The 115,343-nt window shown below is 65.8% G+C and carries 102 protein-coding genes and 2 pseudogenes; 51 read left to right on the top strand and 53 right to left on the bottom strand.

The window, feature by feature from the left end; genetic code table 11:
• Positions 1-311: 311 nt before the first annotated feature.
• From AWB66_RS09880 to AWB66_RS09865, 4 genes are all read left to right on the top strand, one after another.
• A complete protein-coding gene (locus AWB66_RS09880) occupies positions 312-1,187 on the top strand; it encodes a lipid A biosynthesis lauroyl acyltransferase (protein WP_087630113.1) in 876 nt (291 codons plus the stop codon).
• A gap of 67 nt (positions 1,188-1,254) precedes the next feature.
• The gene (locus AWB66_RS09875; protein WP_087630112.1) at positions 1,255-1,656 is read left to right on the top strand and encodes an SRPBCC family protein; all 402 of its coding nucleotides are present in this window, start codon (positions 1,255-1,257) and stop codon (positions 1,654-1,656) included.
• A gap of 109 nt (positions 1,657-1,765) precedes the next feature.
• Positions 1,766-4,135, top strand: a complete 2,370-nt coding sequence (locus AWB66_RS09870; protein ID WP_235021066.1) for a two-partner secretion domain-containing protein — start codon at positions 1,766-1,768, stop codon at positions 4,133-4,135.
• A gap of 102 nt (positions 4,136-4,237) precedes the next feature.
• Complete coding sequence (locus tag AWB66_RS09865) at positions 4,238-4,684, top strand: SRPBCC family protein (protein ID WP_087630111.1); 447 nt, start codon at positions 4,238-4,240, stop codon at positions 4,682-4,684.
• Here the strand turns inward: AWB66_RS09865 and AWB66_RS09860 are convergent.
• Positions 4,645-5,733: a LacI family DNA-binding transcriptional regulator gene (locus AWB66_RS09860; protein WP_087630110.1), complete on the bottom strand. Its 1,089-nt coding sequence runs from the start codon at positions 5,731-5,733 to the stop codon at positions 4,645-4,647. The two genes, AWB66_RS09865 and AWB66_RS09860, sit on opposite strands and share 40 nt — an antisense overlap.
• 96 nt (positions 5,734-5,829) lie before the next feature.
• Between AWB66_RS09860 and AWB66_RS34335 the strand changes: the two genes are divergently transcribed.
• Complete coding sequence (locus AWB66_RS34335) at positions 5,830-7,008, top strand: phytanoyl-CoA dioxygenase family protein (protein ID WP_087630109.1); 1,179 nt, start codon at positions 5,830-5,832, stop codon at positions 7,006-7,008.
• 78 nt (positions 7,009-7,086) lie between these two features.
• Positions 7,087-7,749: a DUF2278 family protein gene (locus tag AWB66_RS34330; RefSeq protein ID WP_087630108.1), complete on the top strand. Its 663-nt coding sequence runs from the start codon at positions 7,087-7,089 to the stop codon at positions 7,747-7,749.
• An 83-nt stretch (positions 7,750-7,832) separates the two neighbouring features.
• Here the strand turns inward: AWB66_RS34330 and AWB66_RS09845 are convergent, their stop codons facing one another.
• The 8 genes from AWB66_RS09845 to AWB66_RS09810 form a co-directional block, all read right to left on the bottom strand.
• A complete protein-coding gene (locus AWB66_RS09845) occupies positions 7,833-8,111 on the bottom strand; it encodes a hypothetical protein (protein ID WP_087630107.1) in 279 nt (92 codons plus the stop codon).
• 180 nt (positions 8,112-8,291) lie between these two features.
• The gene (locus AWB66_RS09840) at positions 8,292-9,752 is read right to left on the bottom strand and encodes an efflux transporter outer membrane subunit (protein ID WP_087630106.1); all 1,461 of its coding nucleotides are present in this window, start codon (positions 9,750-9,752) and stop codon (positions 8,292-8,294) included.
• Positions 9,749-10,723 (bottom strand): efflux RND transporter periplasmic adaptor subunit, encoded by a 975-nt coding sequence (locus AWB66_RS09835; protein ID WP_087630105.1) that lies wholly within the window; start codon positions 10,721-10,723, stop codon positions 9,749-9,751. Before AWB66_RS09835 ends, AWB66_RS09840 begins: the two co-directional genes overlap by 4 nt.
• The gene (locus AWB66_RS09830) at positions 10,720-10,929 is read right to left on the bottom strand and encodes a DUF1656 domain-containing protein (protein WP_087630104.1); all 210 of its coding nucleotides are present in this window, start codon (positions 10,927-10,929) and stop codon (positions 10,720-10,722) included. Before AWB66_RS09830 ends, AWB66_RS09835 begins: the two co-directional genes overlap by 4 nt.
• A 34-nt stretch (positions 10,930-10,963) precedes the next feature.
• Positions 10,964-13,066, bottom strand: a complete 2,103-nt coding sequence (locus AWB66_RS09825; protein WP_087630103.1) for an FUSC family protein — start codon at positions 13,064-13,066, stop codon at positions 10,964-10,966.
• The gene (locus AWB66_RS09820; RefSeq protein WP_087630260.1) at positions 13,063-13,581 is read right to left on the bottom strand and encodes a MarR family transcriptional regulator; all 519 of its coding nucleotides are present in this window, start codon (positions 13,579-13,581) and stop codon (positions 13,063-13,065) included. The genes AWB66_RS09825 and AWB66_RS09820 overlap by 4 nt, the downstream gene beginning before the upstream one ends.
• 399 nt (positions 13,582-13,980) lie before the next feature.
• Positions 13,981-14,511: a GNAT family N-acetyltransferase gene (locus AWB66_RS09815; RefSeq protein WP_087630102.1), complete on the bottom strand. Its 531-nt coding sequence runs from the start codon at positions 14,509-14,511 to the stop codon at positions 13,981-13,983.
• Positions 14,471-15,094: a helix-turn-helix domain-containing protein gene (locus tag AWB66_RS09810; protein ID WP_125469698.1), complete on the bottom strand. Its 624-nt coding sequence runs from the start codon at positions 15,092-15,094 to the stop codon at positions 14,471-14,473. Before AWB66_RS09810 ends, AWB66_RS09815 begins: the two co-directional genes overlap by 41 nt.
• A 167-nt stretch (positions 15,095-15,261) precedes the next feature.
• Between AWB66_RS09810 and AWB66_RS09805 the strand changes: the two genes are divergently transcribed.
• Positions 15,262-15,927, top strand: a complete 666-nt coding sequence (locus tag AWB66_RS09805) for a MarC family protein (protein ID WP_087630101.1) — start codon at positions 15,262-15,264, stop codon at positions 15,925-15,927.
• A gap of 48 nt (positions 15,928-15,975) precedes the next feature.
• On the opposite strand, the gene AWB66_RS09800 is transcribed toward AWB66_RS09805, so the two are convergent.
• Both AWB66_RS09800 and AWB66_RS09795 read right to left on the bottom strand, forming a co-directional pair.
• Positions 15,976-16,761 carry an ABC transporter substrate-binding protein gene (locus tag AWB66_RS09800; protein WP_087630100.1) on the bottom strand — a complete coding sequence of 262 codons (786 nt, stop codon included), beginning with the start codon at positions 16,759-16,761 and terminating at the stop codon, positions 15,976-15,978.
• Between the two features lie 70 nt (positions 16,762-16,831).
• On the bottom strand, positions 16,832-18,433 hold the full coding sequence (locus AWB66_RS09795) for a peptide chain release factor 3 (RefSeq protein WP_087630259.1): 1,602 nt from the start codon (positions 18,431-18,433) through the stop codon (positions 16,832-16,834).
• A gap of 362 nt (positions 18,434-18,795) precedes the next feature.
• Here AWB66_RS09795 and AWB66_RS09790 point away from each other — a divergent pair, with 362 nt between their 5' ends.
• The 3 genes from AWB66_RS09790 (at position 18,796) to AWB66_RS09780 (ending at position 21,615) form a co-directional block, all read left to right on the top strand.
• Positions 18,796-20,151, top strand: a complete 1,356-nt coding sequence (locus AWB66_RS09790; RefSeq protein WP_200818963.1) for an NYN domain-containing protein — start codon at positions 18,796-18,798, stop codon at positions 20,149-20,151.
• A gap of 93 nt (positions 20,152-20,244) precedes the next feature.
• Positions 20,245-20,955 (top strand): YceH family protein, encoded by a 711-nt coding sequence (locus tag AWB66_RS09785; RefSeq protein ID WP_087630098.1) that lies wholly within the window; start codon positions 20,245-20,247, stop codon positions 20,953-20,955.
• Positions 20,956-20,994: 39 nt separating this feature from the next.
• Positions 20,995-21,615, top strand: a complete 621-nt coding sequence (locus AWB66_RS09780; RefSeq protein ID WP_087630097.1) for a LysE family translocator — start codon at positions 20,995-20,997, stop codon at positions 21,613-21,615.
• Positions 21,616-21,631: 16 nt separating this feature from the next.
• Here the strand turns inward: AWB66_RS09780 and AWB66_RS09775 are convergent, their stop codons facing one another.
• Positions 21,632-22,687 (bottom strand): transglutaminase domain-containing protein, encoded by a 1,056-nt coding sequence (locus AWB66_RS09775; protein ID WP_087630096.1) that lies wholly within the window; start codon positions 22,685-22,687, stop codon positions 21,632-21,634.
• A 442-nt stretch (positions 22,688-23,129) separates the two neighbouring features.
• Here AWB66_RS09775 and AWB66_RS09770 point away from each other — a divergent pair, with 442 nt between their 5' ends.
• On the top strand, positions 23,130-25,082 hold the full coding sequence (locus AWB66_RS09770; protein WP_087630095.1) for a sigma-54-dependent Fis family transcriptional regulator: 1,953 nt from the start codon (positions 23,130-23,132) through the stop codon (positions 25,080-25,082).
• Positions 25,083-25,265: 183 nt separating this feature from the next.
• Complete coding sequence (pqqA, locus tag AWB66_RS09765; protein ID WP_087630258.1) at positions 25,266-25,340, top strand: pyrroloquinoline quinone precursor peptide PqqA; 75 nt, start codon at positions 25,266-25,268, stop codon at positions 25,338-25,340.
• A gap of 49 nt (positions 25,341-25,389) precedes the next feature.
• Here the strand turns inward: pqqA and AWB66_RS09760 are convergent, their stop codons facing one another.
• Positions 25,390-26,568, bottom strand: coding sequence for a c-type cytochrome (locus AWB66_RS09760; protein ID WP_087630094.1), 1,179 nt, complete (start codon positions 26,566-26,568; stop codon positions 25,390-25,392).
• Between the two features lie 68 nt (positions 26,569-26,636).
• Positions 26,637-28,352: a methanol/ethanol family PQQ-dependent dehydrogenase gene (locus tag AWB66_RS09755; RefSeq protein ID WP_087630093.1), complete on the bottom strand. Its 1,716-nt coding sequence runs from the start codon at positions 28,350-28,352 to the stop codon at positions 26,637-26,639.
• Positions 28,353-28,622: 270 nt separating this feature from the next.
• On the opposite strand from AWB66_RS09755, the gene AWB66_RS09750 reads away from it, so the two are divergent.
• On the top strand, positions 28,623-29,603 hold the full coding sequence (locus tag AWB66_RS09750) for a substrate-binding domain-containing protein (RefSeq protein ID WP_087630092.1): 981 nt from the start codon (positions 28,623-28,625) through the stop codon (positions 29,601-29,603).
• 24 nt (positions 29,604-29,627) lie between these two features.
• Here AWB66_RS09750 and lhpH read toward each other — a convergent pair whose 3' ends face one another.
• Both lhpH and AWB66_RS09740 read right to left on the bottom strand, forming a co-directional pair.
• Complete coding sequence (gene lhpH, locus AWB66_RS09745) at positions 29,628-30,635, bottom strand: trans-3-hydroxy-L-proline dehydratase (RefSeq protein WP_087630091.1); 1,008 nt, start codon at positions 30,633-30,635, stop codon at positions 29,628-29,630.
• Positions 30,636-30,645: 10 nt separating this feature from the next.
• A complete protein-coding gene (locus tag AWB66_RS09740; RefSeq protein WP_087630090.1) occupies positions 30,646-31,767 on the bottom strand; it encodes a branched-chain amino acid ABC transporter substrate-binding protein in 1,122 nt (373 codons plus the stop codon).
• 325 nt (positions 31,768-32,092) lie between these two features.
• Between AWB66_RS09740 and AWB66_RS09735 the strand changes: the two genes are divergently transcribed.
• Positions 32,093-33,403 (top strand): MFS transporter, encoded by a 1,311-nt coding sequence (locus AWB66_RS09735; RefSeq protein WP_143328351.1) that lies wholly within the window; start codon positions 32,093-32,095, stop codon positions 33,401-33,403.
• Between the two features lie 5 nt (positions 33,404-33,408).
• Here the strand turns inward: AWB66_RS09735 and AWB66_RS09730 are convergent, their stop codons facing one another.
• Positions 33,409-34,332: a LysR family transcriptional regulator gene (locus AWB66_RS09730; protein ID WP_087630088.1), complete on the bottom strand. Its 924-nt coding sequence runs from the start codon at positions 34,330-34,332 to the stop codon at positions 33,409-33,411.
• Between the two features lie 138 nt (positions 34,333-34,470).
• On the opposite strand from AWB66_RS09730, the gene AWB66_RS09725 reads away from it, so the two are divergent.
• The 4 genes from AWB66_RS09725 to AWB66_RS09710 are packed head-to-tail and all read left to right on the top strand — an operon-like array spanning position 34,471 to position 38,974.
• Positions 34,471-35,646 (top strand): L-rhamnonate dehydratase, encoded by a 1,176-nt coding sequence (locus AWB66_RS09725; protein ID WP_087630087.1) that lies wholly within the window; start codon positions 34,471-34,473, stop codon positions 35,644-35,646.
• A 38-nt stretch (positions 35,647-35,684) separates the two neighbouring features.
• Positions 35,685-36,986 carry an MFS transporter gene (locus AWB66_RS09720; protein ID WP_087630086.1) on the top strand — a complete coding sequence of 434 codons (1,302 nt, stop codon included), beginning with the start codon at positions 35,685-35,687 and terminating at the stop codon, positions 36,984-36,986.
• A gap of 24 nt (positions 36,987-37,010) precedes the next feature.
• Positions 37,011-38,012, top strand: coding sequence for a 4-hydroxythreonine-4-phosphate dehydrogenase PdxA (locus AWB66_RS09715; RefSeq protein WP_087630257.1), 1,002 nt, complete (start codon positions 37,011-37,013; stop codon positions 38,010-38,012).
• The gene (locus tag AWB66_RS09710) at positions 38,012-38,974 is read left to right on the top strand and encodes an amidohydrolase family protein (protein WP_087630085.1); all 963 of its coding nucleotides are present in this window, start codon (positions 38,012-38,014) and stop codon (positions 38,972-38,974) included. Before AWB66_RS09715 ends, AWB66_RS09710 begins: the two co-directional genes overlap by 1 nt.
• Before the next feature lie 21 nt (positions 38,975-38,995).
• Here AWB66_RS09710 and AWB66_RS09705 read toward each other — a convergent pair whose 3' ends face one another.
• Positions 38,996-39,214, bottom strand: coding sequence for a hypothetical protein (locus tag AWB66_RS09705; protein WP_087630084.1), 219 nt, complete (start codon positions 39,212-39,214; stop codon positions 38,996-38,998).
• Positions 39,215-39,381: 167 nt separating this feature from the next.
• On the opposite strand from AWB66_RS09705, the gene AWB66_RS09700 reads away from it, so the two are divergent.
• Entirely contained in the window at positions 39,382-40,104 is a 723-nt protein-coding gene (locus AWB66_RS09700; protein WP_087630083.1) for a DUF899 family protein, read from the top strand.
• A 12-nt stretch (positions 40,105-40,116) separates the two neighbouring features.
• Here the strand turns inward: AWB66_RS09700 and AWB66_RS09695 are convergent, their stop codons facing one another.
• The 5 genes and pseudogenes from AWB66_RS09695 to kdgD form a co-directional block, all read right to left on the bottom strand.
• Positions 40,117-41,625, bottom strand: coding sequence for an MDR family MFS transporter (locus AWB66_RS09695; protein WP_087630082.1), 1,509 nt, complete (start codon positions 41,623-41,625; stop codon positions 40,117-40,119).
• A 251-nt stretch (positions 41,626-41,876) separates the two neighbouring features.
• A pseudogene (locus AWB66_RS09690) lies at positions 41,877-42,779 on the bottom strand (2-hydroxy-3-oxopropionate reductase); the annotation flags it as partial.
• 54 nt (positions 42,780-42,833) lie between these two features.
• Positions 42,834-43,577, bottom strand: a complete 744-nt coding sequence (locus tag AWB66_RS09685) for a FadR/GntR family transcriptional regulator (protein ID WP_087630080.1) — start codon at positions 43,575-43,577, stop codon at positions 42,834-42,836.
• 197 nt (positions 43,578-43,774) lie between these two features.
• Entirely contained in the window at positions 43,775-45,136 is a 1,362-nt protein-coding gene (locus AWB66_RS09680) for an MFS transporter (protein ID WP_087630079.1), read from the bottom strand.
• Positions 45,137-45,208: 72 nt separating this feature from the next.
• Entirely contained in the window at positions 45,209-46,126 is a 918-nt protein-coding gene (gene kdgD, locus AWB66_RS09675; protein ID WP_087630078.1) for a 5-dehydro-4-deoxyglucarate dehydratase, read from the bottom strand.
• Between the two features lie 231 nt (positions 46,127-46,357).
• Between kdgD and garD the strand changes: the two genes are divergently transcribed.
• The 3 genes from garD (at position 46,358) to AWB66_RS09660 (ending at position 49,404) form a co-directional block, all read left to right on the top strand.
• Positions 46,358-47,944, top strand: coding sequence for a galactarate dehydratase (gene garD, locus AWB66_RS09670; RefSeq protein ID WP_087630077.1), 1,587 nt, complete (start codon positions 46,358-46,360; stop codon positions 47,942-47,944).
• Between the two features lie 222 nt (positions 47,945-48,166).
• Positions 48,167-49,045 carry a hypothetical protein gene (locus AWB66_RS09665; RefSeq protein WP_087630076.1) on the top strand — a complete coding sequence of 293 codons (879 nt, stop codon included), beginning with the start codon at positions 48,167-48,169 and terminating at the stop codon, positions 49,043-49,045.
• Positions 49,046-49,056: 11 nt separating this feature from the next.
• Complete coding sequence (locus tag AWB66_RS09660) at positions 49,057-49,404, top strand: hypothetical protein (protein ID WP_087630075.1); 348 nt, start codon at positions 49,057-49,059, stop codon at positions 49,402-49,404.
• An 87-nt stretch (positions 49,405-49,491) separates the two neighbouring features.
• Here the strand turns inward: AWB66_RS09660 and AWB66_RS09655 are convergent, their stop codons facing one another.
• From AWB66_RS09655 to AWB66_RS09645, 3 genes are all read right to left on the bottom strand, one after another.
• Complete coding sequence (locus AWB66_RS09655; RefSeq protein WP_087630074.1) at positions 49,492-50,280, bottom strand: HpcH/HpaI aldolase family protein; 789 nt, start codon at positions 50,278-50,280, stop codon at positions 49,492-49,494.
• Positions 50,281-50,401: 121 nt separating this feature from the next.
• Positions 50,402-51,211, bottom strand: a complete 810-nt coding sequence (locus AWB66_RS09650; RefSeq protein WP_087630073.1) for an NAD-dependent epimerase/dehydratase family protein — start codon at positions 51,209-51,211, stop codon at positions 50,402-50,404.
• A 69-nt stretch (positions 51,212-51,280) separates the two neighbouring features.
• A complete protein-coding gene (locus AWB66_RS09645; RefSeq protein ID WP_087630072.1) occupies positions 51,281-52,591 on the bottom strand; it encodes an MFS transporter in 1,311 nt (436 codons plus the stop codon).
• A 483-nt stretch (positions 52,592-53,074) separates the two neighbouring features.
• On the opposite strand from AWB66_RS09645, the gene AWB66_RS09640 reads away from it, so the two are divergent.
• Positions 53,075-55,087, top strand: coding sequence for a glycoside hydrolase family 28 protein (locus AWB66_RS09640; protein ID WP_087630071.1), 2,013 nt, complete (start codon positions 53,075-53,077; stop codon positions 55,085-55,087).
• Positions 55,088-55,163: 76 nt separating this feature from the next.
• Here AWB66_RS09640 and AWB66_RS09635 read toward each other — a convergent pair whose 3' ends face one another.
• Entirely contained in the window at positions 55,164-55,454 is a 291-nt protein-coding gene (locus tag AWB66_RS09635) for a hypothetical protein (protein WP_087630070.1), read from the bottom strand.
• A gap of 133 nt (positions 55,455-55,587) precedes the next feature.
• Positions 55,588-55,872, bottom strand: a complete 285-nt coding sequence (locus AWB66_RS32900) for a hypothetical protein (RefSeq protein WP_125469697.1) — start codon at positions 55,870-55,872, stop codon at positions 55,588-55,590.
• Here AWB66_RS32900 and AWB66_RS09630 point away from each other — a divergent pair.
• Complete coding sequence (locus AWB66_RS09630) at positions 55,871-56,317, top strand: DUF3597 domain-containing protein (protein ID WP_087630256.1); 447 nt, start codon at positions 55,871-55,873, stop codon at positions 56,315-56,317. The two genes, AWB66_RS32900 and AWB66_RS09630, sit on opposite strands and share 2 nt — an antisense overlap.
• A gap of 57 nt (positions 56,318-56,374) precedes the next feature.
• Here the strand turns inward: AWB66_RS09630 and AWB66_RS09625 are convergent, their stop codons facing one another.
• Positions 56,375-57,049 carry an HAD family hydrolase gene (locus tag AWB66_RS09625; RefSeq protein ID WP_087630069.1) on the bottom strand — a complete coding sequence of 225 codons (675 nt, stop codon included), beginning with the start codon at positions 57,047-57,049 and terminating at the stop codon, positions 56,375-56,377.
• A gap of 60 nt (positions 57,050-57,109) precedes the next feature.
• Entirely contained in the window at positions 57,110-57,502 is a 393-nt protein-coding gene (locus AWB66_RS09620) for a DUF6632 domain-containing protein (protein WP_087630068.1), read from the bottom strand.
• Positions 57,503-57,664: 162 nt separating this feature from the next.
• Between AWB66_RS09620 and AWB66_RS09615 the strand changes: the two genes are divergently transcribed.
• A complete protein-coding gene (locus AWB66_RS09615; protein WP_087630067.1) occupies positions 57,665-57,988 on the top strand; it encodes an ArsR/SmtB family transcription factor in 324 nt (107 codons plus the stop codon).
• On the top strand, positions 57,988-58,770 hold the full coding sequence (gene arsH / locus AWB66_RS09610) for an arsenical resistance protein ArsH (RefSeq protein ID WP_087630066.1): 783 nt from the start codon (positions 57,988-57,990) through the stop codon (positions 58,768-58,770). Before AWB66_RS09615 ends, arsH begins: the two co-directional genes overlap by 1 nt.
• 14 nt (positions 58,771-58,784) lie before the next feature.
• Here arsH and AWB66_RS09605 read toward each other — a convergent pair whose 3' ends face one another.
• Positions 58,785-59,669: an aldo/keto reductase family oxidoreductase gene (locus tag AWB66_RS09605; RefSeq protein WP_087630065.1), complete on the bottom strand. Its 885-nt coding sequence runs from the start codon at positions 59,667-59,669 to the stop codon at positions 58,785-58,787.
• Between the two features lie 140 nt (positions 59,670-59,809).
• On the opposite strand from AWB66_RS09605, the gene AWB66_RS09600 reads away from it, so the two are divergent.
• Together AWB66_RS09600 and AWB66_RS09595 are read left to right on the top strand one after the other, a co-directional pair.
• The gene (locus tag AWB66_RS09600) at positions 59,810-60,706 is read left to right on the top strand and encodes a LysR family transcriptional regulator (protein WP_087630064.1); all 897 of its coding nucleotides are present in this window, start codon (positions 59,810-59,812) and stop codon (positions 60,704-60,706) included.
• Between the two features lie 288 nt (positions 60,707-60,994).
• Positions 60,995-61,744 (top strand): ProQ/FinO family protein, encoded by a 750-nt coding sequence (locus AWB66_RS09595; RefSeq protein ID WP_087630063.1) that lies wholly within the window; start codon positions 60,995-60,997, stop codon positions 61,742-61,744.
• Here the strand turns inward: AWB66_RS09595 and AWB66_RS09590 are convergent.
• A complete protein-coding gene (locus tag AWB66_RS09590) occupies positions 61,741-62,937 on the bottom strand; it encodes a chromate transporter (protein ID WP_087630062.1) in 1,197 nt (398 codons plus the stop codon). The two genes, AWB66_RS09595 and AWB66_RS09590, sit on opposite strands and share 4 nt — an antisense overlap.
• Positions 62,938-63,316: 379 nt before the next feature.
• On the opposite strand from AWB66_RS09590, the gene AWB66_RS09585 reads away from it, so the two are divergent.
• From AWB66_RS09585 to AWB66_RS09570, 4 genes are all read left to right on the top strand, one after another.
• Entirely contained in the window at positions 63,317-64,888 is a 1,572-nt protein-coding gene (locus tag AWB66_RS09585; protein ID WP_087630061.1) for a sensor domain-containing diguanylate cyclase, read from the top strand.
• Positions 64,889-65,040: 152 nt separating this feature from the next.
• Positions 65,041-66,150 (top strand): extracellular catalytic domain type 2 short-chain-length polyhydroxyalkanoate depolymerase, encoded by a 1,110-nt coding sequence (locus AWB66_RS09580; protein ID WP_235021064.1) that lies wholly within the window; start codon positions 65,041-65,043, stop codon positions 66,148-66,150.
• Positions 66,151-66,225: 75 nt separating this feature from the next.
• Entirely contained in the window at positions 66,226-66,534 is a 309-nt protein-coding gene (locus AWB66_RS09575; protein ID WP_087630060.1) for a hypothetical protein, read from the top strand.
• Positions 66,535-66,650: 116 nt separating this feature from the next.
• On the top strand, positions 66,651-68,204 hold the full coding sequence (locus AWB66_RS09570) for a phospholipase D family protein (RefSeq protein WP_087630059.1): 1,554 nt from the start codon (positions 66,651-66,653) through the stop codon (positions 68,202-68,204).
• 19 nt (positions 68,205-68,223) lie between these two features.
• On the opposite strand, the gene AWB66_RS09565 is transcribed toward AWB66_RS09570, so the two are convergent.
• Positions 68,224-68,679: a universal stress protein gene (locus tag AWB66_RS09565; protein ID WP_159462901.1), complete on the bottom strand. Its 456-nt coding sequence runs from the start codon at positions 68,677-68,679 to the stop codon at positions 68,224-68,226.
• A gap of 318 nt (positions 68,680-68,997) precedes the next feature.
• Between AWB66_RS09565 and AWB66_RS09560 the strand changes: the two genes are divergently transcribed.
• Together AWB66_RS09560 and AWB66_RS09555 are read left to right on the top strand one after the other, a co-directional pair.
• Positions 68,998-69,792, top strand: a complete 795-nt coding sequence (locus AWB66_RS09560) for a substrate-binding periplasmic protein (protein WP_087630057.1) — start codon at positions 68,998-69,000, stop codon at positions 69,790-69,792.
• The gene (locus AWB66_RS09555; protein ID WP_087630056.1) at positions 69,789-72,947 is read left to right on the top strand and encodes a bifunctional diguanylate cyclase/phosphodiesterase; all 3,159 of its coding nucleotides are present in this window, start codon (positions 69,789-69,791) and stop codon (positions 72,945-72,947) included. Before AWB66_RS09560 ends, AWB66_RS09555 begins: the two co-directional genes overlap by 4 nt.
• 71 nt (positions 72,948-73,018) lie before the next feature.
• Here the strand turns inward: AWB66_RS09555 and AWB66_RS09550 are convergent, their stop codons facing one another.
• The 8 genes from AWB66_RS09550 to AWB66_RS09515 form a co-directional block, all read right to left on the bottom strand.
• Positions 73,019-73,432 (bottom strand): Hsp20/alpha crystallin family protein, encoded by a 414-nt coding sequence (locus AWB66_RS09550; protein WP_087630055.1) that lies wholly within the window; start codon positions 73,430-73,432, stop codon positions 73,019-73,021.
• 30 nt (positions 73,433-73,462) lie between these two features.
• Complete coding sequence (locus AWB66_RS09545; RefSeq protein ID WP_087630054.1) at positions 73,463-73,903, bottom strand: Hsp20/alpha crystallin family protein; 441 nt, start codon at positions 73,901-73,903, stop codon at positions 73,463-73,465.
• A 253-nt stretch (positions 73,904-74,156) separates the two neighbouring features.
• The gene (locus AWB66_RS09540; RefSeq protein WP_087630254.1) at positions 74,157-74,441 is read right to left on the bottom strand and encodes a hypothetical protein; all 285 of its coding nucleotides are present in this window, start codon (positions 74,439-74,441) and stop codon (positions 74,157-74,159) included.
• A gap of 283 nt (positions 74,442-74,724) precedes the next feature.
• On the bottom strand, positions 74,725-76,947 hold the full coding sequence (locus tag AWB66_RS09535) for a CHASE2 domain-containing protein (RefSeq protein WP_087630053.1): 2,223 nt from the start codon (positions 76,945-76,947) through the stop codon (positions 74,725-74,727).
• Between the two features lie 226 nt (positions 76,948-77,173).
• A complete protein-coding gene (locus AWB66_RS09530) occupies positions 77,174-77,824 on the bottom strand; it encodes a FecR family protein (RefSeq protein ID WP_235021063.1) in 651 nt (216 codons plus the stop codon).
• Positions 77,825-77,841: 17 nt separating this feature from the next.
• Entirely contained in the window at positions 77,842-79,575 is a 1,734-nt protein-coding gene (locus tag AWB66_RS09525) for a ShlB/FhaC/HecB family hemolysin secretion/activation protein (protein WP_235021062.1), read from the bottom strand.
• Complete coding sequence (locus tag AWB66_RS09520) at positions 79,548-81,866, bottom strand: filamentous hemagglutinin N-terminal domain-containing protein (RefSeq protein ID WP_159462900.1); 2,319 nt, start codon at positions 81,864-81,866, stop codon at positions 79,548-79,550. Before AWB66_RS09520 ends, AWB66_RS09525 begins: the two co-directional genes overlap by 28 nt.
• A 268-nt stretch (positions 81,867-82,134) precedes the next feature.
• A complete protein-coding gene (locus AWB66_RS09515) occupies positions 82,135-83,262 on the bottom strand; it encodes a purine-nucleoside phosphorylase (protein WP_087630050.1) in 1,128 nt (375 codons plus the stop codon).
• Between the two features lie 298 nt (positions 83,263-83,560).
• Here AWB66_RS09515 and AWB66_RS09510 point away from each other — a divergent pair, with 298 nt between their 5' ends.
• Entirely contained in the window at positions 83,561-83,926 is a 366-nt protein-coding gene (locus tag AWB66_RS09510; protein ID WP_087630049.1) for a hypothetical protein, read from the top strand.
• A gap of 9 nt (positions 83,927-83,935) precedes the next feature.
• Here the strand turns inward: AWB66_RS09510 and AWB66_RS09505 are convergent, their stop codons facing one another.
• Positions 83,936-84,139 (bottom strand): hypothetical protein, encoded by a 204-nt coding sequence (locus AWB66_RS09505; RefSeq protein ID WP_087630252.1) that lies wholly within the window; start codon positions 84,137-84,139, stop codon positions 83,936-83,938.
• Positions 84,140-84,319: 180 nt separating this feature from the next.
• Here AWB66_RS09505 and AWB66_RS09500 point away from each other — a divergent pair, with 180 nt between their 5' ends.
• The 3 genes from AWB66_RS09500 to AWB66_RS09490 all read left to right on the top strand — a co-directional run bounded on the left by AWB66_RS09500 (position 84,320) and on the right by AWB66_RS09490 (position 87,160).
• Positions 84,320-85,882: a sensor domain-containing diguanylate cyclase gene (locus tag AWB66_RS09500; protein WP_087630048.1), complete on the top strand. Its 1,563-nt coding sequence runs from the start codon at positions 84,320-84,322 to the stop codon at positions 85,880-85,882.
• Between the two features lie 82 nt (positions 85,883-85,964).
• Entirely contained in the window at positions 85,965-86,828 is an 864-nt protein-coding gene (locus AWB66_RS09495) for a DMT family transporter (protein WP_200818958.1), read from the top strand.
• Between the two features lie 38 nt (positions 86,829-86,866).
• On the top strand, positions 86,867-87,160 hold the full coding sequence (locus AWB66_RS09490; RefSeq protein WP_087630047.1) for a hypothetical protein: 294 nt from the start codon (positions 86,867-86,869) through the stop codon (positions 87,158-87,160).
• A 20-nt stretch (positions 87,161-87,180) separates the two neighbouring features.
• Here AWB66_RS09490 and AWB66_RS09485 read toward each other — a convergent pair whose 3' ends face one another.
• Both AWB66_RS09485 and AWB66_RS09480 read right to left on the bottom strand, forming a co-directional pair.
• Positions 87,181-87,642, bottom strand: coding sequence for a response regulator (locus tag AWB66_RS09485; protein ID WP_125469695.1), 462 nt, complete (start codon positions 87,640-87,642; stop codon positions 87,181-87,183).
• 258 nt (positions 87,643-87,900) lie between these two features.
• Entirely contained in the window at positions 87,901-88,746 is an 846-nt protein-coding gene (locus AWB66_RS09480; RefSeq protein ID WP_087630045.1) for an alpha/beta fold hydrolase, read from the bottom strand.
• 430 nt (positions 88,747-89,176) lie between these two features.
• Here AWB66_RS09480 and AWB66_RS09470 point away from each other — a divergent pair, with 430 nt between their 5' ends.
• Entirely contained in the window at positions 89,177-90,646 is a 1,470-nt protein-coding gene (locus AWB66_RS09470; RefSeq protein ID WP_087630043.1) for a circularly permuted type 2 ATP-grasp protein, read from the top strand.
• Positions 90,647-90,719: 73 nt separating this feature from the next.
• Complete coding sequence (locus tag AWB66_RS09465; protein WP_087630042.1) at positions 90,720-91,715, top strand: alpha-E domain-containing protein; 996 nt, start codon at positions 90,720-90,722, stop codon at positions 91,713-91,715.
• A gap of 36 nt (positions 91,716-91,751) precedes the next feature.
• Here the strand turns inward: AWB66_RS09465 and AWB66_RS09460 are convergent, their stop codons facing one another.
• Complete coding sequence (locus AWB66_RS09460; RefSeq protein ID WP_087630041.1) at positions 91,752-92,555, bottom strand: transglutaminase-like domain-containing protein; 804 nt, start codon at positions 92,553-92,555, stop codon at positions 91,752-91,754.
• A 64-nt stretch (positions 92,556-92,619) separates the two neighbouring features.
• The gene (locus AWB66_RS09455; RefSeq protein WP_087630040.1) at positions 92,620-93,810 is read right to left on the bottom strand and encodes a zinc-binding metallopeptidase family protein; all 1,191 of its coding nucleotides are present in this window, start codon (positions 93,808-93,810) and stop codon (positions 92,620-92,622) included.
• Between the two features lie 200 nt (positions 93,811-94,010).
• Here AWB66_RS09455 and AWB66_RS09450 point away from each other — a divergent pair, with 200 nt between their 5' ends.
• From AWB66_RS09450 to AWB66_RS09440, 3 genes are read left to right on the top strand one after another with little or no spacing between them, the layout of a single operon-like run.
• A complete protein-coding gene (locus AWB66_RS09450) occupies positions 94,011-97,490 on the top strand; it encodes a transglutaminase family protein (protein WP_087630039.1) in 3,480 nt (1,159 codons plus the stop codon).
• 46 nt (positions 97,491-97,536) lie between these two features.
• Positions 97,537-100,113 (top strand): circularly permuted type 2 ATP-grasp protein, encoded by a 2,577-nt coding sequence (locus AWB66_RS09445; protein ID WP_087630038.1) that lies wholly within the window; start codon positions 97,537-97,539, stop codon positions 100,111-100,113.
• Complete coding sequence (locus AWB66_RS09440) at positions 100,110-101,033, top strand: transglutaminase family protein (RefSeq protein ID WP_087630037.1); 924 nt, start codon at positions 100,110-100,112, stop codon at positions 101,031-101,033. Before AWB66_RS09445 ends, AWB66_RS09440 begins: the two co-directional genes overlap by 4 nt.
• Before the next feature lie 3 nt (positions 101,034-101,036).
• Here the strand turns inward: AWB66_RS09440 and AWB66_RS09435 are convergent, their stop codons facing one another.
• From AWB66_RS09435 to AWB66_RS09415, 5 genes are all read right to left on the bottom strand, one after another.
• Positions 101,037-101,759, bottom strand: a complete 723-nt coding sequence (locus AWB66_RS09435) for a TetR family transcriptional regulator (RefSeq protein ID WP_087630036.1) — start codon at positions 101,757-101,759, stop codon at positions 101,037-101,039.
• Positions 101,760-101,843: 84 nt separating this feature from the next.
• Positions 101,844-102,761, bottom strand: a complete 918-nt coding sequence (locus AWB66_RS09430; protein ID WP_087630035.1) for an ABC transporter permease — start codon at positions 102,759-102,761, stop codon at positions 101,844-101,846.
• A complete protein-coding gene (locus tag AWB66_RS09425) occupies positions 102,758-103,876 on the bottom strand; it encodes an ABC transporter permease (protein ID WP_087630034.1) in 1,119 nt (372 codons plus the stop codon). Before AWB66_RS09425 ends, AWB66_RS09430 begins: the two co-directional genes overlap by 4 nt.
• Positions 103,873-105,456 carry an ABC transporter ATP-binding protein gene (locus AWB66_RS09420; protein WP_087630033.1) on the bottom strand — a complete coding sequence of 528 codons (1,584 nt, stop codon included), beginning with the start codon at positions 105,454-105,456 and terminating at the stop codon, positions 103,873-103,875. The genes AWB66_RS09425 and AWB66_RS09420 overlap by 4 nt, the downstream gene beginning before the upstream one ends.
• Entirely contained in the window at positions 105,453-106,478 is a 1,026-nt protein-coding gene (locus tag AWB66_RS09415; RefSeq protein WP_087630032.1) for a BMP family protein, read from the bottom strand. The genes AWB66_RS09420 and AWB66_RS09415 overlap by 4 nt, the downstream gene beginning before the upstream one ends.
• A gap of 205 nt (positions 106,479-106,683) precedes the next feature.
• On the opposite strand from AWB66_RS09415, the gene AWB66_RS09410 reads away from it, so the two are divergent.
• From AWB66_RS09410 to AWB66_RS09375, 8 genes are all read left to right on the top strand, one after another.
• Complete coding sequence (locus AWB66_RS09410) at positions 106,684-107,490, top strand: cysteine hydrolase family protein (protein WP_235021061.1); 807 nt, start codon at positions 106,684-106,686, stop codon at positions 107,488-107,490.
• Positions 107,487-108,647: an amidase gene (locus tag AWB66_RS09405; RefSeq protein WP_087630030.1), complete on the top strand. Its 1,161-nt coding sequence runs from the start codon at positions 107,487-107,489 to the stop codon at positions 108,645-108,647. The genes AWB66_RS09410 and AWB66_RS09405 overlap by 4 nt, the downstream gene beginning before the upstream one ends.
• A gap of 9 nt (positions 108,648-108,656) precedes the next feature.
• Positions 108,657-108,863, top strand: a complete 207-nt coding sequence (locus AWB66_RS09400) for a DUF4089 domain-containing protein (RefSeq protein ID WP_087630029.1) — start codon at positions 108,657-108,659, stop codon at positions 108,861-108,863.
• Entirely contained in the window at positions 108,860-110,275 is a 1,416-nt protein-coding gene (locus AWB66_RS09395; protein WP_087630028.1) for an AtzE family amidohydrolase, read from the top strand. The genes AWB66_RS09400 and AWB66_RS09395 overlap by 4 nt, the downstream gene beginning before the upstream one ends.
• Positions 110,272-110,655: an oxalurate catabolism protein HpxZ gene (hpxZ, locus tag AWB66_RS09390; RefSeq protein ID WP_087630027.1), complete on the top strand. Its 384-nt coding sequence runs from the start codon at positions 110,272-110,274 to the stop codon at positions 110,653-110,655. The genes AWB66_RS09395 and hpxZ overlap by 4 nt, the downstream gene beginning before the upstream one ends.
• Positions 110,656-110,865: 210 nt before the next feature.
• Positions 110,866-111,312, top strand: coding sequence for a YybH family protein (locus tag AWB66_RS09385; protein ID WP_087630026.1), 447 nt, complete (start codon positions 110,866-110,868; stop codon positions 111,310-111,312).
• A 149-nt stretch (positions 111,313-111,461) separates the two neighbouring features.
• Positions 111,462-112,673 (top strand): putative DNA modification/repair radical SAM protein, encoded by a 1,212-nt coding sequence (locus AWB66_RS09380; protein WP_087630025.1) that lies wholly within the window; start codon positions 111,462-111,464, stop codon positions 112,671-112,673.
• The gene (locus tag AWB66_RS09375; protein ID WP_087630024.1) at positions 112,673-114,103 is read left to right on the top strand and encodes a UdgX family uracil-DNA binding protein; all 1,431 of its coding nucleotides are present in this window, start codon (positions 112,673-112,675) and stop codon (positions 114,101-114,103) included. Before AWB66_RS09380 ends, AWB66_RS09375 begins: the two co-directional genes overlap by 1 nt.
• Before the next feature lies 1 nt (position 114,104).
• Here the strand turns inward: AWB66_RS09375 and AWB66_RS09370 are convergent, their stop codons facing one another.
• On the bottom strand, positions 114,105-114,830 hold the full coding sequence (locus AWB66_RS09370; protein ID WP_087630023.1) for a GntR family transcriptional regulator: 726 nt from the start codon (positions 114,828-114,830) through the stop codon (positions 114,105-114,107).
• A 76-nt stretch (positions 114,831-114,906) separates the two neighbouring features.
• A pseudogene (locus AWB66_RS09365) lies at positions 114,907-115,343 on the bottom strand (oxalate/formate MFS antiporter); the annotation flags it as partial.

Genomic DNA, 115,343 nt, shown 5'->3' with positions numbered 1-115,343 from the left:
ATCGCGATCGTAGACGAACCGCGAGACAGGCAACGCCTGGCGACTTTTTCATGGCCGCTGTCTGCAAGATGTAGTAGCCTAAAAGAGACCGACGACTTACGATCGGCATGGTTGCTTTCAGGCCGATGGTGCGTGTGCCCGCGCACATCGCCGTCCGGCGTCCACCATTCATTTCCCGGTTCCATTACTCATCTGCTTCTGCATCACTCGCGGAAGGACGTCGGGTTTCGGGCATCGACAACTACGACAGGAACCGTCTACGGAAAGCGCCCCTGCTGGCGCAATTCGACGGTTCGTCAGGAGAAAAACGCTTGGACCGAATCGGTTTTGCGCTCATGGTAGCGCTGCTACGGCTTTTCGCCGTGCTTCCTTATGGCCTGGTCGCAAGACTCGGCAGCGCCCTCGGGGCCGCCTTGTACCGGATTCCAAGCCGCCGCAAACATATTGTCCTCGTCAATCTGCGCCTCTGTTTCCCGACCAAGACCGAACGCGAATACGACGAACTCGCGAGGAATCACTTTCGCCATGTCGTGCGCAGCTATCTCGAACGAGGCATCCAGTGGTTCGGCAGCGCGCAGTCGATGAAAGGGCTCGTCGAGATCGACAGCGCGATCGATCTTCACGACAAGAATGCTCCGCCTACCATTTTCATGGGCTTTCACTTCGTGGCTATTGAAGTCGGCTGCATCGTGTATTCGACGAGCCAGCCTGCCGCCTCGTTGTACACACGCATGTCGAACGTGCGCATGTGCGACCTCGCAAAACGGCAGCGCGGCAGGTTCGGTGCAGAGATGATCGAACGCTCGACGAGTGCGAGAAAGATCGTCGCAACACTGCGTTCGGGCAAGCCTGTCATGCTCGCGGCGGACATGGATCACGGCATCGACAACTCGGTGTTCGTCCCTTTCTTCGGCGTTCCCGCCTGCACGCTCACGTCCGTTGCGCGACTTGCAAGGCTTGGCCGCGCGCGGGTGGTGCCGTTCGTGACCGAGGTGTTGCCGGATTATCGCGGATACAAGTTGACGGTCTTCGCGCCGCTGGAGGATTTTCCGTCGGGAAGCGATACGGTCGATACGCGTCGAATGAATGCGTTTCTCGAGACGCAAGTCCTCAAGAATCCGGATCAGTACTATTGGGTGCATCGACGCTTCAAGCATCGGCCGGCGGGCGTGGCGGGCGTGTATTGATCGTGTAGTGCTATCGTGACGGCTCCCCACGCGTTACTTCGCCCGGGCGATACACGGAGACATCACGATGCAACTAGCCGAATCGAAAACGCTCAGCATCGCGATCCTGCACAGTCCGCAGGACGTGTATGACTTCATGTCGCAGCCTGCGTCGTTCGCGCGCTGGGCATCGGGTCTGGGCAAGCCGCTCGGCAACGAAGGAACCGTCTGGCGTTTCGAAGGCGAGAACGGTCCGGTCATTGTTCGCTTCACTGAACGCAACGCATACGGCGTACTCGATCACGCTGTCGAGTTGCCCGACGGCACCGAAGTCCACGTGCCGATGCGCACGGTTGCGAACGGCACGGGCACGGAAGTGCTGTTCGCGCTGTTTCGCGTACCGGGGATGAGCGACGACAAATTCGCCGCCGATGCGCAATGGATCTCCCGCGATCTGAATACGCTGAAAGCGCTGCTCGAAGCGAAGTGACGTGGCGCTCCGTGTCGGTGGGAGCCCGCGTTCGCAGCGGTCACTGCTCGAAACCCGGCAGGGAAAGACAACGTTCCTGAGAATGTAGGCCAATGCGGAGGAATATTTCGTGCAATGCCGTCATCATCCTGCGACCGTGCAGTCACGCTCGACAAAGCCTCTGTTCTTCCAACATCACCGGACGATACGCGTTGCCATCCTCGCGCTGTTTCTCTCGGCGACAGGCGCGAGCGCGTTCGCTGCGGGACCGCTTCCTCAAGGCGGGCAGTTCGTCGCGGGCGCGGGTTCGATCGCGACGCGCAGCAACGGCGTCGACATCACGCAGAGCACGCCGCGCGCCGTGATCGACTGGCGCGGCTTCTCGATCGGCAACGGCAACACCGTCAACGTCAACAACGGCACGGGCGCGACGTTGAGTCGCGTGACCGGCACCGATCGTTCGCTGATCAACGGCCAACTCGTTGCCACGGGTAGCTTTTATCTCATCAACCCGCAAGGCGTCGTGGTGGGACCGAGCGGCATCGTGACCACGGGCGGCCGCTTCGTTGCGTCGACGCTCGACATCGGCAACGACAACTTCATGAACGGCGGCCCGCTCAGTCTTGCCGGTTCGAGCGATGGCGTCGTCGTCAATCTGGGCAAGATCAGTTCGACCGGCGGCGACGTCTTTCTCATCTCCCGCAAACTCGTCGAGAACGATGGCAGCATCAATGCGCCGACGGGATCGGCGGAACTCGCCACGGGCAATCAGGTGTTGTTGAGAGACTCGGCAAGGGGCCCGCAGGTCTTCGTCCAGCCAGGTACGCGTGGCGATGTCGTGAACAAGGGCAGCATCGAGGCCGCGCAGATCGACCTGCGCGCCGCCGATGGCAACGTCTTCGCGCTCGCGGGCCGTAACGGCGATGTGCGCGCGACCGGCACCGAGACGCGCGATGGCAAAGTGTGGCTCGTCGCCGACCGCGGCACGGCGCACGTGCATTCGGGCGTCGAGGCGTCGGATGCGAATGGAAACGGCGGCACGGTGATCACGACCGGCAACACGCTGCATCTCGACGACGCCGTGATCGATGCGGCGCTATGGAACGTCAGCACGCCCGAATTCAACGCCGGGCCGCTGAACTCGGCCACGCTCGCACGCAATCTGTCGGGCGGCACGTCGATCACGGTGAACGCGACGGGCGCCAACAGCGCAAGCGGCAACATCAACTTCGGCGCGGCCGTGCGATGGACCGGCGATGCATCGCTGACGCTCAACGCGTTGCATGACGTGACGCTCGGCCCGCTCGCGACGCTTGCGAACACCGGCGCGGGCAATCTGATCTTGCGCGCCGATTCGCACGGCATCGACAACGGCGGCAGCGTCGTGAGTCGCGGCACCATCGACTGGTCGCGGGGAACGGGCGTCGTTTCCGCGCTCTATGACATGAACGGCACTTTCACGGCCGGAACGGTGAGAAGCAATCCGTCGTGGACCGCGGCGCCATTCAGCGGCCTGCTGTCGCAGTTCACCGCTTATCGGCTCATCAGTTCCAGAGCGGATATGGAGAAAGTGTCGAGCGATCTCTCGGGCGTGTATGCGCTCGCCAAGGACATCGATTTCTCGACGATGGGAACGCAGTTCAACGGCGTCGGCGGTCCAGGCAACGCAGCGTTCACCGGCCAGTTCGACGGCATGGGCCACGCGATTCGTCGCGTGAATCTTCAGGCTGCGGACGATTCGCAGATCAACCTCGGACTGTTCGCGACGATCGGTCCGACGGGCGTGGTGCGCAACCTGAGCGTCGAGAACGCATACGCCAATGGCTCCGTCTCGGGCCCGGTCGGCATCATCGCGGGCGTGAACCAAGGGCTCATCACCCACTCGCATACGTCCGGCGTGTCGGTGCAGTACTTTGCCGGGTCGGGCGCGGGCGGCTTCGTCGCACGCAACGACGGCACCATCGAGCGCTCGTCGAGCAGTGCGGGTTTCACGGGGCTGGAGGCACTCGGCGGACTCGCCGTCGTCAACAACGGCCTGATCGTCCAGTCGTTCGTGGATGGCGCGGCGAGCGGCGGTTCGCGTTCCAATGGCGGGCTCCTCGTCACCACGAACAACGGAACGATCGCGCAATCCTACGCGACGGGCGTCGCCTCGATGACTTACCTCGGCGGCCTCGTCGGGACCAACGACGGCACGATCAGCGAATCATTCGCCGCGTCGCCGCTGGACTCGCACGCTTATCCGCAAATCAAGGGCGGCATTGCTCTCAACAATGGCGGAACGATCGCGAACAACGTCTTCTGGGACGTGCAGACCAGCACCGCGACCGACGGGGTGTACAGCGGCACGCCGGCGCCTGCCGCAAACGGGCTCAGCACCGCTCAGATGAGCACGGCGTCGAGCTTCGGACCGACTTGGGACTTCAGCCCGACCGGAACCTGGGTGATGCCGGCCGGCGGAACGCATCCCGTCCTGCGGTGGCAACAAGCGGCGCAGTGAGTGTCGAGCGAGCGGGTTTTCCCTGATCCCGCTCGTGTCGATATGAACGGCGGCGCATCGTCGTAGGGATATGACCCACTTCTCCGTGAACGGAAACTCACCATGACAACCGGAACCATCCAGCTCCACCGTGTTTTGCGCGCTCCGCCCGAGCGCATCTATCGCGCCTTCCTCGAACCCGATGCAATCGCGAAATGGCTTCCTCCATACGGATTCACCTGTCAGGTTCACCACATGGAAGCCCGTGTCGGTGGCACGCACAAGATGTCCTTTCGCAACTTCAGCACGGGCCACGGCCATTCGTTCGGCGGCGAGTACATCGAACTGGTGCCGTCCGAGAAGATTCGCTACACGGACCGGTTCGACGACGCGAACCTGCCCGGCGAGATGCACGTCACGGTTTCACTGCGGCAGGTGTCCTGCGGAACCGAACTCTCGATCGTGCAAGAGGGCATACCCGAGGTCATTCCCGTGGAAATGTGCTACCTCGGCTGGCAGGAGTCGCTGGTTCAACTGGCAAGGCTCGTCGAGCCCGAGATTCCTGATTGAGCGGTCCGTCTGCCGAATCGCTGTTCGACGGATTGCGGAATGTTCGTCGGTGTGATGACGACCACCGACGACGAAGACCCGACCGCCGACGCCGGCAGCAGCTTGTGAAAGTGCATGACGTGGTGACACGCGGTGCGCATGTCCTGTCGCAAGTCGTGGTGCAACACCGCGCTCAGCTTTCCGTCATGCAGCAACTCGACGTTGTCGCGGTCCAGGTCGTGCCCGATGAAACATTTCGGTTTCTGGCCGATCGACTCGAGCGCGCGCAGTATCGCGACATTGCCGCCGCCCATCGAATACACCGCGACGATTTTCCGCCCTGAACCGACCGCTCGCCTGACGCGCTCTTCCGTCTGTACGTCGAGACCGTGACCGCCGCTCGCATCCACGAGCCTCAGCTTCGGATACCGCCGCCGCAACTCTTCGCGAAAGCTGATTTCGCGCTCTTCCTCGCCTCTGAAGCGCTCGTCACTCATCGTGATGAGGACGTCGCCGTCCCGGCGCGCGAGCCATTGACCGATGAGGTAAGCGGCTGTCGCGCCTGCCATCCGGTTGTCGAGTCCCGCGTAGGCCATGCGCGCCGACAGCGGTATGTCCGTGAAAATGGTGATCACGGGGACACCGCGTTGCTGCAACTGCGCGACAGCGCCGGCAACCTCGGGGACATCCCGCGCCTTGAGCAACACGCCGTGGCTGCCGCGTCGGCCAATCGACTTCAGCGCATCCACGACGTCCGCCGTCGTCATCGTGTCGTGCATCAGAAAGCGAGGCCGGAACACGGCCGGATGCAGGCCCGGCAGTTCCGACTCCAGCGCATCACGGATTTCGTCGGAAAACCGCCGCGGCGCTTCGACGACGACATCGACGACGAGCTTGCGTCCGCTCGTCGCCAACTGGAACTGCTGCTTCTCCAGTTCCTTGATCGCGTGCTGCACGCGCTGGCGCGTGTGCTCGCGGACGTGTTCCCGCCCGTTCAGGACGCGATCGACCGTCGCGAGCCCGAGCCCCGCCTGGAGCGCGATTTCCTTCATGAGGAATCGATGAGCCACGTCGACGGTCCCGGGTTGAGGTGTTTTTGAGGTTTTTATGGTAACGCAAGCGCGCGCGGGAGGGCTATCGTTGGAACCAGAACAGAAGGAGACACCATGAACGCCAGAGAACCCCAACGCAACTGGTACCGGGAGCAGGATTGTTCGCTCCGGGAATTCGTCTCTGCGCTTGAACCGCGTAGAGACGGCGACGGTCTGCGGTTTGCCGCCGAGACTGTCGATCACGTTCCGGTGTACGACTGCCGGGAACTTGGCGCGGCGCTCGACGATGCATCGCGACGCGCGGACCTCCAGGCTGAATGGGCGAACGTCCTGCACGCGGGCGCGGGCGTGCTGGTGTTCAAGCGCGTGTACACCGACACCGCACCGGTCGATGCAGCGACGGCGGTCTTCGAATCGATCATCCGCGAGGAGCGCGAAGCCGGGATCGCGGCCGCGGACCATTTCGCGAAGGCGGGCGCTAACGACCGCATCTGGAATGCGCAGGAAAAGCTTTGCCTGCGAGCGCCCTCGGTGTTTGCCAGCTACTTCGCCCGTCCGGCGCTCGTGGCGATGGCGGAAGCGTGGTTGGGTCCGCACTTCCAGGTGACGTCGCAGGTCAACGTCGTGCGCCCGGGCGGTCAGGCGCAGCAGGCGCACCGGGATTACCACCTCGGTTTTCAAACCGCGGGAGAGGCCGAGCGTTATCCCGCCCACGTTCACGCGATGTCGCCGTTTCTCACTTTGCAGGGGGCCGTGGCCCACACCGACATGCCCGTGGAAAGCGGTCCGACGAAGCTCCTGCCTTTCTCGCAGCGCTATGCCGAAGGCTATCTCGCCTGGCGTCGGCAGGACTTTCGCGATTACTTCGAGGCGCACTACGTCCAGTTGCCGCTCGAAAAAGGCGATGCCGTCTTTTTCAGTCCGGCGCTGTTCCACGCCGCTGGCGAGAATCGGACAACCTCGGTGCACCGCATGGCGAACCTCCTGCAGATTTCCTCCGCTTACGGCCGGGCGATGGAATCGCTGAACCGCACGAAGATGTGCGAGGTTCTTTATCCAGTCCTGCTCGACAGAATGCGGACGCAGCGCATCACGCCGGAAGAGGCCGACGCGGTGATCGCCTCGACGGCGGAAGGCTATCCGTTTCCGACGAATCTCGACAAGGACCCGCCGCAAGGCGGTCTTGCGCCGGAGAGTCAGCAGGGGCTCTTTCGCCGCGCGCTGACGGAGTCGTGGAGCGCAGACCGTTTCGCAGCCGCAGTTCGCGATCAGTCCGGGCGGCGCGAGGCATAGGGCGATCATCCGGAACGCGCCTCGACGAGTATCGCGTTATCCTGCTCGCTCTTCGCTCACGCAACGAAGGAGTATCGGATGGCACTGGCCTACGGTTTCGTCAAGGCTCGAATCGTTTCGCCGCCCGTGCTGAAGGCGACTCGCCGGCAGCATGAAACGCAGTATCACCAGCACTTCGGTGTGCTCGTCGATGGCGCGCAATGGGACGTCGCGGTCAACGTCGGCACCAACGACGACGACGACCTGCTGAAGTACAAGCTCGTCTACGACTTCCGCCACCCGGTCATCCAGACGCTCGGACAGACGAGCGCCGGATCGCATCCGCTGACGGGCACGGCCGCATTGCCCGCGATCGACTTCATCCGCAGCGACATCCTCTCGACGACCGGCAACTGGCGCAACAGCGACGTGATGGACGGCTCGGAATTCCCGGAGCCTGCGGCGTCGCTGTACCGGCTGTTGCTTCGCGCCCAGCAGCATCAGTCCGACGTGTATGTGTTCGGCCGCTTCTACGCCGAAGGCAACGGCATCCACGACACGCACATGAACCAGGGTTCGACGGGCAGTTTTATCCACCGTCCGGGCGACGACTCCAACGATCACAACGACATCTGGCAGGACGGCTGTCTTTTGGCGGACCTCGGCGAGCCCGAATGGGCCGCGTACTTCGCCGCGTTCAACAAGCAACTGGTGCCGACCGACGATCTCGGCAACCCGCTGCCCAACGCCCAGCCGATCTGATCGTGCTACGGATCCTCGAAACCTGGGCGAAAAAAAGCCCGGCCGTGCGTCGTGGCCGGGCTTTTCGTACAGCGAGACGCCGTTTACTGCGGCTGGCCCTTGTCGTTGGTGCCGAGCGCCGATGCTGCCTTCGCCGCCGATGCACCCTTCAGGTGCGCGGCCTTGTTCTCTTGATGCAGCGTCGTGCCGCCCGTGCCCTTCTTGTGCTTCACGTGCGGGCCCGATGCCGCCATGCCCGAATCGGGGCCTTCGGCCTTGCCGCCATCCGAGTTCGAGCCGCCGCCCGCGCCTTGCGCGAACACCGGCGCGGAGAGTGCAAATGCCAGCATGCCGACTACTGCCAACTTGTTCGTTTGTTTCATCTGAAACTCCTGTTATTGAGCGGGTAGGGCCTTCGGATACGAGACACGCGCGGCACGTGCGGCCGTTGTGCCAGGCTGTCGTGACACGCTTTCGCGCCATTCACTTCGATTACACGACGTTCCATCAACGCGTGACTGTACACAAAAGTTGACAGATTTATCGGCGTGCCCGGATTGCGCCTACTTTTTCGCCATTTCCGGACGAGCGTTCGCCACAGGCGTTTCCCAGCCGCCGCCGAGCGCGCGGAACAGGTTGACCTGATCGAGCGCGACCTGGCCTTCCGCCGCCGCGAGCTGCGAATTGGTCGTGGTGAGCGTGCGCGTCGCGTCGAGGTCGGCGATGAAGGACTCGCGCCCAGCGACATAGAAGCGGTGCGTCTCGCTCGCGGACTGCGCCGCCGACTTCTGCGCCGCGCGCAGCGACTCCATGCGCTCGTAGTCGGCGGCGTAGGTCGCGAGGCTCGTCTGCGTTTCGCGCAGCGCGTTGAGCACGACGCTGTCGAAGCGGGCGAGCGCGACGTCCGCGCCGGCCCGCGCCTCGCGCACGCGGCCGCGCGCGCCGTTCGCGGGAAACGTCCAGCTGATGAGCGGCCCGAATCCCCAGCGCTGCGTTTCCGGCTTGCCGAGATCCGCCGCGACGCCCGTCACCCCGACCGAAGCGCCGATGGCGACGGTCGGATAGAGCGCGCCGGTCGCGACGCCGATGCGCGCCGTCGATGCCGCGAGCCGCCGTTCGGCCTCGCGCACGTCGGGGCGGCGGCGCAGGAGCGCGGCGCCGTCGCCGACCGGCAACGCGTTTTTGATGCGCGGCGTCTCGTGGCACGCGAGCACCGCTTTCGGCAGGTCGGCGGGGGCGCGCGCGAGCAACATCGCGAGGCGGTATTGCGCGATCCGGCGGCGTGCCCGATAGCGCGGAATATCGGCGGTGAGGGTTTCGACCTGCGTCTGGCCGCGCGTGACGTCGGGCGTGTTCCCGCGACCCGCGTCGCGCAGCCGGCGCGTGAGCACGACGCGCTGCTTTTGCAGCGCGAGCGACTGCTGCGCGATCGCCAGTTCCTCGGCGGCCGAGCAGCTCTCGACGTAGGCGCGCACGACGTCCGCGACCACCGTGATGCGCGCGAGATCGCTGGCGGCCTGCACGGCCTCGGTATCGGCGCCGGCCGCTTCGACGCCGCGTCTGAGCGTGCCGAACAGATCGATTTCATATGAGACGCTGAGGCCGATGTCGCCTTCGTTGACGACGGGCAGTTTTTCGAAGACCAGGAACTGCTCGCCCGATTCCTGCGCGCGCTTGACCGCCGCGTCGGCCTTGCCCGAGAAGCCGCCTTGCGCCTCCGCGACGCCGAGCGCCTCGCGCGAGCGCGCGAGGTTCGCCGCCGCGACGCGCAAATCGGCGTTCGATTTCAGCGCGTCCTGCACGAGGCCGTCGAGGGCCGGATCGTCGTAGAGACGCCACCAGTATTGCGGCACCGCCTGATGGCCGACGAGCGCGTCGCCCGCGCCGTCGAGCGGCGCGTTCGCGAGCGGCGCGTTGACCACGGCGTCCTTGGGCAGCGAATAGTCCGGACCCACCGTGATGCACGCGGCGAGCGCGCAGACGGCCGGCAGGAGGGCGAGGGTGAGCGCGCGCGGCGTTTTCATCGCTTGATTTCCGTCGACGGCTGCGCGGCGGAAGCGGCCGGAACCGTGGAAGCGCCCGAAGCAATCGGCACACTGGACGCCGCGCGCTGCGGCCCGAGCGACGGCGCGAGCCCGCGCACCGAGACCGTCGCCGTGCGCCCGGCGATCATGCGGAAGTCGGCGGGCACTTCGTCGAGCGCGATGCGCACCGGAATCCGTTGCGCGAGCCGCACCCAGCTGAACGCCGGATTCACGTTCGGCAGGAGATTCGTGCCCTGCGTGCGGTCGCGGTCCTCGATACCCGCCGCGATGCTCTGCACGTGCCCACGCAGCACGCCCGGCTCGCCCATGACCTCGATGTCGACCGGCTGGCCGATGTCGATGCCGCGCAGCTTCGTTTCCTCGAAGTATCCGTCGACGCGAAACGAATGCATGTCGACCACCGACAGCACCGGCCGGCTCGCCGCCACGTATTCGCCGGTGCGCGGCGCGCGGTCGTTCAGATAGCCGTCGACCGGGCTCACGATCACCGTGCGCGCGAGATTCAGGCGCGCGGTATCGATGGCGACTTCGGCGTCGGCGACCGCGGCTTCCGCCTGCTGCACGCGCGAACGCGTTTCCTCCGCTGCCTCGCGCGCGACCAGATCGCCGAGCGCGCGGTTGCGCGCGTCCTCGCGGCGCGCCTGATCGAGCGTCGCGCGGCGCTGCTGCGCGGTCGCCTGCGCCTGACGCAGCGTCAGCGCGTAGCGCGCCTGGTCGATCACGAAGAGCGTCTGGCCTTGCTTGACCGGCTGGTTGTCGACGACATCGACCTGCACGATCAGTCCGCCGACGTCCGGCGCGACCTGCACGACATCGGCGCGCACGTGGCCGTCGCGCGTCCACGGCGAAAACATGTAATAGCCGACGAGCCGCCACAGCACGAAGCACGCGACGGCCACGACGACGAGCGTCAGGAGAATCTGTCCAACGGAGAACCAGGTTTTTTTCACGTCATGAACCGATGGGAAAGAACGACGACAGCACCGAGCACGAGCACGTAAATGCCCAGATCGAAGATCGACCGGTGCCAGACGAAGCGATAAAAGCCGACGCGCGCGAGCACCGTGCGGATCGCGAGATTCACGAGATACGCGACGAGCATCAGCACGAGAATGGCCGGCACGAAGACGCCGAAGATGTCGATTTCGCCGATCATCGGACGGACTCCGCGCGGGTAAGGTGAAGGAACGTCATGCCGCAGCCTCCTGCGCCGGACCGGTCACGCCGCTCGTCTGCGGAAAGAGTGACAGCCGGATGCCGACGAGCGCGTGCAACGCGTCGCGCAACGGGCGCGCGGGCAGCGAAGCGGCGGGCGCGGGCTGACCTTCGGCAAGCGGCTCGTCGCCGCCGCCGTTTGCCGTCGACACGCGCGCGAGCGCTGCGTCGATGGCCGTTTGCAGGCTCGCCGGCACGGGCTGGCGCTCGCGCCGCGCGACGCAGCGGTTGTAGTGATCGCGGACGCCGTCGAGCACCGTATCGATCGACGCGCTCACGTCGTCGCCCGTGCGGCGCCGCGCGCGCGTGAGATCGAGCGCGTTGAACGCGACCCGCAAATCGCGAAAGCTCTCGATCGACGGATGACGATGGTCGTCGGTGGCGGCAAGGCGCGGGATCAGTTGCATCAGGCGGTCGAGCATGCGTGCGGCGAGATTGCGCTGATCGCCGTCGGGCGGCGTGGCCGTGCTCAGCACCACGTCCTGCCAGCTCGATCGCATCAGGCGCGCCGCCGCGAGTTCCGCGCCGAAGGGGCGCGTCATGCGCGTCCAGATGAACGCGAAGAGCAGGCCCGCCGGACCCGCCAGATTGCTGTTCAGGAAGGTCAGGAAATTGGCCTCGTAGGCGCTCTGTATGCTGATGAACGAGGCCGTGTTGACGGCGACGAGCATCGTCGCGAGATTGAACTGCGGGCGCGGAATCAGCGTGCCGACGATCAGGAACGGCACCGAGAACATCACGACGAGCATCGCGAAATCGTGCACGTTCGGAAGGATCACGAAGAGGTAGAGTCCCGCGAGCACCACGCTCACGCAGGTCCAGACGAAGAACGCGAAGACTTGCGGCGCGGGTTCGTCGAGCGCGGCGAAGAAGCAGCACGCGACCGCCGCGAGCGAGACGGCCGCGGCGCCGTCGTTCCAGCCGGAGCTGATCCACAGGCTCGACGCGACGAAGATCGCGCCGACCGCCGAGCCCGCCGAGAAGATCAGCATGCCGCGATCGAAATAGCGCGCCGAGCCGCCGAGCCGCCAATGCCTGAAGCGCGGCCGCCAGGCGCCTTTCTCGCGCGCGATCAGGATGCGCAGCGCGCGGCAGTCCTGCCAGACGTCGACGACTTGCTTCAGGCGCCACAACGCGTTCGACAGGAGCGCGCCTTCCCAGGTCGCGAGTTCGGCGGCCGCCGGTTCCAGCGTCGCGATGCGCTCGCGCAGACGGTCGGCTTCGCGCTCGGCCGCGTCGTTGTCGGCGAGCGGCGCGTCGAACCATCCGACGACATCGGCGAGCAGGGTCGCGAGGCCCGCCGGACGCGCCCTGGCGCCGCCGAGCAGCGCGATCAGCGGATCGGCGAGCGCGGAGACGATCGGCAGCAGCAACTGCATGCGTCCGCGCAGCGCGTGCGCGCGCACGAGGATGTCGGGCCGCGCGTGATCGTAGGCGAGCTGGCTCAGCAGGAATTCGAGCTGGTTGACGGTCGCGGCGAGCCGCTGGCGCGCCGCCGAGATCGGCTGACCCGCGATGCGGCCGGAAAGCGTCTCCTTGACGTAGAACGCGGCGTCGCGAAACCAGGCGTCGGTGCGCTCGACGAGCGACGGCGCAAGCCGGCTCGGAAACACCGCCCCGCCGACGACGCTCGCGCACACGATGCCGAGCAGGATTTCCTCGGTGCGCGTGATCGCGAGATCGAAGACGCCGGCCGGGTTCGTCACGGCGGGCAGCGCGATCAGCGGCAGCGTGTAGCCCGCGAGCATGAAGACGTAGCTGCGCGCGGTGCGGTCGGAAATGGCGAGATAGAGCAGCGTGCCCGTCCACAGCGCGACGACGAAGCTGAACAGATACGGCGATTCCACGAACGGCGGCACGAACAGCACCGCCGCCGAGGCGCCGAGCATCGTGCCGAGCGCGCGGTAGAGCGCCTTCGAACGCGTCGCGCCGACAAACGGATTCGACACGATGTAGACCGTCGCCATCGCCCAATAGGGTCGCGGCAGTTCTAGCCTGAGCGCGATATAGAGCGCCAGCATCGAGGCGGTGAAGGTCTTCAGCGAAAACAGCCAGTCGCGCGTGGACGGTAGCGTCATGGTGCGGTGTCCGGGCGCGTCGGATCGCGATGGGCGGGCTCGCGCGCGGGTTCCTGGGCCGGAGCGCGCCGGGGCGCGGCCACTCGCTTGGACCCGTTGAAGAGCGTCAACACCCGCAGCGTGGCTTCCAGATCGGCGCGGCTCACGCCTTCGAGCACTTCGCCGCGCAGCCCGGTCAGTTCCTTCTCGATGGTCGCGGTGATTGCGCGGCCTTCGTCGGTCAGCGAGATGGTTTTCGCGCGGCGGTCGTCGGGGTCTTCGTCGCGGCGCATCAGGCCGGCGGCGCACAACTGGTCGAGCAGGCGCACGAGCGACGGACCTTCGATGCCCACGTGGTCCGCGAGCGTCACCTGCCGCACGCCCGCGCCGAGCCTGCCGGCGATCAGGAGCGGCGCGGCACAGGCCTCGGAGACGTTGTAGGCGGCGAGCAGTCCGTGGCTCGCGCGCCGCCACTGGCGGGCGGCGGTCACGAGCGTACTGCTCACGGCGAGTCGCAGGGCGTCGAGATTTTGCATGGCGCGCATTATATTTTGAGACAAATTCGTTAGCAAGCTATCGAATGGACACGAACGGACGTGCTCGGGCCGCGATCACCACGGGCAACGCGGCGCGCATGCATCGCGACGCGCCGGACCGCGCCGCGGAACGCGTACCAGTCGGCGGTCGATCAGTCCACAAAGTCCGACGCCAGCGATGCGCTCTACTGGTTCGAATCGTCGTGGGACTACGACCCCGCGCCGCAATTCGGACGCTTCCGCGTGCGGCTCTACGCGTTGAATTTCGCCGACGATCGCGCGCTATGTGGAGATGCCGGAGCGGGCGAGCCGTCGTATGGACACCAGACGCTCGCCCATCCGGAGATGTGGAAGAAGTATCTTGCGGAGTTGATGGTGGAGGCGGGACAGTGGGCGACGCTACAGAAGTTGCTTGTGATAAAACGTCGTTCCGCAGAATTCGCCGTCAGGCATCAGCGCGTAATGCGGCACTTCGCCGACACGTTGCCACCCCGCACGCTCATACAGCCGTTCGGCATCGCCGCCGGTCACGGTATCGAGCACCAGCACGGACTTGTTCTCCTCGCGTGCCGCGCGTTCGGCCTCCGCCATCAGCAGCCGTCCGACTCCGCACCGCCGAGCCTGCCGATGCACCAGCATCTTTGCGATGTCCGCGCGATGCGGCTGGTTCTCCGGCTGCTTCGTGACGACTTGAACCGTACCGACGATCCGCCCGGTTCCGTCTTCGGCGACCAGCAGTACACGTTCCCCGCGCGCGACGCCTTCGGCGACCGTTTGCCAGAATGCCACGGCCTTCTCGCGGGAAATCGGCAGCATGAAGCTCACCGATGCGCCGCCTTCGACGCAGTCGGTGAGCACATCGGTCAGGTCTTCCACGCACGCTGCCGCTTCACTTGTGCCGACGCGGCGCACAGTCACGTTGTCGATCATCCGTTGGTCCGTTCATTGAGGGAGGGTGGGTGAGCGCCACCAGATAACGCGCGGCCTTCCTGGTGGGATTCCTGAAGGCGGTGGGGCAGTCCAGCCGCATCGCGAGGCAGTCGCCGGCTTCGAGCCGCCAGCGCGTTTCGCCGACCGTGATTTCCATCGCGCCTTCGAGTAGCCAGACCTGCTGGAAAATCTGGGCGTGGCGCGAACTGGTGTCGTAGTCGACGCGCCGGCCAGCGGGAAACCTGACCTCGACGAGCTGGATCGGCGAGCGTGCGGCAGGCGACAGGTGTCGCCGGATATGTTTCGACGCCGGATCGGTCCAGACCGGCTGTTCAGCTGCGCGAGAAACCGGCGATGGTTCGGCGGCCGGCGCGACGCTCTGTTCGAACAGCGAGGCGAGGGGCACCTTCAGCGCGGTCGCGAGTTTGTCGAGAACGGTCGCGGTGGGACTGCTCTGTCCGCGCTCGATGAGCGAGATGTTGGAGCGGCTCACTGCGCTGCGTTCGGCCAGCGCGTCGAGCGACCAGCCTTGCGCGTCTCGCAGTTCCCGCACGCGGCCCGCGATGATTGCATTGATTTCCATGCTGTCCAGTTTAATGGATTTCTTATCCAGTAAACTAGAAGAGACGCGTGGTTCTGTCAACGGAGGCACGGCCTGGTCGGCGCTGGTCCCGCCGGATCGCCTCACCTATACTCGATCCCGGACGAGCACTTCGCGAACCAGGAAGCGTCAGCGACCCAAGGAACTCCATGCTCAACGAATTCACGAAGACGGTCCTCGTGATCGTCGCCGGGCTTTTTCCTCTCATCAATCCGCCGGCCACGGCGCTCATCGTGCTCAGCATGGTGCCGCACGCGACGCTCGCCGAGCGCGGCGAAATCGCCCGGCGCATCTCGGTCAACAGCTTCGCGATCCTGCTCGCTTCGCTCTCGATCGGCGCGTATGTGCTGTCGTTCTTCGGGATCTCGATTCCGGTGCTGCGGGTCGCGGGCGGCGTCGTCATCGCGATGGCGGGCTGGAATCTCCTGCAAGCCCCCGACGACACGGAAGCCGAAGCCGCCGAAGTCGCGCCCGCGACCGATCGCACGGCGTCGCTGCGCGCCAAGTCGTTCTATCCGCTGACGTTGCCGATCACCGTCGGCCCGGGCGCCATCGCCGTGGCGATCGCGCTCGGCACCGGCTCGCCGCGTGCGGGACTGTTGCCGGTGCATATGGTCGGCGTGGGCGTCGCGCTCGTGATCCTGTGCACGAGCATCTACGTGCGCGTGCGCTTTTCCGGCCACCTCGAACGCCTGCTCGGCACCGTCGGCACGCAGGTCGCCATGCGCCTCTTCGCCTTCGTGATCTTCTGCATCGGCGTGCAGATTCTCTGGCTCGGCGTGTCCGAACTGATCGAAAGCGTGCGCCTGAAATGAAAAGCGGCGCCCCTCGGGGCGCCGCCTTCGACATCGCGCGTCAGGACTTCACTCGCCGTACACGTCGAAGTCGAAATACTTGCCGGCGATCTTCTTGTAGGTGCCGTCCTTGATCATCGCGGCGATGGCGCCGTCGAGCTTCTCCTTCAGGTCGGTGTCTTCGCGGCGCAAGCCGATCGCCGTGCCCGGCCCGAAGATCGCGCTGTCTTCCAGCGCGCCGCCCGCGAACGCGTACGGCTTGCCGCGCGGCGTGTCGAGAAAGCCGCGCTCGGCCTGCACCGCGTTTTGCAGCGACGCGTCGATGCGCCCCGTCAGCAAGTCCGCATAGACCTGGTCTTGGTCGGCATACGACACCACTTGCACGCCCTTCGCGCCCCAGTGTGCCTTCGCGTAGGTTTCCTGCATCGACCCCTGCTCGACGCCCACAGATTTGCCCGCAAGCGATTCCGCCGTCGGCTGGATCGCGGAACCCTTCTTCGCGACGAGGCGCGTCGGCACATGGAAGAGCTTGCTGCTGAACGCGATCTGCTTGACCCGCGCGGGCGTCATCGACATGGTCGAGAGCACGCCGTCGAACTTTTTCGCCTTGAGGCCGGGAATCATGCCGTCGAACGCGTTCTCGACCCACACGCATTTCGCGTTCAGGCGCCGGCACAGTTCGTTGCCGACGTCGATATCGAAGCCGACGAGCGTGCCGTCCGGCGCCTTCGATTCGAACGGCGGATAGCTCGCATCGACGCCGAAGCGGATCGTCGACCAGTCCTTCGCCTGAGCAAAGGTCGAAACGGAAACAGCAAGCATGGCACCCAGCAATAACGTCAACAGCCTCTTCACGATGGTCCTCGTTGGTTGAAAGAATGCGTCAAAACGAATGCGTCAAAACAAATGCCTTAGAACAAATGCGTCAGAGCGACTTGCGGAACGGCGCGCCGGAGTGCTCGCGCAGTTCGTTGAAGACGATCTTCGGCCACGCCTTCTGCGCGACTTCGATTTCGGAGATGTGCGAAGCGAGATACGTCGGCGCGTTCGATGCGTCGAGCGCCATGCGGCCCGCGTAGGCGTCGCTGAAGCGGCGCAGTTCGGCGGCGTCGTCGCAGGTCACCCAGCGCGACATGCGATAGCGCGCGGGCATGATGCGCACGTCGACCTTGTATTCCGCCGACAGTCGATGCGCCACCACTTCGAACTGAAGTTGCCCGACCGCGCCGAGGATGATCGAACCGCCGACGACCGGACGGAACACCTGAATCGCGCCTTCGTCGCCGAACTGGTTGAGCGCCTCGCCGAGCTGCTTCGCGCGCATCGGATCGACCACTTCGACGGTCTGGAAGATTTCCGGCGCGAAGAATGGCAGGCCGGTGAACTGGAGTTCCTCGCCTTCGGTGAGGGTGTCGCCGAGGCGCAGCGTGCCGTGATTCGGGATGCCGATGATGTCGCCCGGATACGCCTCGCTCACCGTTTCACGTCGCTGCGACAGGAACGTGACGACGTTGTTCGCGCGAAACGTCTTCGCCGAGCGCGTGACCTTCAGCGCCATGCCGCGCTCGAAATGGCCCGAACACACGCGGATGAACGCGACGCGGTCGCGGTGCGCGAGGTCCATGTTCGCCTGCACCTTGAAGACGACGCCGGTGAACTTCGGTTCGTCCGGCATCACGGGGCGTTGCACGGTCATGCGCATCGAGGGCGGCGGCGCGAGATCGACGAGCGCGTCGAGAATTTCCTTCACGCCGAAATTGTTGATCGCCGAGCCGAACAGCACCGGCGACTGCTGGCCCGCGAGGAACGCGTCGCGGTCGAGCGGGGGCGTCGCGCCCGTGATCAGGTCGATTTCTTCCTTCGCGCGCGTCCAGCTCGAACCGAAACGGCGCTCGCCTTCCTCGTCGGAGGGCGCCGTGAGCGTTTCGACTTCGCCGCCGGCCGTGTCCTGTCCGGGACGGAACAGGCGCACCTGATCGCGCTGGATGTCATAGACGCCCTGGAATTCCTTGCCCATGCCGATCGGCCAGGTGAACGGCACGGCGGCCACGCCCAGATGCTGCTCGATTTCATCGAGCAGTTCGAGCGGCTGGCGCACTTCGCGGTCGAGCTTGTTGATGAACGTGAGAATCGGCGTGCGGCGCGCGCGGCAGACTTCGAGCAGCTTGAGCGTCTGCGCTTCGACGCCGTTCGCGCCGTCGATCACCATCACGGCAGCATCGACGGCGGTCAGCACGCGGTAGGTGTCCTCGGAGAAGTCCTCGTGGCCCGGGGTGTCGAGCAGGTTGATGACGGCATCGCCGTATTCGAACTGCATCACCGAGCTCGCGACCGAAATGCCGCGTTGCTTTTCGATCTCCATCCAGTCGGAGGTCGCGTAGCGGTTGCTCTTGCGCCCCTTCACGGTGCCCGCGATCTGGATCGCGCCCGAGAACAGCAGGAGTTTTTCGGTGAGCGTCGTCTTGCCCGCGTCAGGGTGGGAAATGACCGCGAACGTGCGGCGCCGTTGAAGTTCGGAGACTGGCATGGTGTCGAGATAAGCGATGGGTTCGTCCGCGGGGTCCGTGTTCACCGGTCGGCGCCCGGCTTGGCCCCGGTTCGCTCGCGAGGCGAGCAAAAAGGCAAACGGGCGGACGGCGGACTGCCTCGCGGGAAAACACGCAAAGGCCGCCGCTCGATGGCGGAAAGGCGGAAAAAAGCGGGATGGACGCGATGATACACGTCCTCGGCGCGACGGCGGAAAGCCGCGCGCGCGGCCGCGCAAGCGCGAGGGGCTATCATGTGCGCAAATTCAAGATGCCTTGAGCCTCGGATCGCACATCGACGACTCGGCGACAAAACGGAAAAACAGCGGGAGAACACATGGCTTTAACTCAGGAAAGCGTCAGCATGGCGCTGTTTTGCGACTTCGAAAACGTGGCGCTCGGCGTGCGCGACGCGAAGTACGAGAAGTTCGACATCGTGCCGGTGCTGGAGCGGCTGCTGCTCAAGGGCAGCATCGTCGTGAAGAAGGCGTATTGCGACTGGGACCGCTACAAGGGCTTCAAGGCGTCGATGCACGAGGCGAGTTTCGAGCTGATCGAGATTCCGCACGTGCGCCAGTCGGGCAAGAATTCGGCGGACATCCGGCTCGTCGTCGATGCGCTCGACCTTTGCTACACGAAGTCGCACGTCGATACGTTCGTCATCATCAGCGGCGACTCCGACTTTTCGCCGCTCGTCTCGAAGCTGCGCGAGAACGCGAAAAAGGTGATCGGCGTGGGCGTGAAGAATTCGACGTCCGATCTGCTGGTCGCGAATTGCGACGAATTCATTTTCTACGACGATCTCGTGCGCGAGCAGCAGCGCGCGATCGCGAAGCGTGAGGCGAGCGAGGCGAGCGCGCGGGCCAAGCGCTCGTCGGACGACGGCCGCCAGCAAAAGCACAGCATGGAAGCGCGCAAGGCGCAGGCGATCGCGCTCGCGGTCGAAACCTTCGACGCGCTGTCGTCCGAGCGCGGCGAGAGCGGGAAGATCTGGGCGTCGGTGCTCAAGAGCGCGATCAAGCGGCGCAAACCGGACTTCAGCGAGTCGTACTTCGGGTTCCGCGCGTTCGGCAATCTGCTCGACGAAGCCCAGGCGCGCGGGCTCCTGGAAGTCGGGCGCGACGAGAAATCGGGCGCGTTCGTGTTCCGGTCGAACGCGGCGGCCGTCGCGGAGCCGGCGGTGTCGAACGTCGAGGAGACGGGCGTCGTCAGGAACGAAAAGGGCGAGAAGAACGGCGGCCGGCGCAAGGGGCGCGGCGGGCGGAAGGAAACGCCGGTTCCGGTCGAAAGCGCGGCGGTCGAGCCGCAGTATGCGGCGGAAGAAGCCGAGTCGTTCGTGCCGCAAGCGGCGCCCGAGCACGACGTGCAAATCCCGCAAGAAGCCGCCGACGAGCCGGCGGAAGTCTCCGAGCGAGCCGAAGCACAGCAGCCGTCGAGGCCTGCGGCGCGTCGCGGACGCAAGACGGCGACGAAAAAGCGCGGCGCGCAGACATCGCCCGAAAGCGCGCAGCCTTTCTGGCCGGGAGCGGACGCGGATTCGCGCCCATCGGAAGAAGCGGCGTCAGGCGCCGACATCGCGGAGACGGCCGCCTCGCCGGACCCGTTCCACGATCATCCCGACGACACGCCGTCCACCGAACAGCCGAAGCCGGCCCGCAAACCGGCGCGTAAATCCGCACCGCGAGCGCGCCGGCCGCGCAAGACAGCGGCGGCGAGTTAGCGGACAAACGCGCGCGTCCGTCGTCGAGAACCTGCCGCCGGACGCCCCGGCTATCCTATTCGGGCTGCAAGCCCTCGCCAGTCGCCAACGATCATGAACACCACCGCAGACACCTCCGCGCCCCGCGCAATCCGCCCGCTGACGCCGCTCGAAGCGCGCGTGGTCGGCGTGCTGGTCGAAAAGCAGCTTACCGTCCCCGACACGTATCCGCTCTCGCTCAACTCGCTCACGTCCGGCTGCAACCAGAAAACCGCGCGCTCGCCGGTGATGAACGCGAGCGAGTCGGACGTGCTCGCGGCCATCGACGGCCTGAAGCGGTTGAGCCTTGTGCTGGAAGGCAGCAGCAGCCGCGTGCCGCGCTTCGAGCACAACATGCAGCGCGTGCTGCGCGTGCCGAGCCAGGCGGTCGCGCTCCTGACCGCGCTCGTGCTGCGCGGTCCGCAGACGCCCGCCGAACTGCGCTCGGCCACGACGCGCCTGCATTCGTTCGCCGATGTCTCGTCGGTCGAAAGCTTTCTCGACGAACTCGCCGGCGGCGCGACGCCCTATGTCGTCAAGCTGTCGCGCGTGCCGGGCGAGCGCGAAAGCCGCTGGGCGCATCTGCTGTGCGGCGAACCGAGCATCGACGAGACCCGCGAGCGCGCCGTGAGCGATGACGCCGCCGCGCCGCTCGCCGAAATCGACGCGCTCAGGGCCGAGCAGCGCTATCTCGCGGCGAAAGTCGAGCGGCTGGAGGCGCTTGTCGCGAAGATGGCGCGCGAACTCGGCATCGACGCCGACCAGGACGCGCCGTCCCCGGACTGAGCGTCGCGCGTCCCACGACAATCCTCATCCGGAGCCTTCATGGCGAACGCTGGACTCTTTTTCACCGCCGCGGGCGTCGGTCTCGCGGTCGCCGCGCCCGTCGGACCGATGGGCATGCTGTGCATCCGCCGCACGTTGACCGAAGGCCCGCGCGCGGGGCTCGCGATCGGCATCGGCATCGCGAGCGGCGATGCGATCTACGGGCTCGTCGCCGCGCTCGGCATGGTGAGCGTGTCGCAGTTCATGCTCGCCTACGACAAGCCGCTGCACCTCGTCGCGGGGCTCTTCCTGCTGTACCTCGGCCTGCGCACGCTGTTGCAGAAGCCCGCCACCGACGCTGCCACCCTCGACGGCGACGCCTCCGGCACCGCGCGCGCGTTCGCCAGTTCGCTGCTGCTGACGCTCACCAACCCGCAGACGATCATCATGTTCGCCGCGCTTTTCGCGACGCTCGCGCCGCGCGGGCCGTTCTCGTCCGGCGTCGCGCTGACGACCGTGCTCGGCGTGTTCTTCGGATCGATTGCGTGGTGGTGCTTTCTCGTCGCCGTGGTGTCGGGCGCGCGTCACGCGCTCGGCGCGCGGCTGCGGCGGATGATCGACCGCGTCGCCGGGCTGGCGCTGGCTGCGTTCGGCATCGCGGAGATCCGGCGCTCGGTCTGACGCGTCCCGGTTTCCTTCAGCGCGCCGCGACGCGCAGCAGCGCGGGCGATGCGCTTTCATTCGCCGCCACGCGCCATTTCGGAAACGTTCCCGAGCCGTCGACTTGCCACGGCTGGCCCAATTCATCCGCGTACATCGGGCTGACCGCGCGGCCCGGCGACGTCCGCCGGAGCGGGCTGGGCGCGTCGCGTTCGAACGAGCGGCTGCCGGTTTCGTTGAAGACCGTCGCAAGCGGCCGTTCGGCCTGCCCCGAGCGGGCAAGCGCCGCGACGAGCGGACCCGAAGGCGCGCGCAACACCGCATCGGCGGGCTTGCGGCCCGCAAGAATCGCATCGAGCAGCGCGGACGGCCCCGTCGAATGCGACGCGTCGAGTGCATCGCCCGCGCGCCTTGCCGGCGAAGCGGTCGGCGAATCGAGCGCGAGCGGCTCGCCGGGCGCGTTCATCTGCACGACCAGAATCACGTGCCAGTCGTCCGGCGTGTTGTTGTAGCGCGGCGCGAGCGAGACGAGCCGAAGCCGCGCGAGTTCGAAGCCGGCATCGCGCAGCAGCAGGTATTTGGCCGTCGCGAAATCCTTGCATACGCCGCTCTCGGCAAAAAAGCGCGACGGCGGATAGTAGGTGCCGTCGGTGCCGTCGCGATAACGGACCTCGTTGACGAGCGCGTCGGCGAGCAGAACGGCGGATTCGTCGCCTGCCTTCGCGCGCTGGGCGCGCACTTGCGCGACGAGGCGATTCCACCCGGCGGGCTGTTTGGTCAGATGCGAGCGCAGCGCGTCGCGCAGACGCTGAACGCGGCCGATCGCATCCGACGACGGCTGGAGCTTCGAGTCGGCGAGCGGCAGCAGAAACATCAGGTCGCCGACTTGCGCCAGTTCCGGCCGGATCTTGCGATTCGCTTCCCACCACGTCGCGCCGCGCAGCCGTTCGATGCCGGCCTCGAGCGCGCCGGTCGTGCCTGCGTGGCGCGCGCCCGGCCCGCCGACGACCGCGGCGCCGCCTTCGGCGGGCGTGCAGAACGCCACGGCGAACAGAACGCGCAGCACACAGCGGAACAGTCGAGCGAGCAGCATGAGGAACTCCCGGCATTGACGCCGGACGCCGATGCGCCCGGTTCCTTCGAAGCCGTCCGATGCTGTCCGAAGTCGATCGACGCAGAAAGCAACGCTGGCTCGCAGCAAACAGTGCACATCACATGCCAATTGTCTGGATCGCGTTAAACCATTGATTTTTAGACGAAAATCAAAGCTTGCCAAGCTAACGGTGGTGTTCGTGACACAACACACACCCGCAGACTGTCGGGCCCGCGCCCACACGCGGCGAACCCGAATCGCCCGATGGATTTCGGCGGGCTACACTGGTCCAGGCGCACCGCTTCACGACCGCATTCTTCGGCCGATTCGGCCGACAGTCTGCGCTCCAGCACGCTTCGCAGCACACTCGATGGCCTGCAACTTGCTTCGTTTGCAGCCATATGATTTCGGCGCCAGACCGAAATCGAATAAGGAGGAGACGATGCACAACACTGCCGGCCATCACGTTGCCGCGCTGGGCGAGACCTCCTGGCTCGCGCCGTCGATCTGCACCTCGCATCAACGGTCCGAGGCGTTCGGGCTGAAGAGTTCGAGCGCGCCCGATTACGACGTCCTGCCCGTCGCGGAGTTGCGCGTGAAGCTGGAACAAAACCGTGTCCTCTGCGCGCACGCGCTGCCCGTGATGGCGACGCTGCAGGAGCAGATCGTCAACACGCAGAGCATGATCGTGCTGACCGACGCGCAGGGCCTCGTGCTGCACTCCACCGGCGATGACGACTTCCTGCGCCGCGCGGAAAAAGTCGCACTGCGCCCCGGCGCGAACTGGGCCGAAGACCGCCAGGGCACGAACGCGATCGGCACCGCGATCGCCGAGCGCTGTCCGATGGTCGTGCATGGCGAGCAGCACTATCTCGCCGCGAATCGTTTCCTCACCTGTTCGAGCGTGCCGATCCTCGATCCTTACGGCGATCTGATCGGCGTGCTCGACGTGACCGGCGACCATCGCAGCTATCACCAGCACACGATGGCGCTCGCGAAGATGTCGGTGCAGATGATCGAAAACCATCTGTTCGCGAGCACTTTCGGAGAAACCCTGAGGATCGGGTTTCATGGCCGCCGCGAGTTTCTCGGCACGCTGATGGAAGGCATGGCCGCGTTCACGCGCGACGGACGCTTTCTGTCCGCGAATCGCAGCGCGCAGTTCCAGTTCGGCTTGCCGCTCGCGGCGCTGCGGGCGCATACCTTGTCGTCGCTGTTCGGGCTGACGGCTTCGCAACTGATCGACCGCGTGAACGGCAGCCGCGGCCAGCCGATTCCGCTGTGCTTGCCCGATGGCATCGTCGTGAGCGCGAAGGTCGAGCATCGCCGGGAGACGGTGACCGCCAGCGAGCGTCCCTCGAGCCGGCCTTACGAACGCGAACGCGAACGCGAGCGCGAACGCGAGCGCGAAGCGCCCGCGCCGCGCGCGTCGACGGGCGGCGGACTCGCGCGCCTCGATACCGGCGATGCGCGCGTCGCGGCGGTGATCGGCAAGGTGCGCAAGGTGATCGATCGCGACATCCCGATCCTGATCACCGGCGAAACGGGCACCGGCAAGGAACTGCTCGCGCAGGCCATCCATCACGATTCGCCGCGCTCGTCGGGGCCGTTCGTCGCGGTGAATTGCGCGTCGATCCCCGAGACGCTGATCGAATCCGAACTCTTCGGCTACGAAGAAGGCGCGTTCACCGGCGCACGCCGCAAGGGCGCGACGGGCAAGCTCCTCCAGGCGAACGGCGGCACGCTTTTTCTCGACGAGATCGGCGACATGCCGTATCCGTTGCAGGTGCGCCTGCTGCGGGTATTGCAGGAGCGGCTCGTGAACCCGCTCGGCTCGGCGAAGTCGATTCCGGTCGATGTCGCGATCGTCTGCGCGACGCACCGCGACCTGCGCGAGATGATCGCGGAAAGCCGGTTTCGCGAAGACCTCTATTACCGGCTCAATGGTCTTGTCGTGAAGCTGCCGCCGCTGCGCGAGCGTTCGGATCTGCGCACGGTCGTGCAGCGCATGCTTCAGCAGGAGGCGAGCTGCGCGGCGCCGCTGTCGATCGCGCCCGACGTGATGCAGCTTTTCGAGCAATGCCGCTGGCCGGGCAACTTCCGGCAGCTTGGCAACCTGCTGCGCACGGCGGCGGCGATGGTGGACGACGACGGCGAAATCCGCATCGAACATCTGCCCGACGATTTCTTCGACGACGTCGAGCGGGGCGCGGCACCCGGCACGACAGCCGCGCCCAATGCGGATGCCGACCTGCATACGTTCACCGCATCCGCGATTACGGCGGCGCTTGCCCGGCACAACGGCAACGTATCGGCGGCGGCGCGTTCGCTCGGCATCTCGCGCAATACGATCTATCGCAGGGTGGCGCTCGGCGCGCGGACCGACGACTCCTGAGCCGCGAACTGTTGCTCCGCTGTGCCAGCGTGGAGCAACGGTGTTGCGCTTTGGAACACTGTGCGGCGCACGGCGGTGAGCGGCTCCGGGCACCACGCGACGGCACGAAGCTTGCCTGCCTTGTACCGACCGTCGACATTGACCGGTCGCACACCAACCCATGCAACATCCAAGGAGATACTCATGACGTGGACCACCCCCGCTTTCACCGACCTGCGATTCGGCTTCGAAATCACGATGTATATCGCTAATCGCTGATCTTCCCCGGACGTAGCCTCGCTGCGCGAACGCAGCGAGGCTACGCGCCTCACTGCGCCGTGCGCGCCGCGAGCGGTGTCGTGGATGCGCGGGCGGCATCGGCGGTGAGCTTGGCCGTGCTTGCCCCGTAGCCATTCGAATGCAGCAGGAACGCCATGATGTCCGCGTAGTCCTGATCGCGCATCTTGCCCGGCTTGTCCGCCGGCATGTTGCTCGCCATGTACTGGAAGATCGCGCCGATCGGATGCGCCTTCGCCGACGCCGGCGCAAACGACGGTCCGCGCAACGCCGGCGCCGTGATGCCCTGCAAGTCGGGACCGTGACACTTGGCGCATGAACTCGCGTAGAGCGTCTTGCCGTGCGCGACCTGCGCCTGACTGAACGCGGGATCGGCGGTGGTGCTCGCGTCCACGCGCACGATATGCGCGTCGGCGGCGCCGCGTGACGGGCCGTCGAGATACGCGGGCGTCGTCTGCGCGGTCTTTTCGTCGGCGGGGAGCGCCCAGTCTTTCGTGAGCGTGGCGAGGCGTCCATCGGCGGACATCGTCGCGATCGCGCGATCGATTCGCTTCTGCAAAGGCGCCGCTTCCGGCGCGAACGCGAACACGAGCGACCAGTCGGCGTAAGCGGAACGCGTGGATGCCGTCACAAATCGCGTCTGCGGATGCTTGCCACGATAAGCGACGAGCGCCGGATACCAGACGATCGCACGGCGCGCACGGCCATTCGCGACGGCATCGACGGTCGATTCCGACGTGTTCTCCAGATCCAGTTCGACATCGCGTTGCTGCACGGCGATGAGTTGCGCCGGGCTCGCATAAGTCGCCGCGACGATGTCGGGTGCGTCGGACTGCGCGCGCCTGTCGCGCAGCCCGACGCTCACGTAGCCCGAGCGCAGATAGCTCGCCGAGAAACGTAGTTTGCTATCCGAACCGTCGGCGACGCTGGAACGCGGAAAGCCCGCGATCACATCGCAATGCTTCGCGAGGACCTTGTGCAGCTCCTTCGGCGACACGCCGTCGTCGTCGCCTTCGCCGATCGCTTCGCGCACGAAGGAGACGTCGAGGCCCGCTGTCTTGAACACCGCTTTCGCCACGCTGTGATCGAGCGCCGTCGAAGGGCTGCCGGGAAACGTGCAGACGCGCACGCCCGCATGCGAAAAGGCCGGCAGCGCCGCGAGCGTCGCGGCCATGGCCGCACAGGCCAGTTGTATCGAATGATGCTTCATGGAAGTGTTCCTTCAGGAATTCGGTACTCGCGATGCCGCCCGTCTCGGCGATGGGCGGCATCGCCCGATCAGCCGTGCTGCAACGCAAACACGTAGAGCGTGCCGCCGCGCGGAATCTTCTCGGCGGCCTTCGCCATCGGGCCGCCCCAGATCGGGTTGGCGCCGCCGTAGCCCGTGAGGATCGCGACGTATTCCTGGCCGTCGACTTCGAACACGGAAGGCTGCGCGATGATCCCGCTGGTGAGCTTCGGGCTTTGCCAGAGGACCTTGCCGTTCGTTTCGTCGAAGGCGTAGAGATGGCCGTCGAGCGAGCCGCTGAACGCGAGACCGCCCGCAGTGGTCGCGACGCCGCCGTTCCACGGCAGCTTGGTCCAGTGGCTCCAGACCTTCTTGCCGGTGTTCACGTCGATGGCTTGCAGTTCGCCATAGCCCTTGCTGCCCGGTTCCGGCTTGATCCCGAAGCCTTCGCCAAGATACGGCAGACCTTCCATGAAGTTCACCGACTTGCCCGACAGCGACATGCACGCATGCAGCGAAGGCACGAACGCGAGATGCTTCTGCGGATCGTAGGAAACCGACCACCAGTTCTTGCCGCCGAGGAAACTCGGACACGTGTCGATCGTCGTGCCGACCTTCGGGTATTTCGAGTCGTCCTGGATCGGCTTGCCGTCGGCCGTGTAGCCCTTCACCGAAGTCGCCGTGACGAACGGCTTCGCGTAGATCAGCTTGCCGGTCGTGCGGTCGATCGCGTGGAAGTAGCCGTTGCGATCGGCGTGGACGATGGCGTCGTAGTCCTTCTGCTCGTAGGTGATCTTCGCGAGCACCGGCGTGTTCACGCCGTCGTAGTCCCACGTGTCGTGACGCGTGTACTGGTAGTGCCACTTGAGGTCGCCGTTTTGCGGATCGAGGGCGAGCAGCGAGTCGGAATAGAGGTTGTCGCCGGGACGCAGGTCGGCGAGCCACGGGCCCGGATTGCCGACGCCCCAGTAGAGCGTCTTCGATGCCGCGTCGTAGGTGCCCGTCAGCCACGCGGGGGCGCCGCCGTGCTCCTGCATGCCCTTCGGCCAGGTATCGCCGTGCTGTTCGTTGGCGGCGGGCACCGTGAAGCGCTTCCAGAGGACGTTGCCGTCGTCGGGGCTCAGCGCCGCGATGAAGCCGCGCGCGCCGTACTCGCCGCCCGCGCTGCCGACGATCAGCTTGCCGTCGAGCGCGAGCGGCGCAAGCGAGAACGCATAGCCGATGCCCGGCTCGAACATCTGCTTCTTCCAGACGAGCGCGCCGGTCTGCGCGTCGAGCGCGGCGACGTCGCCGGAGAGCATCGCGACATAGACGTTCTTTCCATACAGCGCGACGCCCCGGTTGATCACGTCGCAGCAGGCGGTCTTGAACGATTCCGCGCCGAGCTTCGGTTCGTACTTCCAGAGCGGCTTGCCGGTCGCGGCATCGAAGGCGTAGACGTTGTCCTTCGGCGTGGTGACGAAGAGATAGCGGCCGTTCACGAGCGGCGTCGCTTCGAAGCCCTGCTGAAGCTCCGCCGGAAACTTGTAGCTCCACACCTGCTTCAGCTTCTTCACGTTCGACGTATCGATCTGCTTGAGCGGCGAGTGCGACTGGCCTCCGTAGTTGCGATAGTAGGTGAGCCAGCCCGGGTCCTCCTGCGCGTTCGTGAGCCGCTCGTACGTCACGGGCGGATACGCGTCGGCGGCGTATGCGTACGCGGCGGCGAGCGCCGTCGTCATGATCGCGGCGAGTGCCGTGAGCCTCGGTATCGAAGTCGTTCTCATCCCTGTCTCCTTGATATTCGTTGTGGCGCGGCGCGGTATCGTGGGGCGCTGCGACAAGGCTCAAGGCAAGTCGTATGCCATTGGCGGAGAGGGCCGCCACGCGGTCGTGAGCGCGAGAAGCCGCTTGGTGCGGGTGTTGCAAAGCGGGACAGCGCGCAACGCCCAAGTGTTGCGTGCAGAAGCAGTCGAGTGCGGGTTTTATCGCGTCTGACGGCGAGGCATGCGAAGGTACAATCGGTCATCGCCTGCCATGACACGACGGCTCTTCAAATGACACGCATTCTTCGCCGCCGCATGCTTGTCGCGTCCGCGCTCGCGGCGGCCGGGCTTGGCCGGGCCGCGCGTGTCGATGCGGTCGCAGACCGCAAGTTCGGCATTGCGCTCGTGATGAAATCGGTCGACGATCCCTTCGTCGTCGCGATGATCGAAGGTGCGACGAACTACCAGCGGCACTACGCGTCGCAACTCGACCTGACGACGAGCGGCACCGCAACGGAAACCGATACGGCCGGGCAGATCAGGCTCGTCGAAGAGATGATCGTCGCGAAGGCGGCGGCGATCGTCATCGCGCCGGTCGATTCGAAGGCGCTCGTGCCGGTGGCCGCGAAGGCGGTTTCGGCGGGCATCGTCGTGATCGCGATCGACAATCCGTTCGACGATGCGGCCGAAGACGCCGCGCAGGTGTCGATTCCGTTCGTCGGACCGGATAGCCGCAAGGGCGCGCGGCTCGTCGGGCACTATCTCGCGCAGCGGCTCAAGCCGCGCGACGAAGTGGGCGTCATCGAAGGCGTGGCGGCGGACCGCAATGCCGAGGAGCGCACGACGGGCTTCAGGGAAGCGATGGATGCCGCCGGCGTGAAGATCGTCGCGGTGCAGTCGGGCGACTGGAGCGTGTCGAGCGGCCGCGAGATCGCGTCGTCGATGCTGAACGCGCATCCGGGCATTCGCGCGCTGCTGTGCGCCAACGACAACATCGCGATCGGTGCGGCGGGCGTCGTGCGCGCGCTGGGACGCAGCGGCCGCGTGTACGTGACGGGCTATAACAACATCGGGCAGATTCGCCCGATGCTCGCGGACGGCCGCGTGCTCGCGACCGTCGAGCAGTTCGCGGCGCGGCAGGCCGTGTTCGGCATCGACGTGGCGTTGAAGGCGCTCGTCGAAGGAAGGAAGCAGCGGGATCTTTCACCGTACATCGAGACGCCGGTGCAACTCGTGACGAACGAAAGCGTGCAGACGTCGCGGCTGGGGTGACGGCGTACGTCAGGCGAGCGCGGCTTAACGCACGAGGAAACCGTAGGTCAGCGGATCGCGCTCGTCGATGATCCAGTTCGCAAAGCCGCAGATGTACGCATTGCCTTCCACTTCGGGAATCACCGCGTCGAACTCGCCGAGTTTCGTCTCGCGCAGGACGCGCCCCTTGAACACCGTGCCGATCACCGATTCGTTGACGAGCGTCTCGTCACGGCCGAGCCGTCCGCGCAAATAAAGCTGGGCGACGCGGCCCGCCGTGCCCGAGCCCGTCGGCGAGCGGTCGACTTCGCGGTCGGCGAACACGCAGCAGTTAGCTTGCGTGGACCCCGCATGCCGCGGACTGTTCGCGATGATCGTCCCGTAGACGTGGTTCAGCTCGGGGATCTCCGGATGCACGACCTTGAACGCCGCGTTCGCCGCCGCCTTCACCTCCGCGCCGAACGCGATGAGCCGAACGACCGCGGATTCGCGCACCGGCAGATCGAACGGCGCGCCGTCCGCGTAGAAATAGAACGCGCCGCCGAACGCGATGTCGCCGGTCACTTTGCCGAAGCTCGGCGTATCGACCGTCACGTCGCGCTGCCAGATGAACGACGGCACGTTGACGAAGCGCACGTTGCCCGCGTGTTCGCCGTCCCACTGGACGAACGCTTCGATGAAGCCGCACGGCGCGTCGATCCCGACGCGCGTTTCCGGCGACGTGCGTTCGATCCAGCCCAGTTCGACGGCGGCGGTCGCGAGCCCGATCACGCCGTGTCCGCAATGGTCGCTGTAGCCTTCGTTGTGCACGAAGATCACGCCGAAGTCCGCGCCTTCGCTCACGGGTTCGGTCAGGTAGCCGCCGTACATGTCGGCGTGACCGCGCGGCTCGAACATCAGCGCGCGACGGATGTGGTCGGCGTGTTCCTTGAGCCATGCGCGACGCGCGACGATGGTCTTGCCCTGCATCCGCGGCAGTCCGCTCGTGACGATGCGAAACGCCTCGCCGCCCGTATGCACTTCCACTGTGCTTATCGCCTTCGTGATCTTCATGCGTTCTCCATCATTGTGTGTAAGGCGCGGGCAAGCCGTTCTTGATCGTATACACGGTCGTCGGCGCGCCGATCAGGTCGCCCTTCGCGTCGAATGAATACGTGCCCGCGATGCCCTTGTAATCCGACTTCGCCAATTGGGCGATCAGCTTCGCCTTGTCGGTCGTCGTGCCCGCCTTGACCATTGCATCGGCGAGCAGCATCACGCCGTCGTAGTAGCTGACTGCGTACACCTGCGTGTCGGTGTGATACGTGTCCTTGTAGCGCTTCAGGAAGTCGCTGCCCGCCGGGGTCTTGTCGAGCGATGTGCCGCCCTGCGCGCAGTACACGATCGACGCATCCGCGCCCGCCACCTTGCCCATGTCCGCCGAGCAGATGCCATCGCCGCCGAGCAGCTTCGCGCGAATGCCGCGCTGGCGCATCTGCTTCGCCATCGGCGCGCCCTGGGACGCGTAGCCGCCGAAGAAGATCACGTCCGGGTTCTTCGACTTGATCGTGGTCAGGATGCCGAGGAAGTCCGTGGCGCTGGAACTGGTGTACTGGTTATCGACAATCTGCAGGCCCTGCGCCTTCGCGACCCGCGCGAACTCTTCCGCGACGCCTTGTCCGTAAGCCGTGCGGTCGTCGATGATGGCGGCGGTCTTCGCCTTGAGCGTCTTCACGGCGAATTCGGCCATCGTGCCGCCGAGCTGTTCGTCGCTCGCGCCGATGCGGAAGATGTTCTTGAACCCCTGCTTCGTCAGCGCGGGGTTGGAAGCGACCGGCAGCATCGGAATGCCCGCCGTGTTGTAGACCCGCGACGCGGGAATCGCCACGCCCGAGTTGTACGGCCCGACCACGGCGACGATGCCGCTGTCCGCGAGCTTCTGCGCGATCTGCACGCCGATCTTCGGGTCGGCCTGGTCGTCTTCGGAGTCGAGCTTGAACGTGACCTTCTTGCCCGCGACGGTCACGCCGCGCTTGTTGAGATCGTCGATCGCCATGCGCGCGCCGTTCTCGTTGTCCTTGCCGTTGACCGCCTGCGGGCCGGTCAGCGGCGCGGAATGGCCGATCGTTACGACTTCCTGCGCCTGGATCTGCACGCACGCGGACGCCGCCGCGACGGCCAGTAATCCCTGAAGTGCCTTGTTCATCGACGTCTCCTGTTTTTTTGGACCAGCGGATAACCGGCAAAGCGCACGCGCACGGCGGCAGAACCCGGCATGCCCGACAGCGAATATACGACGAACGCGCTCGCGCGGCATGAGCATTAGCCCGATATGGCCGCACTACGCGGCCGCACCCGGCGGCCGCACGAGCGATAACCGCAGGATATCGACGCATTACGTAAATTCAGTGGACGGATATCGCTGAATTGCCGAGACTTGGCCTCCACGCGGTCCTTCGCAGCACGCTCGCTGCATGCAGAGGACACGCGAGGACATCGAAGAAGCGCAGCCAAGCGCAACCGGAGGAGACATGTTCCATCGACCAAGAGTCACCCGCTCGATACTCGCGATCATGTGCGCGATGTCGTTCATCATGTATCTGGATCGCGTGAACCTGTCGGCGGCGGCCGGCATTATCCGCGACGATCTGCATCTGACCAACACCGACGTCGGCCTCGTGTTCGCCGCGTTCGCGTACACCTACGCGATCTGCCAGGTGATCGGCGGCTGGGTCAGCGACCGCTTCGGCGCGAAGACCACGCTGACCATTTGCGCCTCCATCTGGATCGTCGCGACGGTCGCGACGGGGTTCGCCGGCGGCGTCGTGTCGCTCTTCTGCGCGCGGATGCTGCTCGGTGTGGGCGAGGGCGCGGCGCTGCCGGCGCAGGCGCGCGCGCTGACGAACTGGTATCCCGCGAGCAAGCGCGGCTTCGTGCAGGGCCTCACGCACTCGTTCTCGCGCCTCGGCAATGCGGTGACGCCGCCGCTCATCGCGCTGATCGTCGCGTTTGCTTCGTGGCGCGCGTCGTTCATTCTCGTCGGCGTGCTGACCGCGATCTGGGTGGTCGTCTACGCCTGGTATTTCGCCGACAACCCGCGCAAGCATCGTCACATGACGGCCGAGGAAGAAGCCGAACTGCCGCCGGCGGGCAAGGTTGTGATCGAGAAGACGCGCGAGCCGACGCCCTGGGGCCGACTCATCAAGCGCATCGGGCCGACGATGATCGTGTACTTCTGCTACGGCTGGACCGGCTGGCTCTTCTTCACCTGGCTGCCGACGTTCTTCATGCACGGACGCGGCCTCGATCTGAAGAGTTCGGCGCTCTTTTCGGCGGGCGTGTTCCTCTCGGGCGTGGTCGGCAACACGGCGGGCGGCGTGCTGAGCGACCGCATCCTGAAGCGCACCGGCAACGTCGTCGCGGCGCGGCGCAACATGATCATCGTTGCGTTTCTCGGCGCGCTCGTCTTCCTCGCGCCGGTCATGTTCGTGAAGTCGCTGCCGATCATGGCCGCGTCGATGAGCCTCTCGTTCTTTTTTCTCGAGATGACCATCGGGCCGATCTGGGCCGTGCCGATGGACATCACGCCGAAGCACGTCGGCATCGCGAGCGGACTCGTCAACGCGGGGTCGGCGGTAGCGGGCATCTTCTCGCCCATCGTGTTCGGCTTCGTCGTCGATCACACCGGAAGCTGGACGCTGCCGTTCGCCGGATCGCTCGGGCTGCTCGCCGTCGGCATCGTGATGACGTTCTTCATGCGGCCCGACATCGCGCTGGAGCCGGGCATCGGCTCGACGGGCGTCACGCGCGATCTCGAACTGGCCGAACGGGTCGGCCACTGAGGCTGTCACGCGGCGCGTATCGCGTCGATCACGAGTTGCGTCGCCGGCCTGATGCGGCGGTTCTTGCGCAGGATCAGCCCGTATGGCGCGAGGCGCCCGCGCAGCGGCGTGGGCAGCGTCGCGATCGTATTGAGCGCCGCGTAGTATTGCGCGACGGAACTCGGCAGGACGGCGAGCATGTCGGAATCGCGCAGAAGCGAAAGCGTCGTGAGGATCGACGACGTCTCCACCGTGCTCACCGGCGGCGCGACGCGCGACTCGCGAAACGTCTGGTCGATCACCTGCCGCATCGGGCTCGGATGCGGCTGCACGATCCACGGATAAGCCGCCAGTTCCGCGAGTTTCGGTTTCGCGGGCGCATGCGCGACAGGATGCTCCGGCCGCGCGACGATCGACAGCGCTTCTTCCGAGAGCGTCTCGAAGCTCAAATCGAGCGCGGGATAGCCATACGGAATCCGCCCCACCACGATATCCAGCTGATCCTGCTGCAACGCCTGCACGAGCACGTCGCTGGTGTCGATCTGCACCGTGATCTGCAGGCGCGGATGCGCCTCCTTCAACGTGACGATCACGCGCGTGAGTAGGTCCGGCGCGGGCGCCATCACCGCGCCGATGCGCACCTTGCCGATGTCGCCCGCTTCGATGGCGGCAAGCTCCTCGCGCAACTCTTCGAGATCCTCGAACACCACGCGCGCATAGCGCATCACCGCCTCGCCGTAGATGGTCGCTTCCATGCCGCGCGCGTGCCGCACGAAGAGCGACACGCCCACCGTATCCTCCAGTTCCTTCAGCGCCTTGGTTGCGGCGGGCTGCGTCATCGCCAGGTCGTCGGCGGCGCTTCTGAGCGATTCCGTTTCCGAGAGCGCGACCATCAACTGAAGATGGCGCAGGCGCAGGCGTTTCTTGATGGTCGAGGCGGGCGCGATCATGCGAGCGATAACTCCAGGAAATAGGCCGATTCGAATTATTCAGTGGTCAGTTATCGCATAGTTTCGCACACTAGCATCACTGAAAACGGCGCCGGACGAACGCCGGGCCACCGACAACATCACGGAGATCCACCCGCCATGAAAATCAAGCACATCCGCACGCGCGTCTTCGAATGGAAAGGCAAGGTCGTGCCGCCGCAGGCGCACTTCTGCACGAACGCCGTGGACATCCTGTACGAACGCGGCGACGCGATGGGCTCGTTCCGCTTTCATGGCTGGCTCGTCGTCGAGGTGGAGTGCGACGACGGCACGATCGGCATCGGCAACTGCGCGCTTGCGCCGCGTATCGCCAAGCAGATCGTCGATGAATATCTCGCCCCGATTGCGATCGGCGAAGACCCGTTCGACAACGAATACATCTGGCAGAAGATGTACCGCCGCACGCTCGCGTGGGGCCGCAAGGGAATCGGCATGGCGGCGATCTCGGCGGTCGACATCGCGCTGTGGGACATCATGGGCAAGGCCGCGAAGAAGCCGGTGTTCAAGCTGCTCGGCGGGCGCACGAAAGAAAAGATCTGGTGCTATGCATCGAAGCTCTACAACAACGACGACCGCGACGCGTTCCTGTCCGAAGCACAGGGCTATCTCGACCAGGGCTTCACCGCGATGAAGATGCGTTTCGGCTATGGCCCGAAGGACGGTCCGAAGGGCATGGCAAAGAACCTCGAACAGGTGCGTCTCTTGCGCGAGCTTGCGGGCGACGACATCGACATCATGCTCGAGTGCTACATGGGCTGGACGCTCGAATACGCGCGCCGCATGCTGCCGCGACTTGCCGAGTTCAATCCGCGCTGGATCGAGGAGCCGGTGATCGGAGACGACGTCGAGGGTTATCAGGAACTGAAGAAGATGAACATCATCCCGGTGTCGGGCGGCGAGCACGAATACACGAGCTATGGCTTCAAGGACCTGCTCGAACGCCGCGCGGTGGACGTGATCCAGTACGACACCAACCGTGTCGGCGGCATCACGGCGGCGCGCAAGATCAATGCGATGGCGGAGGCATGGTCGGTGCCCGTGATCCCGCACGCGGGCCAGATGCACAACTATCACCTCACGATGTCGACCACCGCGAGCCCGATGTCCGAGTTCTTCCCGGTGTTCGACGTCGAAGTGGGCAACGAGTTGTTCTACTACATTTTCGAAGGCGAGCCGCAGCCGGAGAACGGCTTCCTCCAGCTTTCCGATGAGATGCCCGGACTCGGCATCAGCTTGAGCAACAAGCATCTCGCCGATTTCGACATCATCGAGTAACACGCAAGGCCATTACAAAACCGATATCGGAGACAGCCATGCAAACCCCCGCCGACGCCCGCGCCGCGCCGCACGACGCTTCTCACGCCGACCACGCGACCAGCGTGCGCTGGCGCATCTTCGGCGTGGTGTTTCTCATCACGCTCGTGAACCTCGTCGACCGCATCTCGCTGTCGATCGCGATGCCCACCATCGCCAAGGAGTTCGCGCTCTCGCCGACGATGCAGGGCCTGATCCTGTCGAGCTTCTTCTGGTCGTACGCGCTCTTGCAGATTCCGGGCGGCTGGCTGATCGACCGGTACGGTCCGCGGCGCGTGATCGCGGGCGCGACGATCCTGTGGGGCGTGTTCCAGACGCTGCTCGGCGCGGCAACCGGCGGTCTCTCGATGCTGCTCATGCGCGTGGGCCTCGGCGGCGCGGAAGCCCCGCTCTTTCCCGCGGGCAGCAAGCTCAACGCGCTCTGGCTCTCGCGTCACGAACGCGCGCGCGGCGCCGTGCTGATGGACGCCGGCTCGCCGCTCGGCGCGGCCATCGGCGGACTCGCGATCTCGAACCTGATCCTCGTGTTCGGCTCGTGGCGCATGGCGTTCATCGCGGCGGGTCTCGTCACGATTGCGTGCGGCTGGCTCGCGTGGCGCTATCTGCGCGACGATCCGGCGAAACACCCGGGCGTGAACGCCGCCGAGCTGGACCATATCCGCGATGGTGCGCCGCCGCTTGCGAGCGCCGCATTCGCCGCCGACAATGAGCCGGCATTCCCGAAGCGCTCGGCGGTCGCGATGTGCATCGGCCGCATGAGCTGGGCGATGATCTTCTTCGGCCTGCTCACGTGGGGACCGAGCTATCTGACGCAAGCGCGCGGCTTGAGCCTCCAGCAGATCGGCACGTCGACGTTCTTCATCTTTTTGTCGGGCGCGCTGGGTTCGCTCGCGGGCGGCTTCCTCTGCGATGCGCTCTGCGCGCGCGGACTTTCGCGCGGCAAGGTGGTGAAGGGCATGGTCACGGTCTCGGGGCTCACGACGCTCGCGGTCTTCTGGTTGCTGCCGTCGATCACGTCGGCGGTCGTGGCGGTCGCGGTGCTTTGCGCGGCCGCGTTCTTCCTGATGTGGGGCAGCCTCTACTGGAGCTTGCCGTCGCTGCTCGCCAGTCCGCGCCGCGTCGGGCTGCTCGGTGCGCTGATGAACTGCTTCGGCAGCATCGGCGGGATTTCGATACCGCTCATCACCGGCTTCATCCTGCAGCGCACGGGATCGTTCGACGCCGTGCTGCAGTTCTACAGCGCCTGCGCGCTCGTCTATATTTTCGGCTCGATCGCCATCGATCTGCGCCGCACACACTGAAAGCACGAATACAAGGTGAACACGATGAAACCTCGCATTGCTGTCCTGCTCGGCGATCCGGCCGGAATCGGCCCCGAACTGATCGCGCGTCTCGTCGCGAAACCGGAGAACCGCGCGCGCGCCGATCTGCTCGTCATCGGCGACCGGCGCGAGCTTGAGAAGGGCATGGAGATCGCAGGGCAACGCTTCGACTACACGCTCGTCGACGATGCGAAGTCCGCGGCCACGAATACCGATGTGCCGTCGCTCATCGACTTCCGCCTGCCCGACGACGCGCCTTACGAGCGCGGCATCTCGACGGAGCGCGGCGGGCGCTACAGCCTCGAAGCGTTCAAGCAAGCGCTTGCGCTCACGCAGGCGAACGAGACGCAGGCGATGCTCTTCGCGCCCGTCAACAAGACGTCTCTGCACATGGCGGGCATGGAAACCGGCGACGAGATGGAATGGTTCGCGCGCCAGCTTCGCTACGACGGCGCCTTCTGCGAGTTCAACGTGCTCGACGAACTGTGGACCTCGCGCGTGACCTCGCATATCGCGTTGAAGGACGTAAGCGCAAGGCTGACGCCCGCGCGCATCATCGGCGCGGTGCGGCTGATTCATGACGGCCTGAAGCGCGCGGGCAACGCGACGCCGCGCATCGCCGTGTGCGGTTTCAATCCGCATAACGGCGACAACGGCGCGTTCGGCCGCGAGGAAATCGACGTGATCGCGCCGGCCGTCGAAGAGGCGAAGAAGCTCGGTTACGACGCGCAAGGCCCGTTTCCCGCCGACACCATTTTCGTGCGCGCCCGCGATCAGAAGGCGTTCGACGGCGTCGTCACGATGTACCACGACCAAGGCCAGATCGCGATGAAGCTGATGGGCTTCTGGCGCGGCGTGACCGTGCACGGCGGACTGCCGGTGCCGATCGCGACGCCCGCGCACGGCACCGCGTTCGACATCCACGGCGCGGGCCGCGCGGACGTCGGCGCGACGCAAAAGGCCTTCGACATCGCGACGCAGATGGCGCTCGACCGGATGCGCTAATGCACACGCAAGAAGCCGACATCGGCGCGCTCCGTGAACGCTTCCTCGCGACGGGCGACGACGCGCACTTGCCCATCGTCGATGCGCATCATCATTTCTGGGACTTGCAGCACAACTACCATCCGTGGCTGTGCGACCGTCCGCGCATTCCGTTTCGCTACGGCGACTACGAGTCGATCTGCCGCGACTTCCTGCCCGACGACTATTTCGCGCGAACCGAAGGTCATCGCGTCGTGAAGACGGTGATGATGGAAGGCGAGTGGGACCCGCGCGATCCGCTCGGCGAAGCACGCTGGGCGTCGGCGCTGAATGCGCGTTGCGGCTTGCCGAACGCGATCGTCGGACAGGTGTGGCTCGATCGCGCCGATGTCGAACCTGTGCTCCGCGAATTCGCGTCGATGCCGCTCGTGCGCAGCGTGCGCCACAAGCCGAAGACGGTGCCGCTCGGCGAGCACACGCCGACGTTCGCCGCCGCCGGTTCGATGCGCTGTGAACGCTGGCGTCGCGGTTATGCGTTGCTGGCGCAAAGCGGTCTGATGTTCGAGTTGCAGGCGCCCTGGTGGCACTTCGGCGAAGCGGCGGAGCTGGCGCGCGATTTCCCCGATGTCGCGATCATCGTGAACCACACGGGATTGCCCGCCGACCGCAGCGAAGCGGGGTTGCACGGCTGGCGCGCCGCGCTCGAAACGCTCGCTGCGTGTCCGAACGTGTGGCTGAAAGTGTCGGGGCTGGGCGAGCCGGGCGTGCGATGGAGCGTCGAGCGCAACGGCCCGGTCGTGCGCGATGCGTTGCGCATCTTCGGCTGGCAGCGCGCGATGTTCGCGAGCAACTTTCCGGTGGATAGCGTGGTGGTGTCGCTCGGCGATCTGTGGAGCGGCTTCAAGTCGATGGTCGCGGATCTCGCGCCGAAAGAGCGACTCGCACTCTTTCACGACAACGCCGTGGCGTTGTACCGGATTTGACGCGTCGCCTATAGCGGCCCGCTAATCCCAGTAGTTGCGAAACGCGGCGGCCACGATCACGGGCACGGTCATCACGAGCGGGATCGCGAAATAGGGCACTTCCATGTCGACGATCCACTTATAGACCAGCCAGCCGATTCCGGCACCCAGCGTCACGAGGCCGATAAGCGCGGTCAGCACGTTGATCGTGACGGTGGACGGGCGGCGGCGCGTCCGTTCGTCGGTGGAAGGCGGTTTCATCTTGGAGTCGCGGCTCGACGGCGAGCGTCGTCCGGTGAGTGGTCGATCAGCAAATTCTACTCTGCGGGGCGGTTCGTCAGCAGAAAGCCCGTGTCGATTCGCGGGCGCATCGTTCGTCGTGGTGATGGGGGCGCTTCTGCCGCCCGCAACGCTTTAGGAGACAAACGATGCCTTCCACAGACGGTTCCCCGCAAGTTCTCAGGCCCGCCGAGGAACTCGGCCAGTCCAGGCGCCGGTTTCCCGGCGAAAGCCCGCAATACCGCGCCGCGCGCAACGCGCTGCTCGTGCAGGAAATCGAATTGCGCCGCCATATCGAGCGCGTGGCCGCGCAGCGCCGCGCGTTGCCGCCGGGCGGCGCGGTGCCGCAGGATTATCTGTTCGAAGGCGTCGACGGGCCGGTCACGCTTTCGCAGATGTTCGGCGCGCACGACACGCTCGTCACCTACAACTGGATGTTCGGGCCGCAGCGCCAGCGCTCGTGTCCGATGTGCACGTCCTTTCTGAGCGCGCTCGACGGCGAGATGCCCGACATCCTGCAACGCGTCGCGTTCGCGGTGATCGCGCGTTCGCCGGTGCAACGCCTCGCGGGGTTCGCGAAGGAGCGCGGCTGGCGGCACTTGCGACTCTATTCGTCGGGCGGCAACCGCTTCAATCGCGATTACGCCGACGAGGACCCCGAAGAAGGCGACAACGCCGGCTTCAACGTCTTCGTGAAGTCGAACGGGACGGTGCGCCATTTCTGGGGCGACGAGATGGGGCCGGAGTCGGCCGATCCGGGCCAGGACCCGCGCGGCGCACCCGACGCGATGCCGCTCTGGACCGTGCTCGACATGACGCCGGGCGGCCGCGGCACGGACTGGTATCCGAAGCTGGACTACGGCCCGCGCTAGCCGCGACGCGCGTCAGTCTTCGACCGGCGCCAGCGGTTCGAGCGCCGGGCTCTTCGCGTGACTCAGCGCGACATGCGGCACGAACGACGCGAACAGCACGATGAACACGCCGATCGCCAGCATCGCCCAGAAGGTCAGATGCAGCGACGCGTGCAGGACGAGCCGCACGACCGGCTCGCTGACTTCCGCGAGGTGCCGCGCGTCGAGCAACTGACGCAACTGTTCGGACGTGATCGCACGGCTGAGCGTGGAGTGGCTCAGACCGTAGTTGAGTGCGGCGCCGAACGCGGTGGCGCCGAGCGTGCTGCCGAGATTGCGCGAGAAGAGATTCGATGCGGTCGCGCTGCCGCGCTGGTCGACGGTGACGATTTCCTGAATCAGCACGAGCGAACTCACGCTGAAAAGGCCCATCCCGAAGCCCGCGACGAGTGAGCCGACACCGGCAAGAACCGGCGACGACTGCGGCGTGAGCAGCACAAAAAACAGCACGCCCGCCGGCACGAAGACACTGCCTGCGACGAGAATCGGCCGCAGCCCGAAGCGGTAAAACGAGCGCGCGGCCAGCGTCGCGCCCGACGGCCAGCCGACCATCATCATCGTGAGCGCGAGGCCGGCGATCACCGGGGCGCGGCCGAGCACGCCCTGCACATACATCGGCAGGAACGTGGTCGCGCCCATCAGGATCATGCCGGAAAGCACGGTCGCCGCATTCGATGCCGCGATCGGCCGCCGGCTCCAGAGCGCGAACGAGATCATCGGCTCGGCGGCGCGGCGCTCCTGCAGCACGAAGAGCACGCCGAACACCACGCACGCGATGGCGGTGAGCGTCGCGGCGCGGTCCTCCGACGTTCCCGCGTAGGTCAGCGACATCATGAACGAGCCGATCGCCGCGGTGAACAGCACGGCGCCGAGCACGTCGATGGAGGGACGCGCGCTGCGCGGCGCTTCGCGCAGATACGCGATGAAGCCCGCCGCCGAAGCGAGGCCGATCGGCACGTTCAGCCAGAAGATCCACGCCCACGACCAGTCGCGGATGATGAGGCCGCCCACCATCGGCCCGAGCACGGCGGAGATCGCCCAGACGCTCGCGAGATAGCCCTGCACCTTGCCGCGCTCGCGGGCCGGATAGAGGTCGGCGACGACCGTCAGCGTGACCGGCTGGATCGCGCCCGCGCCGATGCCCTGGATCAGCCGGAAGACGATCATCGCGGGCATCGACCACGCGAAGCCGGCGAGCACCGAGCCGATCAGGAAAATGGCGATGCCGGCGAGGATCACCGGCTTGCGGCCGTACAGGTCGGCGAGCTTGCCGAAGATCACGGTCATCGCGGTCTGCGCGAGCAGGAACGACGAGAAGACCCAGCTGTACAGATGCAAATCGCCGATCTGCGAGACGATTTGCGGCATCGCCGTGGAGACGATCGTCGCCTCGATGGCGACCATCGCCATCGACGCCATCACGGCGGCGATCACGAACGCGCGTTTTGAAGCAGGATTCGATGCAGTGGCGGGGCTGGTCATTGTTTTCGTGCGCCGCGACGGCGCCGGCTGGCAGCGACCTTACGCGATCCCGGACGCAGAGCGAGCGGGATCGAGGGTTCGGCCGGGAGAAATCAGGGCTGGAATGTTACACCGGGGCAATAAAATCGGCTTGCTCGTCCATTGCCGATTCGGCGGGAACGGTGCGGCCGCGAGCGCGGCCGCACCCGGCGCGCGGCGGGGACGGGCTTCACCGCCCGTTCGACCCGCGCCGCCGTCATGCTTTCAAAAACCTACTTCGACGACTGCCCGATCTCGTGGTTCGCGAGGACTTCGAGCGCGCGCACCATCGCCGAGTGGTCCCACGCGGCGCCGCCGTGCGCCGTGCACGCGTTGAAGAGCGCCTGGCAGGTCGCGGTGTTCGGCAGCGAAACGCCGAGCGCCTGCGCCGTCGAGAGCGCGAGATTCAAATCCTTCTGATGCAGCTCGATCCGGAAGCCCGGATCGAAAGTGCGCTTCGTCATGCGTTCGCCATGCACTTCCAAAATGCGCGACGACGCGAAACCGCCCATCAGCGCCTTGCGGACCTTCTCGGCATCGACGCCCGCTTTCGACGCGAGCAACAGCGCCTCGCCGACCGCCTCGATGGTCGCCGCGACGATCACCTGGTTCGCCACCTTGCACACCTGACCCGCGCCGACTTCGCCGATCAGCGAGATGTTCTTGCCCATCATGTCGAAGAGCGGCTTGACGGTGTCGAAGGTCGCCTGCGAGCCGCCGACCATGATCGTGAGCGAACCCGCCTTCGCGCCGACTTCGCCGCCGGAGACGGGCGCATCGAGATATTCGGCGCCGCGCTCGCGCACGCGCGCGGCGAAGTCGCGGGTCGCCATCGGCGAGATCGAACTCATGTCGACGACGATCTGCCCCGCCTTCAGCTTCTCCGCGACGCCGTTCTCGCCGAACAGCACGCGCTCGACGTCCGGCGTGTCCGGCACCATGATGAAGATCACATCCGCCTGGCTCGCGACTTCCGCCGGATTGGCCGCGGCTTTCACGCCCGCTTGCGTCAGTTCGTCGGGCACGCCGCTGCGCGTGAACGCCGCCAGTTCGACGCCGTTCTTGCGAAGGTTGGCCGCCATGGGCTTGCCCATGATCCCGAGTCCGATGAATCCTGCCTTTTGCATGTGGTTCTCCTGATGAGGGGGTGGGGCGCCGTCGAAGCTCGCGTCATGGGCGACGCATTGCGATCAGGCCTTCGCTTCGGACGACTCGTTCGCTCGACGCAGCCGCTCCCGGCTGTTCGACAGATGCATGCGCATCGCCGCGCGGGCGCCGTCGGCGTCGTGGCGCGAGATCGCATCGAGGATGCTTTCGTGTTCCTGGTTGACGAGCGCGACATACGCCTTCGGGTCCGAATGCGCGATGCCCGCCGAATCGATGCGGTTGCGCGGAATCAGCGCGCTGCCCATCTGCGTCAGGATGTCGACGAAATAGCGGTTGCCGGTCGCCTGCGCGACCGAAATGTGGAATTGCAGATCCGCCGAAACGCTGTCGCCGCCCATGCGGCTCGTCGTTTCGATCGCGGCGAGCGCGGCGCGCATGCGCGCGAGGTCTTCGGCTTGCGCGCGCTGCGCGGCGAGACCGGCGCTCTCGGTTTCGAGGCTGATGCGCAATTCGAGCACCGAAAGCACGTCGCGCAGCGTGGTGGCGGGCACCATGTCGATGCCGAGCTTCTCGCGGCGCGGTTCCAGCACGAAGCTGCCGATGCCGTGACGCGTTTCGATCACCTCGCTCGCTTGTAGGCGCGAGATGCCTTCGCGCACGACGGTGCGGCTCACGCCGAGCCCGACCATCAGTTCGGATTCGGTCGGCAGCTTGTCGCCGGGCTTCAGCGCTTCCGACGCGATCTGCTCCTTCACGAAAGCCACGACGGACTCCGCCAGGTTGCGGGCGCGGCGCGGTGCGGCAATGCTGGTGAATTGGGCGGCCATCAAAGCGCTCCTGGATCGGTCAATGCGGCGGTGAATGCGGCGGTCAATGCGGCGGTGAATGCGGCAAGACGGGTCGATTCATTATAGCGTTGTCTGACGACTCATCGACGGCCGTTCGAGCCGCCGCGCAGGCGTTTCGCCGGTGCGCGCGGCGCTCAGGGCGGCCGGGTCGTATGTCGTCGGACCCCGTCTGCCGCTCACTGCGCCACCGGCTGCCGAAGCTCGACGCGCTTGATGTCCTTCACGATCACGAGATAGCTGAACACGGTCAGGAGCGCGTTGACGCCGACGAACACGAGCGCGCCGTTGAACGAGCCGCCGCTTTGCGCGACCAGATAGCCGATCACGATCGGCGTCACGATGCCGGCGATGTTGCCGAACATGTTGAAGATCGAGCCCGACAGGCCGATGGCTTCGCGCGGCGACGTATCCGCGACCACGGCCCAGCCGAGCGCGCCGATGCCCTTGCCGAAGAACGCGAGCGACATCAGCGCGACGACGACCCAGTCGGTGGACACATAATTGCAGCCGATGATGCACGACGACAGCAGCATGCCGCCGACGATCGGCACCTTGCGCGCGAGGGTGAGCGAATGGCCGCGCCGGATCAGCGAATCGGACAGCACGCCGCCGAGCACGCCGCCCGTGAAGCCGCAGATCGCCGGCAGCGAAGCGATGAGACCCGCTTGCAGGATCGTCATGCCGCGCGCCTGCACGAGGTAGATCGGAAACCAGGTGAGGAAGAAGTAGGTGAGTACGTTGATGCAGTACTGCGCAAGATAGACGCCGACCAGCATGCGGTTGGACAGCAGCTGGCGCACGAGCGACCAGCTCGTTGCGCGCGGTGCATCGCCTGCGGCCGCTTTCTTCGGGGCGTTGATGACGCCGCCGCCCTGCTCGATGTGATCGAGTTCGGCACGGTTCACACGCGGGTGATCGGCGGGATTCTTCATGACCTTGAGCCAGGTCAGCGCGAGCAGCAGCCCGGCGATGCCCATCACGACATACACGTAGTGCCAGCCGAACTTGTGCGTGATCCACGCCATCAGCGGCGTGAAGACGACGGCCGCGAAATACTGCGCCGAATTGAAGATCGCCGATGCGGTGCCGCGCTCGGCGGTCGGAAACCAGCTCGCGACGACTTTCGCGTTGGCCGGGAACGCGGGCGATTCGGCGGCGCCCATCGCGAAGCGCAGCACGAACAGCGCGATGACCGCGGCCGCCGCGCTGCCGGCGAGACCGACCGCGCTTTGCAGCAGCGTGAAGAGCGACCAGAAGAAGATGCTCGCGGCATAGACGCGTCGCGCGCCGAAGCGATCGAGGAGCCAGCCCGCCGGCAACTGCGAGAGCACGTAGGCCCAGCTGAAGGCGGAGAAGATGTAGCCCATCTTGATCGCGTCGAAACCGAACTCGCCGCGCATCGCGGAGCCCGTCACCGAGAGCGTCGCACGGTCGGCGTAATTGAACGTCGTGATGATGAAGACCATCAACAGGATCGTGTACCGGACGCTCGTGCGTTTCGCGACGCCAGCGGCGCTCGCAATGTGGGTCGTTTGCATGACGGGCTTGTCTCCTTCCATCAGTCTTTGAAACGGGAGTGCGCCGGCAGACGGGCCGCCGGCGCCTGCAGCTTACTGGGCGCCGAGCTTCTTGATGAGCACGTCGAGTTGCGCCAGTTCTTCCTCGTTGAGATCCGTGAGCGGAGCGCGCACCGGACCTGCGTCGTGGCCGACGAGCTTCGCGCCCGCCTTCACGATCGACACCGCATAGCCCGCGCGGCGATTGCGGATCGCGAGGTACGGCAGGAAGAATTCGTCGATCAGCTTGCCGACCGTCGCGTGATCGTCGGCGGCGATCGCGCGGTAGAAGTCCATCGCCGTCTTCGGGATGAAGTTGAACACCGCCGACGAATACACCGGCACGCCGAGCGCCTTGTAGGCCGCTGCGTAGACTTCAGCGGTCGGCAGGCCGCCGAGGTACGAGAAGCGGTCGCCGAGACGCCGGCGGATCGTCACCATCGCCTCGATCTCGCCGACGCCGTCCTTGAAGCCGATCAGGTTCGGGCAGCGGTCCGCGAGGCGTTCCAGCATGTCCGCGTTGAGCTTCGAATTCGCGCGGTTGTAGATGATGACGCCCATCTTCGGCACGGCCTTGCAGACCTGTTCCGCGTGATCGGCGATGCCTTCCTGCGACGCTTCGGTCAGGTAATGCGGCATCAGCAGCACGCCGTTCGCGCCGAGGCGCTCGGCTTCCTTCGCGTATTCGATCGCGACGCGCGTCGGGCCGCCCGCGCCCGCGAGGATCGGCACCTTGCCCTTGCAGGTTTCGGTCGCGGTGCGGATGACGTTCGAATAATCGCTCTTGGTCAGCGAGAAGAACTCGCCCGTGCCGCCCGCCGCGAACAACGCGCTCGCGCCATAGGGCGCGAGCCATTCGAGGCGCTCGGCGTAGGTGTCGGGGCGGAAGTCGCCTTTGGCGTCGAAATCGGTGACGGGAAACGACAGCAGGCCTTCAGAGACGATTTGCTTGAGTTCTTGCGGTGTGGTCATGGTTGAATATCCGAGAGCGGCGTGTGGAAGGCAGAAGCCATCTGATACGTCATCGTACAACATGAATTTCGCGGATTCAACAAGGAATGTGCGATGCGAGCGCACCTTTAGGGTAAATACTCACGCTAGCGGCGTGTCTCCAAGTTGTAGGATGACGTATGATATAGCTGTGAAACTGACCGACACGCGCTGTCGAACGAATACACGCAAAGGACCAAAAGGACCGGTGACATGGAACAGTCTCCTCTTTACATACGCGTTCATCCGCAGGACAACGTCGCGATCGTCGTGAACGATGGCGGGCTGCCCGAGGGCGCGACCTTCGCCGATGGCCTGACGCTGCGCGAACGCGTGCCGCAAGGACATAAAGTGGCGCTCGCCGATTTCGCCGAGGGCGATGAAGTGATTCGCTACAACGTCGTGATCGGTTATGCGCTCAAGAATCTGCCGAAGGGCAGCTGGATCAACGAGCACGTGATCCGCATGCCGAGCCCGCCGGGCCTCGAAGGCCTGCCGATCGCGACCGTCAAGCCGCCCGCGATGCCGCCGCTCGAAGGCTTCACCTTCGAGGGGTATCGCAATGCGGACGGCTCGGTCGGCACGCGCAACATCCTCGCGATCACGACGACCGTACAGTGCGTCGCCGACGTCGTTCAGCACGCGGTCACGCGCATCAAGGCCGAACTGCTGCCGCGCTTTCCGAATGTCGACGACGTCGTGAGCCTCGGCCACACGTACGGCTGCGGCGTTGCGATCGACGCGCCCGACGCGATGGTGCCGATCCGCACCGTGCGCAACATCAGCCTGAACCCGAACTTCGGCGGCGAGGTGATGATGGTGAGCCTCGGCTGCGAGAAGCTGCAACCCGAACGCCTGATGCCGCCGGGCACGATCCCGATCGTGACGACGGCCGTCGACGACGTGGCCGACATCGGCGATAACGGCGCGGACGATAACGGCGATGTCGTGGTGCTGCAGGACGAGGCGCACGTCGGCTTCCAGTCGATGATCGACTCGATCATGAGGATGGCCGAGCGGCATCTGGAGCGCCTGAACAACCGGCGGCGCGAGACGTGTCCCGCGTCGGAGCTGGTGGTCGGCGTGCAGTGCGGCGGCAGCGATGCGTTTTCCGGACTGACGGCGAATCCGGCGGTCGGCTTCGCGACCGATCTGCTGGTGCGCGCGGGCGCGACGGTGATGTTCTCGGAAGTGACCGAAGTGCGCGATGGCGTCGATCAGTTGACGAGCCGCGCGGCGAATCCGGAGGTCGCGCAGGCAATCATCCGCGAGATGGCGTGGTACGACGATTACCTGAAGCGCGGCAGCGCGGATCGCAGCGCCAACACGACGCCGGGCAACAAGAAGGGTGGGTTGTCGAATATCGTCGAGAAGGCGATGGGGTCGATCATCAAATCGGGCAATTCGCCGATTTCGGGTGTGCTATCGCCGGGCGAGAAGGTGAAGCAGAAGGGGTTGATCTATGCGGCGACGCCGGCGAGCGACTTCATCTGCGGGACGCTGCAACTGGCGGCCGGCATCAACCTGCACGTGTTCACGACGGGGCGCGGCACGCCTTACAGCCTGGCCGAAGTCCCGGTGATCAAGGTCGCGACGCGCTCGGATCTCGCGCGCCGGTGGCACGATCTGATGGACGTGAACGCAGGGACGATCGCGACCGGCGAGGCGTCGATCGAAGACGTGGGCTGGGAGTTGTTCCGGTTGATGCTGGAGATCGCGAGCGGGAGGAAGCAGACTTGCGCGGAGGCGCTCAAGTTGCACAATGCGTTGGTGTTGTTTAATCCGGCGCCGGTGACTTGAGGGTTTCGCTGACGCTCGGGGCGAGCGTCAGACACCGTTTGATGTAGATGCATTTCTGTTCGCATTGCTAAATAGTGGACGCTGTTCACCTTTTAGGCGAGAATCCCGGCCGTCGGCATCGAAAGGTGTCGGCGGATACTGGGCGCTTTCTACGCGGTGCACCGTTCAAGAGGAACAGAAACGCGGCGTCCAACGAACTATCGTTTTGTGGACGGGCGTTGAATGGCGATCGAACTGAAGACGGACTCGTGGCATCGCTACATGCTTTACCGGGGCGACGAACCGTACATGACGTACGATCCTGAAGACGCCCGCAGACTGGCGGCCGAAGCGGGTAAAAAATTCACGGCGTTGGCCTATGCTGATGTGTGGGCGAAAGATTCCGCATTGGTGAAGCGGGTTCGCCGGTTCCTCCGCGAAAATTTTCACTGGCACGCCCGCCTCGCGGAACGCGGGTCGGACCTCGAGGTCACGCAGACGCTCATGGTCATGGTGCGCGGTGGCAGTGTTGCCGTCATTCCCGAAGAACCGATGCGCAGTTGTGGCATCGGGTGCACACTGAAGCAAGCCGACTCCTCATTGCGGGACGTCGAGAACTACGGCGAGACTCCTTATGCATCTGTCACGGACCGCTATCAAGCGCAACTTGAGCGGATAGACGCTGAGCGGCCGACCTGGGCCGAAACGGACGCGTTGATGGACGAAATCAACGCTGACTTCCTACAGAAGACGATTGGAAGCTCGCCGCTGCTCGACTCGTTTTTTCGGGCGGCGGGGTGGACGGAGAAATATTCGGACGCGGGGACAGCGCGCGCGTCGCTATTCGAAGACGTACAACCGTTTGAGTACGACGAAGCCTCCGGAATTCTCGGCGGCGACGCGGACATACAAACGGCATGGCTGCCGATCACTGGCGGTCCGCCCGGCACTTGGGTAGAAAATCCATCCGGCAGCGGGCAATTGCGTCTGTTCGATGTGAACGGCAACGCGGCTGTTGATATCGACTTCGATCATGATCACGGCTTCGGTGTCCCTCATTCCCATAATTGGGACAACGGAGTACGCGATAACGGTAACCGCGTCTCTCTTCTTCCTTACTAGCAGGCGCTTAAATGGATGAACTGAAGAGGGTCGTTTACTTCCACGACTGGCATATCGACATCCTTGCCGTGAGGCAAGGAAATCGGCTCACGATCGGCCTGTACTTCGACGAGCGGCGGGCAACTCTGACGTTCGCCGGCACGAGTCGCTCCGCAGTGGAGCACTTTGGCCTCGTGAACATCGTGTACGAAATCAAAATTCTCCAGCCTGAGGACACGCGTTACGAAAAGGCGCTGGCAGTGCTTGAGAAGGCGGATCGGTATTCGCCAAAGCAGGGCCGCTACATCGCCCTTGTGGCGGCGACGGCTGGAGCCGAACTGGTGATCGAATTCGAATCTCTGGAAATCGAGGCGACGTGAACGGTATCTTTTGGCTAACGCGCCCGGACCTTTCCAACAAGAGTGCTTCGCGCTCCGGGCGCGCCATGCCTTGCTATACCAACCGCCTCAATACCCGCCACCCGCCCCGCCGGGCAAGCCCGCCTTCATCTTCCCCACGACCTGCTGCGCCCCGGCCGCCATGAGCCTCGCATCGGAACTGACGGTCACGAACTGAAACCCCTTCGCGATCCGCTCCAGCGCCTTCTCCGGCGTGCCGTTGTGAATCCCGGCGACGATTCCGTGCGCCTTCGCGCGCGCGAGAATATGGTCGATGGCTTCCGCAACCGGCGGGTCGACATCGTCGAAAGTGGGCGTGCAGCCGAGCGCGAGCGACAGATCCGAAGGCCCGATGTATATCGCATCCAGGCCCGGCGTCGACACGATCTCTTCCAGATTGTCGAGCGCCTCGCGCGTTTCGATCATCGCGAACACGACCACCGTATCGTTGGCCGCTTTCGGATAATCCGCGCCGCCGTACAGCAGCGCGCGCACCGGCCCGAAGCTGCGCGTGCCCATCGGCGGATAATGCGTCGCGGCGACGAGCCGCTCCGCGTCCGCGCGACTGTTCACCATCGGACAGATCACGGCATACGCGCCCGCGTCGAGCACCTTCATCAGGATGCCGGGCTCGTTCCACGGCACGCGGGCCATCGGTACGGTCTGGGTCGTCGAGATCGCGGTGAACATCTCGACCGCCTTCTGATAATCGACCACGCCGTGCTGCAGATCGACCGTCAGCGAATCCCATCCCTGATGCGACATCGTCTCCGCGGAAAACGCGCTCGGAATGGCAAGCCATCCGTTGACGACGGCACCGCCCGCCTTCCAGATCGAACGAATCCGGTTCTCACGCATGCTCGTGCTCCTCCTGGTTGCAGGCCGCGCGCGGCCCGTCAGTCTTTCATGTCGAATAGTTCGCTTGCTTGCCCTTCGATAAACCTTCGGTTCTCAATGGTAAACGCACCCGCCGCGCCGGTTAGCGCTTAACGCGCGCTTCCGGCGGCGTGAAGTCGATGCCGGCAAAGCTGCCGCCCTGATAGCGCTGACCGATGGCATCGAGCGGATTCGGCTTCTTCAGGATGTCGTCCGCGTAATCTTCGGCGTTGTGTTGCGAACGGTAGCCGAGACGCTCGGCGCCTTCGTTGTTCCAGTAGCTGCGCGTATTCGCCGACACACCCCACACGACGATATAGCCGATCTCCGGCGCATCGACGGTCCGCTCGACGATCTGCAGTAAATCCTCCTGCGCGAGCCACGTGCTCAGGTGCCGGAATTCCGTCGGCTTTTCGATGCAGCTGCCGATGCGCACGCACACGCTCTCGATGCCGTGCTTGTCCCAGTACATGCGCGCGATGCCTTCGCCCCACATCTTGCTGAGACCGTAGAAGCCATCGGGGCGGAACTCGCAATCGAGATCGAGCTTGTCTTCGACCGGGTACATCCCGATCGCATGATTCGAGCTCGCGAACAGGATGCGGCGCACGTTGTTGCGGCGCGCGCCTTCATACACTTCGACGAGCCCGCGCAGATTGTTGTCGATGATCTCGGGGAGCGGACGCTCGACGCTCGTGCCCGCCATATGGATCAGCACATCGACGCCGCTCAGCAGTTGATCGACGACTGCCGGGTCGCGCAGGTCGCCGTGCATGATGTCCTCGCCCTCGACGATCGGCACGAGTGCCTTGGAACCGCCCGCCGAGCGCAGGTCGTAGCCGCGCTCGATGAGCGCCTTTCGCAGCACGGTGCCGAGTTGTCCGCTTGCCCCGCTCAATGCAATCTTGGTCACGATAAGTTCCTTCTTGAAGTTTGACTCGGCCGCGCGCCGATGCTGTGGCGCGGTCGGCCATCGACAGGGTCAGCGTCCGGTGCTCGTGGCCGGCGTGGCGATCGTCGGTGCGCGCAGCGTGCCCGAATAGTCGCCCGGCCTGAGCAGGAACCATGCGACGGTAGCACCGATGATGTCGAAAAGCACGAGGCAGACGAAGAGCGGGTTATAGCCGATGGTGGTCGCGAGCGCACCGACGATCAGCGAGAAGATCATCCCGCCGAGCCAGCCCATCATGCCGGAGAGCCCGGTCGCCGTGCCGACTTCGTGCTGGCCGAAGACGTCCGACGCGAGCGTGTAAAGCGCGCCCGAAATCGTCTGATGACCGAAGGCACCGAGGCAGAAGAGGCCGATCGCGACATAGGGGCTCGCCGCGAGGCCGATGCACGCCGGGCCGAACATGAACAGCGTGCCGACGATCATCACGAGCTTGCGCGACGTCAGCAGTTGCGTGTTGAACTTGCGCAGCAGGAAGGGCGCGAGATAGCCGCCGAAGACGCAGCCGAGATCGGCGGCGAGGAACGGCAGCCAGCCGAACAGCGCGATCTCCTTCAGGTTCATGTGCCGCACGGAGACGAGATAGAGCGGAATCCAGAAGTTGAAGGTCTGCCATGCCGGTTCGGCGAGAAAGCGCGGAATGCCGATGCCCCAGAAACGGCGCGTGGAGAGCAGTTGCTTCCACGAAGGACGCTTGGTCGATGAGAGCTTGCCTTCTTCCTGGCCGCTCAGGATGTATTCGCGCTCGTCTTCCGAGAGGTTCGGATGGTCGGCAGGCGAGCGGTAGAAAAAGAGCCACAGCGCCACCCAGATGAACGCGACACCGCCCGTCACGACGAACGCCGTCTGCCAGTTGAACTGGAGGATGCAGAACACGACGAGCGGCGGCGCGAGCATCGCACCGATCGACGTTCCGGTGTTGAGCCAGCCGGTCGCGACCGAGCGCTCTTTCGCCGGGAACCATTGCGTGATGGTCTTCATGCCCGCCGGGAAGATCGCCGCCTCGCTCATGCCGAGGAGGCCGCGGAAGAACGCGAGCGAGCCCCAGCCGGTCGCGAGCCCGTGCATCATATTCGACGCCGCCCAGGCGGTCGCGAAGATCGCGAAGCCGATCTTGAGCCCGACCACGTCGAGGATATAGCCCGCCACCGGCTGCATCACCGTGTACGCGCCCTGGAACGCGGCGACCACGTACGAGTACTGCTGCGTGGTCATGTGCAGCTTGTCGGTCAGCGTCGGCGCCGCGACTGAGAGCGAGCTGCGCGCGAGGTAGTTGAAGATGGTCCCGAGCATGATCAGCCCGACGATCCACCACCTCAGTCCCTTGATCTTGTCTGCCAGCATGGCGTGTCTCCTTCCAGTTGCGTAGAGGGTGCGCGGCGGGTTGCCGCTGCATCTCATTAATATGTGACGTCGTACAACTGCGGAGCGCATGACGTCGTTGAAGATGTACGACAACTTTCGATCAATCGTGTGATGGTGTCAATGGAAAACGATTAACTAACGGGTAAACACGGACGCTCGCTTATCCTTTCGGAACCTTACACGTAGGGTTTTTGCGGGTCCGGACGACGGGAAAAGTCGCTTGACGTCTGCCTGACAACTTGGCTATTGTCAGCGACATGGCGATGAATGAAGCACCGCACCGCCGAATAGAGCGACGTCCTTAGTTGTATGACATCGTTTCTATGCGGCTTCAAGAACGGCGCGCAACGCTTCGCCCTGGACGGCCTAGGGCAAACGTTTTACATCGCCCGGCAAACAGCACGGAAATACGCAATCACGACCCACCGTGAATAACCGGCCCGGCCGGATAAGGAGACGAGAATGAAGCAATCGAAGGACAGGACGCTGGCGCACACACCCGTCGCGTTGCATTCGCCTGCGCGACGCACTTTCGTGAAGTTCGCGGGCGTATCGGCGGGCGCGTCGCTGTTCGGCACGCTCGGCGTGCTCGGCGGCTGCGGCGGCCACGACGATTCCGGCTCGCCCGCGACGCCGCCCGTCGTCGAGGATCCGATCTGGGGCTCGACCGGCGCCGCCACGCAGATCATCAACTCGCTGCAGGGCGTGGCGCAGTCGATGTTCCCGAGCCGCCAGTTCCTCGTCACGGATTACGGCGCGAAACCCTGCGCCGTCGTCGCGGCGACGAATCCGTACACCGACCCGTCGAAGTCTCCGCTCAGCACGGGCGCCGACCAGACGCACGCGCCCGGCTCCTTCGATTCGCGTCCCGCGTTTCTCGCGGCCATCGCGGCATGCAACACGGCGGGCGGCGGAAGCGTCGTGGTGCCGGCGGGCACGTGGTATTGCGCCGGCCCGATCGTGCTGCTCTCGAACGTCAACTTCCACCTGAGCGCGAACTGCACGATCTACTTCAGCCCGAATCCCGCCGATTACGCGAAGGACGGCCCGATCGACTGCGGCGCGAACGGCAAGCTCTACTACAGCCGCTGGCAATCGAACGACTGCCTGAACTACGGCCCGCCGGTCTACGCGCGCAACCAGACGAACGTCGCGATCACCGGCGAGGGCAACACTTCCGTCCTCAACGGCCAGGCGATGACACCGTTCGCCGGCACCGGCAACACGAGCACCTGCTGGTGGACCTGGAAGGGCAACAGCGGCGCCTACGGTTTCGCAGGCTCGTCGACGCCGTCGCAGGCCTATCTCAACCCGAATAACGTCGATCTGAGGACGGCCGCGCCGGGCATCGCCGATACGCTCTACACCCAGCTCACCGATCCCGCCACGCCCTGGCAGCAGGACCAGAACTACCTGCCGGCGCTGTCGGAGGCGGGCGTCGCCATCGAAAAGCGCATTTTCGGCATCGGCCATTACCTGCGGCCGTGCATGGTCGAGTTCATCGGCTGCACGAACGTGCTGATGGAAAGCTATCGCACCAACAACACGCCGTTCTGGCAGCACCATCCGACCGACTGCAAGAACGTCGTGATCCGCACCGTGACCGTGGACAGCATCGGCCCGAACAACGACGGCTTCGATCCCGACGCGTGCGACATGGTCCTGTGCGACAGCGTCGTGTTCAATACCGGCGACGACTGCATCGCGATCAAGTCGGGCAAGAACCTCGACAACGAATACGGCCCGGCGCAGAACCACGTCATCCAGAACTGCACGATGAACAGCGGCCACGGCGGCATCACGCTCGGCAGCGAAATGGGCGGCGGCGTGCAGAAGATCTACGCGCGCAATCTCGCGATGCTCAACCAGTTCTGGGCGACCAATTCGCTCAACATCGCGATCCGCATCAAGACCAACATGAACCGCGGTGGCTTCGTGAAGGATTTCTACGTCGACAACGTGACGCTGCCGAACGGCGTGAGCCTGACGCCTTCGGGCTACGGCAGCAGCCTGCTCGCGGGCAGTCCGATCAACGCGAGCGTGCCGCTCGGCGTGGCGACGGCCGCGGCGGCGAATCCGTCGGCGGCGCAGGGCGGGATCGTCACGTTCGACTGCGACTACCAGCCGTCGAAGGACGCGATCCGCACGCGTCCGGCGCTCGTGCAGAACGTCAACATTTCGAACGTGAAGGCGAGCAACGTGACGCTCAACGGGCTGACGGGCTCGTGCTTTCAGGCGATCGTGGCGCAGGGTCCGGTCGCGTTCGACTACAACGGTCCGGCACCCACGCCGACGATTCCGGCGATCACGGGCGTGACCATCACGAACTGCGACTTCGGCACGCCGGTTGCCGCCGGTCCGGCCACCTCGACGACGCCCGGGCCGATCTACGCGTACAACGTGCACGACATCGCGCTGAAAAACACGTTGATCGCGGGTCAGACGATGAACACGACCGTGAGTGACGCGCGCTAGCGGGCGTCACGAACCGGCCGGGCCGCGGGATGCGAGCCCGGCTCCGGTTCATCCGCTGGCGGAAGACTGTGCATTACTACCGCGAGGGCGCCTGCGTCGACGGCAGGCCGCCCTTGTCCTGACCCGGCGCGGTGTCGGCGGGAACGGGCGCCGCGTTGACGCCGCCTGCGGCGCCTTGTGTATCGGTGACGCCGCCGTAGGACATGTCGGTCGTCGACTGCGCCGACTGATTGGCGTTGTGCTGCATCGTCGCGCGCGCGCTCGGCGGGGCGCTGCGCGTTTCCTGGCCGCCCGCGATTTCCGGCAACAAGAGTAAGACGAGGCCGGCCGCGGCGGCGGCTGCGGTCAAAACGAAAGTGGATTTCATTTTGATGCTCCTTGCATGAGGCTCGGGGCGGGAGTCCCTGGCTCGCGCGACATGGGTTCGGTTAGAAGATGCGCGGCGCGAGGATTCGCGCGCGCGTTCCGGGGAAGCGGCTCTTGCGTTCTTCACGAAACGCTTAACGACTGGCTGCCGTCTGCGATTCATACGGCGGAGGATGCATGCGTGCGTGCCGGCTTTCTTGCTTCCTGCTTTTGTTATAGGGCGCCGCTTCAAGGGCGGCAGGCATTTTTTGATCGGCGTTGCAATTCGGCATCAGCGGGAAGAAAACGCTTCTGACGCGTGCGCCCACGATGTGGCCGGGCAGGCAGGCAAACACGCACATCGACGCAAAAGCGAATGGCTGGGAACGATCGTTGCGCTTGGGGACGAGGCAATCAGCCCACTTCTCGGAGACCGACATGAGCATCTTCTCGACCATCCTCAACAAGATTTTCCCGCACGACCATCCGGCCGCCTCGGGTTCCGGCGCGACCGCAGCGCCTGCCACGCCGCAGCAGCCGAGCCCCGCGTCGGCGTCCGCCGCGCCGTCGGGTTCGTCGACGCCAGCCGCGGCGGGCGCGGTCCAGCCGCCCGTCACGCCGATGCCAGCCGTGGATGTCGAAGCCGTTCTGGTCAGCATGCAGGCGAGCCAGGGGCAGGAACTGAACTGGCGCACGTCGATTGTCGATCTGATGAAACTGCTGGGGCTCGATAGCAGTCTCGCCGCGCGCAAGGAACTGGCGCAGGAACTGCACTACGGCGGAAACACGGAGGATTCGGCAGCGATGAACATGTGGCTGCACAAGGCGGTCATGCAGAAGCTCGCGGAAAACGGCGGCAAGGTGCCCGACGACCTCAAAAACTGATCGACGAGCACGTCGAACCGGGGAGATCCGCGCCGCGTTCGCGCGGACTCCCGGCCGCTACGGCCGCGCGGCCACTTCGTCCAGATGCCGCAGCAGGTCCGCTGGATCTTCGTAGACGCGCAGCGCGCCCGCGCGTTCCAGTTCGTCCATGCCATATCCGCCCGACAGCAAGCCGACGCCGAGCGAGCGGCAGCGTCGCGCGGCGAGCATGTCCCAGATGCTGTCTCCGACCACCACCGTGTGTTCGATCGACACGCCGAGCCGCTCTGCCGCCGCGATGAACAGGTCGGGATCGGGCTTCGCGTATTTCACGTCGTCGCGCGTGACGACGACCGCCGTCGCCGGATCGACGCCCAGCGCCGCCAGATTCACCGCCGCCGTCTCCATCCGGCCGCTTGTCGCGATGGCCCAGCGCGTGCCGGCCTGCGTCAGCGCCGCGAGCAGTTCGCGCGCGCCCGGCAGCGGACACACCTGCGCGCGCAGCCGCTGATACGCCTCGGCATGCGAGCGCCGCAGCCGCTCGACGCGATCCGGACTGATCTCGCCGTGCGTCTCGCGCAGCAACTGGTTGGTGAACAGGCCGCCGCTCATGCCGATCTTGCGATGGATGCGCCACACCGACAGCTCGATTCCTTCGTCGTCGAGGGCTTCCTTCCAGGCGAGCACGTGCTGGTACACGCTGTCGACGAGCGTGCCGTCGAGATCGAACAGGAACGAGGTTTCGATTCGCATGATGTCAATCCTTGCAAGAGTTTTCGGCAGGCGGCGCGTCGGGTCCGAATGCGCATCGTACTACCGCAAGGATGATGCCTTTCCCTTGCGCGGTGTCAGCACCGCCAGCACGATCGCGACGATGAAGAGCGCGGGGACGTCGCCGAGCAGGTGAGCGCGATGCGCCGGATGGGCGAACGACTGCACCGCCATGATCGAACCGTGAACCACGCTCGACCAGACCGTGAACCAGATCAGGCTGAGGTGGTCGAGCGGATCGCGCGCGGCCCGGATCAGGAACACGCCGAGCGTCGCGTAGATGCCGACGATCATCGCCGGATAGTCGGAATAGCCGGCTTGCCACGCCCAGCCCGAAGGCCAGACGATCATCAGCGGATAAAACCCCGCGACCGATATCGCGCCGACCACGACCAGCGCGATTCGCAAGTACTTCAGCCGGTGTGCGTCATCCATGTGAACTGTCTGTTGGTCGGTGGTCGATTGAATCCGTTATAGACGCGAACGGTCGAAAAAACAGGTCGCGATGCGCCGAGGCTCAATGCGAACGGCATCGCGTCGCCGTTATCGTTTCAACAAAACTTGAAATAACATCGCGACGCGCGTATTCTCCGCGACATGGACTCGAACCTCGCAGTACGCGCGCTTGGCGCGCTCGCCCACGATTCGCGGCTCGCGGTCTTTCGCGCGCTCGTCGTCGCCGGTCCGGCCGGCTTGCCGGCGGGCGAAATCGCCCAGCAACTCGGCCTCACGCCTTCCGGACTGTCGTTCCATCTGAAGGACCTGTCGCACGCCGCGCTAGTGAGCGGCCGGCAGGAGGGTCGCTTTATCTACTACTCGGCTAATTTCGATGCGATGAACGGTCTCATCGGCTTTCTGACCGAGAACTGCTGCTCGGGCGCCGCCTGCGCGGCCGGCGCGCTTCAACCAGGAAATTGCTGATGTCGTCCGACTTGCCGAATCTGAGCGCACCTCATGCCGACGTACCCGACCTCGCCAAGCTCACCCCTTTGTCGAATTCGTTGCATCCGCCGCGCATCCTGCTGCTGTATGGGTCGCTTCGGCCGACGTCGTACAGCCGGCTGCTCACGTTCGAAGCCGAGCGCATCCTGCGGCATCTCGGCGCCGAGACGCGCGTCTTCGATCCGCACGGCCTGCCGCTGGCCGACAGCGTTCCCGCCGATCATCCGAAAGTCGGCGAACTCCGCGCGCTCTCGCTCTGGTCGGAAGGGCAGGTCTGGTGCAGTCCGGAGCGCCACGGCACGCTGACCGCGGTGTTCAAGAACCAGATCGATTGGCTGCCGCTCGAAACGGGCGGCGTGCGTCCGACGCAGGGCCGCACGCTGGCGGTGATGCAGGTGAGCGGCGGCTCGCAGTCGTTCAACGCGGTCAATGCGCTGCGCGTGCTTGGCCGGTGGATGCGGATGGTGACCATCCCGAACCAGTCGTCGGTGGCGAAGGCCTGGCAGGAATTCGATGCCGACGGACGCATGAAGCCTTCCTCGTACTACGACCGGGTCGTCGACGTGATGGAGGAGTTGATCAAGTTCACGCTGCTCGTGCGCGACCGGACCGACTATCTAACCGACCGTTACAGCGAGCGCAAGGAAGCGCGTCCGGAACTCGCGACATCGCTAGCAAGCGCCGCGATGGACCACGAAACGACCTCCGGCGCCCGCGACGCCCACACTGACGCCGACTCCGACGACGGCGAAGTCGAATAACGACGCAGCCGCGTTCAACCCTGCGCGCCGGACCCGATCGCGTTCAGTTCGGCCAATACCTCGGGCGGAATCGCGAGCGACGCCGCCGCGAGATTCTCGTGCAGATGCCCGACCGACGATGTCCCCGGAATCAGCAGGATATTCGGCGAGCGTTGCAGCAGCCACGCGAGCGCAACCTGCATCGGCGTGGCGCCGAGCGCGGCGGCGGCGCGATCCAGCGCCGACGATTGCAGCGGCGTGAACCCGCCCAGCGGAAAGAACGGCGTGTACGCGACACCTTCGGCGGCGAGCGCGTCGATCATCGGATCGTCGTCGCGATGCGCGAGGTTGTAGTGATTCTGCACACAGACGATCTCCGCGATCGGCCGCGCCTCCTCGTATTGCCGCTGCGTGACGTTGCTCAGACCGATATGGCGGATCAGCCCCTGGCGCTTGAGGTCGGCGAGCACGGTCAGCGGCGCTTCGATGGACGCCTCCGACGGCCCATGAACGCCGCCGACCCGCAGATTGACGACGTCGAGCGCGTCCAGGCCGAGATTGCGCAGATTGTCGTGCACGGCGTCGGTGAGTTCCTTCGGCGAGAGCGCGGCGGGCCACGACTTGTCCGCTTCCCTGCGCGCGCCCACTTTCGTGACGATCACGAGGTCGTCGGAATACGGATGCAGCGCGCGGCGGATGAGCTGATTGGTGACATGCGGGCCGTAGAAATCGGACGTATCGATGTGATCGACACCGCGCGCGATCGCTTCGCGCAGCACGGCGACGGCCGCGTCTTCGTCCTTGGGCGGCCCGAAGACCTGGGGACCGGCGAGCTGCATCGCGCCGTAGCCCATGCGGTTCACCGTGATCGCGCCGTCCGCGAAGGTAAAGTGCCCGCCGAGATGGCTTGAGGAAGTCATGCGATTTCTCCGTTGATGTGGGATTGCCGTGGAGAAACTATAGGCGCGAGCACGTTGTGCGATAAGTGGATTCATTCGATACAGGTCGTGCGAGAAGCTGCACAATGATCGCTTTGCGATCTGAACGGCGGAGGCGCGCGATGGCGTTGGATCTGGGCAACCTGGCGGCGTTCATGGCGGTCGCGCAGAGCCGCGGTTTTCGCGAGGCGGCGCGCACGAGCGGTTATTCGGCATCCGCGTTGAGCGCCGCCGTGCGCCGGCTGGAGGCGCAGGCCGGCGTGCGGCTCTTCCAGCGCACGACGCGAAGCGTCACGCTCACCGAAGCCGGCACGCAACTGCTGGAGCGGCTCGTGCCGGCGCTCGGCGAAGTGGAGGCCGCGCTCGACGTCGTCAACGGTTTTCGCGAGAGTCCGCGCGGCACGCTGCGGCTGAATGTGCCGGCCGTCGCGGCGCGGCTCTTTCTGTCGCCGATCGTCGAGGCATTTCTGCGCGCACATCCGGACATCCGGCTCGAACTGACTGTCGACGATACCTTCGTCGACGTGCTCGCCGCCGGTTGCGACGCCGGCGTGCGTTACGAGGAGCGGCTCGAACAGGACATGATCGCGGTGCCGATCGGCCCGAGGCGGCAGCGCTTCGCGACCGCCGCCTCGCCCGCCTATCTCGCGGGGCGCGCGCGGCTGCGCCATCCGCGCGATCTGCTCGGACACGCGTGCATCCGACAGCGCTTCGCGAGCGGTGCGATGCCGCCCTGGGAATACGAGCGCAAGGGCAAGACGGTGCGCGTGGACCCGAGCGGGCCGCTCGTCGTGACGACCATCGCAGCCGACATGGCGGTGAGCGCGGCGGTGGCGGGCTTGGGCGTCATTTTCCTGTTCGAGGAGTGGCTCGCGCCCGCGTTCGAAAGCGGCGCGCTCGAACCGCTGCTCGAAGACTGGTGGTGCAGCTTTTCAGGGCCGTTCCTGTATTACCCGAGCCGCCGGTACATGCCGGCGCCGCTGCGGGCCTTCGTCGATTTCCTTCGCCAATTTCGATAAGCAATAGGATGCATCTTGCACTAGCGGTTTACACGATTCGGGTTTATACTGATCGTGTCTCCTCCATGTCTCAACCGATATGGATTGTGCCCGCTCAAACTGAGCGGGCTTTTTTTTGCCCGCCGCTCGCCCCGACCGGCGGCCAGCGCCGGTTCACACGCGATTCGCTTGATTCGCGCGGCACGATGCGGACCGGTTGCGTATCATGCGTTCTGCGGTCACGCGACGAGCGGCCGACTGGCGCTCGTCATTTACGACCGGCATCGAAAACTTCCTGAGGCATGCACCATGGGCTTCGAGCAACTCGCGGCACTGAAAGAGCAACTGGCGAAACGGGCGAAAACGCCGCCGCCGAAGACGTCCGAGGCGTCCAAACCGAACAAGCCTTCCCGGCAGCATCGTCCGCAGGCGGGCGAGCCCGGCCGCGACGCACAACCGTCGCAAGCGAAGGGCGCACAAGCGAAGGGCGCGCAGTCGAAGCCCGCGCAGTCGAAGTCAGGACAGGCGAGGACGGCGCACGCACGGCCCGAGCGCGCGAAGTCGCCGCGTCCGGCGCCGGTGCAGGCAAAGCCCGTCGACGCGAAGCCGACCGATCCCGTCGTCCTGACGATCCGCAAGCTGCAGAACAGCTTCCCGCAGGCGTTCCCGAAAAAGCCGGCGTCGAAGGTTCCGCTGAAGGTCGGCATCTTCAAGGATCTGGTCGCGCAGGCGGAACAACTAGCGCTGACGGAAGCCGAGTTGCGCGACGCCATCAAGATCTGGTGTCGCGGCAGCCGTTACTGGTCGAGTCTCGTCGAGGGCGCGCCGCGCGTGGATCTCGGCGGCACGGCCGTGGGCGAGGTGTCAGCGGAAGATGCCGTGCGGGCCCGCAATTCGGAATCGAACCGCGCCGCGAAGGCGGCACGCAAGTCCGAACAGGCTGCGACGTCGGAACAGGCGCCGGCCATCGGCGAGGCGCCGGCCGGCGTTGCACCGGCGGCCGAGCAGACGGCCGAACCGGCCGTCGCACCGGAACAGGCCTCAGCGAGCGATTCCTAATGGCATAGCAGCCAGAGGCCGAACGCGCCCGCGACGGTCGCGTAGACGGTGTACACCGGCAGCTTCAGCTTCGCGAGGCACATGCATCCGAAGGCCGCAGTCACGAGGTACGCAGGCTGCGGCGGAATGTGCAGGAGAATCTTCAGCACCGCGATCGCGAGGAACGCGGTGGTGGCGGCGCGCAGCAGCCGCATGCCGTTCTCGAAGCGCGGATAGCTCTTGAGCGCCGCCAGATGCCGCTGGGCGAAGATGACGAGGCATCCCGAGGGCACGAACAACGCGACCGTCGCGACGAGCGCGCCCAGCCAGCCATCGATCAGATAGCCGAAGAACGGAATCACGTTCAGAAGCGGTCCCGGCGCGATCGGCGAAAGGGCAAAGGCCAGCGTGAAATCGTTGTCGGAGACGCCCGTGCCCGGCGTGACGAACAGCGCCTTCAACACCGGCAGCGCGGAAAAACCGCCGCCGAACAGCGTCAGCCCCGCGCCCGCGAGCCGCGGCCACAACAGCGTGAATTGCCACGGCGTCGGCAGCGGCAGCGCAAAAACCAGCAGCAGCGCGGCGAGCACCACCGGCAGCCGCCAGTCGCTGCGCGTGTGCAGTACATCGGAGACGGTCTCGCGTTCCGCTTCGAGCATCCATCCCGCGGCGAAGGTGCTCGCGAGCACCAGCACGTAGGCCCCCGGCCCGTGCGCAAGCACGAGCGTCGCGCAGGCGAAGAGCGATGCCGCCCATTCCACCTTGCCGCGCAGGATCGTGCGGGTCTGCTTGTACCACGTCACGCCGATCAGCACGGCCAGCACGACGCTGAAGTGATTCACGAGCGTCGGCGAGGTGAGCGAGCGGACCAGCGGCGTGCGATAAAAGATCGCGAAAAGCGTCATCAGCAGGAAAAACGGCAGCACGCTCCCGATTCCGGCGGCCCACGCGCCCGCGCGGCCGCGCAGCACGTGTCCCAGTTGCACCGCGACGTTGCATCCCACTGGCCCGGGCACCATCCACGCGAGCGCCGTCAGATCGGCGAAGGCCAATGGGGAAAGGTATTGCCGGCGTTCCACATAATGGCGTTCGAGTTGCGCCATGAGTGCGAGTCCGCCCCACGATACCGCCGACAACCCGCATACCGTCCAGAACAGGCGCCAAAGTGATTCACGCTCGCCCACGAGATTGATGTCCGCACTTGTCATCGCCATTTTTCGTATCCGAAAACCTGATCCGCTTTTGTCCTGTTTTTGTGCGCATGGCAACGACGCTAAACTAGCTTACGATTAGACGATGGTTAATCGCCGCAACTCGCAGAACACGAATGTTCGTGCTGAATAACGTACCGATCCGCCGTGCGCAATGCGGCTGAACCCTTCAGACGTTACCGTGGAATTTCCCTGCAATCCCCGCCGGGCTTGGGTTTTCCGCGATCTTAACGCAGCCTTGCATTCGTATTGCGAAAGGATCATCGGGGTTTTCCTGATGTGGGCATTTATCCAACGAAAACGTTTCAGCAGATTTTTTTCAATGGCACTGAAGTGTTTTTATAAATAGAATTCTCTGGCAAACGTTTCAAAGTTCTGATCAATGAAAACGAACGAATGGTTTATACGTCTGCGAGAACGATTCAAAGACAAGCAATCCATCGCGCTGCATGGCATCGTGTATGGCGCTGCCTTGCTTGCCATCGTGATGGTCGGTCTATGCGCGCTCGTGCTTTATCAGAGCCGTCAGGATGCGCTCGAACGCACGCGCGAAACGTCGCGTAATGTCGCGCTGATTGCCGAGCGCGACATCGTCCGCAATTTCGAGCTTTACGATCTCTCGCTTCAGGCGATCATCGAAGGACTGAGGCAGCCCGCCGTCGGCGCGCTGCCCGCGCATCTGCGTCGCGACGTCCTGTTCGACCGCGCGGCCACCGCCAAATTTCTCGAAGCGCTGCTGGTGCTCGACGCGTCGGGCAATGTCGTCATCGATTCCGTGAGCGACGTGCCGCGCTGGGCCAACTTCGCCAGCGCCGCGTTCTTCACCGCGCAGCGCGACAGGCGCGACGCCGGTCTTTTCATCAGCGATCCGGTCCGCTTCGTCCTGCTCGGCCCGACGCCGAGCATCGTGCTGAGCCGCCGCATCTCGCGCCCGGACGGGTCGTTCGCGGGCATCGCGATGATCGCCGTGAGCCTCGACTATTTCCGCAATCTCTTTGCCGGGCTGTCGCTCGGCGCGCGCGGATCGGCCTCCGTGATCGGGGGCAACGGCGTGATGGTCATGCGCCAGCCCTTCGACGAACGCATCATCGGACGCGACATCAGCAAGGCCAGCACGTTCCGCCGCTTCGTCGCCGACAAGGAAGGCGACTTCTCGGACACCGCCTCCATCGACCACGTCCGGCGCCTCTATACGTTCAAGACGCTGCCGCATCTGCCGTTCATCGTGATGGTGGCGGTCGCCGAGCAGGATATCTACGCCGCGTGGCGGCGCCGCGCGCTCACGATCGGCTCGCTGATGGCGGCGCTCGGCGTGGCGTTCGTCGCGCTCTCGGCGGTGCTCGGCAGACAGTTGCGGCGGCGCATGCGCGCGGAATCGGAATTGCAGCTGCTCGCCCGCACCGACGGTCTGACGGGCCTCAATAACCGCCGCACGTTCGGGGAAGTCCTCGACCTCGAATGGCGCCGCGCACGGCGCGCGCGCGGCGTGTTTTCGCTGCTTTTCGTCGATATCGACCGCTTCAAGGCCTATAACGACACCTACGGCCATCAGGCCGGCGACGAAGCGCTGGCAGCGGTCGCGAAGTGCATCGGCGACAGCATCCGGCGTCCCGGCGATACGGCGGCGCGCTACGGCGGCGAGGAATTCGTCGTCGTGCTGCCGAACACGCACGCGGCGGGGGCGTCGTTCATCGCGGAAAAGATTCGTGCGGCCATCTGCGATCTGTCGCTTCGTCACGCCGGCAGCGAGTTCGGCTGCGTGACGGCCAGCATCGGCAGCGCGAGCTGGGACCCGGAATCGGGCATGGACGTGTCCGAAATGATCCAGGACGCGGACCGCGCGCTGTATCGCGCGAAAGCGATGGGCCGCAATGTCGTGGCGCTTTCGAGCCGCTGCGCCGAGGCGCAGGGCGACGAAGGACCGGCGTTCGTGCGGGGCGCGCTCGCCCGGTAAATCGGCCAATCTCCGGCATCGGGACGACACAAAGCCGAACACGCCGGTTTTTCCTCCTAAGATTATCTCGATCAGTCGCGCATTTGCTCAAGGCGCGTGCGCGGGCGTTTCCCTTTGTGCACGAGCCACATCGAACCGCGCGAGGCGAGCCGATGAAAGCCATTCCGTGTGTCTGCGCGTTCGCGCTGTCGGCGCTCCGGCCGGGCTTCGTCTCTGCCGAGACCTACCCGCCGCTGCCTGCGCTCGACATCGACGTTAGCCAGACTTCGGTCTCCGGCCTCTCGTCCGGCGGCTTCATGGCGGTGCAACTCGGCGTCGCGTATTCGTCGATCGTGAAAGGCGTCGGCGTCGTGGCGGGCGGGCCGTACTACTGCGCGCAGGGCAGCATCGCGATCGCGACGACCCAATGCTCCTGCACGATTCAGCCGGCGAGCCTCTGCGCAGTCACGCCGACGAGCGCCGACGTCCCCGCGCTCGTCGCGAAGACCAAGGCGTTCGCGGCGAGCCGCCTGATCGACGATGCGGCGAACATCGGCGGCCAGCGCGTCATCATGATTTCCGGCGCGAGCGACGCGACCGTGCCGCGACCCGTCGTGAAGCAACTGGGCGATTACTACGCGGCGCTCGGCGTGCCGGAGCAAAGCCGCACGGAGATCGACCGCGACAAGACCGGTCACACGATGCCGACCGCGAACTACGGCGTGGCGTGTTCGAAGTCCGAGTCGCCGTTCATCGGGAAATGCCGGTTCGACGCGGCGAAGGAGATGCTCGGCTGGATCTACGGTCCGGCGCCGCTCGCAGCGCCCGCCACGACGCAAGCGACGCAGACGCACTTTCTCCGTTTCGACCAGACGCGCTATCTGCCGGCGGATCGCCCCGCGAGCTTCGCCTGGACGACGGGCATGGATGCCTCGGGCTGGCTCTACGTGCCCGCCGCGTGCAAGACCGGGACGCGTTGCCGCCTGCACGTCGCGCTGCACGGCTGCGAGCAGGGCCAGGATTATCTGCCGCTCGACTCGCCGCCGGGCGGCGGCCTCTTCTTCGGCGAGACGTTCGTGCGCGACGCGGGCTACGCGCGCTGGGCGGAGACCAACCGGATCGTCGTGCTGTTTCCGCAGGCGGTCTCCATCCCCGGCCTGAATCCCAACGGCTGCTGGGACTGGTGGGGCTACACCGGCAGCCATTTCGCCGACCATCGCGGCGTCCAGATGCGTGCGATCCGCAACATGATCGACCGGCTCGTGTCGGGCGCGAGCCAGTGAAGTGTCGAAGACAATAATGATCGTGGAACGGGTCTTGCGGCAGGTTGAATCAACCACTGCCGGCAGGAGGCCGTCATGACGACTTCACCTTCGGACGAGAACGAAACGCCGGACGACGCACACGACGACCTAAGCGACGCGCCCACGGACGTGTCGATACCCATCGGCGATGCGATACCGGCGCCGGTCGAACCGGGCCTCGATCAGCCGATACCCAAAAAGGGCGATAGCGTGGCAGACGATGCCGAGGTTGCGGGTCCTGTCGAGGACACGCCGGAGGCGGTGAACGAAGTCTCGAAGCCGATCGGCGACGCCATTCCTACGCCTGTGGAACCCGGCACGGATCAGCCGCTGCCGGAGAAGAACCCCGGCGCCGACGACTAGCCGACAAACCTCCGAAGCCAACACCAGACGAAACCAGCGCGCGCGGCAAACCATGTAGGATCACCGACGGCGCGCTGTCCTCGGCAGCGCTCTTTCATGTCACGCGGGGAGCGCACATGATCCAGCTTCGTCGACTGATGGCGGCCTTGCTCGTCCTGCTTCTGAACGCGTGCGCGAGCCTTCCGCCGCAAGGCGGCCGCATCGCGACGCACGCCGTTCAGGACACCGCCCGCACGCGCCTTGGCGCCGCGTTCGCGCCGGGCGAGCAGGCGCATCCCGGCGAAACCGCTTTCCACCTGCTGCCCGATGCGATGGACGCGCTCGTCGCGCGCATCATCCTGACCGAGACGGCAGACCGCACGCTCGACATGCAGTACTACATCTGGCACGACGACGCCACGGGCCGCACGCTCGCCGCCGCCATGCTGCGCGCGGCGGACCGCGGCGTGCGCGTGCGCCTTCTGCTCGACGACCTCGGCACGAACGCGGACGATCGCGTGCTGCTCGCGCTCGCCTCGCATCCAAACGTCGAAGTCCGGCTCTTCAATCCGGTCGCGAGCCGTAGTTTCAAGCGGCTCGGCTCGGCGCTCGAATTCTTCCGCGTGAACCGGCGCATGCACAACAAGGCGCTGATCGCCGACAACCAGGGCGCGATTCTCGGCGGCCGCAACATCGGCGACGAATACTTTGGCGCCTCGACGACCGTCGCGTTCGGCGACCTCGACGTGCTCGTGCACGGTCCGGTGGTGCGCGAAGTGTCGGTCGCGTTCGACGAATACTGGAACTCGGAGGCTGCGTATCCGATCGACAACCTGATGGGCCGTCACGGAGACCCGAACGACCTGCTCGACTATCGCGCGCAACTCGACGCGTACATGGCGTCCGAGCGCAGCACGCCGTACTTCATCCAGGCCAAGGCGCGCCTGACCGACGCGCTGCACAGCCGCGATGCCGAATTCTCCTGGGGCAAGGCGACGCTCCTTTACGACGATCCCGCGAAGATCACCCGCGCGCCGACGGATGCAGAAGGACACCTGATGTCGCAGCTCAAGGCGCTGAAACTTCAGCCGGAGCAGGAGATGCTCGTCGTCTCGCCGTACTTCGTGCCGCAAAAGGAAGGCGTCGCGTGGCTTGCCGGCATGACCGCGCGCGGCGTGCGCGTCACGGTGCTGACCAATTCGCTCGCGGCCACCGACGTCTCCGCCGTGCACGCGGGCTATCAGCGCTATCGGAAGGATCTGCTCGAAGCGGGCGTGCGTCTCTACGAACTCAAGCCGGTCGCGGGCAACCAGTCGACGGAAAAGAAATCGACCTTCGGATCGTCGAAGGCTTCGCTGCACGCGAAGACCTACGTGTTCGACCGCACCGGCATCTTCATCGGCTCGATGAACCTCGATCCGCGCTCGGTCGAACTGAACACGGAGATCGGCGTGTATTGCGAGAGCGCGCAGGCGGCGGGCGAAGTGGTCGACGGCATCGGCAAGAATCTCGACCGCGTTGCGTGGCGGCTCGAATTGCGCGGCGATCCGCAGGGCGGCAGCCACATCGTCTGGATCGACACCGCGTCCGACGGCACGCTGACGGAACTCGACAAGGAGCCGGACGTGTCGGCGATGCGGCGCACCGGAATCTGGTTCCTCGGACTCTTGCCGATCGAATCGCAACTGTGAGCGAACGCGCCGCCTTCGATCAGGCGACCGCGTGGCCGTGCGTCGCGGTGAATGCGCGGCCGGGCTTCGGCACGACGGTGACCGCGCATCGCGCATGCGCCACGACGCGCCGCACGACGTGGCTCGCCGGCCAGCGCCCCAGCCAGTAGCGGCGGCAGCCCACGACGATTTCGCCCGCGCCGTGCTCGGCCGCGTAATCGACGATCTCGCGCCACGGGTCGCCGGTGCGCAGCGACAGCCGGATCGTGTCCTGCGTGTCCGGCAGCCTCGCTTTCAATACGGAAAGCGCTTGTTCCCAGTGCGCGATGCGCTGCTCCATGATCTCGTTCATGCAGGCGTCGAAACCGACCGCCGGCACCCGCGCGACCGTCAGGATGTGCAGTCGTGCGCCGCGTTGCTGCGCCATGTGTTTCGCGAAAAGCGCGGCGCCGAGCGCGCACTCCGAACCGTTGTATGCCACCACGATGCACCGCATGAGCTGCTCCCCGCCGAATCGTTTCCGCGTGTCCTGCGCCCATTCTTCGATACCCGTCGCGCGCGCGCCACCCGGCATGCGAGGGGCCGCGCACCGCCGGAAAGCGGGCATCCGGATGGATGGATTCGCCTCGCGCGACAAAATCGTCCGCGCGCCCTCAAGATTGCCGCGCCCCTGCCGACAACGCATATGGAGCGCTTCGCGCTCGTGCATCGTATGGGCCACCGGCCGTCCATGCAGGAAGGCACATCAACCGCGTTATCGATAGCGCCCGGCGACGGCATCCGCTTTCGTTCGCTTCAATCTCCTGGAGGCGTAGTGATCCGACACGGAATCGGCGGCTTGCTGCTCGCGTTGTGCACGCTCGGTCCCGCGATGGCAGCCGGGCCCGACTGCTCGCGTCCGTTCACGCTCGCGCTGCACGATCACGGCCTGCTCTATTCCGCCGATACCGACACCGGCATCGACAAGGATTTCGCCGACGAACTGATCCGCCGCAGCGGCTGCAAGGTCAGCGTCAGCCTCATGTCGCGCGCGCGCATCTGGCAACTGATCGAATCCGGCGCGCTCGATTTCAGCCTCTCCGGCATCACGAACGCCGATCGCGACCGCTACGCGTCGTTCGCCTGGTACTTCAGCAACAAGTACTACCTGCTCGTGCGCCGCGACGCCGGCATCCAGCAGCTCGCCGATTTCGAGCACAACGACGCCTTCCAGCTCGGCGTGATCCGCGGCTTCCGCTATAGCGCATCGGCGAACCATCTCGTCGACGAACTCGCCGCCGCGAATCGCACGAGCCAGGCGGGCGGCCCCGATCCGCTCTACCAGGCGCTGCTGCTGCGCCGTATCCAGGGCATGATCATCGAGCCGTTCGACTATCCCGCGCTCGAAGAGCGAAAGATCCGCGATGTCACGACCATCATCGAGTTCAACGATCCGGCCGCGCCGCACGGTCTCATCATGTCCAAGAAGGCGCTGCCCGCCGCCGAGCAGGAGAAGTGGCGCGCGCTCGTGAACGGCATGCGCGCCGACGGAACCGTGCGGCGCATCTTCGAGAAATACTTCAAGCCGGACCTCGCGAAGTCGATGGTCGATTTCCAGACGCCGCCGTGAGCCGGGCGCGCCTTCTTCTGCTGCCGCTCCTGATCCTGTGCGCCGCGCTTAGCGTCACCTGGACCATCTGGAGCCACGAGCGGCAAAGCTCCCGCAATGAACTGCTGTCGCAGTTCAAGTATTCGCTCGGCGACACGGTGAGCCGCGTCGAGCAGCGCATGGCGACCTACGAGCTGATGCTGCGCGGCGTGCAGAGCCTCTTCGCGGCCACCGATGGCGTCGACCGCGGCAATTTTCACGACTATGTCGGCTCGCTCAATCTCGACGCCAATTTCGCCGGCATCCAGGCGATCGGGATCGTCGAATGGGTGCCGGCGGCGCGTCGCGAGGCGCATGTCGACGAGATGCGCCGGCTCGGTTTCGCCAGTTACGCGATCCAGCCCGACGGCGGCCGCCGCAACTATGCGCCGATCGTGCAGCGCGAGCCGTATCTCGGCCGAAATCGCGCGGCGCTCGGCTACGACGCGTGGGCCGACCCCGCGCGGCGCCTCGCGATGGAAAAGGCGCGCGATTCCGGCATGGCCTGCATCACCGGCAAGCTGCGCCTGACCGTCGATACCGAGCCGGATGCGCCGCCCGGCTTCGTCATGTATCTGCCGGTCTACGAACGCGGCCAGCCGCTCTTGACGGTCGCCGAGCGGCGGGCGCATCTGGTCGGCTGGGTCTACGCGTCGTTTCGCATGAGCGACGTCATCGCGAGCCTCTACGGCGAGCGGCCGCCCGGGCTTGCGCTCGCCGTGTATGACGGCGTCGAGGCGTCCGCGAGCTCGCTGCTCTACCGTTCCTCCGATGCCGCCGCGCCGCACGCGGGCGTGCCTCTTTCCGCGAACGAATATCTGGTGGTCGCCGGACACAACTGGATGCTCGCGATGAACGCGCAGGACGAGTTCAGGACGCGCTTCGGCCGCAATGCGGAACTGACGATCGCCGTGGCCGGCACGGGCCTGAGCCTGCTCCTCGCGTTGCTCGCGTGGCTCACGCTGACGGGCCGTCGCCGGGCGATGCAGCTCGCCTCGATGATGACGCGCGAACTGCGCGAGAACGAAGAGAAATTCCGCGCGATCGCCGACTGCACGGTGAACTGGGAAGTCTGGTGGGGACCGGATGGCAAGCCGCGCTGGATCAATCCGTCGGTGACCGAATACACCGGCTACACCGTCGACGAATGCATGGCGATGCCCGACTTCGCGGCCACGCTGATTCATCCGGAAGACATGCCGCGCGTCGCGCCCGCCTTCGCCGACGGGCTGCGCGGCCTGCGCGGCGACGACCTCGAATTCCGCTGCGTGCGCAAGGACGGCTCGGACATCTGGTTCTCGGTGTCGTGGGCGCCGATCCGCGACGCGCGCGGCACGTTCACCGGCTTTCGCACGAGCGGGCGCGACATCACCGAGCGCAAGCAGCTCGAAGCGGAGTTGCGCATCGCCGCCGTCGCGTTCGATTCGCTCGAAGCGATGATGGTGACCGACGCCGACAACACCGTCCTGCGCGTCAATTCCGCGTTCACCGAGTGCACCGGCTATGCGTCGTCCGAGATCGTCGGACAGATGCCGCACGTGTTGCGCTCGGGCCGTCATGACGACGCGTTCTTCCGCGACATGTGGGACACGATCCGTCGCGAGGGCGGCTGGCAGGGCGAGATCTGGGATCGTCGCAAGAACGGCGAGGTGTATCCGAAGTGGCTGACGATTTCGGCGGTGAGCGGCGACGATGGCGCCGTCACGCACTATGTCATCACGCATCACGACATCACCGAGCGGAAGATCGCGGAAGAACGAATCAGGCAACTCGCCTTCTTCGATGCGCTCACGCGCCTGCCGAACCGCTCGCTGCTGCTCGACCGACTGAAGCAGGCGATCACGGCGAGCGCCCGCGGCGGGACTTGCGGCGCGCTGCTTTTCATCGACCTCGATCACTTCAAGACGCTCAACGACACGCTCGGCCACGACAAGGGCGACCGGCTGCTGCAGGAAGTGGCGCTACGGCTCGCGTCGAGCGTGCGCGAGAGCGACACGGTCGCGCGGGTGGGCGGCGATGAATTCGTCGTGGTGTTGCAGAGCCTGCACGAGAACCGGCAGGAAGCGGCGATCCAGACCGAGGCGCTCGGCGAAAAGATTCTGTCGCTGCTCGGCAATACGTATCAGCTGGGCGCGGTCGAATACCGCTCGACGGCGAGCGTCGGCGCGACGGTCTTCAAGGGGCATCGCACGTCGATCGACGAATTGCTCAAGCAGGCCGATCTCGCGATGTACAAGTCGAAGGAGCGCGGCCGCAACGCGCTCTGTTTCTTCGATCCCGCGATGCAGACCGTCGTGGTCGAGCGCGCGGCGCTGGAAGTCGATCTGCGCAAGGCCATCGAGGACCAGCAGTTCCTTTTGCACTATCAGGCGCAGGTCACGCAGGGCGACAGAGTGACGGGCGCCGAAGCGCTCGTGCGCTGGCGGCATCCGCAGCGCGGCCTCGTGCCGCCCGCCGATTTCATCCCGCTCGCCGAGGAAACCGGACTGATCCTGCCGCTCGGCAACTGGGTGCTGGAAACGGCGTGCACGCAGCTCACGCTATGGGCGCTGCGGCCCGAGATGGCGCACCTGACGATTGCGGTGAACGTGAGCGCGCAGCAGTTGCGCGAGCCCGATTTCGTCGACAAGGTGCTGGCGGCGATCGAGCGCACCGGCGCACGGGCGCATCGCCTGAAGCTGGAACTGACCGAGAGCGTGCTCGTCGACAACGTGCAGGACATCATCCAGAAGATGTATGCGCTGAAGGCGAAGGGCGTGGTTTTCTCGCTCGACGACTTCGGCATCGGCTATTCGTCGCTGTCGTATCTGAAGCGGCTGCCGCTCGACCAGTTGAAGATCGACCAGTCGTTCGTGCGCGACGTGCTCGTCGATCCGAACGACGCCACCATCGCCAAGACCATCGTGGCGCTCGCGCAAAGCCTCGGGCTCGGAGTGATCGCCGAGGGTGTCGAGACCGAAGCGCAACGCGACTTTCTCGCGAGCGCCGGGTGTCACGCGTATCAGGGGTACTTCTTTTGCCGGCCGTTGCCAATCGAAGGCTTCGAGGCGTTCGCGGCGAAGTTCGATCCGTGGCCGCGCGCGGGAGCGGGGCGAAAACGCGGCGGCGTCGCGGGGGACGTGCGGGTCGAGGCCTGATCGGCGATGCAAAAAAAGCCATCGTCGCGGGACGATGGCTTGCTTTGTGCATTGAATCAACGCGCGGCTGATTATTCCGTGCGCACTTCGATGCGTCGCGGCCGCGCTTCTTCCCGCCGCGGAATGGTCAGCTTCAGCACGCCGTTCTGCAGGTTGGCGTCGATGCGCGACGTGTCGAACTCGTCGCTCAGCGTGAAGGCCCGCGCGAAGAAGGGCTCTCGAATTTCGACATGGCTCGGCCGCAGATTATCCGGCGTCGACACGACGGCCTGGGCTTCGATCGAAAGCCGTCCGTCGTGCACGCGCACGTCAAGGTTTTCGCGCGCCACGCCCGGCAGGTCGGCCCACAGCGTCACGCCGTGCGTGTCTTCGACGATGTCGACGGCCGGCGTCAGCGCGGCGCGCCGGCTACGCTGGGGCTCGCGCCGCGCGACTTCGGCGGCTGCTCCGGTATTGCGTTCTGCGATCTGTGTCTGTGCGTTCATGGCTTCTCTCCCGATGTGCCGAGTATCCGGTTACTGAATGGCGATGGCGCGCGGCTTCGAGGCTTCGCGCTTGCCGACGCTGATGGCAAGGGTGCCGTTCGAATAGCGTGCTCCGACCTTGTCGGGATCGACGTTCTGCGGCAGTTCGATCACGCGCCGGAAGTTGCCGAAGAAGCGTTCTTTCGCGTAAGTGCGCGTTTCGCCTTCAGTGCTCGCTTCGCTTGGCTTGCGCTCGCCGCTGATGGTGAGCGTGCCTTTATCGACCGTGACGTCGAGCGACGCCGGATCGACGCCCGGCACGAACGCGACGATCTCGATCGAGTCGTCGGTGCTGCCGATATTCAGTTGCGGAAAGGCGTTCGCGCGGGTCGAACGGATGCTCGACGGCAGATTGCCGAGCAGCGCGGACATCTGGCGTTGCACGCGATCGAAATCACCGAACAGGTCGCTTGTGAAATAAAGGTCACTCATGGCTTCGTCTCCGTGATACGGACGTTGGGATCGGTCAGGGCCGCGAAGCGAACGGCTTCGTGGCTGCGTTGATACCCAGATAGGAGCCGCGAGGGGACTTTCAATATCGATCCAGCGAAATTTTCATTCGGAGTCGATATGGCGCTGGAGCGTCTTGAAACGCGCTGTGCCGCCCATATTTGCGAACGTTTTTGCGCGCGGAAAGCGGGAATCGGAAGGGCGCGTCCATCCGGACGCGCCCTGCATGCGGCGCTTACTGGCCGAAGAAGATGTCGCAGTTCGGCGCGGCGCTGCACGAGCTTGGCCGTTGGCCCGGCGCGGACATGCTGCGGCTCGCGGGGGTGCCGCCGTAGGACGTGTCATCGGTCGATGCGGCCTGCATGCCGGCGTTCTCTTGCGCCGCTTGCGTGGACTGCGCAGTCTGCATCGGGCGCATCGTCTGCACGAGTTGCTGCTGATCGTGGGGCATCTGCGCTTGCGCGGCGCCCGCGATGGCGAAAAGCCCCGCAACAGCGGCGGCGAAAAGTCTTGCTTTCATGTCGAACTCCTTGACGGCGCCGGGATCACGGCGCCTTGCGTCGATGGTGTCGTGCCGCGTCGCGTGATTGCGTGCGCGAATGCGGCCGGAATGGCGCCTGCCCTGCCAAGCGACTTGCTGAGGAACGCGATCGAATGTGGCGGTCGCGTCCGGATGCAGCCGGGCCAGCACGATAACCAAGTTATAGACACTCGCCGCGCGCAGATAGTCCGCGTGAAGGAGGCATGCGTTCGTGGGGGATGCTTCGTACTCGCTACTTAAAACAGCGCGCAACGGCCGCCCTTCATTTCGTATCGAACGTATTCACGCCGTCCCAGTCGGCGGGCAGCGCGGTTTCGCGCAGCATGGCAATACGCTCGCGATACGCCACATACAGACCGCACTCCGGATCGCGCTCGATGAGCGTCGCGAGCAGACGCCCGGCCGCGTCCCATTCCCGCGCGCGATAGTGTCGAAGCACCGCGTGCCATTGCGCGAGCGGCTCGCGGGCGGCGGCATCGGCTGCGGCCCACGTATCGTTGGTCATAAGCGGCTCGTACACGGCGACGGGCGTCGCGCGTCCGCGCACCCGCACGCGATCGATCTCGCGATACACGACATCGGGCGCGTTCAGCCGCGTCGCTTCGCCGACCAGAATCGACACGCGATAGTGACGCGTCAGCCCTTCCAGCCGCGCCGCGATATTCACCGCGTCGCCCATGACCGTGTACGCCTTGCGCACGGTCGAGCCCATGTCGCCAACCGTCATCGGTCCGGTGTTGATGCCGATGCCGACCCAGAGCGTCGGCCAGCCGCGCGCCGCGAACGTCCGGTTCAGCTCGGCCAGCGCGGCGCGCATGCCGAGCGCGGCGGCCACCGCGCGGCGCGCATGGTCGCGGTCCTCCATCGGCGCGCCCCAGAAGCTCATGATCGCGTCGCCGATGTATTTGTCGAGCGTGCCGCGTTCCTTGCGGATCTCGGCCGTCATCGTGCCGAGATACTCGTTCATCATCACCGCAAGTTCCTCCGGTTCGAGCGTCTCGGCAATCGCGGTGAAGCCGAGCACGTCGCTGAACAGCACGGTCAGTTCCGCGCGGCGGCCCGCCATGCTGTAGCTCTCGGGATGGCGGCTCATTTCCTCGACGAGTTCCGGCGGCACGTATTGGCCGAAGAGTTGGGTGAAGCGCCGCCGCGCGCGCGATTCGACGAAAAACGCATACGACATGTTCAGCACGAAGAGCGCGCCGATCGCAAGAAGCAGCGAAGCGACCGGCTGCGACCACGCGCGATAGCGCCAGAGTGCGAGGTCCGCCGCGATCACGCAGCCCGTCAGCAGCACGGTGAGGAGCGTCGCGCGGGCGGGCGCCTGCCACGGCCACGCGAAGATCATCGCGCAGCCAGCGATGAGCACCGCCAGCGCCTGCACCGCGCCGGCGAACGACGGTTCGGCGCGCAGCGTGCCGTCGAGCATGCCGGCGATCAGGTTCGCGTGGACCTCGACGCCGGGATACACCTCGCCGACGGGCGTCGCGCGCTGATCGACGAGGCCCGGCGCCGTGGTGCCGAGGAGCGCGATCTTGCCGCGCAGCGCGCCGGACGCGACGCGGCCGGCCAGCACGTCCGCGACGGAAAAATAGGCGAAGCTGCGCTCGCGTCCGCGATACGGCACGAGCGCGGCGCCGTTTGCATCGACGGGAATCGCGAGCGTGCCGCGCGGCGTGCGCAGCGCGAGACCGGCGAGCGTCGAGGCGGCGTCGGCCGGGTCGTCGAACACGAGCGCGAGCGGCGCGTCGCCCGACAGCGCGCGCACGACCGCGAGCGACAGCGCTTCGTACACGCCGCCGCGATACTCGGTCACGAGCGGCACGCGCCGCACGGAGCCGTCGAAATCGATCACCGGATTGAAGAAGCCGCCGCGTCCCGCCGCCGTCTGCAGCGCGGGCAGGTTGCCGCCGTGGCTGCTCCAGTCGAAGAGCGTCATCGGATGCGCGCCGAACGCGGTCGCGGGAAGCACCGGCGGCGGGATCGCGCCGCTCGAAGCGCCTTGATTGGCGAAGTAGTAGCCGAGGACGACGGGCCGGCCGCGCAGCGCGTCGGCGAAACGGCGGTCGTAGTCGAGTTGGGCGGCGAGGCCGGGCAGTGCGCGCTGAAACTGCGCGTCGTCCTGCAGATCGCTCTTGCCCAGACGGTTCAGCACCGGCAGCCCCGAACTCTCGTCGGGTTCCGCGAACACGATGTCGAAGGCGAGCAGCGCGACGCCGTCGCGGGTAAACAGCGTGTCGGCGAGCGTCGCCATGCGCGCGCGGTCCCACGGCCAGCGGCCGAGTTCGGCGAGACTCTTCTCGTCGATGTCGAGAATCGCGATGCGCGTATCGACGCCACGCGGCATCGTGAGCCGGATCTTGGTGTCGTAGGCGAGGGCGTCGAGCGTGTCGATGAAGCGCACGTCGTAGCGATGCAGCACGTGTCCGATAAGCGCGAACACGATCAGAAGGCCGGCGGCGAAGCGCAATGCGTGCTGTTTCAAGTCGACCTCGGATGACGATGAACGTCCGTGCGCGCCGATGCCGACGGCGCCCGCAAGCTAGTGCGCCGCGCGAATCTGCTCGTTGGCGATGGCGATGGCGAGCCGTGCGGCGAGCACCTTCACGACGAATTCGTGGATGCGCGACGCGAGCGCCGCGTCCTCCGCTTCGAGACGCCGCAGCGTCGGCAGCGTGAGCCGCAGGAGTTGCGTTGTCAGCGCCGCGACCTCATCGACACGCCGCCGACGGCACGACCGGCGTCACGCGGCTCGCCGGCAGCACCCTGAGCGGCGCGCGCAGGCTGGCGACGATCACGCCTTCGCCGGCGCGCACGACGCGCATCTCGACTTCGTTGCTCACCACGATCTCGCCCGCGAACACGACGATCTGGTCGCCCTGGCACGCGGCGTTGTCGCCGCAATCGGTGACGGAGTATTCCGTGCCGCGGATGCCGATCGTCGAGGTCGGCGTCTTCACCTTGTAGTTCTCGCCCTTGCCCTGGCTCGCGACGAGTCCGTCGAGCATGCGCAGCCCGCCCTTCACGAGCGACAGGAAGCTGCGGCCTTGCTGCGCGTCCGCGGGCGCGTAGTTGAAGTCGTCGACGCGGAACACGGTGCCCGGCTTCAGGTATACGCGCTGGTGATCAGTGAAGACCATCACGATCTCTGAGCCCGCCGACGTCTCGACGGTGTCGCCGTTCTTGATTTCGCCGCCGACCGCCGCGAGCCGCTGCGCGCCGTCCGCCGACTGGATCGCGACGCTGCCGACGAGCGCCGTCACCGTCGCGACCGGCGCGGATGCTGCGGCTCCGGCGCACGGGAGCATCGCGGCGAAAAGGCCGAACCACCAACACGAAGCAAGGGCGCGGAGCGTTTTCACGATGTCGGGGGACCGGGCTAGAAGGACTTCGCCAGCGTGAGCCAGAAGCGGTTCGCGTGGCCGGTGCCGAGCGTCGAGGGCACAAAGCCGAGCGTGTGCGCATACGACATCATCAGCAGGTAATTGCCCGGCGCGATCAGCGACGCGCCGACGCCGCCGCCCGACAGCCTCAGATGATTGCTGCCCGGCAGGAAGGGATGGGCGACGAGCTTGCCGTCGCCGGTATCGATGAAACCGATCAGCGTGAAGAGGCCCGGCACGAGCGATTGCCGGATTGTCTGGCGCAATTCGAAGGTGGCGACCCAGCCCTGGTCGAGCGCGCCGTCGCCGGTTGCATAGGCGCGCACCGCGTATGGCCCGCCGAGCGACATCTGCTCCGACGAGTCCAGATTGCGCGACGTGAACTGCCCGTTCACCGCGACGTAGACCTGCGTCGCATCGGTCAGCGCCTGCGTGTGCGTGAACGCGTACACGAGCTTGGTGAACGCGCCGGCCGTCTGCGCGACGGCCTGCTGCGGCGCGGGATCGTCGAGACGCAGGTTGCCTTGTTGCAGGCTCGCGTCGAAGGTGCTGATGCTCTTCGCGAAGTCCACGTTGCCCGTAAGGCCGAAGCGGCCGACGTCGCTGTTCTTGTCGTTCGAGATGTCGAAGGCGCCGAGGTTGTCGGCGAGCAGCTTGTGATCGATGCCGAGCGTCGCGATCACGTTCGCCGACACCGAGCGCAGCAGCGGATAGCTCAGGTATGTCGAGACGACGTTCGCGCTGCCGTGCGCATCGAGCGAGCTGAAATCGCCGCCGACGACATACGTCGAGCGCGTGTAGGCGACGCCCCACGCGAGTCCGCTGCCGCCGAGCGGCAACGTGTAGCCGATGTTGCCGTAGGTCTGCCCGGTGATCGAGGTGAGCACGCGCGCGCCCAGTTGGTCGCCGAGGCCGAGCGGGTTGTTCCACTGCATGGCGCCGATGACGCGCGCGGTTCCCGTCGACGTTTCGCCGAAGTTGTCGGCTTGCAGGCTGCCCGAGAGCGGTCGCGCGGAGGGCACCTGCAGCGTCAGGTCGGAGGTGCCGGGCGCCGTGCCCGGCGAGACCGTCGCGCTCGCACCGGTCGTACCGCTCACGTCCTGCATGAGGAGCGTCGCGCGCGCGAGCCGGTCCTCGTCGATCACGTCGCCGAGCCGCTCGGGCGTGATGAAGCGCGCGAGCACGGCTTCGCGCGTGCGCGACTGGTTCGACAATTCGACGCGCCCGAAATGGCCCTCGCTGATCGCGATGTGCACGACGCCGTTGTCGATGGTCTGCGGCGGCACGTAGGCCCGCGCGACGAGATAGCCGTGCGCGCGGTAGAACGCGGTGATGCGCGCGGCGGCGGCGTTCAGGTCGTCGAGCGAGCGGGCGGGGCCGGTGTCGTCTTTCAGAAGCGCGAGGAGGTCCGGCGTGACGATCGCGTTGCCGCTCAGCTCGAACGCGTTGACGGCGAAACGGATGCCGCCCGGCGACGAGGACGGCGGCGCGGCGGGCGGCGGCGCGACTTGCAGCCGGAAATCCGACGACGGCGGCGCGGGCGCCGGTTGCTGCTGCTGTTCGCGCAAGGTGCTGCCCGCGTTCGGCACCACCTGCGCAATCTGCGCGTAGACGCCATGCCGGCACTGGGCCGCGAACGCGAGCAGCAAGACGGGAGCGCCTTGCAGGACGAAGCGTCGATGGCGGCGCGCTCCGGCTCGCATCACATGCGGCAGACGTTGCCGGGCCACGCATCGTCGGGCAAGCGGCTGCCGTCGCTTGCGGGGTCGCTCGTCGTCTGCACGACCGGCGTCGCGGGGCGCGTCAGTCCCGGCGGCATTGCCACGGCCGTGTGATCGGGATCGTCGCGCGTCTCGCCCGCGACCGTCTGCACCGCGTCGATCACGAGCGGAGCGGGCGCGAGCGCTGTCAGCACGGGAGACGTCGCGGGCGGCTCTGCCGCCGGTTCCGGCGGAATCGGCGTGAGGGGCGTGACCGGTGGCTGGGGCGGTTTAGGCGCCGCCGTGGGTTGCTCGGTTGGCGTCGTCGTCGCGTTCACCCGCAAGGTGCCGACGAGCGTGCTGACGCGGTATCCGGCGGGCAGCGAAGTCGGCGTAACCGTGACGATGTACTCGCCCGCCGCCGCGCCCGCGCCCGCGCCGGCGCTCGTCACCGTGAAGGCGAGCGGCTCGTGTGTCGTGGGGCCGTCGGCGAAGGCGTTGCCGTAGTCGGCGCCGGTGTAGCGCAGGCTCAGCAAGACGTCCTCCGGGCCGAGCGCGCGCGCCGTGCCGGCCTCCTTGGCGCTGCCCGGTTTCACGCTGAGCACCGCCTGCTGCTGCACGCCGAACACGAAGCGATTGCCGCCCGCCGCCGCGAGATTCGCCGACGCCGCCGGAAACGACTCGCCCCAAAGCGCGAGATTGCCGCTTTGGAGGCCGCCGAACGCGTCGGCGTTCGGATCGCTCGAATAGACGAGCCACCGGCCGTTCCGCGTCGAGATGGCGCCCGCGCCCGCGCGGTTCGCGAAACCCGATACCGACGCGAGCGTCACCGCCGTGCCGGTCGCCGTGCTCTGCACGGGCGCGTCGAGCGTCAGCGACGGCGCGCGCAGCGTCGCCGGCCCGGAAGTCGCGATGCCGGACACCGGTCCGACCGTGCCGACCGTGAGCGGCACGCCATCGACGAGCGTCACCGATCCGGTGTTCGCCGCGATCGTCGCGATACGGTTCGACGGATCGTCGAGCCGGTAGCGTCCGCGTCCGCCGACGAGCGCCACGCCCGCCGCGGCGATACCGGCGCGCTGCGTGAGCGACGCGCCGGTGCCGAACAGAACGACGCCCGCCGGCGCGACGAGCGGCGCGTTCACCGCGATGTCATTGCGCGCCAGCACCGCCAGCGTATTCGGACTGCTCCAGCCGATCGCATCGTCGATCGAAACCGTTCCCGAGCGCCGGCCGAACGCGCCGAGCGCGACATTCGTGGTGCCGAGCGCGCGCGAGATCGTTGCGCCCGAGACGTCGCCGCCGTGGCTGGCAACCGTGAGCGAGCGCGCCGCGACGAGCCACGTGCCGGTGTCGCCGCTCGCTGCGGCCGTCGTGAGGCAGGCGTGCGGCGAGACGGCCACGCGCGAGCCGACCGTCTGGATCGTTCCGCCGTTGCCGCCGTTCGGCGCGGACGCGTCGAGCACGCCGCCGACCTGCACCGTGCCGCCTTCCGCGACGAGCCGGATCACGCCGTTTTGGTTGACGGCGGTGCGCGCGAGGATCACGCCGGTGTTGTTGACGACGCCCGCGAGCAGCGCGCCCTCGGCGCCCGCCGCGAGCAGCGCCTGCCCGCCGTCCGCTTCGATCAGGCCGCGATTGGCGGCGAGCGCGTCGAGCACGCCCTGATCGACGGAGAGGCCGATCATCGAGTGCTCGCCGAGCGTGACCGTCACGCGGTTTCCCGCCGCGAGCGCCGCCTGGCCGCCCGGCGCGGCGATCGTGCCTTCGTTGACCGCGCGGCGGCCGATCAGCGCGACATAACCGCCCGGCGCCGCGCGAATGACGCCCTTGTTGACGACCGCGCCGGCCGCGCCGCCGCTCGCGAACGCATAGCGGCCCGCGAGGAAATCGCTGCTGGACAGGCTGAGCGTCGACGCGATCAGGCCGCCGACGTTCACGCGCGACCCGGCACCGAACAGCACGCCGTTGGGATTGACGATGAACACCTGACCGTTGGCATCGAGCTTGCCGAGCAGCACCGACGGGTCCTGCCCGACGACGCGGTTCAACGCGATCGAGCGCGCGCCCGGCTGGCTGAACGCGACCGACTCGTTGGCACGCGTGCTGAACCGGTTCCAGTCGATGACGAGACGGTCCGTGTTCTGCTGCACTGCCGTATGCGGACCGCTCGTCGCGATCGATCCCGAGCCGGCGACGATCTGTCCGCCGCCCGGCGCGGCGAGCGCGCAGGCGCCCGACGTGCCGAGAAGCGAGATCAAGGCCAGACGTAGCCGGCGTCCGCCGCGCGGGGGGCGGCGGACATGGACTGTGCCCGTCATGGTGGTCGGTTCCGTTGTACTGATCGTTTTGCCGATCGACTGAACGCCTGTCAATGCCGGATGCTTCGAGGGGCGAAGCCGGCGCATTGAACGATGCAGCTAAACCATGAAAGGCAGTGTAGTGTTCCGCCGGGCGCTTTTGAATACGATTTCTGTAAATGGAGGCGCGGTGCGGAGCCGGCCGAAGGACACGGCAAATGGTCTGTTGTTTTCCGGTCCGAACCATTCGCCGTGGAGAAGGCGGCCGGCGCCGCCTTCGTTCGTAGGCTCAGCGCGTCGGCACGCCGTAACGCCATTCGCTCCAGTGCGCGACGATGTCCTGCACGAGCGGATTGCCCGCGCGATACAGGTTCTCGATTGCCGGCGCGAAGCCTCCCTGCGCCTGGTAGTTGAGCAGATTGTCCCCGGCCGTCTGGCCCTCGTAGGGACGGTCGAAGTCCGATCCCGAGCGCAACGCCGCCACGCGGTTCAGATCGACGCGGCCCGTGCTCGCCGCGCGCTTGAGCGCCTCATACGTGGCGTTGTCTTCCTGCTGCGTCGTGCAATAGGTGCCCTTGTTATCGGTGAGAAGCCTGGTCCAGTCGCGCGCCCGCTCGCCGATGTACTTGCCCGACCACCACGTGTCGCCCGCCAGCGTGTCGCACTGGATCACCTTCGGCACCTGATTCGCCGGGGCGTAGCTGAACTTCGCGCGCGCGGCCTGTGCCTCCGGGCTGTCGGCGAGCACGACGTTCTGCGAGAGCGCGAACGCCGTATCGGCGAGTTTCGCATTCAGCGCGAACGCCTCCGTGCGGTAGTCGAGCGGCGGCTTCTCAGTCGGCGATTTCGTGTTGATGCCGGTAAAACCGCTCGGCCAGCTGTCGGGCTTTTCGCGGGCGTCGAGCTCCCACTGGATGCCGAAGTCCACCAGATACTTCGCCCACGCCGCCGAGCCGACCGTGCCCTGATTCGGATCGATGCCCGCGATGCCCGCGATCATGAAGTAGGTGCGTCGCAAATTGAACTTGTCGGAGAAGGTGAGCGCCATCAGCGAAGCGGCGGCGTTCGTGTGTCCCATGCCGGTGGTCAGCACGCAGATGTCCTGCCGGTTGCAGTGCACTTCGGGATAGTCGGGCGACAGGCCCGGCACCTTGATCGCCTTCCACGGGCCGAGGCGGTCGAGCCAGACCTGCCCTTCGGGACCGAACATCGAGATGATCATCACTTTCACGTCGCGGTCGCCGCCGCCGTGATCGCCGCGATGACCGCCTGAGCGGAAGTCGTCGGAGTCTTGCGCAAACGTTGGCGCGCACGCGCCGAAGGCGAGCGTGGCGGCGAGCGCGGCCGCGCTTCGCGTGGTGAGCGCCGCATACCGGCGGCGTGGCAGACCCTTCTTCGACAGCGCATTCACTTTCATCGGTGGCTCCGTGAGGTGGGAAGCGGGTGCATGAGAGCGGCGCGCGGGGCGCCGGCCCCGGGTTCCGGTCCGTCGAGGCGCCCGGGTCCGGCGATTATAGGGGTGAATTAAATGTGCGTAGGCGACCGGAAAGACGGCGCTTTTCGCTGCTCAAGCGCGTTGCGTACACCGCGCGGAAAGTGCTTTTTACGCACGTTCATTCGTCTAGCTTTTTTAATGCGGTGTTGTCGGCAGACGACGGGCGCGGCGAGGCGCTGGGCTAAGATCCGTAGACCTCATCAGTGAGCGAGGTTCGCACGTGCCGACGGACATCGACGAAATAGAAGCCTGGACGCTGCAACGGGTCATCTCGACGGCGACCGCGCTCGCCGACTCCGGCCAGCATCACGATTTCACCGACATCGACTATGCGCTGCGTTTCGAGCACGGCTGGATTCAGGCGCGCGCACTGATCGATGAAGCCGCGATGCGGATGCTGCTGAATCAGCGATGTGCGAAAGCGCGGGAGGCGGGGGTGACGATCGGGATGCCGGAACCGGCAGCGCCGCCAGCGTCTGCGGGTGTAGCGACGCCGCAAACGGCGCAGCGGATCAAGCCTTCCCTCATTCACCGATTGTTCGGTTTTCGCGCCCGGTTTGCCAGACCGGTCGGCGCGGCGGGCTAGGCGACCCAGCTAAAACAACTGCCCCTCCAGCGGCACCAGATTCACCCACTTCACGGCGGTCTTCCGTTCGACGCCGTCGGCGTGAATCGAGCGGATCATCACGCGTTGTCCGCGTGCTTCACCGAGCACTTCCGCGATGCGGTCCTGATAACGCACGAGCGCCCCGCGCGGCGGCTTGCGCCGCACGCGGGCGCGTCGGGGTGAAACTGGCATGGCGATGACCGGAAATTGGAACGCGGCCATTATGCCCAAGCGCGGCGCACGCTTCCATACGATGCGCCGCACAAACGGCCAGATTCATCCGCATTCAAGAACCGCGCAACCCCGCCGTAAACGCGAATAGCGGCGGCTCCGGTGCGGCCAGCAGAACCCTCGTCCCTACACGGCCACCGCATGCCAGTCCACCCGTCCCTCACTCATTCCGTACTGGCGACGCCGCCCACCGAGGATGGCGACATCACGCCCGCGATCCGCGCTTCGCTCCTCTCGACCGTTCTCGTAGACAATCGGCCGTTGCTTCTGTCCGGCATCGCCGGGGTGTTCGTCGCGATGACCGCCGTGCTTCGTCTGCACGAGCGCTGGGCGATCCTCTGGCTCGTTCTCGACGTCAGCCTGCTCACCGCGCGTCTCGCCGTCGTGCAGCTTTATCGCGCGAAAAGCCGCCCCGCGCCGCTTCATCCCGGACCGTGGGCCGCGCGCTACGTGCCGTTTGCCCTCGCTGCGTGTCTGCTGCTCGGCCTCGGCGCGATGGCGTGCGTGATCTCGCGCGATGCCGTGCTCGCCACGCTCGCCATCATGGTGACGGCGGGCATCCTGGGCGGCATCGCGTCGCGCAACGCCGCGCTGCCGCGCCTCGCGATCGCGCAGATCTTCATGGGCGCCGTGCCGATCGGCATCGGCGCCGCCTTGGCCGCCGATACCGCCTACTGGATTCTCATTCCGCCGCTCTTCCTGTATGTCGGCGCGATGGTGTCGGTCGTGCGCCGCCACTATCGCGCGCTCGTCGGGCTGATGACGGCGGAAGAGCGGCACGCCGAGCTCGCCGCCCGCTTCGACGCCGCGCTCGCCCACATGCCGCACGGCTTGTGCACGATCGACGAAGCCGGCAAGGTCGTCATCGCGAACCGCAAGGCGGCGGAACTCTTCGGCGCGACGGTCGAGAAATTGCGGCTGAACGTGCCGCTGCCGGAATTCATCGGCTACGTGGGACTCGCGAAGTTCGGCGAAACCTTGCGCCACGAACTCGTGCGGCGCTGCGGCGAATGGCTGCGCGAGGAGCGCGCGCCGCTCGACCTCAAGCTCGCGGACGGCCGCCAGCTCGAAATGACGCGCAATCCGGTGCCCGACGGCAGCGAGGTCGTGATCATCGAGGACGTCACGGAACGCCGGAAGTCGGAAGCGAAAATCCTGCACTGGGCGCATCACGATTCGCTCACGGGCCTGCCGAACCGCCGCTATCTGGGCGATCACGCGAAGCGGCTCCTGTCGGCTTCGGCGAGCGTGCGGGGACAGCGCGTCGCCGTCATGTACGTCGATCTCGACGGCTTCAAGCACGTCAACGATACGCTCGGTCACAACGCCGGCGACGAAGTGCTGAAGCAGGTCGCGGACCGTCTGCGCAACGTGATGCGGCGTGGCGAACTGGTCGCGCGTTTCGGCGGCGACGAGTTCGCCGTCGTGGCGTCGCAGACGGGCACGTCCGCGAGCGCCGTGCTCGCGCGGCGCATCATCCAGGAGCTGTCGGCGCCGTATCGGCTGACGTCGGGCGGGCGCGCGCTGGTGTGCGCGAGCGTCGGCATCGCGATCGCGGGCGCCGGCGAATCGTTCGACGACGTGCTGAAACACGCCGACAGCGCGCTCTACGAAGCCAAATCGGCGGGCAAGGGCATGATCCGCTTTTGGGAGCACTCGCGGGGCCCGCAAGCCGCGCCGGCGATAAGCGCGAGCGAGCCGTGAACGCGTCCGTCCGCTGATCCGCTGCGCCGCCGCTTCCCGTCGAAGCGGATAGGATGAGCCGTTTCCCGGCGGAGGACCGGACGTGGGCGTGACATTCGGCCTTCTGGCCGCGTTTTTCTGGGGCATCACGGATTTTCTCGCGGGCATGTCGGCGCGCAGGATCGGCGTGCGGCGGGCGGTTTTCGTGTCGCTCTGTTTCGGGCTCGTCGTCGTCGGGACGGTGTTCCTCTCGATGCCCGCCGCGCGCAGCCAGGCTTTCGCCGCGCCCGCGAGCGGCTGGGCGGGCGCGGTCGCGGCGGCGGTCTGCACGCTGTTCGGCTCGCTCACGCTGTCGAAAGGGCTCTCGACCGGCAAGGCCGCGATCGTCGCGCCGATCGCCATGAGCTACGGTGCCGTCACCACGCTCCTCTCCGTGCTGAGCGGCGAGCGTCTGAGCGCGCTGGGCGTCGCGGGCATTCTGATCTGCATCGGCGGCGTGCCGCTGACCGCGCTCACGCGCGAGGCGCCGGCCGTGCGGCATGGCGCGCAGACGTCCCCGGTCTTCTTTGCGATACTGGCCGCTTTGCTGTACGGCGTCGGTTTCTTCGTTCAGGGACGCTACGCACTGCCGACGCTCGGCACCACGGCGACGCTCTTCGTCGGCTACGCGTTCGGTGCGGCGAGTCTCGCGCTCCTCCTGACGCTGTCGCGCGGCGAAACGTGGGCCGCGCCGCCCGCGTCCGCGTGGCCGCTCTTGCTCGCGCAATCGACGGCCAGTCTCGCCGCGCTCGGCAGCTTCGCCATCGGGGCGTCGACGGGGGCGGTCGCGGTCGTTACCGTGCTGAGCACGCTGTCGGGCGGCGTCACCGCGTTGCTCGGGCTGACGCTGCGCGCGGAGCGGCTGACCGCGCTCCAGTGGACCGGCGTGGCCGCGGTGATCGCCGGGGCGGTCGTGCTGCGGCTCTGAACGCGCTTGAACGCTATTGCATCGGATCAGGGAGAGTCATGCGGAAGAACACCGGCGGATTCGCGGTCGTGGCGGTACTCGTCGGCGTCGCGGTGGCGGCGACGCTCCTCATCGCCGGCATTGGACGGTCGTCGAAACATGCGCAGAACGAGGAGCCGGGTGTTGAACGCACGGTCGCGGGCGCCGTCGCGGCCAGCGACGCATCGCAGGCGCAGGCACACGCAGACGCACACCCAGACGGCCAAGCGGGTTTCGCACTGACGCCGCAGCCGCAGGCGGCGTCGAGCGAAGCGGCGAGCGTCGCCAAGCGCAACGCGCGCACTTCCGACTGAACGCGGCGGCGCCATCGCCGTCACCGCACGGAGCCCGGCCCCGGCGCGAAGAACTCATCGAGCAGATCGGTCATTTGCCAGACGGCGCACGGCCGCCGGCAATGGCCGTCGTAACCTGCTTCCTTCAACAGACGCACCGGTTCCTCGGGCAAAAAGCTGCTCATCGCGATGATGACGCCGCTCCGATCGCCGTTGAGCGCGCGCAGTTCGCGCACCAGCGCGTAGTTGCCGCATCCGCCGATGCGCGTATCGAGAAAGGTGACCTGCGGCTTCCAGGATCGAACGATCGTGCGCACGGAGGTGACGTCGAGCGCGAAGTCCGTCGAGAAGCCTTTCAGCGCGAACAGCGAACTGAGCGACTCGCCGAGCGCCTTGTCGGCATTGGCGAGGAGCACTCGCCGCGAATTCGCCGGAACCCGCGTCTGCTTGCGATTCCACAATGCATGTCGTGCCAGGCTCGGTTCGGCCGCGCGGTTGTTCACGTTGATCCTCGTCGGGTCGGGTTGGCGGGTCGGCCCGGTCCAGAGACGGTCCGCGTGCATCGGCCTGGCAAGGCAACGCCCCGCAATGGCGTGCGCGTGCACCATGCGAGGGCGTCGTTCATGCGGCGAAACAGCGTGGGGTCCGTACTGTTTGGTTAAAACCGGACTGACGAATCATACCGGCGGATCGAATGCAGTATCCGGGCCAGTGCGCGCGCGCCGGCGGCGGGGAGTTGCCCGAATTGCGCGCGGGAGTCCTCACCGCGCTTGCTGAAGGAACCCGAGCAACTCGCCGACGATCGCTTCCGGCGCGTCCTCCTGCATCAGATGACCCGAGCCTTGCACGCGCGTCAGACGCGCGCCGGGGATCATCTTCGATAGCGCCTCGCCTCGTTCGACCGGAATCCACTGGTCCTCTTCGCCCCACAGGATCGAAACGGGACAGCGCAAATCGCCGTAGCGCGGCTCGATTTCGTCGGTGTAGCGCTGATCCATCTGCGCGGTCTGCCGGTAGAACGCCGCCTGACCTGTTTCGCCCGTCCACGGCGCGGCGTGGATGCGCAAGGTCTCGGCGTCGAGCTTGCGATGGACGGCGCCTTGCAGGTACGCATCGAGCATCGCCGCGTGGATATAGGCCGGCACGCCCGCGAACGCGGCTTCATGCGCGCGGACGTGCCGGACGAACGGCGAACCCCAAGGCGCCACCGCGACCGGATCGACGAGCAGCAACGACCGGTATTCGCAGCCGTTCAGCAGCGCGGCCCGGAGCGACGTCGCGCCGCCGAAGTCGTGGGCGACGACATCGGGCGTGTCGAGCTGCCAGTGCTTCAGCAACGCAGCGAGCAAGCGGTTCTGCACGCCGAGCGACACGTCCTGTCCCGCGCGCTGCTCGGACGCGCCGTAGCCGAGCAGATCGAAATAGAACACCTGCCGCACGCGGGCGGCAATCGGCGCGATGCGTCGCCAGACCTGCGACGAGAACGGCGTGCCGTGCACGAAGACGAGCGGCTCACCCGCGCCGATCACGCCGTAGCGCACCGACTGGCCTTCGAAATCGAAGGAATGCGGGAGTGGCAGTGCGCCTGAAAATGCTGATTGCGTCATGGATCGCCTCCGAAGTCGGTCAGCTAAGAACGCCAAGCATAAGCGACCCCGCAAAACCCTTAACTGTGCGATCGTGCGTAAATCGCGCCCCGCGTTGGTGCGGAGGCGCCAAAACGTGCCGCTCGGCGCGCTATCGAATCGGGCACGACACGCCTTCCTTTCGTACCCCGCAACGTTGGCGTGTTTGTTGCTTTAACCATCTCGTTCACTTTTGCGCCGCCGCGATGGAGTTGCGGGCGTTATGCATCGCACGTTCGCGCTCGCCGCGTGACGAGACAATGTCCGCACCGCGCGCCGGTGCGGCCGGCGTTCGACTGTCTTGCGACTGTCGCGAACCGCAAGCGACGAACGCCGTGCGAAGGCCGTGCGAAAGCATGCACAGATAAGCCGGGACCGAGCCCGGCACGCACTTCACATGGAAGACCGGTTTATGACGCAAGCTTTCTTCAACGAAATGTTCGAACGCTCCGACCTCCAGGCGGCGGGCGTTCCGGCGGCGGCGTTTCGTGGCGCGGGCGATCCGCGCAGGCATTACCTGGAATTCATGAACTGGTTGAACACGCAGAGCGAGCAGCAGATTCACCTGAAGCGGGCGGAGGCGGACCTGAACTTCAGGCGCGTCGGCATCACGTTCGCGGTGTATGGCAAGGACGAACTGGGCGTCGATGCCGAGCGCACCATTCCCTTCGACGTGATTCCGCGCATCTTCCCCGCGACGGAATGGAAGGCGCTGGAGCGCGGCCTGCGGCAGCGCGTGAATGCGCTCAACCGCTTCATCCACGACGTCTATCACGACCAGGACATCATCAAGGCCGGCATCATCCCGGCCGAGCAGATCCTGAACAACGCGCAGTATCGGCCGCAGATGAAGGGCGTCTCCGTCGTGCGCAACATCTATGCGCATATCGCGGGCATCGACATCGTGCGCGCCGGCGAGGGCGAGTTCTACGTGCTCGAAGACAACCTGCGCGTGCCGTCCGGCGTGTCATACATGCTGGAGAACCGCAAGATGATGATGCGGCTCTTCCCCGACCTCTTCGCGCGCAATCGCGTGGCGCCGGTCGCGCACTATCCGGACCTGCTGCTCGATACGTTGCGCGCCGCCGCGCCCGCAGGCGTCGACAATCCCGGCATCGTCGTGCTCACGCCGGGGATGTACAACTCCGCGTACTTCGAGCACGCGTTCCTCGCGCAGCAGATGGGTGTTGAACTCGTGCAGGGGCAGGACCTCTTCGTCGAGAACGATCACGTCTACATGCGCACGACGCAGGGGCCGCAGCGCGTGGACGTGATCTACCGGCGTCTCGACGACGACTTCCTCGATCCGGACGTGTTCCGCGCCGATTCGACGCTCGGCGTGGCGGGACTGATCTCGGCGTATCGCGCGGGCAACGTGTCGCTGTGCAACGCGGTGGGAACGGGCATCGCCGACGACAAGTCGATCTATCCCTACGTGCCCGACATGGTGCGCTTCTATCTGGGCGAGGAACCGATCCTCAACAACGTGCCGACCTGGATGTGCCGCAAGCCCGACGATCTCAAGCACGTGCTGGCGAACCTGAAGGATCTGGTCGTCAAGGAAACGCACGGGGCGGGCGGCTACGGCATGCTGGTCGGGCCGGCCTCGACGACGGCGGAGATCGAAGCGTTTCGCGCCGTGCTGGAGGCGAATCCGGACAAGTACATCGCCCAGCCGACGCTCGCGCTCTCGACCTGCCCGACCTACGTCGATGCCGGCATCGCGCCGCGCCATATCGACTTGCGGCCGTTCGTGCTGTCGGGCAACGAGGTGCGCATGGTCCCGGGCGGACTCACGCGCGTCGCATTGCGCGAGGGCTCGCTCGTGGTGAATTCGTCGCAGGGCGGCGGCACCAAGGACACGTGGGTGCTCGAGCGCTGATGGAAAGCCACCATCGCTCACGACATTCGTCGCCACTTTCAACAAGAGTCGAACAAGAGGACCGGGAGCACCCATGCTGAGCCGTACCGCGGATCATCTCTTCTGGATGGCGCGCTATATCGAGCGCGCCGAAAACACAGCCCGGATGCTCGACGCGAATTACCAGTTGTCGCTTCTGCCGCAGTCCGACGAATACGCCGAACTGGGCTGGCGCGCGATGCTGTCGATTTCCGAACTCTCCGGCGTCTATGCCGCCGGGCATCAGGGCATGAAAAGCCGTGACGTGATCGACTTCATGGTTCGCGACTTGTCGAATCCGTCGTCGATCCTGAGTTGCCTGCGCGCGGCGCGCGAGAACGCGCGAGCGGTGCGCAGCTCGACCAACAGCGAATTGTGGGAAAGCCTCAACACGACGTGGCTCGACGCACAGCGCCTGGTCGCCGACGGCATTCTGGAGCGCGATCCCTACGAGTTTCTCGAATGGGTCAAGTTCCGCTCGCATCTGTCGCGCGGCGTGCAGTTGGGGACGCTTGTGAAGGACGACGCGTTCTGGTTCATGCGGCTCGGCACCTTCATCGAACGTGCCGACAACACCGCGCGCATCCTCGACGTGAAGTTCGAAATGATGGAGCAGCGCGCGGATACGTCGGCGCAACCGTTCGACTACTACCACTGGACCGCGGTGCTGCGTTCCGTGTCGGGCTTCGAGGTGTATCGCAAGGTGTATCGCGATGTCGTCACGCCGGAGCGCGTCGCGGGTCTTTTGATTTTGTACGGCGACTGGCCGCGCTCGCTCGCGGCGAGCATCGCGGAAGTGCAGCATCTGATCGGCAAGGTGATGAACGGGCGCAGCAGCGAGACGGCGCGGATGGCTACGCAACTGTGCGAGGAACTGAAGAACGCGCGCATCCAGGACATCTTGCAGGGCGGCCTGCACGCGTATCTGGTGAGCTTTCTTGCGCGCGTGAACGATCTCGCGAGCCACGTCAGCCAGGACTTCCTCTTGCCGCTCGCGCCGGAACCGGGCGAGCCGCCGCCGAGTAGCCAGAGCCAGACGCAAACGGCATGAGCGGAACGAATCCTTGCCGCGTGCGTCCGGCGTGCCTCACTCCGGTTCGCAGACGACGAGGAACTTGCTGAGGATCGTCGGCCCGAAGGTGTTGCTGATGGCGACGTCGGCGGCATCCCGGCCGCGCGCCATCAGGATGCGTCCGGTGCGCGGCGCGTTGTTGCGCGGATCGAACGTGTGCCACGTATTGCCGAGATACGCTTCGAACCACGCGCAGAAGTCCATCGGCGCGTAGGGCGGTGGCAGGTTGACGTCGCTGATGTAGCCCGTGCAGTAGCGCGCCGGGATGTTCATCGTGCGGCACAGCGCGACAGCCAGATGCGCGTAGTCGCGGCACACGCCCGCGCCGTCCTGCCAGGTTTCCCAGGCGGTTTTGGTCGGGCGCGCGCAGTTGTAGTCGAAGCGGATGTGGTTGTGCACGAAGTCGCAGATTGCTTGCACGCGGCCGCGGCCGAGCGGCGTGTGACCGAAGCGCTGCCATGCGACCTCTGACAGCAAATCGGTTTCGCAATAGCGGCTGCCGAGCAGGTACACCATGCATTCGTCGGGCAGTTCCTCGATCGCATGCTGATAGCCGTTCGTTTCCGGTATCTCGTGAGTCGGCGGGACCTCGAAGACGCCACGCGCCGACAGTGTCAGCCTGCTCGGCGGCGCGGTGAGCCGCGTGCAGAGATTGCCGAACGAATCGCGGTACTGGCGCAGTGGCACGAGCGGATCGGTATAGATGTGATCCGGCACGAGCATGTCCTGGGCGCGCGAGTAATGAGTGTTCAGCATCAGCAACATCGGTGTTGGCTGCGCGCACTCATACATCAGGTCGTAACCAACGCGGAGTCTCATCGGAGGTCCTTTCTCGGTGATGCAGCAATGGAGCGGCGAAGGGTAGGGCGGGCCGCACCCGTTATCAAGCAACTGCCGTTCCATCGGAAGGCGCGGGCGCGTTCCTGGCATCCGGCGCGGTGTCGGCGGGTTTCGCGATTGGCGACTCCGCGCCGGAAGACTCGGCCTCGCTGATCTGCTTCGGCATGGCTTCCTGCTTCGAGTCCGCACTCGCAATCACGCGATGAACGAAGCGCAGCTTGTCGATCACCTTCGGCGCGAGCGTGAACGGATAGGCATCCGCGAGGCCGAGACTGCGGTTCAGGCTGTTGAGCGCATAGGTCAGCGGAAACCAGCGCTTCATCAGGTTATCGAAGCTTTCGCTCTCGATCGGCGAGCTGTCGGTGAGCGTCGGTTCGTTCTTGTCGTCGGGCTTGAGTTCGAGGCCGCAGTTGGCGGCGGTGTCGATCGTATCGACGATGTGCAGGTAGTGCGCCCACGTCTCGGCCCAGTCCTCCCAGGGATGCGTGGTCGCATAGGCGCTCACGTACGACGCGTCCCACTCGGCGGGCGGGCCTCCTTCATAGTGCGCCTGAAGCGCGGCCTGATAGTCGGTGCGCTCGTCGCCGAAGAGCGCGCGAAACGGCTCTTCCCATTTCGAACCGGTCACGAGCCGGTCGAAATAGTAATGGCCGATTTCATGGCGGAAATGCCCCAGCAAGGTGCGATAAGGCTCGCCCATCTCCATGCGGGTCTTCTCGCGATGCGCGTCGTCCGCTTCGGCGATGTTCATCGTGATGAGGCCGTTGTCGTGGCCGGTCAGGACTTTCTCGCCGACGCCGCCGTCTTCGAGGAACTCGAACTGCAGGCCGCCCTCGGGATTGTCCTTGCGCGATTCGACGTGCAGCCCGAGCGCGCCGAGTGCATAGAGCAGGCGCCGCTTGGCGGTTTCGAGCCGGTACCAGTAGACGCGGTTCTCCGGAACCGTGAGGTTCGGAATGGTGTGCGTGAGGCTGCACGCGGGACACAGGACGTCGGGCGAGTCGGCGGGCAGCATCCAGTTGCAGACGTTTTCCAGTGCGTAGTTGTTGCACTGCTTGTACAGCGCGCCGTTCGCGGATGCATGCAGGTTGCGCCACGTGCCTTCATCGGCGGGTTCGAACGCGCAGACTTCCGCGAGCGCGGGCACGTAGCCGAGCAGCGCGGCGCAGGACTCGCATTTCACGTTCTCGAAGAAGACGTGCTGTTGGCATCGGTCGCAATGAAACGTTTTCATGATAGACAGTCAGGTGGGTGCGGGACTATCGGAAGCAGTGAGCAAGCGACGTGCCGCGATTCACACACGAAGACCGGCGGGGCGTCCCGGCCATGCGACTTTGTTCAATCGGTAAATTGTCTGCCGCATGATGCGACGTACAATCCGCGAGGTCGGTAACGTCCTCGTTGCAGATCATCTCATTCGAAGAGGAGCCAGGTGTGTCAATCCGCGTCGCGCTGAACCACATCACGCACTACCGCTACGACCGCCTTGTCGCGCTCGGCCCGCAAGTCTTGCGGCTGCGGCCCGCGCCTCACACCCGCACGCCGGTGATCTCGTATTCGATGCGGGTCGAGCCGGCCGATCACTTCGTCAACTGGCAGCAGGACGCGTTCGCCAATTATCAGGCGCGCCTCGTCTTCCCGGAGAAGACGCGCGAGTTCAAGGTCACGGTCGACCTGGTCGTCGAGATGGCGGTGTACAACCCGTTCGACTTCTTCCTCGAACCGAGCGCCGAGGAATTCCCGTTCAAGTACGAGCCGCACGTCGCGACGGAACTGGCGCCGTATCTCGTGAAGGGAGCACTGACGCCGCTGCTCAAGCAGTTCGTCGAGAGCATCGACCGGACACCGACCGGCACGACCAATTTCCTCGTCGCGCTGAACCAGCGCTTGCAAAGTGAGATCGCGTACATCATCCGCATGGAGCCCGGCGTGCAGACGCCGGAGGAGACGCTCGAAAAAGCGCTCGGCTCCTGCCGCGACACGAGCTGGCTGCTCGTCCAGACGCTGCGGCATCTCGGGCTCGCCGCGCGCTTCGTCTCCGGCTACCTGATCCAGCTTACGCCGGACCAGCGCTCGCTAGACGGCCCGAGCGGCACCGAAGTCGATTTCACCGACCTGCACGCATGGTGCGAGGTCTATCTGCCGGGCGCGGGCTGGATCGGTTTCGATCCGACGTCCGGCCTGCTCGCGGGCGAGGGGCACATTCCCGTCGCGTGCACGCCGGAGCCGGGCAGCGCCGCGCCAATCTCCGGCGCCGTCGACAAGAGCGAGGTCGAGTTCGAGCATCTGATGTCGGTCGAGCGCGTGCTGGAAACGCCGCGCGTCACGAAGCCGTACACGGAGGAAGTCTGGTCCGACGTGCTCGCGATGGGCGCGCAGGTCGATCGGCGTCTCGCGGACATGGACGTGCGTCTGACGATGGGTGGCGAGCCGACGTTCGTCGCCGTGCGCGACCGCGACGCCGCCGAATGGAACACCGACGCGCTCGGGCCGACCAAGCGCGGCTATGCGGTCGGCTTGATGGACAAGCTGCGCGCGCGTTATGGCGTCGGCGGCTTCATGCATATCGGGCAGGGCAAGTGGTATCCGGGCGAGCAGTTGCCGCGCTGGGCGATGTCGCTCTACTGGCGCGCGGACGGCCAGCCGGTCTGGTCCGACCCGACGCTCTTCGCCGACGAACGCGAACCCGGCGCCTATACCGCGGAAGACGCGCATCGCTTCATCCTGCATCTGACGAACAAGCTCGCGCTCGACACGAAACACGTCCAGGCCGGCTACGAGGACACGTTCTACTACCTGTGGCGCGAGCGCAAGCTGCCGGTCAACGTCGATCCGTTCGACTCGGAACTCGACGACGAACTGGAGCGCGTGCGTTTGCGGCGCGTGTTCGACGCCGGTCTCGCGCGCGTGACGGGCTACGTGCTGCCGATCACGCGCGAACGCGACGTCCCGATGCAGCCGCCGCACTGGGTCAGCGGCCCGTGGTTCTTCCGCGATGACCGCATGTATCTGATTCCCGGCGATTCGCCGATGGGTTATCGGCTGCCGCTCGACTCGCTGCCGTGGGTGAGCGCGGGCGATTATCCGTATCAGCATCCGGTCGATCCGTTCGGGCAGCAGGCGCCGTTGCGATCGGCGACGGAATTGCGCATGCAGTACGGCGGCGGAACGCTCGCGGCCGGCGTGCCGGGCGCGGTCGAGACGGCGGGCTGGGCGGGCGTCGGCGGTCTGGACGCCGGAGCCGGCACGGGAGCAGGCGCGGGAACGTCGGCGACGACGGCCGCAGCGGCCGCGCGCGAGCCCGCGCGAGGCGAGTCCGCGTCGTGGATTCGGCGCACAGCGTTGTGCGTCGAGGCGCGCGATCCGGCGCGGGCGGCGGGACCGAAGGTCGAAGCCGAATCGTTCGGCAGCGGCCACAGCCTGCTGCATGTGTTCATGCCGCCGCTCACCGAAATCGACGACTATCTGGACCTCCTCGCCGCCGTCGAAGCGACGGCCGCCGATTTGCGGATGAAGGTGATTATTGAAGGCTATCCGCCGCCGCGCGACCGGCGCCTGAAGCTGCTTCAGGTGACGCCGGACCCGGGCGTGATCGAAGTGAACATTCATCCGGCCGCGAACTGGGACGAACTCGTCGACCATACCGAGTACCTGTATCAGTCGGCGCACGAGACGTATCTGAGCACCGAGAAGTTCATGACCGACGGCCGCCACACCGGCACCGGCGGCGGGAACCACTTCGTGCTCGGCGGCGCGACACCTGCCGACAGTCCGTTCCTGCGTCGGCCGGACCTGCTCGCGAGCCTGATCGCGTACTTCATCAATCATCCGTCGCTGTCGTATCTGTTTTCGGGGCTCTTTCTCGGTCCGACGAGCCAGGCGCCGCGCGTCGACGAGGCGCGCAACGACCAGCTCTACGAACTGGAGATCGCGTTCAACGAACTGCAGCGGCAACTCGACCTGCTGGGCGGCCGCGACAGCGCGAAGCTGCCGCCGTGGCTCGTCGACCGCACGCTGCGCAACCTGCTGATCGACGTGACGGGCAACACGCACCGCGCCGAGTTCTGCATCGACAAGCTGTATTCGCCCGACGGCCCGACCGGCCGCCTGGGTCTGCTGGAACTGCGCGGTTTCGAAATGCCGCCGCACGCGCGCATGAGTCTCGTGCAGCAACTGCTGCTGCGCGCGCTCGTCGCGCGCTTCTGGGAGAAGCCTTACGCGACGCGTCTCACGCGCTGGGGTACGGAGCTGCATGACCGCTTCATGCTCGGCTCGTTCATCCGGATGGATTTCGAGGACGTGATCGCCGACATCAACGCATCCGGCTTCGCGTTCGACGCCGCGTGGTTCGCGCCGCACTTCGAATTCCGCTTCCCGCTGGTCGGTTCGGTCCAGTCGAGCGGCATCGAACTGACGGTGCGCAACGCGCTCGAACCGTGGCACGTGATGGGCGAGGACGGCGCGCCGGGCGGGACGGTGCGTTGCGTGGATTCGTCGGTCGAGCGGCTCGAAGTGCATGTGCTCGGTTTGAACAGTAACCGGCACGTGGTGACGGTCAACGGCGTGCCGCTGCCCTTGCAGCCGACCGGCCGCGCGAGCGAACACGTCGCGGGCGTGCGCTTCAGGGCGTGGCAGCAGTCGTCGGCGCTGCATCCGTCGATCGGCGTCGATGCCCCGCTCACCTTCGATGTGATCGACACATGGAACAAGCGTTCGATCGGCGGATGCCGTTATCATGTGTCGCATCCGGGCGGCCGCAACTACGGTACGTTTCCGGTCAACGCCTACGAGGCGGAAAGCCGGCGGCGCGCGCGCTTCTTCAAGAGCGGCCACACGCCGGGACGCGTGAACGTGGGCGAACCGCAGCGCAGCCTCGAATTTCCGTTCACGCTCGACTTGCGCCGCTGGCGGTGAAATTGCCGCCGGCGATCGATTGCTAAAACGACAACCGGTTCAACTTTTGGCCGTTCAAACCTCACTCCCTTTCGAAGAAGCCGCGGTCCGCGCGAAGGTCTCATCGCCTTTGCGCGCGCTGCCGGTGAGGGAGGGCCACTGGGACGAACTGCGCGACGAATCGGGCCAGTTGCGTCCCATCTGGCGGCGCTTCTTCGATCTGCTCGGCGACGAAGGCATCGCCGGTCTCGATCACGCCGTCGATTCCATCGCGCAGCAGGTGCGCGACAACGACATCAGCTACAACGTCTACGCGGATAACGGCGAGCCGCGTCCGTGGGCGCTGGACCTTCTGCCGTTCCTCATCGACGAAGGCGAGTGGGCGAAGCTGGAACGCGCGATCAAACAGCGCGCGACCCTGCTCAACGCCATCGTGAAGGATGTCTACGGGCCGCAGACGCTACTGCACGAAGGCTTCCTGCCGCCTGCGATGGTCTTCGGCCACCCCGGCTACCTGCGCTCGGTGAAGGGCTTCGTGCCGCCGGGCGGTCAGTACCTGCAACTCGTCGCGGTGGATCTCGCGCGCGCGCCGAGCGGCGAGTGGGTCATCATGGCGCATCGCACCGAGGCGCCGTCGGGGCTCGGTTATGCCCTGGAGAACCGGCTGATCGTGGCGGGCGTCTTCGCCGACCCGTTCCGTTCGATGCGCGTGCAGCGCCTCGCGCCGTTCTATTCGCGGCTGATCGCATCGCTCGTCGAAGGCGGGCGCGCGACGATGCGCGGCGAGGAAGGCTCGCCGCATATCGCGCTGCTTACGCCGGGGCCGTTCAGCGAAACCTTCTTCGAGCACGCGTTCCTTGCGCGCTATCTCGGCGTGACGCTCGTCGAAGGCAAGGACCTGACCGTGCGCGACGACAAGCTCTTTCTCAAGACCTTCGCCGGACTGGAGCGCGTGCACGTGCTGCTGCGGCGTCTCGACGACGCGTTCTGCGATCCCGTCGAACTGCGCGCGGATTCGAGCATCGGCGTGCCGGGTCTCTTGCAGGTGATGCGCGCGGGCAACGTGATGGTGTCGAACGTGCCGGGCTCCGGCTTCGTCGAATCGCCGGCGCTGCATGGCTTCCTGCCCGCGATCTCGCATTCGCTGCTGGGCGAGCGGCTCGAACTACCGAGCGTGCCGACGTGGTGGTGCGGAGAGGCGGCGGCGCGCGAGGCGGCGCTCGAATCGCTCGACGAAGCATTCGTGATTCCGACGTGGCCGGGCGTCGAGATGAACGGGCGCAGTCCGCGCGGTTTCGGCGACGGCTTGCAGCCGCTCGCCAAGTGGGAAAAGCGCATCGAGGCGATGCCGGATGCCTTCACGATCCAGGAACTGTTTCCCGGCTCGCACGCGCCGCGATACGAGGAGAGCACGATCGCCGGGCGTTCCAGCGTGCTGCGCGTCTACGCGATCGCCGACATGGAAGGCGGCTGGTCCGTGATGCCGGGCGGCTTCACGCGCCTCGGCGCGGAACGGCAGCCGTCGGTATCGATGCAATATGGCAGCAGCAGCGTCGATACGTGGGTGCTGTCGAGCCATCCGAGTTCGACGCTCTCGCTGCTGCCCACGCCGATGACGCCCGACGACCTCGCGCGCAAGCACCGCACGGTGTCGAGCCGCGCCGCGGAGAACCTGTTCTGGGCCGGCCGTTATGGCGAGCGCGCGGAGAACAACACGCGGCTGATGCGCGTGATTCTTTCGTCGCTGGAGAGCAACGACGCGGAAGGCTTGCTCGACACGATGGTCGATCTCGCCTGGCAGTGTGGCCTCTTGCCGCCGGGCGCGCCGCGTAGCGGCTATACGTCGGCGTCGCTCGAACGGATGCTCGTCGCGAACCTCGGCGAAGGCAGCGCGGCGTCGAGCATCGGGCAGAACCTCGCGAGCCAGGCGCGCGCGAGCGGCGAGATTCGCGGGCGCCTCTCGACCGATCACTGGCGCACGATTCTCGCGGCGCGCAACGATTTCCGCGATGCGATCCAGGCGCTGCATCCGGTGCGCGGCATCGAGCGCTACGACCGCGTGCTGCTCACGCGCACGCTCGAAACGCTCTCGTCGCAACTGCTCGCGATCAGCGGCGCGCAGGGCGACCGCATGACGCGCGACGAAGCGTGGCGGCTGATTTTTGCGGGGCGGCACATCGAACGTGTCGCGACGATGGCGACCTTCCTGCGCACGGCGGCGAAGCATCGGCAGATCGCGACGCCCGGCGGCTTCGATCTGCTGCTGCAACTTTTCGACAGCACGCTGACGTATCGCTCGCTCTACCCGGGACGCTTCGAAGTGCCGCCGCTGATCGACCTGCTGGTGGTCGAGCCGACCAATCCGCGCGGTCTCTATGGCGTGTACAAGCGCCTGTGCACGAAGCTCGTCGAGATTTCACAGGCGGCCGGGCGCGGCGCGCACAGCGATTTCAGCGCGGCGACGCGGCATGCGGCGTCGCTGCGCAATCTCGAAGCGCTTTGCACGACCGACGCCGGCGGCATGCACGCCGAACTCGTCGCCGCATGCGACGAACTGGAAGCGCAGGTGAGCGCGGCCGCGCATGAAATCAGCGCGCGCTACTTCAGCCACGCGAAGACGCAATCGCTGCAGGTGTCGTCGTGACGATCGAAAAGGCCGTGTTGTCGGTGTCGCACCGGACGACTTACCGCTACTCCACCTACGTCGAAACGGCGCAGCATCTCGCGACGATTCGTCCGCAGAACACGGCGTGGCAGCGCGTGATCGCGCATGAGGAGAGCATCGAGCCGGCGCCGTCGTACATCAACAGCCGCGTCGATGCGTTCGGCAACGACGTGCTGTATTTTTCGCTGGAGTCGCCGCACCGGTCGTTGCAGATGATCAGCGAGACGACGGTGGAGTTGACGCCGCGCTGGGCGTCGCTCGATCCGGCCGCGACCCCGACTTGGGACACGGTCGCGGCGAGCACGCGTTATTTCGCCGGCGCGCCGTTCGTGCCGGAGACGGAGTTCTGCTTCGCGTCGCCGAATATCGGCTTGCGGCAGGACTTGCAGGAATACGGGCTCGTCAGTTTTACGCCGGGGCGTCCGCTCGCCGAAGGCGCGATCGATTTGATGCATCGCATTTATGCCGACTTCGAGTACCGGCCGCTTTCCACTTCATACGATACGCCCGCGCATCAGGCGTTCGAACTGAAGAGCGGGGTGTGTCAGGACTTTGCGCAGGTGATGATCGGCTGCATGCGGGCGATCGGCCTGCCCGCGCGGTATGTGAGCGGCTATCTGCGCAACGATCCGCCGCCGGGGCAGGTGAAGCTCATTGGCGCGGATGCCTCGCACGCGTGGGTGTCGGTGTTTTGCCCGGGCAGCGGGTGGATCGATCTCGATCCGACCAACGACGTGCTCGCCGATCTGGATCACATCACGCTCGCGATCGGGCGAGACTATAGCGATGTGTCGCTGCTGCGCGGGCTTATTCTTGGGGGCGGGTCGCATCGCGTGGATGTGGGAGTGACGGTGCTTGGGATCGACGGTGACGGTTCCAATCCCGAGATCGAACCCTAGACCCTACGCCACCGCCAGCCCCTGCCGCATCGTGCCCTTCCGCAGAAACCCACGCACCAGTTCATGCGCCTGCTGCTTATGCGCGGCCTGCCAACTCGCCGCGAGCATGTCGGTATCGAACATCCGCGAGAGCGTATACGCATTCGACTTGTGAAAATAAGCGAGGCTGACGAGCGTGACATACAGATGCAGAGGATCGATGCCACGGCGCAACGTCCCGCCCATTTCCCCGCGCCGGATCAGCCTGCGCAATTTATCGAGCACCGGCGACGACATCGCCTGAATCACTTTCGAGAGCTTCAGATACCGCGCCCGGTTCAGGTTCTCCCACGAAAGCAGGCAAAGCAATTCGCGGTGCGCGGAAAAATGTGCTTCGGTGAAGTCGTAAAGCTGGATGATGCCGGCAGCGGGATCGACGGTATGCACGTCGAGTGTGACCGCGAGTTCCGCCTCGCGCAGCCGTGCGAGCACATGCTCCAGCACTTCGACGTACAGCTTCTCCTTCCCGCCGAAGTAGTGATAAATCATCCGGATGTTGACCTTCGACCGGCTCGCGATCGTCTCGACCCGCGCGCCGCTATAACCCTTGTCCGCGAATTCGCGGATCGCGATCTTCAGCATCCGCTCGCGCGTCTTGCTCGCGAGTTGCTGGCGACGGGTGGTCGGCGCAGCCGGCGGATCGGCGCCGAGCGCTTTAGCAGACGATGACGGCTTCTTGCTAGGCATGGACAGTGTCGAATGGTTGAGCGGACGGGAATCGGTGCAGATCGATGCACGTCGATGATCTCGGCGATGGTACTCCGTCCGAGCTCATCGTCGAAACGGCTGCGTCAGCGCGGGCGGCGCGGTCTGCCGCCCGATCAGCCCCGCCACCGCGACGAGCGCGAGCAGGTACGGAAGCATGATGAGCAGCGCAGTCGGCACGTGAATGCCGAACATCGGCAACTGGAACTGCATCGCGGTCGCGGCTCCGAAGAGCAGGCACGCGAGCGCGGTGCGCCCGATCTTCCAGTTGCCGAAGATGATCGCGGCGATCGCGAGATAGCCGGTCCCGTTCGTCATGCCTTCGGTGAACGTGTGGATGTCGCCGATGGAGATGAAGCAGCCCGCCGCCGCCGACATCACGCCCGAAAACACCACCGCGCCATAGCGCAGGCACGCGACCGACAAGCCCGACTGATCGACCGCGCGCGGCGCGACGCCCGCCGCATGCAGCGCGATGCCGAGCGCGGTGCGCCGCATCACGATGGACGTCGCGATCAGCACGGCGAGTCCCGCATACAGCAGCCACACCTGATGGAACACGGGTTCGCCGATCACCGGCAAGTGTCCGAGCCCCGGCGGCGACCAGCGCGACAGCCCGGGAATCACGGCGCTCGAGCGCTCGCCGAACACTTGGCGATACGCGAGCGTCGTGCCGCCGAGCGCCAGGATGTTGATGCCGATGCCAGTCACGATCTGGTTCGCGCGCAGCGTGATGCTCAGGAACGCCTGCAACAGCGCAAGCGGAATCACGCCGAGCACGCCGCACACGAGACCGATCCCCGGATTGCCGGTCAGCCAGGAAAACGTCGCGCCGAGGAACGCACCGGTCAGCATCATGCCTTCGACGCTCATGTTGAGCACGCCCGCGCGCTCGCTGATGAGTTCGCCCGTCGCGGCGAGCATCATCGGCGCGGCGAGGCGGATGGAAGCGCCCGCGAAGACCGCCAGAAGCTCGATGTTCATTGCCGCGCTCCCTTGCGTTCGAGCCACATCGCGCCGCCTGCCAGCGCGACCGTGACGATGCCCTGCACGATCAGCACCAGCGCCGAGGGCACCGATGCGACCATTTCCATGTTGATGCCGCCCGAGCGCAGGAAGCCGAAGAGCAGCGCGGCAGCGAACACGCCGACGATCGAGTCGCGCGCCAGCAAGCCGACCACGAGCCCGTCGAAGCCATAGCCCGACGAAAAGCCCGCCTTCAGCGAATACTGGTCGCCTTGCAGCATCAGCGCGCCCGCAAGGCCGCCGAACGCACCGGCGAGCGAGAGCGCGCCGACCAGCGCCGACGTGATCGGCAGACCGGCACGCCGCGCCGCGACCGGGTTCAGTCCGGCGGCGCGCAGGCACAACCCGAAGCGCGTGCGCCGGAGCATCACGGCGGAGGCGACCGCCAGCACGAGTGTGAGCGGCAATCCGATGGTGAGGTTCATGCCGCTCGCGGCGAGCACGGCGGGCAGCTTGGCCGCGTCCGGAATGTCGAGCGATTCGGGCAGCGTGGCGCCGCTCGTCATCGGCTGGCGCAGGAGGGCTTCGCTCTGCACACACCAGTAGAGCAACCACACGGCGATGAACGACAGCAAGAGCGTGCTGATCACCTCATTAGTGCCGGCCTTCGCCTTCAGCAGGCCCGGCACGCCGCCCCAGACCGCGCCCGCGGCGGCCGCGGTCAGCATCGGCACGGCGAACGAGAGGCCGAACGGCAGATGCGCGCATCCGCCGTAGAGGCTCATCGCGGTGGCCGCAATGCCGCCGATCGCAATCTGCCCTTCGCCGCCGACGTTCGTGAGCCGCGCTCGGTTCGCGATCACGAAGCCCGTGCCGACGAGCGCGAATGCAAGACTCCGGTTGATCGACGCGCCAATGGCGTAAGGCGAGCCCCAAGCGCCGTCGGCGAAGGCGGCGATCGCATCGCGGATCGGCACGCCGACTACCGCGATCAACAGCAACGCCGCGACGAGCGCGAGCGCAACCGATGCGCCGACCACGAGTGCGACGCGCACTTGCGGCGAAGCGTTGCCGTCGCCGCGCCTGAAGCGCAACCGCGAAAGCGTGCCATGCAGATTCAGATCGGGATTCATGCGGTGTCTCCCGAGCCCGCCATCCATGCGCCGATGCGTCCGCGATTGGCCGCATCGGGCGTGCAACTGCCCATGATGCGTCCGCGATACAGCACGACGATGCGATCGGCGACGCTCATCAGTTCGTCGAGTTCGGATGAGATCAGCAGTACGCCGACGCCGCGTTCACGCGCCGCGCGGATGTGCGTGTAGACAGCGGCGACCGCGCCGACATCGAGACCGCGCGTCGGTTGCGCGGCGAGCAGGAAGACGAGCGGATCGAGCGTCAGTTCGCGCGCGAGCACCGCCTTCTGCTGGTTGCCGCCCGAGAGGCCGCCGAACAGCGCGTCGGGTCCGCTTGCGCGTACGTCGAAGCGTGTCATCAGTTCCAGCGCGGCGGCACGCATCGCGCGTCGTCGCAGGAAGCCGTACTGCGTGTAACGGTCGAGGTGATTGATGAGCAGGTTGTCGGCGAGACTCATGCCCGTCACGCAGCCGACCGCGTGCCGGTCTTCGGGCACGATGCCGACGCCCGCGCGCGTCAGTTCGCGCGGGCTTGCGTTCGTCATGTCGCGGCCCGCGATGAAGAAGCGTCCCGCCGCCGCCGGCATCATGCCCGCGAGCACGGCGCCGAGTTCGCTTTGACCATTGCCTTCGACGCCCGCAATGCCGACGATCTCGCCGCGATTCACGACGAGCGTGCAGTCCGACAAGCGCGCGACGCCCTCGGCATCGCGGGCGGAAAGGCCGTCGATCTGCAGGACTTCGTCGTCGAGCGGGCGCGAGTAGGGCGAGGTCGCGCGAAGTTGCGCGAGCGAGAGGCGGCTCGCCATGTCTTCGCTGTCGTCCGGCGCTTCGGCGCGATGGATCATCGCGTGCACGAGATGATCGATGTCGGTCGAAGGCGACGCCGAGCGCGCGACGACGCGTCCCGATTGCAGCACGGTCGCATGCGTTGCGATGCGGCAGATTTCCTTCAGCTTGTGCGTGACGAGCACCACCGCGCAACCGCGTTCGGCGACGCGCGCGCAGGTATCGAGCAACGCGTCGATCTCGGCGGGCAGCAGCACGGCGGTGGGTTCGTCGAGGAGCAGCAGGCGCGGCTCGCGCATCAGGCACTTGACGATCTCGACACGCTGACGCTCGCCCACCGACAGGTCGGCGATGCGCACGTCTAGCGCGAGATCGAGGCCGACGCTCGCGAGCACCGCCTGCACTTCCTTCGTGCGCGCCGCGCGATCGAGAAAGCCGCGCGACTGGCCGAGCAAAAGATTGTCGAGCACGCTCGCGTCGTCGACGAGGCTGAAGTGCTGATGAACCATCGCGATGCCGGCGCCAAGCGCCTCGCGCGGATTGCGCGGCCGGTACGGGGCGCCATCGACGCGCATCGTGCCCGCGTCCGGCTGATGCACGCCGAAAATCACGTTGCAGAGCGTCGACTTGCCCGCGCCGTTCTCGCCGATCAGGCAATGCACGTCGCCGGGCATCAGGCCGAGCGAGACGTCGTCGAGCGCCTGGAACGCGCCGAAGCGCTTGCCGATGCCCGCGAGCGAGAGGATCGGCGCCGCGTTCGTGCGCGGCGCGAGGGCGGCGGCGTTCATCCTTCGGAGACCTTGATCTTGCCGCTCAGGATGTCGTCTTCGATCTGCTTGATTCTGGCCTGCATCGCGGGCGTCGTCTGGCATACGGCCATGGCTGACGCCTTCGGTCCCATCGCTAGACCGAACGCCTTGTAGCCCGGCTGCCACGATCCTTTTTCGAGTTGTTCGATCGCGTATTGCGCCTGGTAGCCGACGCCCGTGATGCTATAGGCGACATAGAGCGCGTCGCTGCCGCAGCGGTCCGTATAGCTGCCGATGATGTGCGTGTTCTTTTCCTTCGCCGCCTGTTCGAGGCCGCGCAGGCCGAGGTTCAGGATGTGATAGTGGACGTCGGCGCCTTGCGCGATGGCCGCGGCGGTCGCTTCGCGCGCCTTCGCGACGTTGTCGAAGTCGCCGGTGTAGCTCTCGAAGTACTTGATCTTCGGATTGATGTAGCGCGCGCCGTTGCCGAACTCCTTGCCCGCGTTGACGATCGACGGAATCTCCATGCCGCCCACGTAGCTGACCGCATTCGACTTCGACAGCATCGCGGCCGTGGCGCCCGCGACGAACGCGATCTCGGCCTGCTTCACGTCATAGCCCGCGACGTTCGGCGGCATCGTCTCGCCCTTGCTGCCGCCGACGATGGAGAACTTCACGTTGGGAAAGCGCTTGGCGACCTTCAGCACCGCGGCCTGCGTCTGCCCGCCGACACCGATCACGAGCTGGTTCTTCGTCGCGAGATTCGTGAGCGCCTGCTCCATGTCCGCGTAGTTGATGTTCTCGATGATCTGCGTCTTCAGCTTCGGGCCGAATTCCTTCTGCGCGGCGACGACGCCGTCGTAGCCCGATTCCATCCATCCCTTGTCGGTCTTCGAGCCCGGGATCAGCACGCCGACGCGCATCGCTTCGTCGGCGGCACGCGCTTTCGTGATGAAGAACGCGGGCGCGCTGATCGCGATCAATGCCACGACGATGACGGTTCGCGCGACGAAGCGGCGGTGACGAACGCGCGGCGACGGTTGTTGTGATCCAGTCATCACTGGCACTCCTTTTGCGTTGGATTTGGGTAAGTAGGTTATTCATGAACAAATCGTCAATGCAACTTCGATGCCATGCACGCCTGACGATGCAATGCATGGAAGACGAAACGTGCGATGAGCGATGCGCGTGAAGGCTGCATCGACGCATCGTGGAAGCCAGCCGCTTCTGTTCCATTTCCCTTTGAGGCACGCTTTGGAGAACACCTTGGAAAACGGCGAAAATCCCGATACGACAGCGCTTTCCGGCGCACTCGGCGTCTTCGCGCAGACGCGCTGGAGCGCCACGCAGACGCTCGTCGACATGGCGCCGGCGACGCCTTCGCCACGCCTCGCGACGCTCGATTCGGAGCCGCAGCGCGTGCGCTTCGACATCGAGAAAGCAGCGATCGTCGTGATCGATATGCAGAATGACTTCTGCACCAAAGGCGGATGGGTTGCCCATCTTGGGGGCGACTACGAAGCGGATCGCGCGCCGATTGCACCATTGCAGCGCCTGCTGCCGATCGCACGTCGGCAAGGCGTGCCGGTGATCTGGGTGAACTGGGGCAATCGTCCGGATCTCGCGAACATGCCGCCGAATCAAATCCATTTGTACAAGCCGACGGGTATGGGCATCGGCCTCGGCGAGCCGCTTCCCGGGCACGGCGCGCATGTGCTCGAAAAGGATTCGTGGGCGGCGGCGGTCGTCGATGAACTCGCGCCCGAGCCGCAGGACATCCGCGTCGACAAGTACCGCATCAGCGGCTTCTGGGATACGCCGCTCGACAGCATCCTGCGCAACCTCGGCACGCGCACCGTGTTCTTCGCGGGCGTCAATACGGACCAGTGCGTGCTGCACACGCTCACCGACGCCAACTTCCTCGGCTATGGCTGCGTGATGTTGTCCGATTGCTGCGCGACATCGTCGCCGGCGTTCTGTACGGACGCGACCGTCTGGAACGTGAAGAAGTGCTTCGGCTTTGTCGCGACGTCTTCGCAACTGGCCGACGCATTGCAAGGAGAGACGCGATGAGCGCGTTCGTCCCCGGTGCGAGAGTGCGCATCGCGGCGACGTCGAGCGGTCCGCTCGACGGCTTGCGTTTCGCGGTCAAGGACCTGATCGACGTGGCGGGCGTCGTCACGGGCGGCGGGAATCCCGACTGGCTCGCGACGCACGCCGAGGCCGCGCGACATGCGCCGTCGGTGGCGGCACTGTTCGCGGCGGGCGCATCGGTCGACGGCAAGACGATCACCGACGAACTTGCGTACAGCCTCGAAGGCGTCAACGAGCACTACGGCACGCCGCTCAATCCACGCTGGCCGCATGCGTTGCCTGGCGGGTCGTCGAGCGGATCAGCGAGTGCGGTGGCGAGCGGCGAGGTCGATTTCGCGCTCGGCACCGATACCGGCGGTTCGGTGCGCGTGCCCGCCGCATTTTGCGGACTATGGGGCATCCGGCCGACGCACGATGCCGTATCGACTGAAGGCGTGTTGCCTTTTGCGCCCTGCTTCGACACGGTCGGATGGTTTGCGCGCTCGGGCGAGTTGCTCGCGCGCGTGGCGGACGTGCTGCTCGCGGGAACGGCGCCCGCCGATGTGCCGCCGCACCTGACGCGATGCGCGGAAGCGTTCGAGGCGCGCGCCGCGAACGAACCCGACGATGCGGCAACGCTTACGTCGCTGGCGGCAAGCGTCGGCGCGCACGACGAGATCAGCGTCTTTGACGGCGATGCCGCGCGATGGCTGCATTGCTACCAGCAGCTTCAGGACGATGCGATCCGCGCGTCGCTCGGCGGCTGGATCGACGCGACGTCACCGCGCTTCGGGCCCGCGATCGCATCGCGATTCGCGAGGCTCGCCCTGCTCGACGACGGTGAAGTCGCGCGCTGCCGCGTCTTGCGCTCGACGTTGGCGGCACGCATCGACGCGCTCGTGAGCCAGAGCGTCATCGTTCTGCCGACCACGCCGCTCGCGCTCATCGAGAAGAATGCGTCTGACGATCGCATCGGCGCGTTCTATCGCGATGCGCTGACGATGGACGCCATCGCCGCGCTCGCCGGTCTGCCGCAAGTGACCGTGCCGCTCGCGGACGAGCGTGATCGTCCACTGGCGTTGTCCTTCATCGGGCCGCGCGGAAGCGATCGTGCGCTGATCGCGCTCGTTCGCCACCTGTTTTCATCCATTGAGTAGAGGAGCCCAATGACCGACGACGTCAACACGCCGCCCGACCGGGCGACCGCCACCGCTTATGTCGATGCCGCGCTCGCGCTGCATTTTCCCTCGGTGACGGAAGCGGCCGCCGCGCGCGTGCATGAGCAGTTCGCGCGCATCGCGATGCTCGCGGGCCCGGTGCTGTCGTACCCGCTCGCCGCCGACGACGAACCCGCACCGGTGTACAGACCGTGACGGCCGCCCGCTATCCTCTCGATGCGCTCGGCATCGCGCGCGCGTATGCGCAGGGCGAATTCACTGCACGCGATCTGATCGAAGACACGTTTGGCCGCATTGCGATCGGCGACAAGCACGTCAATGCGTTCACGGCGCTCACGATGGAACGCGCGTTCGACGAAGCCGCGCAACTCGACGCTAAGCGTGCGAAAGGCGAGTTGCTGCCGCCGCTCGCGGGCGTGCCGTTCGCCGCGAAGAACCTGTTCGACGTGGCCGGGATCACGACTATCGCGGGGTCGCGCATACTGGCCGGCAACCCTCCCGCCAAGCGCGATTCGACGCTCGTGCGATGCATGCGCGAGCAGGGCGCGATCATGGTCGGCGCGCTCAACATGGATGAGTTCGCCTACGGCTTCACGACCGAGAACCATCACGCCGGACCGTGCCGCAATCCGCATGACCTGTCGCGCACGTCGGGCGGATCGTCGGGCGGCAGCGCGGCAGCGGTCGCCGCCGGCTTCGTGCCGGTCACGCTCGGCACCGATACGAACGGATCGGTGCGCGTGCCCGCGTCGCTCTGCGGTGTGTTCGGCGTCAAGCCGACCTATGGGCGCCTTTCGCGCCACGGCACGTTTCCGTTCGTCGCGAGCATCGATCACATGGGCGCGTTCGCGCGCAACATCGACGATCTCGCCGTGACCTACGACGCATTGCAGTACATCGATCCAGACGACCCTGCATGTTCCGCGCGCGCGATCGAGCCGGTCGGCGCATCGGATGGAAGCGGCGCGTTGCGTGTCGCGCGGCTGGGCGGCTACTTCGACGACAACGCAGGCGATGAAGCACGCGAGGTCGCGTTGTCGGCAGCGCGCGCGCTCGGCGCTCGGGAGACGACTGAGTTTCCCGAGGCGGCGGCCGCGCGCGGTGCGGCGTTCATGATCAGCGCGGCGGAAGGCGGCCAGTTGCATCTGCCGAGCCTGCGCTCGCGATACGACGAGCACGAACCGCTGTCGCGCGATCGTTTGATCGCGGGCGCCTTGCTGCCCGCTGCGTGGGTGTTGCAGGCGCAGCGCGTGCGCGCCGCGTTGCGCAAGCGGGTGCTTGAACTGTTCGAGCATTACGATGTGCTGATCGCGCCCGCGACGCCTGTCGTCGCTCCGCACATCGGGCAGGAGTTCATGGATGTGGGCGGCCAGCGTCTGGCGGCGCGTCCGAACCTCGGGCTGCTGACGCAGCCAATATCGTGTATCGGACTGCCGGTGGTTGCGGTGCCGATGCGCACGTCGACCGGTCTGCCGCTCGCCGTGCAGGTGATCGCGGCGCCTTGGCGCGAGGACCGTGCGTTCGAAGCGGCGCGCCGTCTGGTCGACGCGCAGCTTGCATGGTGTCCCGAACCGCCTTCGTTCCTGCGCTCAGGAGGCGCGCAATGAACGAGATCAATCGTCCCGACGTGCTCGCCGAAGTCGACGCGGCCTTTGATGCCTATGAAGAGGCGCTCGTTACCAACGACGTCGCCACGCTCGACGAACTCTTCTTCGATTCGCCTCACACGTTGCGTTATGGCGCAACGGAAAACCTCTACGGCTACGAGGCGATTCGCGCGTTCCGGGCGGCGCGTCCCGGTACAGCACTCGCGCGCACGATCACGGCGCGCGTCGTGACCTCTTACGGCGATGCGTTTGCCGTCGCGAACATCGAATTTCGTCGCGAAGGCGAACCGCGTATCGGACGTCAAAGCCAGACATGGATGAAGACGGCGGACGGCTGGCGCGTGGTGAGCGCGCACGTGAGCTGGATGGAGACGCGTTAAGCGCCCCCTACGAACGCGGCGCGTTAATTGATTACAGAGGACCCCCTTCCTATACTGCTCGCGCAGACTGGTAACTGTAAGAAAGATCGACCCGACTGCCTGTTCCGGATCGGCGCCCGCGCTGGGCGCCGTGCTGGTGCTCGTCCGTCGCCGCCGCTCTGACCAAGCGCGAAGGCGTCCGGTCTGCGATTACGCCACCGGAGATAGGCAATGAAAAAGTCCGTCCGATATGTCGGCGCGTGCGTGCTGTTCGCGCTCGCGGCTTCGCATCCCGTTCTTGCACAGGGCGACAAGGCAGTCGATGCAGCCAACGCCACCTGGAACAAGGCATTCAACAGCGGCGACGCGCACGCGCTCGCCGCGCTCTACGACCCGAAGGCGGTGGTGTCGCCTGGTAATGGCAAGTCGATCGAAGGTCGCGCGGAGATCGAAAAGCTCTTTAAGAGCTTCTTCGATGCGGGCGTCCACGATCACACCATCGAAGTCATTCAGGTGCGCCATAGCGGCAACACGATGTATCAGACGGCCAACTGGACCGCGGTCGCGGAAAAGGACGGCAAGAAGTCGCAGTACAAGGGCGTGCTGCTCAGCGTGATGAGCAAGGGCGCAGACGGCAAGTGGCACGTGACGGCGCATACATGGAACGCGATGCCGTGACGCTCGGATGATTGCATAGCGAACTAGTTTGACGCTTCTCCTGCTTGCGGATGGACAAAAGGAGGGCAATGCGGACGATTTGAAACCGATTGCTTCATGCCACGATGCGGCTTAAGATACTGTACGCATATACAGTATCGGTAGTGGGCATGGAGCTGTCGGAAAAACTCGAAATCCTCGCGGACGCGGCGAAATACGACGCGTCGTGCGCAAGCAGCGGCGCGCCCAAACGCGCGTCGCAGGGCATTGAAGGGCTTGGCGCGAGCACCGGTTCGGGCATCTGTCATAGCTTTACGCCCGATGGCCGTTGCGTCTCGCTGCTCAAGATTCTGCTGACGAATTTCTGTCTGTACGACTGCCAGTACTGCGTCAATCGCCGTTCGAGTAACGTGCCGCGTGCGCGCTTCACGCCAGAGGAAGTCGTCGGCCTTACGCTCGACTTTTATCGCCGCAATTACATCGACGGCCTCTTTCTCAGCTCGGGCGTGATCCGCTCGTCGGATTACACGATGGAGCAACTGGTGCGCGTCGCGAAGTCGCTGCGCGAGGAGCATCGTTTTCGCGGCTACATCCATCTGAAGACGATCCCCGACGCAGACCCCGAAATCATCGCTCAGGCGGGGCGCTATGCCGACCGACTGAGCGTCAACATCGAGCTGCCGACCGAGATCAGCCTCGAGAAGCTCGCCCCCGAAAAGAGCGGCCGCACGATCAAGCTTGCGATGGGAACGATCCGTCTCGCGCAGGAAGAGTCGGAAGCGGAGCCGCGCGCGCCGCGCTTCGCGCCGGCGGGGCAGAGCACGCAAATGATCGTCGGTGCCGACGAAACCGACGACCGCACTATTCTCGCCACCGCCGAGACGCTGTACGGATCGTATCGGCTCAAGCGTGTTTATTACTCGGCGTTCAGTCCGATTCCCGATAGTCCGTCGATCGTGCCCCTTAAGGCGCCGCCGCTTTTGCGCGAGCATCGTCTCTACCAGGCGGACTTTCTGATGCGCGGCTATGGCTTTTCCGCATCCGAACTGCTCGATGCGCCCGGCAATCTGCCGCTCGACGTCGATCCGAAGCTCGCTTGGGCGCTCGCGCATCGCGAGCGCTTCCCGGTCGATCTCAACGCGGCGCCGGTGCGCACGATCGCGCGTATTCCGGGCATCGGCATGCGCAATGCGAAGCGACTCGTCGAATTGCGGCGCTCGCGGCGTATTCGTTATGCCGATCTCGTCCGGCTGCGCTGCGGGATGGAGAAGGTCAAGCCTTTCGTCGTCACGCAGGATTACCGGCCGCCCGTTCGCGAGACATCGTCGGAACAGTTGAGGCGCGCGCTTTCTGCCGCGCCGGTGCAGCTCGCGTTGCTCTGATGAAGACGATCACGATAGACGACGAATTCGACGCGTGGCGCAGCGCGGCGCTAAGCGCGCTTTCGCAAGGACTCGCGCCGGAAGCGATCGAATGGCGTACTTCGCAGACTCACGCCGCCGAGCCGTCGCTGTTCGAACCTTCGGAGGCAGAGCGTCACGAAGCGCAATCGCACGCGCCGACCGTGCGCGTTTCAAAGGAACTGGCAACGCTCATCAAGGAGGCCGCGCACTTCAGCGATGCGCACCGCTGGAGCTTTCTCTATCGCGTGTTGTGGCGGTGGGCGCAGGGTGATCGTGCGGTCGCATCGGCCGCCGATGAAGACGGCGCGCGGCTGCATCGAATGGCGAAAGCGGTGCGACGCGCGCAGCACGACATGATCGCGTATGTGCGCTTCAGAAAGCGCGACGCTTCGCTCGGTTCGCCCGAGTATGTCGCGTGGTACGAGCCGGATCACGACGTCCTCGCCTGGGGTGCCGAACACTTCGCCAAGCGCATGGGCAAATCCACGTGGCTCATCACGACGCCCACGGGCGCCGCGATGTTCAATGGCGAGACGTTGCGGCTCGAGCGTCGTCATGCCTTCGCCGCCGATCACGTGAGCGACACGCCCGATTCCGCCGAAGCGCTCTGGCTCACCTACTACAAGAGCACCTTCAATCCAGCGCGTCTTAACGAAGACGCGCTTGAACTGCACATGCCGGTGCGCTTCTGGAAAGGCTTGCCGGAAGGCGCGCTCATCCCGCGCCTCGTCAGCGAGGCAAGAAGCGGCGCGCGGCGCATGGCGCAGGCAAGGGGCGTTGGCGCGCTCGGCGGAAAGTCGATCCCGGTGGAGGCGAGCGAAGCGCAGCCCGAACGCGACACGCCCACGTCGCTCGATGCCTGTCGCCGCTGCGATCTCTGGCGCACGGCCACGCAGGCAGTCGCGGGGCAGGGCAGCGAACGCGCGCGCATCATGCTGCTCGGCGAGCAGCCTGGCGATCAGGAGGATCTCAAGGGCGAACCGTTCGTCGGCCCTGCCGGCCGACTGCTCGACGACGCGATGCAACGGGCGGGCGTCGCGCGCCGCGACGTCTATCTGACCAACGCGGTCAAGCATTTCAAGTGGGAGCCGCGCGGCAAGCGGCGTCTGCACAAGACGCCGGGACAGCAGGAAGTCGATGCGTGCGCTTACTGGCTCGACAAGGAGTTGCGCACGGTCGATGCACGCGTGATCGTCACGCTCGGCGCAACCGCGCTCAATGCGCTTGTCGGCAAGGGCGCGAGCCTGCAGTCGCATCTCGGACGCGCGGTGCCGTTCGGCGACCGATGGATCGTCGCGACCTATCACCCGTCATATGCGCTGCGTCAGAACGACGACACGGCGCGCGAGCGCACCGTCGCTACGATCGTCGCAGCGCTGGAGGAAGCGCGCAGACTGGCCGGACAATGAACTAGGCCGACATCCCCCAGTTCGTCTCGACGAATGCCGCCAGATCGAGCGAATGGCGGCGCACGATGGCTTCCGCCAGTTCGCCGTCGCGCCGTTCGAGCGCGGCGATGATCTCTTCGTGATCGGCCATGGAACGCGACGCGCGGTCGCTTTGCGAAATCGTATGGCGACGGATCGCGCGCACGTGCGCAAAGATGTTGGAGAGCGTCTGCGAAATGACCTCCGACTTCGACAGCGTCACCACGGCCTGATGGAACGCGATGTTCGCGTCGGAATAATTGTCGATGTCGTCGGCGGGCGAGTGATCGTGGAAGTCATGGAACATCGCCCGCAGCGAGGCGATCTCCCCGTCGGTGGCGCGCTCGGCGGCAAGACGCGCCGCCATGCTTTCGAGCGCGGCCCACAGATGAATCATCTCGATGATCTCCGCGCGCGTCTTGCGCGTGATGTACACGCCGCGCCGCGGCACGGTCCGCAAAAATCCCTCTTGTTCGAGCAGCGTGATCGCCTCGCGTACCGGCGTGCGGCTCACGCCAAGCGCGGTCGTCAGCTTGCGTTCGTCAAGACGGATTTCCCGCTCCGAGCCGTAGATGTCCGCGTCGGCGATCGCCTGGCGCAGTTGGGTGTACGCCTGCTTGCGCAGCGGCGCGCTTGCGTCGATCGGTTCGAGCTTGCGTGCGATGGCGAGGAACGTGAGGTCCGCCTGCTCGTCGTAGGTCTCTGACATGGTCGTGTTCCTGCATTGATTCTGATCGGCAGACGAAGCGCGCCGCGCACTGGCTTTGCGGTGCGCGGCGCTTCTCTCAACGGCCTGACGAAGAAGCGGGACGCGCCTCCGCCGGGACCTCGAAGCTTGCGTTCTCGTACTCGAGCGCCGTGTTGTTGATCCAGCGCTTTCTCATCGGCGCGAGCAGGAACTTGGCCGCGATCGCCGCGGCGATCGAGATGCCCGCCGCGCAAATGAACACCGCGTTCCAGCCGCCCACCGCCGACAGCAGCGACGCCACCGGCACCAGCATCGAAGCCGTGCCCTTCGCCGTGTACAGCGTGCCGGCGTTCGCCGCGGCGTACTTGCTGCCGAAGGTATCGGCGCAGGTCGCCGGGAAGATCGAGAAAATCTCGCCCCAACACAGGAAGATCATCGCGGCGAAGAACATGAACAAATACGGGTTGTGGCCGAAGTACATCAGGCCGAGCAACGCCGCGCCTTCACCGAGAAAGATCACGAACATCGTGTTCT

Source organism: Caballeronia telluris (assembly GCF_001544495.1).
Classification (GTDB): domain Bacteria; phylum Pseudomonadota; class Gammaproteobacteria; order Burkholderiales; family Burkholderiaceae; genus Caballeronia; species Caballeronia telluris.
The sequence above is the reverse complement of the archived record's forward strand: the minus strand, read 5'-3'. Positions and strand labels throughout refer to the sequence as shown.

Bases quoted from the DNA above. Each gene is read 5' to 3' on its own strand.
- AWB66_RS09680 (WP_087630079.1), bottom strand. From the start codon at position 45,136: ATGCAAACGACCCACATTGCGAGCGCCGCTGGCGTCGCGAAACGCACG.
- AWB66_RS09490 (WP_087630047.1), top strand. From the start codon at position 86,867: ATGCGGAAGAACACCGGCGGATTCGCGGTCGTGGCGGTACTCGTCGGC.
- AWB66_RS09480 (WP_087630045.1), bottom strand. From the start codon at position 88,746: ATGACGCAATCAGCATTTTCAGGCGCACTGCCACTCCCGCATTCCTTC.
- AWB66_RS09565 (WP_159462901.1), bottom strand. From the start codon at position 68,679: ATGCGGTGCATCGTGGTGGCATACAACGGTTCGGAGTGCGCGCTCGGC.
- AWB66_RS09625 (WP_087630069.1), bottom strand. From the start codon at position 57,049: ATGCGAATCGAAACCTCGTTCCTGTTCGATCTCGACGGCACGCTCGTC.
- AWB66_RS09815 (WP_087630102.1), bottom strand. From the start codon at position 14,511: ATGATCGACAACGTGACTGTGCGCCGCGTCGGCACAAGTGAAGCGGCA.
- AWB66_RS09700 (WP_087630083.1), top strand. From the start codon at position 39,382: ATGCCTTCCACAGACGGTTCCCCGCAAGTTCTCAGGCCCGCCGAGGAA.
- AWB66_RS09595 (WP_087630063.1), top strand. From the start codon at position 60,995: ATGGGCTTCGAGCAACTCGCGGCACTGAAAGAGCAACTGGCGAAACGG.
- AWB66_RS09820 (WP_087630260.1), bottom strand. From the start codon at position 13,581: ATGCAAAATCTCGACGCCCTGCGACTCGCCGTGAGCAGTACGCTCGTG.
- AWB66_RS09455 (WP_087630040.1), bottom strand. From the start codon at position 93,810: ATGAAAACGTTTCATTGCGACCGATGCCAACAGCACGTCTTCTTCGAG.
- AWB66_RS09470 (WP_087630043.1), top strand. From the start codon at position 89,177: ATGACGCAAGCTTTCTTCAACGAAATGTTCGAACGCTCCGACCTCCAG.
- AWB66_RS34330 (WP_087630108.1), top strand. From the start codon at position 7,087: ATGGCACTGGCCTACGGTTTCGTCAAGGCTCGAATCGTTTCGCCGCCC.
- AWB66_RS09795 (WP_087630259.1), bottom strand. From the start codon at position 18,433: ATGCCAGTCTCCGAACTTCAACGGCGCCGCACGTTCGCGGTCATTTCC.
- AWB66_RS09790 (WP_200818963.1), top strand. From the start codon at position 18,796: ATGGCGCTGTTTTGCGACTTCGAAAACGTGGCGCTCGGCGTGCGCGAC.
- AWB66_RS09585 (WP_087630061.1), top strand. From the start codon at position 63,317: ATGAAAACGAACGAATGGTTTATACGTCTGCGAGAACGATTCAAAGAC.
- AWB66_RS09805 (WP_087630101.1), top strand. From the start codon at position 15,262: ATGCTCAACGAATTCACGAAGACGGTCCTCGTGATCGTCGCCGGGCTT.
- AWB66_RS09720 (WP_087630086.1), top strand. From the start codon at position 35,685: ATGCAAACCCCCGCCGACGCCCGCGCCGCGCCGCACGACGCTTCTCAC.
- AWB66_RS09405 (WP_087630030.1), top strand. From the start codon at position 107,487: ATGAGCGCGTTCGTCCCCGGTGCGAGAGTGCGCATCGCGGCGACGTCG.
- AWB66_RS09590 (WP_087630062.1), bottom strand. From the start codon at position 62,937: ATGGCGATGACAAGTGCGGACATCAATCTCGTGGGCGAGCGTGAATCA.
- AWB66_RS09570 (WP_087630059.1), top strand. From the start codon at position 66,651: ATGATCCAGCTTCGTCGACTGATGGCGGCCTTGCTCGTCCTGCTTCTG.
- AWB66_RS09520 (WP_159462900.1), bottom strand. From the start codon at position 81,866: ATGACGGGCACAGTCCATGTCCGCCGCCCCCCGCGCGGCGGACGCCGG.
- AWB66_RS09375 (WP_087630024.1), top strand. From the start codon at position 112,673: ATGAAGACGATCACGATAGACGACGAATTCGACGCGTGGCGCAGCGCG.
- AWB66_RS09755 (WP_087630093.1), bottom strand. From the start codon at position 28,352: ATGAGAACGACTTCGATACCGAGGCTCACGGCACTCGCCGCGATCATG.
- AWB66_RS09725 (WP_087630087.1), top strand. From the start codon at position 34,471: ATGAAAATCAAGCACATCCGCACGCGCGTCTTCGAATGGAAAGGCAAG.
- AWB66_RS09400 (WP_087630029.1), top strand. From the start codon at position 108,657: ATGACCGACGACGTCAACACGCCGCCCGACCGGGCGACCGCCACCGCT.
- AWB66_RS09770 (WP_087630095.1), top strand. From the start codon at position 23,130: ATGCACAACACTGCCGGCCATCACGTTGCCGCGCTGGGCGAGACCTCC.
- AWB66_RS09875 (WP_087630112.1), top strand. From the start codon at position 1,255: ATGCAACTAGCCGAATCGAAAACGCTCAGCATCGCGATCCTGCACAGT.
- AWB66_RS09575 (WP_087630060.1), top strand. From the start codon at position 66,226: ATGACGACTTCACCTTCGGACGAGAACGAAACGCCGGACGACGCACAC.
- AWB66_RS34335 (WP_087630109.1), top strand. From the start codon at position 5,830: ATGAACGCCAGAGAACCCCAACGCAACTGGTACCGGGAGCAGGATTGT.
- AWB66_RS09620 (WP_087630068.1), bottom strand. From the start codon at position 57,502: ATGGATGACGCACACCGGCTGAAGTACTTGCGAATCGCGCTGGTCGTG.
- AWB66_RS09430 (WP_087630035.1), bottom strand. From the start codon at position 102,761: ATGAACATCGAGCTTCTGGCGGTCTTCGCGGGCGCTTCCATCCGCCTC.
- AWB66_RS09715 (WP_087630257.1), top strand. From the start codon at position 37,011: ATGAAACCTCGCATTGCTGTCCTGCTCGGCGATCCGGCCGGAATCGGC.
- AWB66_RS09660 (WP_087630075.1), top strand. From the start codon at position 49,057: ATGGATGAACTGAAGAGGGTCGTTTACTTCCACGACTGGCATATCGAC.
- AWB66_RS09540 (WP_087630254.1), bottom strand. From the start codon at position 74,441: ATGAAAGCAAGACTTTTCGCCGCCGCTGTTGCGGGGCTTTTCGCCATC.
- AWB66_RS09380 (WP_087630025.1), top strand. From the start codon at position 111,462: ATGGAGCTGTCGGAAAAACTCGAAATCCTCGCGGACGCGGCGAAATAC.
- AWB66_RS09780 (WP_087630097.1), top strand. From the start codon at position 20,995: ATGGCGAACGCTGGACTCTTTTTCACCGCCGCGGGCGTCGGTCTCGCG.
- garD (WP_087630077.1), top strand. From the start codon at position 46,358: ATGGAACAGTCTCCTCTTTACATACGCGTTCATCCGCAGGACAACGTC.
- AWB66_RS09615 (WP_087630067.1), top strand. From the start codon at position 57,665: ATGGACTCGAACCTCGCAGTACGCGCGCTTGGCGCGCTCGCCCACGAT.
- AWB66_RS09545 (WP_087630054.1), bottom strand. From the start codon at position 73,903: ATGAGTGACCTTTATTTCACAAGCGACCTGTTCGGTGATTTCGATCGC.
- AWB66_RS09830 (WP_087630104.1), bottom strand. From the start codon at position 10,929: ATGATCGGCGAAATCGACATCTTCGGCGTCTTCGTGCCGGCCATTCTC.
- AWB66_RS09550 (WP_087630055.1), bottom strand. From the start codon at position 73,432: ATGAACGCACAGACACAGATCGCAGAACGCAATACCGGAGCAGCCGCC.
- AWB66_RS09695 (WP_087630082.1), bottom strand. From the start codon at position 41,625: ATGACCAGCCCCGCCACTGCATCGAATCCTGCTTCAAAACGCGCGTTC.
- AWB66_RS09665 (WP_087630076.1), top strand. From the start codon at position 48,167: ATGGCGATCGAACTGAAGACGGACTCGTGGCATCGCTACATGCTTTAC.
- AWB66_RS09500 (WP_087630048.1), top strand. From the start codon at position 84,320: ATGCCAGTCCACCCGTCCCTCACTCATTCCGTACTGGCGACGCCGCCC.
- hpxZ (WP_087630027.1), top strand. From the start codon at position 110,272: ATGAACGAGATCAATCGTCCCGACGTGCTCGCCGAAGTCGACGCGGCC.
- arsH (WP_087630066.1), top strand. From the start codon at position 57,988: ATGTCGTCCGACTTGCCGAATCTGAGCGCACCTCATGCCGACGTACCC.
- AWB66_RS09465 (WP_087630042.1), top strand. From the start codon at position 90,720: ATGCTGAGCCGTACCGCGGATCATCTCTTCTGGATGGCGCGCTATATC.
- AWB66_RS09645 (WP_087630072.1), bottom strand. From the start codon at position 52,591: ATGCTGGCAGACAAGATCAAGGGACTGAGGTGGTGGATCGTCGGGCTG.
- AWB66_RS09640 (WP_087630071.1), top strand. From the start codon at position 53,075: ATGAAGCAATCGAAGGACAGGACGCTGGCGCACACACCCGTCGCGTTG.
- AWB66_RS09385 (WP_087630026.1), top strand. From the start codon at position 110,866: ATGAAAAAGTCCGTCCGATATGTCGGCGCGTGCGTGCTGTTCGCGCTC.
- AWB66_RS09865 (WP_087630111.1), top strand. From the start codon at position 4,238: ATGACAACCGGAACCATCCAGCTCCACCGTGTTTTGCGCGCTCCGCCC.
- AWB66_RS09425 (WP_087630034.1), bottom strand. From the start codon at position 103,876: ATGAATCCCGATCTGAATCTGCATGGCACGCTTTCGCGGTTGCGCTTC.
- AWB66_RS09845 (WP_087630107.1), bottom strand. From the start codon at position 8,111: ATGAAACAAACGAACAAGTTGGCAGTAGTCGGCATGCTGGCATTTGCA.
- AWB66_RS09635 (WP_087630070.1), bottom strand. From the start codon at position 55,454: ATGAAATCCACTTTCGTTTTGACCGCAGCCGCCGCCGCGGCCGGCCTC.
- AWB66_RS09735 (WP_143328351.1), top strand. From the start codon at position 32,093: ATGTTCCATCGACCAAGAGTCACCCGCTCGATACTCGCGATCATGTGC.
- AWB66_RS09460 (WP_087630041.1), bottom strand. From the start codon at position 92,555: ATGAGACTCCGCGTTGGTTACGACCTGATGTATGAGTGCGCGCAGCCA.
- AWB66_RS09370 (WP_087630023.1), bottom strand. From the start codon at position 114,830: ATGTCAGAGACCTACGACGAGCAGGCGGACCTCACGTTCCTCGCCATC.
- AWB66_RS09435 (WP_087630036.1), bottom strand. From the start codon at position 101,759: ATGCCTAGCAAGAAGCCGTCATCGTCTGCTAAAGCGCTCGGCGCCGAT.
- AWB66_RS09705 (WP_087630084.1), bottom strand. From the start codon at position 39,214: ATGAAACCGCCTTCCACCGACGAACGGACGCGCCGCCGCCCGTCCACC.
- AWB66_RS09685 (WP_087630080.1), bottom strand. From the start codon at position 43,577: ATGGCCGCCCAATTCACCAGCATTGCCGCACCGCGCCGCGCCCGCAAC.
- AWB66_RS09750 (WP_087630092.1), top strand. From the start codon at position 28,623: ATGACACGCATTCTTCGCCGCCGCATGCTTGTCGCGTCCGCGCTCGCG.
- AWB66_RS09580 (WP_235021064.1), top strand. From the start codon at position 65,041: ATGAAAGCCATTCCGTGTGTCTGCGCGTTCGCGCTGTCGGCGCTCCGG.
- AWB66_RS09505 (WP_087630252.1), bottom strand. From the start codon at position 84,139: ATGCCAGTTTCACCCCGACGCGCCCGCGTGCGGCGCAAGCCGCCGCGC.
- AWB66_RS09600 (WP_087630064.1), top strand. From the start codon at position 59,810: ATGGCGTTGGATCTGGGCAACCTGGCGGCGTTCATGGCGGTCGCGCAG.
- AWB66_RS09840 (WP_087630106.1), bottom strand. From the start codon at position 9,752: ATGAAAACGCCGCGCGCGCTCACCCTCGCCCTCCTGCCGGCCGTCTGC.
- AWB66_RS09740 (WP_087630090.1), bottom strand. From the start codon at position 31,767: ATGAACAAGGCACTTCAGGGATTACTGGCCGTCGCGGCGGCGTCCGCG.
- AWB66_RS09515 (WP_087630050.1), bottom strand. From the start codon at position 83,262: ATGAAAGTGAATGCGCTGTCGAAGAAGGGTCTGCCACGCCGCCGGTAT.
- AWB66_RS09630 (WP_087630256.1), top strand. From the start codon at position 55,871: ATGAGCATCTTCTCGACCATCCTCAACAAGATTTTCCCGCACGACCAT.
- AWB66_RS09730 (WP_087630088.1), bottom strand. From the start codon at position 34,332: ATGATCGCGCCCGCCTCGACCATCAAGAAACGCCTGCGCCTGCGCCAT.
- AWB66_RS09810 (WP_125469698.1), bottom strand. From the start codon at position 15,094: ATGGAAATCAATGCAATCATCGCGGGCCGCGTGCGGGAACTGCGAGAC.
- kdgD (WP_087630078.1), bottom strand. From the start codon at position 46,126: ATGACCACACCGCAAGAACTCAAGCAAATCGTCTCTGAAGGCCTGCTG.
- AWB66_RS32900 (WP_125469697.1), bottom strand. From the start codon at position 55,872: ATGTCGGTCTCCGAGAAGTGGGCTGATTGCCTCGTCCCCAAGCGCAAC.
- AWB66_RS09605 (WP_087630065.1), bottom strand. From the start codon at position 59,669: ATGACTTCCTCAAGCCATCTCGGCGGGCACTTTACCTTCGCGGACGGC.
- AWB66_RS09775 (WP_087630096.1), bottom strand. From the start codon at position 22,687: ATGCTGCTCGCTCGACTGTTCCGCTGTGTGCTGCGCGTTCTGTTCGCC.
- AWB66_RS09825 (WP_087630103.1), bottom strand. From the start codon at position 13,066: ATGACGCTACCGTCCACGCGCGACTGGCTGTTTTCGCTGAAGACCTTC.
- AWB66_RS09760 (WP_087630094.1), bottom strand. From the start codon at position 26,568: ATGAAGCATCATTCGATACAACTGGCCTGTGCGGCCATGGCCGCGACG.
- lhpH (WP_087630091.1), bottom strand. From the start codon at position 30,635: ATGAAGATCACGAAGGCGATAAGCACAGTGGAAGTGCATACGGGCGGC.
- AWB66_RS09785 (WP_087630098.1), top strand. From the start codon at position 20,245: ATGAACACCACCGCAGACACCTCCGCGCCCCGCGCAATCCGCCCGCTG.
- AWB66_RS09710 (WP_087630085.1), top strand. From the start codon at position 38,012: ATGCACACGCAAGAAGCCGACATCGGCGCGCTCCGTGAACGCTTCCTC.
- AWB66_RS09420 (WP_087630033.1), bottom strand. From the start codon at position 105,456: ATGAACGCCGCCGCCCTCGCGCCGCGCACGAACGCGGCGCCGATCCTC.
- AWB66_RS09655 (WP_087630074.1), bottom strand. From the start codon at position 50,280: ATGCGTGAGAACCGGATTCGTTCGATCTGGAAGGCGGGCGGTGCCGTC.